Genomic DNA, 115,343 nt, shown 5'->3' with positions numbered 1-115,343 from the left:
TCCGGGTAAAGCGTTGATTTCGTTCAGGTACAATTCGCCATCTTCGCCTAGGAAAAAGTCGACGCGGGCGAGTCCCTCACAGCCATGGGCTTGATAAGCCCGGATCGCCAGCTTACGGATTCGCTGAGTCAAGCCGTCCGACACCTTCGCGGGAATCGACATTGCAAGACGTTTGTCCATATATTTGGATTCGTAATCGAAGAAAGTGTGGTCATGAATGAATTCGCCGGGCAAAGAAGCTAAAGGCCTTTCATTACCGAGAACTGCTACTTGAATTTCCCTGCCGTCAACCTCGCGCTCGATGACGAGCTTCCGGTCGTAGGAGAAAGCCTCGCGGATCCCAATAAGGAGTTCCTCCTGATTTATGCATCTGCTGATGCCGATACTGGAGCCGAGGGAGGCAGGCTTTACGTAGCACGGGTACCCAATGGTGTCCTCCATTTCATGCAGAACAGCTGCCCCGTCCGTATTCCACTCCTCATAGCTGCACACCTGATACCTCGTTTGAGGAATGCCAGCCTCAGTCGTGAGATGCTTAGACATCGCCTTGTCCAAGGTAAGCGCAGACGACAGCACCCCGTTTCCGGTGTAAGGAATATTCAGCAGCTCTAGCAGGCCTTGTACGGTGCCGTCCTCTCCATTAGTGCCGTGCAATAGCGGCAGGACAACCTTTGGGCCAGGCAAAGCCATTACGCCGGATAATATTTCTCCGATCGACCGGGCCGGGTCTTGAAACGCGGACTGCGCGGTCAAACGTTCGACCGTCAGCCCTTCTTTGGAAAGATGTCCGGGCGTGCACCATAATCCTTCGCGCGTAATATACACGGGATAAACCTCAAAGCGGCTTTCATCAATGGATAGAAGGACTGTGACAGCCGTTTTCAAAGACACCTCATGTTCGACGGATTTGCCGCCGTATAGTACATACAGTTTTGTTTTCATATTTTAAAACCTCCTGGTAGAATTCTTGTCCGTTGCTCTATCTCCAAGATAACGTTCAAGGCCGTTGAGGTTCGTAAAACATCCTAAAGGAAACCTTAAGATTTTCTTATTTGTGATAACGAATGGGTGTTTGAGGAGAAAATTTCTGATACACTAAGGCACAAATGTGGTTCATTAACCTGAATAAGATGGAGAGATTTCATGAATACCATTCAAATCCTGATCGCTGATGATGACCTTGAAATTGCCCAGCTGATCAAAATCTACCTGACAAACGAAGGATACCAAGTGCTGACCGCAAGTAACGGCATCGAGGCACTGGATTTGATCGCCAAGGAATCCATCCAATTGATTATCCTCGATGTCATGATGCCGGAGATGGACGGCCTGGAGGTTGTCCGGTCAGTACGTGCCGAGCACGGAATCCCGATCCTTATGCTGAGTGCCAAAGCCGAGGACATGGACAAGATCATGGGGCTTACGACAGGCGCGGATGATTATATGGTCAAGCCGTTCAACGCTCTCGAGCTGATCGCCAGGGTGAAGTCGCTGCTCCGCAGGTCGATTTATTTGAATGCCCAGATTCAAGCGGTACAGGATCAAGACGTCATTGAGATCCATGGCTTAAAGATAAGCAAGAAATCACATACCGTTATGGTGGAGGAGCAAAGTATCAATTTGACGTCGACGGAATTCGATATCTTGTATTTGCTGATGAGCCATCCGGGGCGCGTATTTAGTGCAGAGGCGATTTTCGAAAAGGTATGGAAGGACAGGTTCCTGGAGTCGAACAATACTGTCATGGTTCATATAAGCAAGCTTCGTGACAAATTGGAAAGCGAGCTGGGCGGCGCCAAGCTGATTCAGACCGTATGGGGAGTAGGGTATAAAATTGATCCATAAACCGTGGAAGAGCCTTCGTTTCAAAATGCTGTATATATTCGGCTTAAGCACGGCCGCATCCATACTAACTGTCGGCTTGCTATATCTGCTTGCGATTGTTGTGTACAGCACCAATTATTTTTACCTGCCCCCTCTATTAAGAGATTTACTTAATAAGTTCGGCCTTGGAGTTGCGTTTATTTCAGCCTGCATTTTACTTTTTTTCTTCTTTTTTTTCGTATTCAGCCGTTCGACTATTCACTATTTAATGCGAATCTCGCAAGGAATCGAGCAGATCGCCGGCGGGGATTTGGATTCCCGTTTACCGATCCGAGGGGATGACGAGCTAGGGGTATTGGCAGAAAATATTAATAAGATGACTGTCCAGCTAAAGTTGTCAATCGAGGAGGAACGGCGTGCCGAGCGGACGAAAGCCGAGCTCGTTACGAACGTTTCCCATGATTTGCGCACACCTTTAACGTCTATTGTCGGGTATTTAGGATTGATCGAAGAGGACCGTTACCGGGATGAAGTGGAGCTGAGGCATTACGTTCAAATTGCTCATGAGAAATCGATACGCTTGAAAACGATGATTGACGATTTATTCGAATATACGAGGATGAGCGGAGGCATGGGTCTTCGGCTGTCCCCAATCAATCTCGCCGAGATGCTGGGGCAATTGGTAGCACAATTTCGGCTGCAGTTCGAGCAGGCGGAGATGGAATGTCACTTGGCTGTCCCTAATCATCCAATCTTCGTCGATGCAGATGGAGACAAGCTTGTCCGGGTGTTTGAAAACTTAATCGTCAACGCTATTCAGTACGGGAAAGAAGGCAGGCAGATCGATGTCTCGGCTTGGAGCGACAACGGGCAAGCCGTCGTCGAGATCGCAAATTACGGGGAGCCTTTGCCGGCATCGGTGATTCCGTTGTTGTTTGAACGGTTTTATCGCGGCGAGCAATCCCGTTCACGGAATACGGGCGGTTCGGGACTTGGCCTTGCGATCGCCAAGAACATTGTGGAGCTGCACCATGGCGTGATTTACGCGGCAAGCGCGGAAGGAAAAACCTCATTTTTGGTGAGACTGCCGATTGGCGGCAAAGATACATTTAACATCAAGCAAAAGTCAGGTAAACAGCGGGAGGAGGGCTAGACTTGCTGATAGAGCTTTCAGGCCCGGATAAATCGTTAGTTTATGAATACTTATAAAACTACGGACGTAAGGTGGGAATGAGAGTGACACTTCGGATTTATGTCCCTCGTCAACATAACAAAAAGGCCGGCCTCTAACGAGACCCGGCCTTTTATCCTTGGCGGAGCGTAAACACAGTCAGCTCCGGCAGGCACCAGAAGCGGATCGGATGCGTGGAGACGCCGATTCCGCGATTGACGTAAAGCTTGAGCCTGCCTTGCCCAAGCTCGAACAATCCGTCGATGTACTTGCGCGCATACTCCGGCGTAAACACCGCTCCGTAGAACGGCACCCGCACCTGACCGCCGTGGCTGTGTCCCGAAAGCTGCAGATCCACAGGAAAGCGGAGCGCTTCGTCCGCCAGATCGGGCTCATGCGCCAGGAGGATCGTGAACAGATCTCCTGTGGAAGCCGGCAGCGCACGCTCCAGGTCCGCGCTGCCCTTCAGCACATCGTCCACGCCCGCGATCCGCAGGCGTGAACCGTTCCGCTCTATGGTACCGGAACGGTTTATCAACATGGAAAAGCCGCCCTCCGCCATCACCTCGGCCACATGACGGCTGCCTGCAGTGTAGTCATGGTTCCCCAGCACGGCCCATTTGCCCAGAGGCGCCTTCAGGCGTGACAAAATGCGGGAACAGCCGGACGCCTCCTCGCCGATATAAGTGTCGTACATATCGCCCGTAAAGCACACCAGATCCGGGTCCAAATTCTGAATCCGGGACACCAGCTTTTCCAGGCGATCCAGCCCATAATGAAAATCCAGATGAACATCGCTGAACTGAACGATCCGCAGACCGTTGAATTCGGAGGGCAGGCGGGGAAAGGTCAGCGTCAGCTCTTTCACCTGCAGCAATCGCGGCTCCAGATAACGGGAGTAACCGAAGCCGGCGAAAGGGGAGGCCAGCAGGCTCCCTGCCAACAGGCCGCCCAGCTTGATAAATCTGCGCCGGGTCAGCTGCGGTGAGGGCTTCACTTCTGGTTCGCCCGCCATTTGTTAAATTCAAGAAACTCGCGGAACTGTTCCTTGCTGACTCCGGAGTTCATGGCCTCCCGTACGAGCTCGGCCCATTGCTGGTCCAAAGCGGTGTCGTTCCCCGTCTGGCCGGAAGCGGCATCTGCCGGATGGTTCTGCAGAATATCATCCACCGAAACATGCAGAGCCTCCGAGATCTTCTCTAGAAATTGAATGGATGGGTTAGACTGGATATCCCGTTCCATATTGCTTAAATATGATTTTGCTACACCGGCACGTTCTGCTAGTTCAGATAAGGAGAGTTTCCGTTCCTGTCGCAAGGCTCTGATGCGATGTCCTATCATTCTGATCGGTCCTTTGTAATAGAATAGAATTGCTGTACGTACATGTTACCTCCTATTATACCTCTAAAACGAACGATTGTTTCATATAAAGAATAAAAATTCCGAAATTAGTCGAAATGATCTAGGTAACATTCCGCCGTTCTGTCGATTTATAGGTTTATATACGTACTTTAATGAATAATTTAACAGTTTTTTGGAATTTACATCTATTTTTTTCCTTATTTCACAAGGGATCGAGACCAAATAACCATTTTGCAAAATAATTACATTTTAGGACATTACATTTTGACATACTTTTTAGCCGAGCCTTAGTATGATAGTTGTATAACGGACGTTGAATCGGCAAAAGGCAAACCTCGCTGAAAAGCAGGGGCGCAAAGTCACAGGTCTAAAGCATCGTGCTATGACAGCTGGACTGCCTGGTATCACGGTTTCGAATTGGATTGGGAGGAAAGTTTGGATGATGAGCGCCAATCAGGGTTGGATCGAAGAAGAATTGGATCAAGAGTGGGTAGACTTACTGAGCATGGCACGGCAGCTGGGCATCACGCCGGATGAGGTAAAGCTGTTTATTGCGGGGGCCGCCCCGGTACAAACTCCATGATCTCGCGATCCAAACTATCTTTCCCATCGGGTGCCGGGCATCAGAACGGAGACTGGCAGCTGCTCCCGTTGAAGACCAGGGATTTTCAAATCATTTCTGTTTGGACGCGGGAATGGATGGATCCGTTGAACCCGCACGTTTATGAATTAACGAAGTTTTCCTGTCCGGGATATACGGACTATATCAAGATGCAGCAATCATCCCTTGTTCCGGAGACCATTCTTCTGGCGTTGTATGCAGGGAATGACATCGCAGCTTTTGCAGAGTACTCGCTGGATGAGGAGAAGCTGTTTGTAAATAACTTTGCTGTCGATGCCCGGTTCCGTAACCGGGGGGCAGGCAGGGCGATGCTGGACGCGCTGGAGCACATAGCGCAGGACCAGGGGCGGCCGGCGGTAGAACTGGATTGTTTTGTATGGAACGACGCCGTTTTGCACATGTATTTGAAAAGGGGATACTTAGTCACATCAACTTCTTACTGGCTTACCGGTCCTAATCCTGCGGCCGCCTTCCTGCCGTCTGAAGCATGTGCTGTGTATGAATCCGCTTCGTCGGAAGACTGCCATAACCGCTACGGGTTCTCCACCCTGCGTCTTAAAGTGAACGGTGCGGACCAAGCGGTATTTCGGCTTCATGAACGGTATTTTCGAATCGTTTCGGGAGACAATCCGTTGTCGCCCGGGTTGCTGCGGGCGCTGTACTCTATAGACCCCGGAAGAGAACTGTTCGTTATTTCGAAACAACCTGAGCTTGCCGGAAATCCCTCATTTCAGCTAGTCAGCGCAAGTGTACGAATGAGGCTAAGCCTAAGTTAAAATACACGTCCATTCTTACATTGACATGTTCTTTATAAAGAACTAAAATGCAAGTAACACATGGCTGCTCTCTTTTTTTGCCAATCATGTTCTTTTTAAAGAACGGCACAGTTTAACCTGAATGAACAATGATCCTTTGTAAAGGTGGATAACCATGAAAGATTACGCAGTGTACGGAGTTTCCCAAGCTGAAGCCTGGCATGAGGTGCTGTCGAAAGTGAACGGCGCAGATATCTACTTCACGCCGGAGTACGGACGCTTGGCGGAAAACAACGGGGAGGGAACATCCCGTCTGTTCGTATACCGGGAGGGGGACGCGGTCGTGTGCTATCCGTTCCTCATGAGAAGCCTGCGAGAGTTGGGGCTGGCTTCCATCCGTCAAGAAGGCAGGGAATTATTCGATATCATTTCCCCATACGGTTACGGGGGGCCGATCGCCAATGTGGAACACACCGGGGAGACGGAGCCGTTCTTCGGAAGGTTCGCGGAAGTGTTTGAAGCCTTCTGCGGAGAGAACGGCATCATCGCCGAGTTTGTCCGGTTCCATCCGCTGTTGAACAACTACAGGAATTATCCGTCCGTGAAGCCGGAATATATCCGTAATACCGTCCACATCGATCTAACCGGCCCCGGCACGGACGTATTGGACAGCCTGACAGCGGGCTGCAGAAACCGCGTGCGCTACGCGCAGAAACACGGCGTAACGGTGACCCGCGAACAGCCGCCGGGGCTGGATGTGTTTCTGAATCTGTACTATGCCACCATGGACAAAAACAAGGCAAACGCCTATTACTATTTTTCCGAAGGCTACTTCAGCAATATGCTCGATTTTCTCCGCGAAAGCGCCGACCTGTTTGTAACCAGGCTGGGCGGGCATGTGATCGCATCCACCTTTTTTCTGCGGTACGGGGATTATGTTTCTTATCATTTGACCGGTTCCGACAAGGAGTACTTGAAGTACGCTCCTTACAATCTGCTCCTGACAGAGGCGGCGAACTGGTACAAGGCGCAAGGGTGCAAATATTTGCATTTGGGCGGGGGCTACACGGGCAACGACGAACTGTTCCGTTTCAAAAGCACATTCAATAAAATGCAGCCGCCATTGGATTTTTATATCGGACGCAAAATTCATTGCCCCGTGACGTACGAACGCATATGCAGCGGACTGCCGGTAAAGAGCGATTATTTCCCTGCCTACCGGGATCCGCTGCTTGTCAAAGGCGAGGTAAAGCAGATGTGAAGCGGGAACTAGCCGCAACACTATACGGACTATAAAGGAGACCATTATGATTGGAGCACGTATCAAAAAGCTGCGTCAGATGAAAGGATATTCCATCTCCGAACTGGCCGATCTGGCGGGGGTGTCGAAATCATACATTAGCTATATTGAACGGGAACTGCAGAAAAATCCTTCGCTTCAAATGCTGACGAAAATCGCGGTTCCTCTCGATACGCAGCTGGAGGATCTGCTTGGCATAGGGTCGTCGTCCAAGACTGCGAACGAACATCTGCTGGATGAAGAATGGAAAGACATGATCATCAAGGCAATTGAAGAGGGCATGAGCAAGGGAGACTTCCGGCACCTCAAAGACTATTTACGTTATAAAAAGTGGGTGGAGAAGAAACAGGATTACGGCAATATGGAAAAACGCAGTTGACATGTTCACTATATAGAATTAAACTAACGTTAATTGTTCTGTATAAAGAACAACTTACATAAAGAACAACAACGAAGTCGTGTCAACTGGAGGCAAGTTGTTCTAAGGAAAGGCTAAGGTGAGAGAAATGAGTAATCCGCAGGCCCCCGCAGGAAATGTAAAAGCAGTTCCCGAGAAAGACATTGACCTGAAGAAGCTTTATCAGACGGTGAGACAGCGGCTCTGGATACTGGCGTTGATTACCCTGTTATGCGCGGGCGCAAGCGGGTTCTACGGGATGAAAGCCGAGGCGCCCCTGTACGAAGCATCCACTCGGATGATGATCCGGGCGGAACCTGAAATTTTGAACACCCTTAAGGTGATGATTCGTGAACCTTCCGTCATGAACGCCGTTGTCGAGGCACTAAACCTGGATCGGTCAGCGGGGGATCTGCTGAACCAGCTGCGTGTGGAAAGCGTGGAAAATTCGCTGATTGTCAAATTGACCATAACCGACCGCGACCCAATGCTTGCGGCCGATATAGCGAACACAATCGTCGCTCAGTATCAGGAAGAGGCCGAGGAGGTCATGGCTTTCACCGCGATGAGGGTGCTGTCCCCAGCCGCGGCGGCGGAAGACCCGCAGCCTGTAAACGGAACTTCCTTAGTGAAGTCGATAATGATTGGTCTTGTACTTGGCTTGATCGCAGGCATCGGCGCCGTGTTCCTGCTAGATTCTCTTGACGACAGCATTACATCGGAGAGAGAAGCGGAACAATGGCTGGAGCTCCCGGTTTTGGGCGGCGTATCGCAAATCAGCAAACGGGAACTTGGCTCCCGGAGAAAGGCGAAAGGGGTAAATCCATCATCGTTGCGGGGTGAGACCATTGGTTCTTAAAGCGGGCGGAATAACGGTACGGCGCAGCCTGACGGTTTATCACAATCCGCAGTCGTCTGCAGCCGAGCAGTATAGGAGCATACGCAATAATATCCAATTTTTTTCCGAAAACCACAAAGTCCGTTCTATGGTAGTGACGTCGCCCGGAACGGGGGAGGGCAAAACGACAACGGCCTGCAATCTGGCATTGTCCATAGCGGCTCGGGGAGAGCGGGTGCTCCTGATCGATGCGGATTTTAAAACCCCGACGATGCATCTGACCTTCAACGTGCCGAATACAGGAGGGCTTACCAGTGTGCTGATAGGAAAGCTGTCCCTCGCGGAAGCGATGTATCCGTCGGACATTCCGGGTCTGGACATATTGCCAAGCGGTCCTGTAGGCATGCGGTCTGCGGAACTGATTACGTCCCAAGGCATCTCCTTCCTGCTGCAAAGGGCCAAAGAGAAATATGATACGGTCATCATCGACGGGCCGCCTGTCCTGATCTCTTCCGATGCGGCTGTATTGGCGAACTTATGCGGCGGCGTCATTTTCGTGGTTCAGCGGGGGAAGACGCAGAAAGAGGCGGCTTCGGAGGCAAAGCGTACCCTCGAGCGGGTCAAAGCGAACATTCTTGGTGTAGTGGTAAACAAAAAATAGAAAATAGAACAGATTGCGTTGTAAGAGCCCTCAGGGCACCATTTTTTTGTCTTTCTTGTTCGTTATAATGAATTCATTTTCAGTTTCAGTTCGTTATATTGTAAAACTTCATACGATTTCGGGAATGTCTCCTTGCCGTTATCCGCGGAGGCACTCGGCCATGCTGTGGGTTGAAAGAAACCTTAGACGCCAGTCGTCAAGGGTGTGGTGTGAGGTAGGGTTCAATGCCCTGATTGGAACTAGCGTTTTTAGCTAAAGGTACTTTTTTACGGAAGGCCTTTAGTTAAGGACATTAGGCAAACCTGCCGGATGCGGCCGGTTGAAAGTTAGGAAGGGTGATGAATGTGACATATCGGCAAAGGTTGTCCTTTTTTATTGTACTGGATTCGGTGATTGTGCTGACTGCCATCTTTTTCAGCCGGTTTCTGTTGAGCGCAAGCCTCAATGTGTTTACGGTTCCCCTGGTACTAAGCTCCATTACGCTGCTCCTCAGCCACCACTGCTACTCATTCTATTACAAGCTGTACAAAAAAGTGTGGAAATACGCCAGCATCGGGGAACTGATGACTATCATCAAGGCCGTTACCCTGTCCATCGGTACGGCGGCGGTCCTTCAAAGGCTTATATACAATGACACCCACTTCAGGCTGTTGGCGGTCACTTGGATGCTGCATATTCTGCTGATCGGAGGTACCCGGTTTTATAAGCGGGTTCGCAAGGATCCCGGAGAAACGCAGCTGCAGAATAAGGATGAGCGCAAGCGGACACTGGTGATCGGGGCGGGCTCAGCCGGCACGATGGTGGCACGTCAGCTTCTGGGCAACAGGGATTCCGAGCTGCGGCCGGTTGCTTTTATCGATGACAATGTGCGGAAACAGCATTTGGACATTTTGGGGATCCCGGTCATCGGCGGTGTGGACCGGATTGAACAGGCTGCCGCAGAGCTGCAAATCGATAACATCGTCATCGCTATCCCTTCCCTCCGCCGAAAGGAACTCAACAGGATCTATCAGGCCTGTGCGAAAACGGCGGCCAAAACGCAGATTATCCCGATGATCGAGGATCTGGCTCTAGGACGTGTCTCGGTCAATCAGTTCAGGGATGTCCAAGTTGAAGACCTTCTTGGCCGGGAACCGGTGGAGCTCGATATCGGCAGCATTTCCGGATACATAACTGCAAGAACCGTGCTGGTTACGGGGGCAGGCGGTTCCATAGGATCCGAGCTTTGCCGCCAGGTGTTGAAATTTCAGCCGAAGAGGCTGATTCTGCTGGGCCATGGCGAGAACAGCATCTATGCCATTGAGATCGAGCTAAAGAATGCGTTCCCTTCCGGGGAGACCGAGATCGTAACTGAAATTGCGGACCTGCAGGATGCGGAACGGATGCTGGCGGTCATGAGCTTACACAAGCCTCATGTGGTTTATCACGCGGCCGCCCACAAGCATGTGCCTCTAATGGAGCGGAATCCGGAAGAAGCGGTCAAGAACAATATTATCGGAACTTTGAATGCCGGGCGGGCGGCAAGCCTCTGCGGAGTGGAAACGTTCGTGATGATCTCTACCGATAAAGCCGTGAACCCGACCAGCGTCATGGGTGCCACGAAGCGGCTGGCAGAGATGGTGATCCAGAATCTTGACCGAACCAGCTTCACCAAGTTTGTTGCCGTCCGGTTCGGAAACGTGCTGGGCAGCCGCGGCAGCGTCATCCCCCTGTTTAAACAGCAGATCGAGAAGGGCGGGCCCGTTACGGTGACGCACCCGGATATGATCCGTTATTTTATGACGATCCCGGAAGCTTCCAAGCTGGTCATTCAGGCCGGGGCGCTGGCGGAGGGCGGAGAAGTGTTTGTGCTGGATATGGGCGAACCGGTGAAGATTGTGGATTTGGCGAAAAACCTGATTTTGCTGTCCGGGAATTCCGTAGAGGAAATCGGCATCGAATTTACCGGCATCCGCCCTGGAGAGAAGCTGTTTGAGGAGCTGCTGAAGGAAGAAGAGAAGGGTGACGCCCAGGTACATCCCAAGATCTATGTCGGCCGAACCGCTGAAATCCGGATGGCTGAAATTCATGATCTTCTCAAACGGTATGACGGCTGCGGCCCGGCGGAATTGCGGGAACGGCTGCTGGATTTAGCTAATGATAGAAATAAAACCCACTACGAAGCGTCACCGACGGTATTCCTGCCGGTATCGGTGTAGCCCTATAAAGGAGTATGAGCGTAACGATGAAGATCAGAAAAGCGATCATTCCTGCTGCAGGCCTGGGCACCAGGTTTCTGCCGGCGACCAAGGCGATGCCTAAAGAAATGCTGCCCATCGTAGATAAACCGACCATTCAATATATTGTCGAAGAAGCAGTCGCTTCCGGCATCGAGGATATTATTATTGTCACGGGCAAAGGCAAACGGGCGATCGAGGACCACTTCGACCATTCCGTGGAGCTGGAGCTGAACCTGGTGGAGAAGGGCAAGATGGAACTGCTAAGCGAAGTGCGCAAATCCTCCGACCTGGTGGACATCCATTATATCCGGCAAAAAGAGCCCAAAGGGCTCGGACACGCGATCTGGTGCGCGCGCAAATTCATCGGCAACGAGCCGTTCGCCGTCCTGCTCGGGGACGACATCGTCACATCGGAAAAGCCCTGCTTACGGCAGATGATGGAACAGTATGAAAGATACAATGCATCGGTTATCGGCGTACAGCAGGTCCCGGATTCAGCCGTATCGCGTTACGGCATTATTGACGGGCAGCTGCTGGATCATCGCCTGTATCGGGTTAATGACCTGGTCGAAAAGCCGAAGCTGGCCGATGCGCCTTCAAATATAGCGATCATGGGCAGATATATTCTCCGTCCCCGCATCTTCGACGTACTTAGCGGTCTCAAGCCGGGAGCGGGAGGGGAGATTCAGCTGACGGACGCCATCGCGGAATTGAACAGGTATGAGGCTGTATACGCCTACGATATGGACGGCATCCGCCATGACGTGGGCGAAAAGTTCGGCTTTATCCGGACGACGATTGAATTTGCGCTGAAGCGTCCCGAATTAAGAACGGAGCTGCTGGAGTATCTGCACGAGGTAATGGACAGGGAGCGTTCAACGGTATGAGCCGGAAGAAGATTCTGTTCTGCGCCAACATCCACCAGCATTTCCGGGGATTTCATCTGCCGGTGTTCCAATGGTTTCAGGAGCAGGGGTGGGAAGTGCACGCGGCAGCCGGAGGAGAGGCGGATCTTCCTTATACGGACCGGGTGTTCGACATCGGGATCCGGCGGTCGCCTTTTCATGCAGGCAATTGGAAAGCTTACCGGCAGCTGAGGAAGCTAATTAAGGAAGAGAATTACGATATCGTGCACGGGCATACGCCGATGGGCGGCGTCTTAGCCAGAACCGCGGCGCGCGCGGCAAGGCGGCAAGGCACTAAAGTGATGTATACGGCGCACGGGTTTCATTTTTGCAAGGGGGCCCCTCTGCTGAACTGGCTGGCGTATTACCCGATTGAGAAAGCGCTCAGCTCGATAACAGACTGCCTGATCACGATTAACCATGAAGATTACACGCTTGCGGTTGACCGGAAATTCCGGGCCGGGCGCATCAGTCATGTTCATGGAGCAGGCGTGAATACGGAGAGATACCAGCCTGCTTCCCCTCCCCGGAAGGAAGAGCTGCGGCACCGCTTCGGATATGGCGAAGAGGAGTTTCTCATGGTGTACGCGGCGGAATTTAACGGCAATAAGAATCAGCAGCTCCTCCTGCAAGCGATGGTGCATGTAAAGGAGAAGCATCCGGAGGCGAAGCTGCTTCTGGCCGGCGAGGGACCGCTGCTCCTGGCCTGCCGCGAGCTGGCAGCCCGGCTGAACGTGGCGGACCGTGTCGAGTTTCTCGGTTACCGGAAAGACATCGCCGACCTGCTGCAGATGAGCGACGCTGCCGTCGGCGCCAGCTTCCGCGAGGGGCTGCCGGTCAACATTATGGAAGCGATGGCCTGCGGGCTGCCCGTCATCGCCAGCGACAACCGCGGGCACTGCGAGTTGATCGCGGACGGCGTCAACGGTTTTATCGTCCCGCCGGATGATGCCCGGATGTTCGCAGCCAGAATCCTGCAGGTCAGTCGTTCGCAGGAGCTGCGTGACCGGATGGCAGTTGAAAATGTGCGCCGTGTGAAAGAGAAGTATTCGCTCGAGCAGGTAAAGGCGGAGTTGAGCGACCTATACAAGTCTTATATGGAGGCTGCGGATGAAACCACCGAAAGTCAGTATCATCATGCCTATCTATAACATGGAGCCTTATCTCGCCCGCAGTCTGGAAAGCCTGTTGGCCCAGTCGCTGGAGGAGATCGAGGTGATCGCCGTAAACGACGGTTCCACGGACCGCAGCCTGCAAATTCTTGAAGGCTTTGGCAGGAAAGACCCTCGTGTCCGCATCATCAATAAAGATAACGGCGGCGTGTCGATGGCTCGTAACGTCGGCATCGCAGCCGCCAGGGGCGATTACATCGGGTTTGTCGATCCGGACGACTGGGTCGACCGGGAGATGTACCGGGAGCTGTGGGAACAAGCGGAAAGCGAGCAGGCGGACATCGTCATGTGCGGTTATGTGCGCGAATTCGGGACACACAGCAAAGTAAAGCCCTTTCCGCTTCCGGAAAAAGTGAAATTCAGCAGGGAAGAGCTGCATGACGGCATCCTTCGCAGGCTGGTGGGCCCGCTGAAAGAAGAAATCGGGCAGCCGGAAATGCTTGACGCCTGGGGCACGGTGTGGTCCAAGCTGTACCGGGCCAACATACTGCATAACAACCGGCTGGAATTTGTCGACCTGGAACAGATCGGCAGCAATGAGGATTCCCTGTTCAACATGTACGCCTGCTATTATGCGGGCTCTTTTGTGTTCCTGAACCGCCCGCTCTATCACTACTGGCGCGCAAATCCGGCATCGGTTACGAGCAGGTACAATCCGTTTTTGCCGAAGCAGTTCGCTCATTTATACCGGTTGATGGAGCAGTTTCTTGCGGAGAAGTCGCTGGGCGAACCGTTCGTGACCGCCCTGCACAACCGCATCGGCATCAATACGCTGGGCTTGGGATTGAACACCGTCAGCCGGGGCAACCAAGCCGGCCCGCTCACGAAAATACGCGATATCGGCACCATGCTGAGTGACCACCGGACCAGGAGGTCCATGGAACAGATCGAATTGGCGTATTTTCCGCCGGTATGGAAGATCTTTTTTATCTGTGCCAAGCTGCGGTTCGCCGCAGGATTTTTCCTGATGCTCACGGCCGTAAACCGGCTGAGAACGATGGTCCGATAGGGGGTTCAGCGTAATGAAACCTACTCTAACCGTATTCACACCGACCTATAATCGCGCTTATGTGCTGCCGTTAGGCTATGAGGCATTAAAGAGGCAGACATCCAAGGACTTCCTGTGGCTTATTATCGATGACGGTTCAACGGACAACACGCGGGAGCTGGTGGAGGGCTGGATCGGGGAAGGCCTGGTTCCCATCCGTTATCACTATCAGCAAAACCAGGGGATGCATGGAGCGCATAACGCGGCTTATGAGCTGACGGATACGGAGTTGAACGTCTGTATCGATTCCGACGATTACATGGCGGACGATGCGGTGGAAACGATCGTAACCTTCTGGAAAGAGCATGGCTGCGAACGCTACGCCGGGATCATCGGCCTGGATGCAGCTTTTGACGGGAGGGTGATCGGGACCAGGCTTCCGGAACACATTAAGTCCGCAAAGCTGATCGACCTGACTGCCATTCATAAAGTCAGAGGCGATAAGAAAGTGGTGTACCGGACCGATTTGGCCCAAAAGTGCCCGCCGTACCCGCTGTTTCCGGGGGAGAAGTACTGCCCGCTCAGCTACAAGGGCATTTTGATCGACGATTATGCCCCGCTGCTGATTCTGAACAAGGTGCTGTGCCATGTCGAATATTTGGAGGACGGGTCCAGCCGCAATATCATTCAGCAGTACCGCCGGAACCCGCAAGGGTTTTCCTTCTTCCGAAAAGCGGCGATGATACATTCCCCTACGTTGAAAGACCGCTTGAGAGAAGCGATGCATTACGTGTCCAGCAGCATCATGATGAGAAACTGGGCGTTCCTGAAGGAATCCCCGTGTAAAGGAATGACGCTTCTGGCACTGCCGCTGGGTGTTCTATTTTATTTGTACGTTCAGAATACCCATCGCCGCACGCTGATGAAAAACCACTGAAAGGAATATCAAGCATGTCGATCCTCTGGTGGAACTTGTTGCTGGCTTTTGGATTTTCGTTCCTGGCACGGTATTTCGCCAAGCCTGCGGGCTTAACGCCATATGTTAAACCGAATCGGCTGATGGTCCTTTGTGCCATGGCCACGTTAATTTTCGCTGCAGGAATGCAGAGCAATATCGGGGACACTTTCTATTACATGCACTCTTACAAGACGGTGGATTTCCATTGGCAGTCCATTGATTACTCGGGGGACTTCGGGTTCAACCTGTATCAAATGGGGCTGCAGCAGTTTTCCAGCGACCCGCAGATTCTCATTCTGGTAACGGCTCTCCTTACGAATCTGCTCATCGTCTCGGTTCTGGCCGGCTATTCCCGGCTGCTGGAAATCAGTGTTTTTGTCTACATCACCAGCGGTATGTTCATCACCTCGATGAACGGGATCCGGCAATACCTTGCGGCTGCCATCGTGTTCACAGCAATCCGCTTTCTTATCAAAGGGCAGTTTTGGCGTTATCTGCTGGTCATTCTGTTCGCCGCTACGATCCATAAAACGGCCTTGATCCTGATTCCTATCTACTTTATCGTCCGGCGGAGAGCATGGACCTGGCAGACGGCGGCGATCCTGCTGGCGGCGGTGGCCGTCGTGTTCGGCTTCAATCAGTTCACCTCGATCCTATTCAGTGTCATTGAAGATACGCAGTATGCCGGGTACAAAACCTTTTCCGAAGGCGGGGCCAATGTGCTCCGGGTCGTGGTGGACGGGGCGCCGATGATCTTCGCCTTTTTGGGCCGGGAGAGGCTGAGGCGGGACTTCACAGGCGGCGACGTCATCGTCAATATGTCCCTGATCGGGCTCGTATTTATGATCATCGCCACGCAGAACTGGATTTTTGCCCGGTTTGCGATCTACTTCGGATTGTACCAGCTGATTCTGATCACCTGGATTTTTCATGTGTTCCGGCACAAGGACAAAAAGCTGATTTACTACGGGGTGCTGGTGTTTTACTTTGTGTTTTATTTTTACGAGAACGTCATTACGCTGGGCCTTACTTACAAGAGCAACTGGCTGCCCTGGCTGTATTAAGGAGAGAGAACGATGAAGGAAGAAGCTGCGGGAATCCCCCGCATCATTCATTACTGCTGGTTCGGCCGGGGGGCGAAGCCTCCGAAGATCGTAAAGTGCATGAACAGCTGGCGCAGGCATCTGCCGGATTATGAGCTGGTGGAGTGGAACGAGGATAACTTTGACCTGAATGCCAACCGCTTCGTGAAAGAGGCGTATGCATCGCGGAAATATGCGTTCGTCAGCGATTATGTCAGGCTGCACGCGCTTTTTGCGCAAGGCGGCATTTATCTGGATACGGATGTGGAAATACTGAAGCCGCTGGACCGGTTTTTACACCATGAATCGTTCTTCGGGTACGAGGATGAGCAGTACGCGTCTTCCTGTTTGATCGGTTCGGTGAAGGAGCATCCCTGGATGGAGGAGCTCAAGTCCTACTATGAGGAACTGCCCTTTGTGCTTCCGGACGGTACGCTCAATATGAAGACGAACACATCGATCATTACCCGGTTGTGCGAGCCGTATGGATTTGCTGCTAACGGGGAGTATCAAGTGCTGACGAACGGGGTAGTCTTTTATCCGCGGACGTATTTCAGCCCTTACGACTTTATTAACGGCGCTAATTACATAACGGAGAACAGCTATGCGATCCATCATTTCGCCAAATCGTGGCTTCCTTACCATGTGCGTTTACGAGGGGAGCTGAAGCGGAGGATCAGCAGACTGGCCGGACCGGCTTTTATCGGAAAAATGAGGCGGGTGCTGTGGAACAAATGAGCCATCCCAAGAAAAAGCTGCTGTTCGTAACCCAGTATCTGCAGACCGGCGGAGTGGAAAAAAGCCTGCTGACGCTGCTGTCCGAACTCGATTACGACAAATATGAAGTCGACCTGCTGCTGTTCGACCACAGCGGCGTGCTGTACAAGTGGGTTCCGCCGCAGGTGAACATCCTGCCTCCGCTGTTCGACACGTTCTCGGAGCCGATGTCCCGTGCCGTGCCGAACCTGTTGAAAACACGGCGGTTAAGGCTGCTGACCGGGAAAGTGCTGGCTTCCTCGCTGGCAAAGTTCTCCCGCGGCAAAGGCGTCGGCATCCGCTGGGAAGTCTATCGCAGGACACTGCCCGCATTGAAACAAAAATACGATGTCGCGATAAGCTACCTTGATTTCTTCTGCAATTATTATGTGGCCGAAAAGGTTCGCGCGGACCGGAAAATCGTTTACAACCACATGGATTACGAGTACAGCCAGGGACAAGGGTGGCCTTGCCCGAGACTGGAACGGCGAAGCTTCCGGCTCAGCGATTACATCGTGACGGTAGCGGAGCCGGCAAGACAGTCGCTGGAGCGGAACTTCCCTGAATTCAGCGGCAAAATGCGGGTCATCCGCAACCGGATCTCGGCGGAAACCGTTCGCCGCCTCGCTTTGGAAGAAGGATACGACGACGGTTTCGAGGGACTGCGCATCGTAACGGTCGGCCGCTTGGTGGCGGAGAAGGGCTTTGATTTTGTCCCTGAGGTGTGCGCGGCTTTGGCCCGGCTGGGGCTGGATTTCCGCTGGTATCTTGTCGGCAGCGGGGCGCTCCGGGGCGAACTGGAGCGCAGAGCGGCCGAGCTTGGCGTTACGGAGCACCTGGCGCTGCTCGGGGAACGGGCGAACCCGTATCCGTTCATGGCCGGCTGCGATATTTACGTGCAGCCCTCCCGCACGGAGGCGCACTGCATCGCAGTAGAGGAGGCGCTGGCGCTGGCTCGGCCGACGGTCGTGACGGACATCCCGTCCTTCCGGCAGCAGGTGCAGCACGGCGAAACGGGATTGATCGTACCGGTAACGGAAGAAGGCTTAACGGAAGGCCTGCTGCGGCTGATTTCGTCCGGGGAGGACCGGCTGAAGCTCATGTGCCGTCTGGCAGGAGACACGGCGCCAAGGTACCCGGAGGAAATGAATAAGTTTTATCAATTAATCGAGGCCTGAGCGGCACAATGCCGGGCCGGGTAAGGGGATTGTATGAGCCATACGGCAGTCAGCATTATTGTACCTATGTTTAAGGTGGAAGCTTATCTGCATCGCTGTGTCGATTCCCTGCTGGGGCAAACGCTGGATCGGATCGAAGTGATTCTGGTCAATGACGGCTCGCCGGACCGCTGCGGCGCGATTGCAGACGAATATGCCGCTGCGGACCCGCGCGTAAGGGTGCTTCACCAGCCGAACCGGGGCGTAAGTTCCGCCCGGAATGCGGGGATGCGGGCAGCGGCTGGAGACTATATCGGCTTTGTGGACCCGGACGACTGGATCGAGCCGGAGATGTTCTCCAAGCTGTACGAAGCGGCGGCGGATGCCGATGCCGATGCGGCGGTTTGTGCGTTCCACGAGCATTATGAAGAACAGGGGCGCGCCGTGCAAGTCCGGTATGATACGCTGCCCTCTTGGAACGGGGGCTACGGTCAAGTCCGGCGCAACATTATGTACCGTTTGTTGACCGGAGAGCTTCATTCGTTCACCTGGAATAAGTTGTACCGCAGATCCCTGCTGATCGAGTGCGGCGTGAAATCGCCGGAGGATATGCCGTTGATGCAGGATATCGTGTTTAACCTGGAGGCATTCTCGCATATGGACGGTGTGGTGTATATTGACGAGCCGTTGTATCATTTCCGCAGGCACGCCTCCTCCAACACGATGAAATTCCGTCCGGACGTGTTCGATACGCTGCTGAAGCTGTTCCGCATTAAGCACCATTACATGAACCGTCTGCATCTGATCAACTCACGCCGGCTCCCGGTATATGAATGGTTCGTCCGGCAGTCGCTGCAGGCTGTACAGATGGAGTTCAGCCCGCTGAACCCGCTGCCGGCTTCGGAGCGCAAGGAGCGGGTGGCCCGGATTGCAGGAAACCAAGAGCTCCAGAACGCCATGGATCTGGCGGATTCGCGATTCAGCGGATTTCAGAGCCTGATGATCCAAAGCCTGCGCACACGCAATTTCCGGCTGATCGGCACGGTGGCCCGGATCCATCATCGGTACCGCAAGATCGGTTCCGGTGTGAAGCGCGCGCTGCTGCCGGATAAACACCGCCCCGCGGTCCATGGGTGAGCAGAGGAGGATGGCCTGAATGTCCGCGTCCGATATCAAAAAAGGCATCGTTACCTCCTACGGCATTTTTGTGGCGGATCTGCTGGCGGGAGTGCTGTTCACACCGTTTCTGATCCGTTCGCTGGGCCAATCGGAATACGGCGTCTTCTCCCTTATTGGGGCCTTCATCGCGAGCCTGGCCATTCTGGATTTCGGTTTCGGCAATGCGATTACCCGTTATGTGGCGGAATACAGGACATCGCACAGCAAGGACAAAGAAACCCATTTTATGGCCATGTGCCTGCTGATGTACGGCGTCATCGCCCTGTTGACGCTGGGAGCGGGGGCGGGGTTGTACAGTATGCTTGATTTCATTTATGGTGTAAAACTTTCACCTCATGAACTTCAGACCGCCAAGTCCATGTTTCTCATCCTCATGGTGAATGTGACGTTCTCCTTTTTCATTGGAGCCTTTAACGCCTACATCCAAGGATATGAGAAATACAGCGTCATCAACGGGATCACCTTCTACCGCCTTCTGCTCCGCATTGCGGTGCTGAGCGTGCTGCTGACGATGGGCTACAAAGCGCTGATGGTCGTTATGGTGGACACGGCGTTGAATTTGCTGACCGGCCTCGGCTTCTATTTGTTTGCCAGGCTGAAACTGGGGCTGCGGGTGAAGATGCTTTATTTTGACCGCAAGCTGTTGAAAGAGATTACCCGTTATTCTTCGCTTGTGTTCGTGGGCAGTATTTCGGAAATGCTGTTTTGGAGAATCGGGCTGCTGGTATTGGGGGCCATGTCCGGTGCGGAGGCCGTTGCGGTGTATGCCGTCGGGATGACGTTAATCAGCTATTTTCAATATGTGTCGGGCGTCATTAACGGCAAGCTGTTCCCGCGGGTTACGCAAATGGTAGTTCAAGGGGCCGGCAGCAGTGAGCTTACCGCTTTTTGCAGCAGAGTAGGAAGAATCCAGTTCATGCTGCTGGGGGCGGTTGTGTCCGGTTTTTTGCTGTTCGGCAGACAATTTATCGAACTATGGATCGGCCCTGATTACAAGTTGTCCTGGGAGATCGGCACCATCTTCATGACCGTCATGCTCGTCCAAGTGCTGCAATATCCATGCGTCATGATTCTTCGTGCTATGAAAAAAGACGGGCAGAGGACCCTGTACCAGCTGGTGCTCATCGTAATTGGCACGCTGCTTGGCATTGCGCTTGCGGGTCCTTTCGGGATGTTAGGCATGACGGCCGGGCTGGCGTCCGCCATCGTACTGCTGAACTGGGTCGTTGTGAATGTTCATTATACCCGCGTATTTGGATACGGGGCAGCCTCGTTCTGGAAACAAATCGGCAGGCTGGTTCCGGCCATGGCCGCGGCTTATGCCACAGGGATACTGATCCATCTCATCCCCGGGCACAGCTGGAGCAATCTGCTGCTGAAGGGGCTGAGCTTTTCTGTAAGTTACGCTATTTGGATGTGGCTGTTCGGGGCAAATGCCTCGGAAAAAGCGCTGCTGTTGAGAATGAGACGGGGGCTGCGGCCCGGAGTGGAAAGCACCGGTCAGGTGTGAGAGAGGGGAGAGAAGGGCGAATGGCGATTGTAGTGACCGGCGGAGCAGGTTATATTGGCAGCCATACCTGCATTGAACTGCTGAATGAAGGTTATGAAGTTATTGTGGTGGATGACTTGAGAAACAGCAAAGCCGAGGCGCTTCACCGGATCGGAGAAGTCACGGGCAGGCCGTTCCAGTTTTACAGGACGGATGTGCTGAATGAAGATGCGCTGGAGGCGGTTTTTGCCGGCCATGCGGTGGAGGCGGTCATTCATTTTGCAGGCATGAAAGCGGTAGGGGAATCCGTTCTCCTGCCGCTTTCTTATTACCGGAATAATGTAGCCGGTACGATGGCGCTTTGCCAAGTGATGCAGAGGCATGGCGTGTTCAAGCTGGTGTTCAGCTCTTCCGCAACCGTATACGGCGTACCGGGCCAGGTTCCGATCAGCGAGGGGGCACCCTTGTCGGCGATTAATCCTTACGGCCGCACCAAGCTGATGGCAGAAGAGATACTGAGGGACTTGGCTGTGTCCGACCCGAGGTGGTCCATTGCGAACCTGAGATACTTTAACCCGGTTGGAGCGCACAAAAGCGGACGGCTGGGCGAGGACCCAAGCGGTATTCCGAACAATCTGGTGCCCTACATGACCCAAGTGGCCGTCGGAAAGCTTCGTCAGCTTCAGGTGTTCGGGGGGGATTATCCGACACCGGACGGCACCGGTATCAGGGACTACATCCATGTGCTGGATCTGGCCGCAGGGCATGTCAAGGCATTGGAACGGGTAAAACGGTTCCAAGGAGCCGAATCCTATAACCTCGGTACGGGCCGCGGGTACAGTGTGCTGGAAATGATCGCGGCTTTCGGCCGGGTTTCCGGCGTGGAACTGCCCTATATCATCACAGACCGGCGCCCGGGGGACGTGGCTGTCTGCTACGCGGACTGCAGTAAAGCCGCCGCGGAGTTGGGATGGACCGCAGAACGGGGGTTGGAGGAGATGCTCGAGGACACTTGGAGGTGGCAGGCCCAGAACCCGGACGGATACCGGGCGGATCGGATTCCAAGCATTTTATACGGCATTACCGGGGATGAGCGTTCAGCTGCAGTTCTTCAGGCGAGGAGCGGATAACGATGCCGATTTCCGACAAGTTGACGCAGCAGCAGCTGCTAGAGGTAATTGTAGATGCTCACCGTAAAGGTACGGCATCCGAAATAACCGGGGCGGCGGAGATGGTGCGGGAGATCAAGCGGCAGATTATGCTGGCCGTTTCCGGCGCCCGGAAGGAAGAGGTAGCGAACGCTGATGATGAATGTATTGCGTAAAGAGATGCTGCATCCGGTCTGGTCGATTAAGGTGTTTCCTTCGCAAGACGTGATCCGGGAGCATCCCGGAGCGGCGAAGCTGGCAGCGCCGACGCTGCAGGCCAAGGACGTGACGGATATCCCGGCAGCATTTGTCGCCGATCCGTTTCTGGTCCGGCATGGCACGGGCTATTACCTGTTTTTTGAGGTGTTAAATAAAGCGACAGGCAAAGGCGATATCGCGGCAGCTTCCAGCCATGACGGCGTCACCTGGAAGTATGAACAGGTTGTTTTGACGGAGCCCTATCATCTCTCTTACCCGCAGGTGTTTCTACATGAAGGAGACTATTACATGATCCCGGAGACCGTCGGCGCCGGCAAGGTGCTGCTCTACCGGGCGGTGGAGTTCCCTTACCGCTGGGAAGTTGCCGAGAGTCTCTTAGACGGCAGGTATACGGATCCAAGCATTTTTCAGTATAACGGGAAATGGTGGATGCTCGGGGGCGCCCGCGGGCGGCAGCTGCATTTGTTTGTTTCAGACCGGTTGGAAGGGCCTTGGACGGAGCACCCGCAAAGTCCGGTCATACGGGAAAATCCGAACGTCAGCCGGCCGGGTGGAAGGATCATTCAAGAAGGAAATAGGCTGTACCGGTACATGCAGGACGGAGAACCTTACTACGGGAGTTCGACCCGAATGGCGGAAATTACGGTGCTGACGGAGTGCGAATACGCCGAGACTGAGCTTGGCATTGTGTTGGAAGGTTCCAGGAAGGAACAGGATTGGAGCAAGGACGGCATGCATCATATCGACCAGTTGAAGCTGGAGGAAGACATGTGGATGGTGGCGGTGGACGGCCATTATTTTGAACGCGAGCCTTATGTGCGCTGGAAATTGCGGCGGGTGGGCGCCAAGCTGGCGCGGTACATCAAACGTTGATGATTCAGGAGTGTATAGAGAAGAAACCGGCTGTAGAAAAGAGGAGATTGTTATGTGGAAACGCGGGATGGATATGATCATCTCCATGGCTGCTTTGCTGCTGTTCAGCCCTGTGATCGCCGTGGTGGCCGTTCTGGTCCGGTTGAAGCTTGGGTCGCCGGTCGTGTTTCGGCAGCAGCGTCCGGGCCTGCACGGAAAACCTTTTTATCTGTATAAATTCCGCACCATGAACGAGGCCAGGGACAGCCAAGGAGAGCTGTTTCCGGATGACGTGAGGCTGACGCCATTCGGCCGGCTGCTGAGAAAGTACAGCCTGGATGAATTGCTGCAGTTCGTTAACGTCATGAAAGGAGAGCTCAGCATCGTCGGACCGAGGCCGTTATTGATGCATTATCTGCCTTTATATACGGAAGAGCAATCCAGAAGGCATTTGGTAAAGCCCGGTATTACCGGCTGGGCCCAGGTCAACGGAAGAAATGATATTGAATGGGACGACCGTCTTAAGCTGGATGTCTGGTACGTGGAACACCGCAGTCTGCGTTTGGATCTCCGGATTATGTGGCTTACGTTCCGGCAGGTCATTAAGTCCGAGGGGATAAGCCACGAACATCATGCTACCATGCCATTTTTTGAAGGGAGTGCTTCGCGTTATGAGGCATGAATCGATCCATCTTCTATTTACCAGTTCCGGCCGCCGGGTGGCGCTGCTTCAGAAATTCAAGGAAACTTACCAGCGTTGTTTCATAGAGGGGAAAGTGATTACCGCTGATCACAGCCCTACGGCGCCTACTGCTTTTTTTGCGGACCAGCATTATATCGTGCCTAAAGTGACCGACCCTATGTATGTGGAAGAGCTGCTTCGCATATGCCGTCAGGAAAGCATTACCATGCTCATTCCGCTTATTGATTCGGAGCTGACGCTGCTTGCCGGACACCGGTCAAGATTTGAAGACATCGGCGTAAAGCTGTTCCTGTCCAGCAGTGAGCTGAATGAAATAAGCTGCGATAAGAACAAAACCTACCGGTTTTTCTCGGAGCACGCAGTGCCGACGCCGAAAGTTTACGGCCGTGAGGAATTGGACAGCGGCGAATACGCATTTCCCCTGTTGATCAAGCCTTTGGACGGCAGCTCCAGCAAAGGGGTAACCAAGATAAACAACGAGCGGGAGCTCCGCTTTTTTATGGATTATATTCCAAACGCCATGGTGCAGGAGTTTGTGTCGGGGGATGAGTATACGGTCGATGTGATGGTCGATTTCCGCGGCCGTGTGAAGACGGTCGTGCCCAGACTGAGAGTGGAGACCCGCGCGGGCGAAGTCAGTAAAGGCATAACGAAAATGGACCGGGCCATCATCGAGGCGGTGGAGCGGGTTGTGCGGGTGCTGCCGGGACCGGCGGGCTGCCTTACGCTGCAATGTTTCAAGCAGGACAACGGGGAAATTACGTTTATCGAAATCAACCCGCGATTCGGGGGCGGGATTCCGCTGTCGATCGAGGCAGGTGCCGATTTTCCCCTATGGACGCTGCAGCTTGCCCGGGGAGAACAATTTGCGGACACCGATTTCAGCTGGGGCGATGAAATTACGATGCTTCGGTACGATGATGCCGTCTACCGGAGGGCGTAGCGGTGGGCAATATACATGGTGACAGGAAGCGGACCGTCTCTGCTGTCGTATTTGATATGGACGATACCCTATATCCGGAAAGGGATTATGTGCTAAGCGGGTTGCGGGAAACGGACCGGTATCTGACGGACCGCTTCGGCTTGTCCGGCTTCTATGCGGCTTCGGCTGAACGGTTTCGCACCGGCAGTTCCCGCCGGCTGTTCAACGATACGCTCGATCAGCTCTCGTTCGCTTATGACGAGAACTTGATTCATGAGCTTGTCCGGCAGTATCGAAAGCATACGCCGGCGATCACGCTGTTTCATGATGCGGCCTGGGCTTTGGAGCGGCTTACAGCAGCGCACGGAGTGAAGCTGGGCCTGATTTCCGACGGCTTCCTGGAAGCGCAGAAACGGAAGGTCACGGCTTTGGACCTTGAACGCGTATTTGAAGCCGTGATTCTGTCCGACGGGTTCGGCAGGGAGCATTGGAAGCCGAGCCCGGTGCCTTATGAGGAAATGAGCTTCCAACTGGGAGCGGGCCATGAAACTTGTGTGTATATCGGGGATAATCCGTTAAAAGATTTCGTTACGGCCAAAAGGCTGGGCTGGCTCACCGTCCATGTTTGCCGCGAAGACGGCGTGTACGCGCGGGTGCCGGTGCCGCCGGGGCACGAAGCGCATTACCGCATCAGCTCCCTCTATCAGTTGAGCGGGATCCCGGAACTTACCGCCTTCTTCGAGGCGGACCTTGTCAGCGAAAGACGCCGTCAGGCGCTTTTAGTACATAGTAAGGAGGCCCTATCACTCCTATGAAAAGATTGCTGGATTTGCTGATTGCCGCCGCCGGGTTGGTGCTCTTATCCCCCGTCTACGCCGGAACGGCGCTCCTTGTCCGGCTGCGGCTGGGCAGCCCGGTGCTGTTCCGGCAGGAGAGGCCCGGCCTGCATGGCCGGACGTTCCGGTTATATAAGTTCCGGACGATGACGGATGCACGGGACGGGGACGGACAACTGTTATCAGATCACCTTAGGCTGACGGGGACCGGGCGATTTTTACGCAAGTACAGCCTGGATGAGCTTCCCCAGCTCATGAATATTCTGAAAGGCGATATGAGCTTCGTAGGCCCAAGGCCGCTGCTTGTGCGCTATATGGATTGTTATACCGAACGGGAGCGGACGCGCCATCTGGTCCGGCCCGGGATTACCGGCCTTGCTCAAACGGCGGGCCGCAACTGCCTAAGCTGGAACGAACGCCTTGAACTGGATGCCAGGTATGTGGAAAGCCGCTCCCTGCGGCTGGACTTCCGCATCGCGGTGCGGACCGTAGTTCAGGTGTTCCGCAGCAGGCATGTCATTGTAGATCCGAGATCGTATATGTCCGATCTTGATACAGAGAGGCAGGCCATGAGATGAACCGTACCATTTATTTGTCCCCGCCGCATATGAGCGGGAAAGAACAAACCTACATAGAAGAAGCGTTCCGGACCAATTGGATCGCGCCGCTGGGTCCGAATGTGGACGCTTTCGAGCGGGAGCTGGCCGGGTGGGCCGGTGCAGAAGGAGCGGCAGCATTAAGCTCCGGGACGGCGGCCCTTCACCTGGCGCTGAAACTGCTGGGTGTCGGCAGAGGAGATCTCGTGTTCTGCTCTACGCTTACCTTTGTGGCAAGCGCGAACCCGATCCGTTACGAAGGGGCGGAACCGGTCTTTATCGACTCAGAGCCGGACACATGGAATATGTCGCCGCAGGGGCTGGAGACCGCCTTTGTGAATGCTGCGCTGGAGGGCCGGCTGCCGAAGGCGGTCATCGTCGTCCATCTGTACGGCCAAAGCGCCAAGATGGATGAGATTCTCCAAATTTGCGGCCGGTTCGGCGTACCTTTGATCGAAGACGCAGCCGAATCGCTTGGATCTTCCTATAAAGGAAGAATGAGCGGTACGATGGGCGATTTTGGCATTTACTCGTTTAACGGAAACAAGATCATCACTACGTCCGGCGGCGGGATGCTGGTTTCGGACGATAAGGCGATGCTGGAGAAGGCGCGTTTCCTCGCCCAGCAGGCAAGAGACCCGGCCCCGCATTATCAGCACAGCGAGGCCGGTTACAATTACCGGCTGAGCAATGTGCTCGCAGGGATAGGCAGAGCGCAGCTGCAAGTGCTTGAGCAGCGGGTGGAGGCGCGGCGGGCGGTATTCGAACGATACCGTGAAGCGTTGGCGGATCTGCCCGGGCTTGCCTTTATGCCGGAACTGCCGGAAACCCGCTCGAACCGCTGGCTGACCGCCCTGACGATCGAGGAGGCGGAAGCGGGCTTTTCGGTGAAGATGCTGCTGGACTGGCTGGCGGATGAGCAGATCGAGGCCCGCCCGGTTTGGAAGCCTCTGCATCTGCAACCGCTGTTCGAGGGCTGCCGCTATTATGCGCATGCACGGGAGGAGAGCGTGTCGGAGGAGCTGTTCCGGACGGGCATCTGCCTGCCTTCCGGCTCAAACTTAACGCTTGAGGAGCAGGAGCGCGTCATTGGCCGCATCCGCTCACTATGCGCACTTAGAAACCGTACGATCAGATTGGCCTAGAGAAAAGAGGGAGGGGCGGCAAATGAATATAGCTGTAATTGGTACCGGTTATGTCGGTCTGGTGACCGGCGTCTGCCTGGCTGAGACGGGAAACCGTGTGACATGCATCGATGTGGATGAGCAAAAAGTGCTCAAGCTGAGGGACGGCATTTCCCCGATTTACGAGCCGGGGCTGGAGTCGCTGATGATCGAAAACCTGAGCAGAGGCAGGCTTCATTTTACGTGCGCTCATGAAGAGGGTTTCCGCGAGGCGGACCTGATTTTTATTTGCGTAGGCACGCCTCAACGGCCGGACGGACCGGCAGATTTAAGCTATATCGAACAGGCAGCCCGGGATATCGGGCGGCACCTTGTGAAGCCTGCGGTCATCGTCGTCAAAAGCACGGTTCCTGTCGGCACGAATGAACATGTCAAAGCGGTCATTGCCGCAAACAGCAGGCATTCCTGCCAGGTAAGGATCGTTTCCAACCCTGAATTCCTGAGGGAGGGTTCGGCGGTAAGTGACACGTTTCACGGAGACCGGATCGTCATCGGAACGGAAGACGATGAAGCTGCAGAGCTCATGACGGAACTATATCGTCCATTCGGCATCCCGGTATACCGCACGGACCTGCGCAGCGCCGAGATGATCAAATATGCTTCCAATGCCTTTTTGGCCGCCAAAATCAGTTTCATCAACGAAATTTCCAACGTATGCGAGAAGCTGGGAGCGGACGTGGAGAGCGTGGCGTACGGGATGGGGCTGGACCAGCGGATCGGGCCGCAGTTTCTGAAAGCGGGCATAGGGTACGGAGGTTCGTGTTTCCCGAAAGATACGAACGCGCTAGTCCAGATTGCGGGAAATGTCCATTACGAGTTTAAGCTGTTGAAATCAGTCATCGAGGTCAACCGGGACCAGCAGACAAAGCTGGTCCACAAGGCGCTGGAGCGCTTCGGCAGCCTGAAAGGCCTGCGGGTTGCGCTGCTGGGCCTGGCATTCAAGCCCCACACCGACGACATGCGGGAGGCGCCGTCCATTGCCGTCGCCCGCCTGCTGACAGAGCTTGGCGCACAGGTCGTAGGCTACGATCCGGTCGCCGCAACTCAAGCGGCGCGCGTTCTGCCGCCGGAGGTCGTATACGCTGCAGATCCTCAGCAGGCGTTATCCGGCTCTGACCTGGCCATGATCCTCACCGAATGGCCGCAGATCCGGGCGCTGGAGCCGGCTGATTTCCGCCGGTGGATGAACGAGCCGGTCGTGTTCGACGGACGGAACTGCTATGACCCGCAGCAGATGAAATCGATGAATATGGAATACCACTCCATCGGGCGGGCTTCGGTCCTGACGGAGCTTAGTGTTATCTAAATTCGCCTTTATCCGCGGATAAAGGTCAGCGGGAGGCTTGTATTATGGCTGTCAAACCAAGGGGCAGGCTGTCTTTAGTCCATGTGTTCCGGGCCGTTGCGGTTCTTTTTATTTTGATGGGCCACGCGAATAAGGTATCCGTGCTATATCTGGACTACGACTGGTTTAATCTGGCCAGGTGGGACCGGACGGGCGGCATCGATTTCTTTTTTATCGTCTCGGGATTTATGATTTATTATCTCTACCATTCCTATCTCGGGAAACCGCAGAAAGCCGGGACGTTTCTTCTTAAACGCGCCGTCAAAATCTACCCGATGCACTGGCTCTTCACCATGGCGGTGATGGCGATGATCCTGGTGTTCCCGCAGATCGGGGACGGCCATGAAACAAGGGCGGACGTAATTGCAGGTTCGCTGCTGCTCCTGCCTACGGATCCGATTCTTGCTACGACCTGGTCGCTGAGTTATGTTGTCTTTTTCTATGCGGCCTTTGCTCTGTTGATCGTTAGTCCCCGCCTGACAGCGTTATTAGGGGCCGTGTGGATCGGATGTACGCTGCTCATGGAAACAGGGCTGCTGGCAAATCCGCAGTCGTTTCTGTTTAACTTCAGCCATTTGGAGATTCTGGCCGGCTGCCTGATCGCTTACCTCGTGCTGCATTACCGGCTGCCTTATCCGCGAACGATGATCGTGCTGGGCGTGACAGGTTTTGCTGCCGTTTGGGTCAACAATGTGAATCATTATGTTACGCTGCATACGCCTTACTTTTTCTGTGCCTTTGCTGTGCTGATCATGACGGGAATTACGGTGCTCGATCTGCAAAAAGAACGCAAGCTTCCCAAGCCCGTCACGTATCTCGGGAATGCGTCCTACTCCATTTTTATTTCCCAGCTTCCTGTGCTTCATGTCTGCTTCCTGCTGTTGACCAAATCTCCGCTTTCCGGCTGGCTTGGCAGCGCTTTAACAATTTGGGCGGCGATATTGATGGCGGCGGCGGGGGGCTGTGCCGTTCATGCCCTGATTGAAAAACCGGTCACGGCCTGGCTCACCAAAAAGCTGGTTTCCCGGAAAACATCTCCCGTCCACAACCCAATCCAACCGGAAGCGAAGGTGGTGTAACATGCGAAAATGGCCTCTCTTGCTGCTGACCGGCGCTGCGCTTTGTATGGCGGGGTTTGCTGTCAGCTATAACTCCAAGGAGGAGACGGTGTCAGTGCTTCCGTATACGCAGGTGCATGCCGATGCGGAGGAGCCGGCACCCGTGAAGCCCCTGCAGGCTGGCGCCGTCAAGGCGGAGCCGATGCATGTGCAGCCGGAGCATGTCATCGACCTGGATAGATGGAACATTTCCAACGACGGCACTCATCCGAAGGAGACGACCAAGGGGATAAACCGCGCCCTGCAATGGGTTTCCGAGCAAGGAATCCGCGAAGTGCTGCTGCCCGCGGGACTGTATCTGATCGATAAGGACAGCCGGATCGAGATGGTCAGCAACCTAACCTTCGTAATGGACCCGGGGGCCGTCATCCAAAAGGAATCCAATGGCTATGCCCGCTACGAAACGATGATGCTGGGTCCCGGGGTGGAGAACGTTACCTTGATCGGCGGAACGTACAAGGGGGATAGGGATACTCATGATTATTCTTCCGGCGGAACGCATGAGTCGGGTTATGGCATCCTGCTGGAAGGTGCGCGGAACGTGGTCATTGACGGGGTTACGGTCCTCGGCTTTACAGGGGACGGCATTTGTGTCGGAGCGGACGATCATTACGTGGATACGCTGTACCAGGCGGATTTTGAGCAGGGAGGTCTGGATGACAGCGGGAAACCGGTAAAGGATCAGGGAAAAATCCGCAGCCGGAAGCTGTCCAAAACCCAATTTCGCGCGGAGCATTTCAAGCAAAGAACTTTCTTTCAGTTCGCCCGTCCGAAGCAGATGTCCAAGGAAAGCTTGTTCGAGGTGTTTTTTTATAAAAAGAACGGCACGTTCATCAGCAAACTGAACCGTCAGGAAATTTACTACAGCGATATTCCGATCCCCAAAGGGGCGGGTTATTACCGGGTCGTATTCCCACAGGGCAGTGCCAAAGGCGTCGAAATCGGGACCTATGCCCAAATAAAGTCTACTAACGTGATCGTCCGCAACTCGGATATTTCCCAAAACCGCCGATTAGGCATCACTATTGGCGGCGCGGATCAGGTGCTGGTAACGAACAACGTCATTCATGATATGGGCGGGACCGCTCCTCAAGGCGGGATTGATGTGGAGGGCGGTTTTTTTCCGAACAGCCGGATCGAAATAATTGGAAACACGTTTTATAACAACAAGGCTTATGATGTGATTCTTTTCAACGGAAAAAAGGCTCTGATCAAGGGCAACCTGCTCCAGTCCCAAGGCGCCATAGGCGTGGCGGTGACGAATCTGTTCCGGCAGGCCGAGGTGACAGGCAATGTCTTTGAGGGGTCCAACGCCTTGGTCCGCCATGAGCTGTCGTTTACGAACAATCAGATGACGAACGGGTGGGTCAAGTTTCAGGGCCATCATATAAAGGTAAAAGGGCTCCATCTTACGGACTCCACGCTGACGGTAGAAAGTGAGGCGCCGTATCAGGTTGCGGTTGAGGACGTTACGATCGTGAATCATGAGAAGCAGGAGTACGGGCTTGTGGTGGACGGCGGCCCTGCGAGCTTCAAGGATGTCAGGATTTCAGGTCCCTCTAGGCTGCAGAGCATTACGGGCAGCGGTAGCAGTGGGACGACGTTCGACCGGTTACAAATTACGGATTATAACGGCAAGTACGGGCTGGATCTGCCTTCCGGCACGTATAACAACTGCGTACTGGAGGCGCCGGAGAACGGAGAGGGTGGGCCTATCGCCAACAGGGACGGGAGCTACCGATTTAACCGTTGTACCTTTGTATCGAACGGTACGGGCCTCGTCATCGCGGGCCCGAAGTCGGACGTGATGGTGACGGACTCGCAGTTCACCATCAATAAGGCGATCGGCTACGGCGCGGCCGCCGTATATGTGCAGGCAGCGAACAGGTTTGAGATCACGGGCTCGCAGATCACGGCGGAGAAGCTGATTGAACCGAACGTGGCGATGATCAAGATCAACAACTACGGAGCCGCGGATCAGGCGTCCGATGTCGGCGGCGCGGTCATCGCCGGCAATTCCATCAAAACGAACCTGCGGGCCATGGCCATTTCCACTGTGGACGCAGGGGTCGGAGCTCCCAAGTTCGACATCCGCGGAAACGAGCTGCGGCGCGCCGTACTGGATCTGCGCGAAGTGGATGAGGCGCAATGAGCGGCACAGACATTAAGAAACCGGGAAGCCAGAAGGCTTCCCGGTTTTTTTGCGTTACGGGACGTATTTAATATAATCGACTTCCGCTACGTTGCTGTAGCTGCCGTTCGGCGACAGATAGCGCAGATAACGATAGCTGCCCGTATTCGAGACGGTAATCTCGTTCCATCCTTCGGAGGCCGAGCTTACGGTTGCCAGATCGACGTAACCGCTGCTGCTCGACGTGTTCGATCCCTGGAACTTGCCGCCGGCCATGCGTCCCGTGAAGCCCGGGCGAGGATAAAATTTAATTTTGGCAATCCGGTAACTCTGTCCTGCGTCGATTCCGGTATACCCTCCATTGGCCTGTGCGTAATCGAAATAGGTGACCACGCTGTCGTCGTGGGCTTTGCCGAATTCGGTGCCGGTCGAATAGGCGGGTGAAGTGCCGAAATCGGTTCCTTCCACTTGAAGGATTTTGTCCCGGTAAAAGCTGCCTGCTTCCGTCGGGGTATAAGTGGAAGTCCCGTTGTTATTGAAATCCGTCAGCAGCGCAGGACCGTAGACGCCGAAGTGCCAGGCCGTCCAGTGCATATTATATTTCTTGATCAGGGCCATATTGGCTTCCCGATAGCGGGATGAACCGACAAAACGGCTCTCTTTGTACACTTCGGACGTATCATATCCTAGCTCCGTTGCGAACAGCGGATAGGAGGCCGCCAGGTAGCCGAACAGCATGTCATAGTTAGCTTCGGCTATAAAGGAGTATGGGTGTGTAATGTAGACCAGCCCGGTGCCGCTTACCGGGTACTGTCCCGCGTAGCGCAGGTCGGACGCGTAATTCAGCCCCGCCACGCCGATCGGAGTGTTGGCGTCGATCCCCCGGATCAGGGAAACGGCGTTGTTGGCCCAATTCCGTTGGGTGATCCAGTCATTTTGCGTTGCCGTCGCGGTAAGAGGCTCATTGAAGATTTCGTACATAAGCACGCGAGGGTCGTTATTGTACAAGGTGGCTGCTTTGGTCCAAAAAGCGTTGAAATCGGCTTGCGAGGTCGGAGGGTCGTTGTTGTCGCTGTAACCGGTGGCGATAGAGCCGATTTCATGCCAGTCGATAATCGATCTCATCCCGTAGTCAGCTGCCCATTGAATCGCTTGCTCGAGCAGATCCCATCGTTTTTGTTCATCGGCTAGAAACCAGTCGTCATGTTGAATGGGAATTCGCACGACATTGGCGCCCCAGGATGCCATTTTACGGTAATAATAGGGATCCCAGTAATCGTTATACGCTTCGTTAGGCGGCAGTGCGTTTACTCCTTTGAATAGCTGCGGCTGGTTGGCGGAATCGACGAGTTTATTGCCGGACACTTTGATTTTGGAGAAGGTTTGGGTATTGGTAACGGCGGAGACATAGGCGTTGTCGACATAGTAGTTGACGGTAGGATTGCTGCACTGGATATAGAAGACCAGTTCCGTCACGTTTTCGCTCGGCAGGGTATATTCCCCGCTCAAACGGCCGTAATTATCCTTAGCGAGCGAGCGGGAGTTGAGCGTCGTCCACGATTGTACGCCGTTTACCGTAGCGCGAACGATAAGGCTGAATGTTTCCGTGGCATTGCCGCTGTCCTGCATGACCCAGACACTGAACCGGTGCTTCTGGCCTGCGTTCATCTTGCCGAGAAGATTGTAGACCGGCCCGGCCCACGTATTGGTTCGGTTCGTTACCCGCATGCTCCACGCCCCGCCAAGCCGAGGGTACCACTGGATGGCCGTAAGCGTGGCCCCTTGTCCCGTCCACCCTGCAGTAGTACCGCTTTCGAAACCGCGGTCGTCCACCAGGTTCCTGCCAATCTCGGGGGCGGCGGCCGATACTTTGCCGGGAACCCCGGTGCCTGCCAGCAGGCCGCCCAATAAGGACAGGCTTACCAGAAGGGAACTCCACTTTTTCATCAATGATCAACTCCTCTTTCATTCAAAATTTTGTAAGCGCTTACCACTCTATCATACCCCTCGGACTTGCTGAGGAGAATGCTTCCCTGTGATAAGTTTTGCCTCATAGTGACCATTTTTCTTTAGGCTGTATAATCGTTCCTTCCGGCTGACTTATAATGAAGGGAGTAGCCATCCGATGAAGTTGCCAAGACCTATTCGAATCGAGGGATAACTATGTACAATGTGCTGATAGTGGACGACGAATGGTATGCGATTAAAGCTATTCAATCCGGGGTCCAATGGCCGGAATTACAGGTGAACCATGTCTACGAGGCGGGGAGCGCCGACGAAGCACGCAGCATCCTGGCAGCCAAGCCCGTCGATGTGATGATAAGCGATATTGAAATGCCGGGGGAATCGGGGCTGGAGCTGCAGGAGTGGGTCAGGGAGCATTATCCCAGAGTAGAGACGATCTTCCTTACCTGCCATTCCGATTTCCAATACGCGCGCGAAGCGCTTCGGCTCGGCAGCCTGGAGTATCTCCTTAAGCCCGTCAATTTCGGCGAGCTGGGCAAAGCGGTGCGGAAAGCGCTGGAGCAGGTCCGGCTTGAACAGGAGCTGGACGAGATCAGCGATAACCTTCAGCGGTACTCCAGCCAATGGAACAACCAGCTGCCGCTGCTGATCGAAAGGTTATGGCAGGATATATTGAAGGAACGAATTCCTTTGTCGCCGCAGAGTTTGGAGTCGTCTTTCCGTATGTACGGCATTCCGTTGGAAAGGGACTCGGAGATACTGCCCATCATGATCAGCATCGAGGAATGGAAGCAGGAGTTCTCTTCGCGGGACGAGGAAATATTGGAATATGCCATGCGGAGAGCGGCGGAGGAGATCATACTGGATGGGTACGGAGGGGCGGTCATCCTGGATCGGGATGGGATTAACTTCGTTATTCTGTATTTGAACAAACAGAAGGAAGTGCCCCAAGGCATCAAGGAGCGGTGCAGGGCGTTTATCCGGACTTGCGAAGCCAGCTTCTACAGCCGTATTTCCTGCTACATCGGTGAACGAACCGCAATACCGGGCATCGTCCAATCGTTCAGAAGTCTCGAGAATCTGGAGCGCGGAAATGTTACGCAGCGGAATACGATAATCGAGCAGGTCGGCAGTCCGGCCGAGCCCAAGCAATCCGTTCCGGTCAGCCTGCCGGAATTCAAGGAGCTGGCCGCTCTCTTCGAAGCCGGACAGGAGGAGGAGCTGCTGTCGCACGTAAGGGGCTATTTCCAGAGGATCTCTAAGGAGCCGATTGATTTAAACCGGCTGATCTCCATTCATAACGGTTTCCGGCAGATGATCTATTCGGCTGTGGACCGGAAAGGCTTATCCGTCAGCGATATCTATAGGAGGAATGAATTAAACGGCGACTCGCGGCATGTGAAATCCCTGCAGGATCTCGAGCGGTGGACGCTCGAAATGCTTTCGATCGGATGCGCCGGCTTCAAGGCGGTCTCGGGAGAGTCAGATTCCTCTGTCATCCGAAGCGTGCAGGCGCATTTGCAGAACCATCTGGCGGAGCCGTTCTCCCGCGATGCCCTTGCTGAACTGGTTTATCTGAATCCCGCCTACTTGTCGCGGCTGTTCAAGAAGGAGACGGGCATTTCCCTGTCGGACTACCTTATCGGGCTGCGCATGGAGAAATCCAAGGAGCTGCTGATGAACAGTTCCTTTAAGATTCAGCATATCGCCGCCATTGTCGGATACGAAAGCTTTCCTCACTTTACGCGGCTGTTCAAGAAAACGGTAGGGATCAGCCCGCTTCAATTCCGCAGAAATCATCGGATTTTGTCCGAGTAAGGAGATACTTATGGCCGGTCTTCGAACTTTTTTCAATTCTTTGCATGTCCACTTTCTGCTCGTTCTGTTTCTGGTCATCACACCGCCGGTCTATCTTTTTTACCAAAATAATCTGTATGCGATGAACCAGATACGCCATCAAGTATCGGAGTCCACCAGCAATCTGCTTACGGCTTATGCCCGGAATATGGACAGGACGCTGCTGGAGACCCAGAAATATCTGGTCAAGCTGCGGGATGTAACGGATGTTACGCTGTTGAACGCCTACCCGCAGGACAGCGACGAATATAGGCTAGCCAGAAAAGGGGTCAGCGATAAACTAAGCGCAGATATCGGCTTCTACAATCAAATTGATGCCCTGTTCGTCTATTCCGCTTCCAACGATGATATGCTGATCGGGTCCAATACCAATTATTACACGACCATGAACGAGATTAAGGAGCGCCTGCCGAACCTGCTGAACCAAAAGCAGAACACCTCCGACTGGAGCATCGCCAGAACAGGCCGGGGATATGTTTTGACCAAAATCATCGAGTTGAATGCCGGACTCTATGCAGGCGCATGGATCGAGATGGATACCTTGACGCGCTCCTGGAACGTGCAGGACGGCGAACGGACGGACCGGGCGATGGTTGTCGGCGGGCAGGGGGAGGTACTGACACAATACGTACACGCCGGATGGAGCAACCGGGCTTATGGTCTGTGGAACGGCAGCCGGCCCAGCTATGCCGCAGTAGAGAGCGATAACGGGATGAAATATTTGGCAATCGGGTCAACCTCCTCGAATGCCCCTCTTTCCTATGTAGTGTTAATTGAGGAAAACCGGCTGCTGGACAATCTTACTTATTATCAACGCACTGTTTACTGGACTCCTGCAGCCGTCCTTGTTATTCTGCTCCTTTATTTTATGTTCTACCGCAACATCATCTACCGGCCCATCAAGCGAATGATTTTTGGTATGAAAAGACTGTCTCACGGCCAATTCGATATCCGCCTCCAGGAAAAAGCCTCCAACGAATTCCGGTTCCTCATGCAATCCTTCAATCATATGGCTGCCGAAATCGAGCATTTGAAGATCAGTGTGTATGACGAACAGCTGCGTGCCAAAAATGCGGAATTCAAGCATCTTCAGGCGCAGATCAATCCCCATTTTTATATGAATTCAATGAATGTCGTCTACAGCCTGGCGGAGATCCGGGAATACAGTTTGATTCAGCAGATGGCCGTCCATCTCGTGGACTATTTCCGTTTTGCCACCCGTACGAACCGATCTCTGATCACGCTGGAGGAAGAATTGCTTCATATCCGCAGTTATATGGAAATCCAGAAGCTGCGCTTTCCGGGCAAGCTTGCCTTTGAGTGCCATGTATATGACCGGTTGGGAGAAATGGCGGTTCCTCCGCTGATGGTTCAGCCTTTTGTCGAGAATGCGGTCAAGCACGGCATGATGAACGGGTCCAGCGTCTTTACAGTGAGTGTCGAAGCGAGGTTGGAAAGCGGGTCCCCGTATGATCAGCCATTTGTCATCATTACCGTTACCGACAACGGCAGGGGCTTCACGCAGGAAAGCCTGCACGTTCTGTCTGAGAATAAGCTGGAGGAAAGCTGGGGTGACAGCCACCTTGGGATATGGAACGTACTCAACCGGCTTCAAATCAAATACGGCGATTCCGCCCGCGTCCGCTTCGCAAACGGAGAGGACTCCGGCGCAGTAGTTACCATTTTTCTTCCATACAGGGAACAGGCTTTCCACGCGGATGCCGAAGGTGCGTAAATAGGTATTTTGCCAGCAAAAAGTGTCACCGCACGTCATAGAATCGCCTCCAGCCGGCCCGTATAATCAGGGCATAGAGAGTAACCGCCTTGTCCACGGGCCGGAAGGAGCGCATATGATGCAAGTTAACCAACAACGGCTATCCGCACAGCCTGTAAAGAAGCCCAACAAAACATTAGCGGGGTACATGAGAAGACACTGGGGACTGTATTTGTTCCTGGTTCCGGGCATGGCCATGCTGCTGCTCAACAACTACCTGCCGATGTTCGGCATTGTGCTGGCGTTCAAGAATTATACCTTCAGCGACGGGATTTTCGGCAGTAAATGGGTCGGATTCGATAATTTCAAATACCTGTTTCTGACGGACGATGCCTGGCTGATGACACGCAATACCATTTTGTACAACCTCGTCTTCATCCTGCTTCATCTCCTGATTGCCGTTACCTTCGCTATGCTGCTGAATGAGCTGCGGATCCGTTTTTTTGCCAAGGTGTACCAAACGGTGATGTTCCTGCCTTATTTTCTCTCTTGGGTCATTGTCAGTTATATCGGCTACGCTTTCCTGAATGCGCAATACGGCTTTGTAAACACGACGATCCTCCCCCTGCTTAGTTTGGATGCCGTCGATTGGTATGCCGAGGCAAGCTACTGGCCCTTTATCCTGCCGCTAGTCTCGGTATGGAAAGATATCGGCTATGCCACTGTGATCTATTTGGCAGCCATCGTCGGTTTTGACAAGGAATATTACGAGGCTGCGGTCATCGACGGAGCTACAAAGCGGCAGCAGGCAGTCTATATTACACTTCCTCTGCTTAGGCCCGTCATTACGATCATCCTGCTGCTGCAGGTCGGCAAAATCTTCTATGCGGATTTCGGCCTGTTCTATCAGGTTACATTGAACTCCGGCCTGCTGTACGAGAAAACCGTAGTTATCGATACGTATGTCTACACGGCGCTGAAGACGCTTGGAGATGTGGGCATGGCATCGGCAACAGGATTGTATCAATCGGTTATCGGGTTTGTGCTTGTCGTATTGACCAACCTGATCGTACGTAAAATCGACCGGGACAGCTCGCTGTTCTAACAAGCCGCGGGGGAGAGGGAGTAAAAGAATGTCTGCAAATCTAACTATGGGAACCACCGTCAACAGCATCTCAAGAAAATCGGATGCCATCATTCATCTCATGTTTATATTTTACTGCCTGCTGTGCTTGATTCCGGTGCTGCTCGTGGCGGCCGTTTCCTTTTCGGCGGAAAGCTCCATTACGGCCGACGGCTACCGCCTGCTTCCAAAGCAGTGGAGTTTGGATGCGTACCGGGTGTTGTTTACGGATACGCACGCTATATTCAGCGCGTACCGCGTGACCATCCTTGTCACGGCAGCAGGCACGATTCTTAGTCTGTTGGTGATGTCACTGTATGCATATCCGATTTCCCGTATCGATTTCCGGCACAAATCGTTCTTTTCGATGCTGGTATTCATCCCGATGCTGTTCAGCGGAGGCCTGGTGCCGTTCTATCTGATTTACACGCAGTATTTAGATCTAAAAGACTCGTTGTGGGCGCTTATTCTTCCTTCCGTGATGAATACGTTCTATGTCCTGGTCATCCGCACGTTCTTTCAAAATACGATTCCCCCGGCTCTTATCGAGTCGGCCAAAATCGACGGCGCGGGAGAAGTAAGGGTTTTTTTTCAAATCGTGCTCCCGCTTTCCCTGCCTGTTCTGGCAACGGTGTCGCTGTTCAGCACACTGGGCTACTGGAATGAATGGTTTTTAAGCCTGATCTTCATCGATTCGCCCGATAAGGTTTCCTTGCAGTACCTGATGTACAAAACCATACTGAACATCCAGTACCTGACTTCCAATTCTCAGGCATTGTCCGGAAATATCAGCATCACGGACCTGCCCGGCGAGACCCTCCGCATGGCCATGTGCGTCATCGGTATGGGCCCGATCATTGTCGCTTACCCGTTCTTCCAAAAATATTTTGTCCAAGGGTTAACAGTAGGCGCCGTCAAAGGCTGACCCCGGACCGTCTGTACCGGAATCCGGAACCGGCGCAGACGCACAATCCGGTTGGAATATAGCGGTTCAGCACGTATTGAATAACACTGGGGAGGATTTATCGATGAACAAGACCAGAAATAAAGGGGTACTTCTGCTTGCTATCATGATGCTGGTCAGCCTGCTGTTGGCTGCTTGCTCTAAGGAAGCCAACAGCGGAGGGAATAGTAAAGTCAATGAATCGCCGGCCAACACGGAGGCTGCTGGAACGAATGCGGCTGCAAACAACGGGAATGCGGCGGATACCGGTACGGAAGAATTGAAACCGGTTACCCTCTCCTTGATCTATCCTGGCGGACCACAGAAGGATGAGCAGCTGGTAGAGGAGGCGATGAACAAGATTCTTAAAGAAAAAATCAATGCCAGCATCGATATCCAGCCTATAGATTGGGGCGCTTGGGGAGATAAGACCAACCTCATGATGTCGACGGGCGAGAAATTCGATGTCATCTTTACGGCCACCTGGAACGGCTATGGACAAAGTGTCGCTAAGGGTGCCTATGTAGAACTGGATGACCTGCTGCAGCAGCACGGGAAAGATATTTTGGCCAACTTGGACCCTATCTTCCTTGAAGGGCCTAGAGTAAAAGGCAAAATCTATGCAATTCCGACAAACAAAGAACGCGCTTCAAATCAAGGGATTTTGGTCAGAAAAGATCTTGTCGATAAATATAAGTTCGATTTGAGCAAGGTCAAGACGATGGCCGATCTCGAACCGCTCTTTCAGACGATCAAGGAGAATGAACCCAATGTAACGCCGCTGTATATAACGGAAGGGACCATATTTGTCCAGTATATCAACGGACTGGAAAGGCTGAGCGACAATGTCGTTCCCGGCTCGCTTGCGCCGGGAAGCACCTCATTTGCATGGGAAATGGATGACCCTGGCTATTTGGAGAAGATCAAGCTGAACCGCGAGTGGTTCAAAAAGGGCTATATCAATGCGGATGCGGCAACGACGAAAGCCGCATCGGAGGATATGGCGAAAGCCGGAAAGATCTTCGCATGGACTACGGCGCTGAAGCCGGGTAAGGACAAGGAAGTGGAGGCGGCGACCGGTGTGAAGCTAGTTCAAATTCCGTTGACGGAGCCGTACACAAGCACCGGGGATACGACCAACTCGATGCTGGCTATTTCCAAGACATCGAAGGATCCTGAGAGAGCTATGATGCTGATGAACCTGCTGCACTCGGACAAGGAACTCCTGAATCTTCTCGTCAACGGTATCGAGGGCAAGCATTACAAGAAAGTGGCGGACAATGTCATCGAGCCGCTGAACAAAGACAGCTATAACCCCGGCAACAACTGGATGATGGGGAATCAGTTCCTGAACTATCTGTACAGCAATGAAGATCCCCAGAAGTGGGAACAGTACAAGGCATTTAATGCCCAGGCCAAAGTATCGCCCGGTTTCGGATTCACATTTGATCTGGAGCCTGTAAAGAATGAAATCACGCAAATTACCAACGTCGACAAGCAGTTCGCTGTACCTGTACTGACGGGAAGCGTCGATTCCGACAAGTTTATTCCTCAGTGGAAAGAGAAGCTCCAAAAAGCCGGTCTGGAAAAGGTGATTGCCGAGAAACAGAAGCAATTCGACGCGTTCATGGCCGGTAAGAAATAGAAACAGCGTGACCGCATATGTACCTGTCCGCCCCAATCGACGCAGCCAGCTCCGGCGATTGGGGCGGTTTACAGGCATAGAGAGGAGTTTAGTGATGAAGAAAGCGGTATTGGTGTATTCCCTTCTCATTTCCATGGTTGCCATGCTGGTGTCCCCGGGCTATTTTACATCAAAAGCGCAAGCTTCCGACGCGGCTTACTACAGCGTTCTCATGAGCGAAATGCAGGGCAGAGGGCTTCCGGCGGGAACCTTCATGTTCGGCGATTCTTATACAGACGTTATCAACGGGTTCAATCTGGACGTGGCTGACCCTTCCTGGGCATCCAAGGAAATGGTTGATGTGGACCCGGCCGAAGGAATGCCCTTCGACAAAGCCATCAAAGTGACGACAACGACCAAGAGACCGAATGCCTATGAAATCGATCTGACACATAAAATCACGACACCGGTTCAGAAGGACGATATTTTCCTGACAGTCGTTTACTTCAAGAAGCTTTCAAGCAGTGCGGAGACCGGAACGGCCGAGTCGTTCTTCAGCCTGAAGAATTACGGCAACGGGTGGAACAACTGGACCTATACGCCCGGCAATATGACGAACGGAACTGGCGAGTGGCAAAAGTATTACTTTACCTCCGCCGCCCCGAACGATGCCGGGGACAATACCGGCGTACCGACCTGGTTCGCCGAACTCCAGCTTGGTTTTCAGAAACAAACGGTGCTGATTGGCGGCTTCGCAACCATCAAATATCCGAAAGATGTCGACAAGAGCAAGTTGCCCGCCAGCGACTTCAAGTTCACTTACGAGGGTTATGAGGCGGCTGCGCCATGGCGTGCGGAGGCGGCTGCCCGTATTCAGGACCACCGCAAAGGACCGATTCAGGTCACCGTCACCGACAGCAGCGGCAACCCCGTATCCGGGGCTAAGGTACAAGTCAATATGAAGCGGCACGCTTTCGGGTTCGGCTCTGCGGTGCCTGCGCTCCATCTCAATGGAACAACACCGGCCGACCGCATTTTTCAGCAAAAATTTTACCAGCTGTTTAACAAAGCGACCTTCGAGAACGATTTGACCTGGGAGCCATGGTACGGCGCCTGGAACGACGACTTCGGGAAGCAGCAGGTTCTGAACGCGCTGCCGAAGCTGGAAGAGAAAGGGATTCCGGTGAAGGGTCACGTGCTTACCTGGACGGGTTTGCCATGGCATCCCGATGACAGCAAGAATCTGCAGAAGATCTATGAAAGCAAAGCAGCTTCGGAAGGGCAGGAAGCCGCCGACAGCTGGATGAAGGAGACCATCCTGGCGCACATCGACGATATTGCCGGGACCCTGAAAGGGCGCATCAAAGAGTGGAATGTCAAAAATGAGCCGTTCAACTTCCGCTCGGACGTGGAAGCGTTAGGAACTGGAATATACTCCGAGCTCTTTAACCGCGCTCATACGGCAGATCCTCATGCCGGCCTTTATATGAACGAATCGGGTTTTCTGCAAGGACAGAGCAACGATATCCGCGATTATTTGTACAGTCTGGTTGACCGTATTCTGGCCGATAACGCCCGAATTGACGGGGTAGGGGAAGAAGGCCATTACAATGCGGCGTCCCTGCCTTCCATACCGGTTCTACTGAACAATACGGCGGAATTCGGCGAGAAATATCCGAATCTCGACCTGCAGATTACGGAGTTCGACATCAATGCGTACCGTCCCGTGCAGGCCCAAGTGGATGCGCAAGCCCAATTTACCCGGGACTATATCCTGGCCATGTTCAGCCGTCCCGAAGTCAGCGCCATTACCAGCTGGGGCTTCTGGGAAGGACGGCATTGGTATCCGCCGGCGGCTTACTACAATGAAGATTGGTCGCTTCGTCCCAACGGTCAGGCCTATATCGATACCGTGTTCAAGGAGCTGTGGACCGATGAAGAAGGGTTTACCGGCTCGGATGGTACTTTCACAACGGAAGGGTTCCTCGGAGATTATGACATTATCGTGACCGGAACCGATAAAGCCAAGAAAGTCGGTTTCCAGATAAAAAACAGCAACCACAGCGGTTTGCCCAATGAGATCGCCGTACAGCTTCTCGCAGACCATACCATCATTCCGGGTATCGTGCTGCACGATTCGATGAGCAATAAAGACAGCATGTATACCGCCAGCGCCAATCTGCAGGTCGATGCGTCCGATGCGGATATTTTCGGCGGCGACACCGGGCGGATAGCCAAAAATTCGCCGGAAGCCGGAGCGGCTGTGTACCGGCTCAAGAATGTGAAGAGTTTTGCAGCTGCAGTTTATTATGAGTCTTCAGACAATGCGGCCCTTTCTGACCGCATGAAAATTTCCCTATCACCGGACGGCAAGGTGTGGGCGCCGGCCGAAACCATCGTCCGGGAGAGCGCGGTGTCCGGCACATGGAAGAAAGCGCAGATCAAGCAGCCTGGCAGCATTCCTCCGTATATGAACTATATCCGGTTCGAGTGGCCGGCAGGGACGGCGGCGCTGAAGACCCAGCTCGCCGATCTGACTCTTGCCACAGACGAGACGGACAATGTATTTAACGACGTTAAGGTCGATGCCATTCACGATTATTTCGACGATTTCTCCAAAGTGTACTCCAAGTCAGACGGCATCATTACAAACGAATCCTTGTTCAGCGGCGAGCACAGTAAAGCGATCCAGCTTGCCTGGGGCAACGCAGGTCCGGAAAGCGTCGTCTACGACACTTCGGTGCTCAAACGGTTCGACAAATTTGAGGTAATGCGCCTGCACAATATGGCCGGTAACAATGGAACCATCAGCTATTATGCTTCGCCTGACGGCATTGGTTGGACCCAAGTGGCCGCGAAACCAACCAAAATGAACGACTTGGCTGATTATACGGGAACCCAATACGGCTACGATCTATATGTCGATACCAACGAAACGCCAATCCCGTCCGGTATGAAGTATTTCAAAATCGAGTTCAGCGGCGGGGCGGAATGGGCCTACCGGTTCGCACAGGTCCATCTTACCGGTACGGCGGCCTCCACCAGCAAAGAGATTACAGGCTTTACACTGGCGGGTCAGACCGGGGAGACAACGATCGACGCGGCGTCTAGGACCATTACGGTACATGTGCCTTACGGCACGGATATTACTGCCCTGAAGCCCGCCGTTACCGTCTCGGAGAAAGCTGCCGTCATCCCGGTTAGCGGGGAGGCGGTGGATTTCACACAGCCGGTTGTTTACTCGGTTAAGGCGGAAGACGGCAGCATCCAGAACTGGACGACCCAGGTCGTTGTGGATCCGGACGCGACTGCACCGGGCGTCCCCGGCGCATTGATCGGAACGGCGACGAAGACAGCGGTAACCCTGAACTGGGAGGCATCGACCGACAATGCGGGCGTTGTGTCTTATCAGGTCTATCAGGATCAAATACTGCTTGGTAAGGTAAGCGGAACGACATTGACTTATGTAGTGAACGATTTGAAAAAGGATACGGACTACCGCTTCCGTGTAACCGCGGCGGATGAAGCAGGTAACGAATCACAGCCAGCCTGGGTGACCGTCAGCACCGATCATGACAACCGGAGTAATAACCCGTCCGGGAAACGGTAAGCTTACGCAACAACTTGAGGAAAGCAAACGGTCCGATGCGCCGTCTTGGCGCATTGGACTGTTGTTTCCCATATGGAATGAGTAAAAGTAAAAGTCATTAGGGAACAGAAAGGAATCAAAAAGAAATGACTATGAATGTGAAGTCCGTATGGGTGGAATCAAACCCATGGTTTGCTTTGTCCGTCCAGGAGGGCTCCCCGACGCTGCTGACTTATACCAATAAACATTCAGGAATCAGCCATAGCATTTATGCCCCTGTGTTTGAGCTGGACGGGGAGGCTTGTACAGCAATACTGTCCAATCTGCAGGAAACGGGCCGGCGTATACTGCCTAACCGCGTGAGCGAATACGAGCTTACAGGCGAATTCGGACCAAAAGGAAAGTGGAGGCTTCACCTTCTGCTCCGTGTGCCCGACGATAATCCGGTTCTCCGGTTCAAGTATCGGCTGTCTGCAAGCGGGGAATCGGTCATGACAAAAGCTCTGGGCAAGGATGCCATTTCCTATGCCGGCGTCCAATTCCCCATCCGTACGGCAGATGGAGAAGCCGAGGTCCGAGAGGTTCGCTTTTCCGAATTTGTTGAACCTGTTCACAGCTATTGCCTGCAGGAGCAGCCGTTGGATGAACGGCATTTTGCGGCAGGTTTGGACGTTGCCGGACCCATGATTGCGTCATGGGGAGGCGAGGGGGAGGATGCACAGCTGCTCGCTTATGAACACGGGTCTCAGATGCCCGATTCCTTTCTGAGGTTCAGGCTGGCAGCAGACGGCCTAGCCGAGATACAGGCCGCGAAAGGCAACTATTTGACAGGTCAGCCCATCGGCCGGGATAGGTATTATGACACGATCTGGTTCCAATATGCGGCCGTTTCAGGCGGAGAGAAAGAATTGACCTCAGCTTACCGGGCATTTGTGCTGCATCACATGGCTCTGTATCCGGAAAGCCGCCAGCCGTATATTTTCTATAACACATGGAATAACCAGGAAAGAGACAAACATTTTCGGGGAAAAAGTTATCTGGCTTCGATCACAGAAGAGAGAATGCTGGCCGAAATCGAAAAGGCCCATAGAATCGGTGTGGACGTGTTTGTCATCGATACGGGCTGGTACACGGCTACCGGTGACTGGGAAGTAAATCCGGACCGCTTCCCCCGCGGTCTCACCCCGATAAAGGAGCGGTTGGACAGTTATGGAATGAAACTGGGCCTCTGGTTCGGTCCGAACTCCGCGGCGTTGTCAAGCAGGATGCTGCAAAGAAATCAAAACAATCTCATGCACTGGCAGGGTGTCAAGCCCGATCCGCATCCGGTCTGGGAAACCGAGTTGAGCGAGAAAATGTGCCTGGTCAGCCCCTATGCGGACGATTTCGCCGATACCCTGATTCGGCTCGCCCGGGACTTAGGCGTCACCTACTTCAAATGGGATGCCGTGCAGCAGTATGGCTGCGACCATTACGGGCACGGGCATGGGGACAGCGGGCATACCAGCGAAGAACGGCGCGATCATTACGCCTTTCGATTGGGTATTGAACTGACGCGGATCGTGGAAAAGATGCAGGAGGCCTGTCCGGAGGCGATCGTTGATTTCGATATTACCGAGGGAGGCCGCTATGTTGGTCTCGGTTTCCTGTCGGTTGGGAAATATTTTCTGATTAACAACGGTCCCTATTATCAGAACTACAACGTGCCGATCGACGAGGCCGTCGATAACTGGAATATATTCTTCCATCCGGGTCCTGCCCGCAGCTGGATTTGCCGAACCACCTATGATCATGACAAATGGATTCCCTCCATTCTATTTCTGACGCATTATTTTCCTGACGATCCGGCCGATTTTCAGCAGATCAGCGCGGGTTCGCTTATGTTGGGCCATAACGGGATATGGGGCGATCTGCTTTCCGTATCGGAGGAAGGTACGGACCGTCTTGGCCGGATCTTGGGCACCTACAAGAAGATAAGAAACGAGATTACAGCGGGCTCCATGACGCGGTACGGCAAGGTAGGGGGAAGCCTCGAGGTCTACGAGAAAATTTGCGGAGAAACCGGCAAGGGAGTGATCGTGCTGTTCGCCGCGGTTCCGGGCAAGCAGCGCTATCTGTCCGCCTCTTCCCAGCTTGTACGGAAGGTGTGGCATACGGCGGAAGCCGCCGTTTCGTTCACCGAGGACGGCTCGGTCATAGTCGATGTGGAATTTGATAAACCAGGCGCCGCCATCGTTTTTTTCGGGGTTGATTCATAAATGAGGTAATGTTGCCGGGAAGTTCTTGACCCATCTGGCCATGCCACTAAGCTTCGGGGAAGACTTCCGTAAACTATCAATTCCTGCGAAAATGCAGCATTTTTCCGATATGAGCCTTCTTGCCGGACGAATTGCTGTGATTGTGCATCATTTTCTGCCCTAACGGACTCCCAACCGCAAATTATCCTGCACATTCGCAGCAATTTCGGATTTTCTCCTCCGGCTATATGGATCTTTCCTGCACAAATGCAGTAATTTTTGTTCAAGGCTTGTTTCATTTTGTAAAGATACGGTTAAGAAAGAACAAGAGGATACAGCATCACCTTTTCAAAAAGACAGTACCCGAAGCATATGGTTTTATTCGATGGAAAGAGCGCATAAGAAAGCTACTGGGCTGTGCTCTTTGTATCGATTAAAATAATCCACTACTGCACGAAAGGGGATAGTCCAATGAAATAGGGAAGCGAAGCATGTTGTAATCAGGTTACACACAGGGAAAGCCGGTGAAAACTTTTCCGTAACTTGTGGGCATGCGGGAACTCACCAGAAACTTTTTTAACGAAAATGAAGGAAGTGCAAGACAGAAACTTGTTTGGAACCAAGGATTGTTTGTGCATGGATTGAAAGGATAGAAGCAGGTAAATGAACAGCAAGTCTAACGAATAGCTTCCGCTTCGGTTTTACGGGCGGAAGCTATTTTATTTGTGTGCCAACAATCGCACCCCGATTTGAGAAACTTGCTGAACAGCGATATGATGAGATAAAAAAGCAAGGAGGCGGTGCGGATGACGAGGATCGTGGATATTCCGTCTTCACGGACGGCCAATTTCTTCCGTTTTCAGCGGGATCCGCTCGGTTTCCTGGTAGATACGCTCCAGCTTGGCGAGGTGGTCTCGCTGAGGACCAGTTCCTTCCGGCCGACCTACATTGTGAACTCCCCTGAGTTTGTCCAGGAAATCCTGGTGAACAAGGACGAAGCGTTCCGGAAGGGGCGCAGCACGGCGGTGCTTCGCAGAACAATCGGGGAGGGGCTGCTTACCTCGGAGGGATCGCTGCATCAACATCAGAAGCGGTACCTGATGCCGGTGTTTTATAAGGAGCGGATTCAAACCTACGCCGATATCGTAGTAGAGGAAACCCTTGCCCTTGCCGAACAGTTGCAGGACGGGGAAACCGTCCCGATGCATGAAACGATGATGCAGCTCACGCTCGGCATCATTGCCCGGACTATGTTCCAGACGGAACTGGAAGAAGCCAAGGCCGAGCTCGCGAATGCGGTCGACGATACAATCCGGCTCACAGCAAAAACGCTCTTCTCGCCGCTGATTATCCCCTTTGCTGTCCCTACGCCGAAAAACACCAGGCACAAACGAGCGATCCGCACACTGGAAACGATGGTGTACGACGTCATCGCCCGCACCAAGCGGGACTCGGAGGCTTATGCCGACACGATGCTCGGCCTGCTGATGGATACGCGGACGGAAGCGGGAGAACCGCTGCCGGATGAAGAAATCCGGGATCAGATGATGACGATGCTGCTGGCCGGACATGAAACCACGGCCAATGCGCTGGTGTGGGCATGGCACAGCCTGGCCCAACAGCCGCAGGCGGAGAGCAGGCTGCACATGGAGGCGGATGAAGTGCAGGGCACAAGCGGAGATTCCCTCCGCGGTTTCGACCTGTATAGACAGCTGCCTTATGCCAAACAAGTGGTACAGGAGACGCTACGGCTGTACCCGCCGGCATGGATCATCCTCCGGGAAGCAGGGCAGCAGGTGGAGCTGCAGGGGGAAACGTTCCCGGAGAACAGCAGCTTTCTTATCAGTCCGTACGCCATGCACCGGAATAACAAAGTGTTTGGAGACGCCGCCGCCTTTCGGCCGGAGCGGTTCGAGGAAGGGTTGCCGGCCTGGCCCCGTTTCGCTTATTTCCCGTTTGGCGGCGGGGCACGCGGCTGTATCGGCTCGCAATTTGCGATGGTCGAAGCGGTACTGATCCTGAGCACGCTTGCCGGGAAATTCCGCTTCACCGAGGTGGAAGGCCAGGGCGAAGCGGAACCTGAACCGCTGGTGTCGCTCCGGATTAAAAACGGACGCAGCATGAAGGTGCATAGAAGGTAAAAGCTGGAGTATACACCCTTAAAACTGGTTACATACTACAGAGACGGCCTAAGGGAGGCACGTGCGCCTTCCTTGTTTAAAGACTGCAAACAGACCGCTAAGGAGGAGTTCAAATGAGCAATATTGTTCCTGAAGGAAACGGCTTCGTCATGAAGCAGGACGGCAGCATCGTCGCAGAGGTCACCTATAAACCGCATGGGGACGGAGTTCTGATCCTGGACCATACGTATGTATCCCCGGAATTGAGAGGGCAGAACATCGCTCAGCAGCTGGTATTAAAAGTAGTGGAGCATGCCCGCCAAACAGGAAATAAAATCATTCCCGCCTGCTCCTACGCGCACGCCCAGTTCAGAAGGCATCAGGAATACAGAGATGTTTGGGCGAATCCGGACGCGTAAGGAATCTGCCATAACCAACATAAATCCAAGCGAACCCTGGCGTAGGCCTGGGTTTTTTATTTGCCACATAAAAAAATAAAAAATCTGAAGGTGCTTAATCCCGGCGTTAACGAACTCCAGACACGCTAAAATGCTCAAACCTCGGCTTTACAAATTTTAACGAATCCTAGCAGCCTTATTTCGTGTTTTTGACCGTCCGCAGCGGATAAAACGGGAAATAGCGTGTGTACAGTTCATTAGGAGGATAAAAAGACCATTTCTAGCGAAATAGCGTTTCCTGAGTTCATTAGTAAATATTACTGGGCATGAGACGAATGGCTCCGCTTAATGGACGGCACCAGCCGTTTCGCCTTGTTTTACGATTTGAACGCTGTAAAATAAATAATTGACGAAAAATGACACCCCTATTAAACTACTAATAAGCCAAAGCTTTTCCGCACAAAAGCGTTACATCAGCACATGTCTAGTAGATTATAAATAGCGAAATGGGGTCGTCAATATGAAAGCTGCAAAGACAATGGTATCACTGGTTCTTTCCGCATTACTGGTTACGGCTGTAGGCTGCGGTAACAATGAGGCGTCCGGAGGAAACAATACATCCGGCAACGCGGCAGGAGGAAACTCCGGCAATAATGCGCCTGCAAAGACTTACTCCATAGCGATTTCGCAAATCGTGGAACACCCTTCGCTGGACGCTACGCGCCAAGGATTTTTGGATGCGTTGAAAGAAGGCGGATATACCGAAGGAGACAACCTGAAAGTAGATTTTAATAACGCGCAGGGAGATCAAACAAACAACTTATCCATTGCCGACAAAATCTCCACAGGCACGTACGATCTGGTACTGGGCATTGCAACGCCCTCCGCAGCAGCGGTTGTAAACAAGGTGAAGGAAACGCCGGTTCTGTTCGCAGCGGTAACGGATCCAATGGATGCCAAGCTAGTGACGAATATGGACCAGCCGGGCGGCAACGTGTCCGGTGCATCGGATACAAACCCGGAGGCGATTGTCCAAACAATGGATTTCATCGCAGCTAACTTCCCTAAAGTGAAGACGGTAGGGGTTGTCATTAATGAAGGCGAAGCGAACGCAGTCATTATGGCCAAAAAAGCCGAAGAAGCGCTAAGCGCCAAAGGGATTAAACTTGTGAAAGCTCCGGTAACCAACACGTCCGAAGTGAAGCAGGCAGCTGATTCCCTGGTGGGACGCGCCGATGCGATTTATATTACGCTGGATAACACGGTAGTAAGCGGCGTTGATTCCATTATCCAAGTTGCTAACGAGAACAAAATTCCGTTCTTCTCGGCGGACCGCGATACGGTGGAAAAGGGAGCTTTTGCAACCGTCGGCTTCAAATACTATGATCACGGATACCAAGTGGGCCAAATGGCGGTAGATATTCTGAAGAACGGTATGAAGCCGGGCGACATGAAGGTATCGGTACCGGATAAGCTGGACCTGATCCTGAACCTGAAAGCGGCGGAAGCGCAGGGCATCACGGTAACGGATCAAATGAAGAGCCAAGTGAAAGACCAGGCGAATAATATTATTCAATAAGGCTGCAGGACGGGGTGGACTTACGTGCACCTCGTTTTTTCTTTCAACAGACACAGACAAGCGAACACTGAAGGGGGTCATCCGATGCTGAGCTCAATGACTGGAGCGCTCGAACTCGGCTTGTTATATGCACTTATGGCCTTAGGGGTCTATATTACGTACCGCATTTTGGATTTTCCGGATTTAACGGTAGACGGCAGCTTTACTACCGGGGCAGGCGTTGCCGCCATTCTCATTACCAATGGAACTTCTCCATGGCTGGCCAGCCTTGCGGCATTCGGAGCAGGATTAGCTGCGGGGGCCATTACAGGGCTTCTTCACACCAAAGGAAAAATAAACGGGCTGTTGTCCGGTATTTTGATGATGATCGCGCTGTACTCCATTAACTTAAGGATTATGGGGAAACCCAATGTGTCCCTGATTAATGTGGATAATGTGTTTACATCCATCGATCCGCTTCCGTTGATGACGATCGTTGTGGTGCTCATTACGCTGCTGCTCGTGTTATTTTTCCATACTGATCTTGGACTTGCAGTCCGCGCGACAGGGGACAACTCCCGCATGATCCGCAGCTTCGGGGCGAACACGGACCATACGACCATTCTAGGGGTCAGCTTGTCGAACGGACTGGTTGCCTTATCGGGCGCTATGGTCGCCCAGCAGTCCGGGTTTGCGGACATATCCATGGGGATCGGGATGATCGTCATCGGATTGGCCTCGGTCATTATCGGCGAGGCGATCCTCGGATCCCGCAATATTTTGATCGCAGCTGTGGCAGCCGTAGTCGGCTCCATTGTGTACCGCTTAGTGGTGGCTTTCGCTTTGCGGGCCGAATGGCTGCATCTGAAAACATCTGACTTGAAGCTGATTACGGCGCTGATCGTTATCGTTGCTCTAGTGCTGCCTACCGCACGTCGTTCCTGGAAAGTTCGGGGGACGGCACGCAGGAGGACTGCTGAATTGGGGGCATCCGCCGCACAGTCCGCAAATAGCATCCAGACAGGAGGTAAATCCTGATGCTAGAAATGGTGAATGTTTCGAAGTTGTTTAATCCAGGTACGCCTGACGAGAAAGTAGCTCTAATGAATATCCAGCTGAAGCTCAATCCCGGCGATTTCGTAACGGTCATCGGCAGCAACGGGGCAGGGAAGTCGACGCTGATGAACATCATCTCCGGTGTCATGAAGCCGGATATCGGCGATGTGAGGATCGACGGAAAGGCAATCCAGCATCTGCCCGAGTTCAAGCGCAGCAGCTGGATCGGCCGCGTGTTCCAGGATCCGATGGCCGGCACCGCGCCGCGCATGACCATCGAAGAGAACCTGGCGATGGCTTACACCCGCGGCAAGAAGCGCACCCTCAGCCTCGGCGTAACCGCCGCGAAGCGCAAGCTGTTCCGCGAACAGCTGCAGCGGCTCGGCATCGGGCTGGAGAACCGTCTCAGCGCCAAGGTCGGGCTGCTGTCCGGCGGGGAGCGCCAGGCGCTCAGCCTGCTGATGGCGACGTTCACCCAGCCGCAGATTCTGCTGCTGGATGAACATACAGCGGCGCTGGACCCGGCGCGCGCGGAGCTGATTACGCGCCTTACCAGGGACATCGTCAGCGAAATGAAGCTGACGACGCTCATGGTAACCCATAACATGGAGCAGGCGATCCGCCTCGGCAACCGCCTGATTATGATGGACAAGGGCCGGATCATCCTCGACATTCCGCCGGAGCGCAAGAAGGACCTGACGGTGGAGCGCCTGCTCGGCGAGTTCGCCCAAATCAGCGGGCATCAGCTGACGGACGACCGTACACTGCTTGGCTGAACATAGGAAATTGCACCAAGGACACCTCGCGTGTCCTTTTTTTAAAAAAGTTTCAGATAAGATTTGCTTCTTCCTGAAGGATATGTTATAGTAACTATATTGAAATTTTGACCTGCACATTCACATATTGTTGAGGGTTATTATTTTAGAGAATGTAACCTTGACCAATATGTGAATTTTTTATTTATCAATAAAAGAGGTCATATAAATAAACTTTTTGGAGGTAACACACATGGAAACAGGTACAGTAAAATGGTTTAACGCAGAGAAAGGTTTCGGCTTCATCGAAGTTGAAGGCGGAAGCGACGTATTCGTTCACTTCTCCGCAATCGTAGGAGACGGTTTCAAATCTTTGGACGAAGGCCAACGCGTTGAGTTCAACGTAGTACAAGGCAACCGCGGTCCACAAGCTGAGAACGTTGTAAAACTGTAATAACCGATAACAATACCCCGAACTAACGTTTGGGGTTTTTGTGTATTTTCAACAAGTCCAGGTGAGAAAGAGGGATGTTCATGTACAATTCACGGAAGAAACCGTTGGAAGAGACCCCCGTGGAAATGACAGCGATCTGGTCCTGTACCAGCGAAACGTGCAATTGCTGGATGAGAGACAACTTCGCGTTAGATGCGGAACCTACTTGTCCACAATGCCAATCCGAAATGGTAAGAGGCGAGAAATCGCTTGCCGTGATCGTCAACTCCAGCTTCACCCACAATAAAGAGGGATGAGGTCACCCTCCCGTCAAACCCGGTCGCTTCGGCGGACGGGTTTTTCTTTTTCGAAAGGGAAGCTCCTCAGCTCACCTCTTGACCCCGCAGGACGAAAAATGTATGTTTATACCTAAAAACCACATCTTACAAGGGGAACATCATGCACAATCGATTTGTAATTGAAGCGGTCATGTTGGCGATCTACGGGCATCTGCTGTCGCCGGCCAAACCCGTCGAATATGTAATTCCATCCTCCACGATCCATGAGCTGGACGACATTCTCCGCAGCGGAGACCCGGTCATGCCCGAACCGGAGGACGATAAGTATGTTAAAGAAGCGATCGGGAAGTTGATTGCGTTTTTTGAACAACCGTTTTACGCCAAAAAAATAAGCGGATCGCTTCTGGCGCCATGGCGCACCAGCCCGCCTTTACCGATTAACGAGAAGGTATCCATCACTGTGATTTATGCAGTGGATTCAGCCCAATACGGGGAGGCGTTCGATCCCGTGGAAACGGAGCTTATTTTGACCTGCAGCAAGCAGCGGGCTCCGCTCCTGACGGATCAGATCGATTTGATCGGACGGATGCTGGAAGCGGAGGTGCCGGTCATGATTGTGGATATTGAGGATTTTGAGTACGTGCTGGAAGCCGGAACGGAACCCTATCCAGAGAATGACACTTTATACTAGCATTACCTGCAACAAGCTGCAGCTAGGTAACGTCTCTTTTATATCACTTTAAACATAGCTGTAATGTAAGGGGACCGCAAACACATGAAATATTTACTCACATTCAAACTGAAAGCAGCCGTTATTACAGCAGCGGTTATGCTGTTCGTATCAGGGTGCAGCTTTCACGGCACCCACGAAACTCCGGGGGAAGGCGCCCAGCTGCCTGATAAGGGAAATTCAGAGGCGGGACCGCTCCCTGACAAGGGGAATACCGGTCAGGAACAAGATCACGCGGAACTGCCCCGCCAGTTGTTATTTTTGGCCAGAGAGGGCCGCGTGCCGGACTTGAGATTTACGATAGGCAAGACGACGATTAGGGATATCGAAAAACTGTGGGGGAAACCCGATACGGAAGAGGCCGCGGGTTCCGGTATGTACGCTTCATTCAGCAGGTTCAAGGCGGTTGTCGGGTACAATGAGGAGGATGGGCGCATCTTTGACCTCCGTTCAATGCGAAGCTCCATCCGCAAGCTTACCCTGCCGCAGATCGAAGAGCAGCTGGGGGAACCGGACAGCACCCGGGAGTTGGGCGGGGACTGGATTTATGTGTACGAGACAGGTTCCGGGATACAGCTGAAATTCATTATTCCGAAAGATGGGAGTTATGTCCGGCATATTTCGGTCTTTTCAGCCAAGAGCGCGGTGCAAAATCCCGGTTCCTCTGTTCCCGGTTCGGAAGAGTACTTGCTTACTATTTTAGGCACTTCCGAGAAATTAAGTCCGGATGCTTGGAAGAAGATGCAGGACTGGCGAAGCCGAATCCTCCAATTGGCAGCCAAGCATAACGGCCGGGTGTACCTCAACGGTCCGGACGTGCCGAAAGTGGCTTTGACGTTCGATGACGGGCCCGATGAATCGACTACCAACGCGGTTCTGGATACGCTGCAGAAATACAAGGTTAAGGGAAGCTTCTTTTTTATAGGCGAGCGTGTGAAACAATATCCTGATGTAGTGAAAAGGGCGTATCAAGAAGGGAATTTGGTGCTTAGCCACAGTTACAGTCATACCGATTTGACCAAGATGACGGGACAGGAGCTCGGGGAAGATCTCGACCTTACGGAAAATGCGATCTATGATGCCATCGGCAGAAGGCCTGCCCTCGTTCGACCTCCATATGGAGAAACCAACGATAAAGTGACCAATATTGCTGCAAAAGAAGGATACCGCACGGTACTGTGGTCGATCGATACGCTGGACTGGTCCCAGCGCGAGAGGGGCCATATCGTAGAGAATGTCCTGTCCAATGTGCGGAACGGCGATATTATTTTGATGCATTCCAGCAAAGAGCAGGGAGTCTCGGCAGAGGCGCTGCCTTCCATTATCGAAGGGCTGCAGGCCAAAGGATATGAAATTGTGGATCTTCAGACGCTCCTTGGGGTGCAGGCTTATAAGAAGTAATGCTGTAGAAACTTTATTCCGCTAAATAGAAAAATACAAAAAAGAGGCTGTCCCACGATGGGTCAGCCTCTTTTATTAGAAAATCAACCTTCCAGCAGCAATGCTTCCGGATCCTCCAGAAGTTCTTTCACTTTCACAAGGAATTGAACCGCTTCTGCGCCGTCTACGATACGGTGGTCGTAGGAGAGGGCGATGTACATCATCGGACGGTTTTCCATGCGCTCGGCGTCGATGGCTACCGGACGGAGCTGGATTTTGTGCATGCCCAGAATACCCACTTGCGGAGCATTCAGAATCGGTGTGGACAGCAGGGATCCGAAGACGCCGCCGTTCGTGATGGTGAACGTGCCGCCTTGCAGATCAGCCAGTCCCAACGCGTTGTTGCGGGCTTTCTTCGCCAAGTCGCCGATGGTACGCTCGATCTCGGCAAATCCGAGGCGGTCCGCATCGCGTACGACCGGAACGACAAGGCCTTCTTTCGCCGCTACAGCGATACCGATATCATAGTAATGCTTCTCGATAATGTCTTCGCCGTCGATTTCCGCGTTCAGCAGCGGGAACTTCTTCAATGCGCCGACAACGGCTTTGGTAAAGAAGGACATGAACCCGAGGTTCACTTCGTTCTTCTCGAAGAAGCTCTGCTTGCGGCGTTTGCGCACATCCAGAATCGCGGTCATGTCGACTTCGTTGAACGTCGTCAGCATGGCGGCGGTTCTTTGCGCTTCGACGAGGCGGTTCGCGATCGTCTGGCGGCGGCGGGACATCCGCTTGCGCTCTGCAGGCTTGGCCGGGTTGAACTCGGCCGGAGCCGCCGGCGCAGGCGCCGCTGCGCGCGGTGCCGGTGCTGCAGCCGGAGCTGCCGGCTGGCTGCCTGCCCCATTCACGTCGGCCGGGGAAATCCGGCCGAGCGGATCGCGGGCGTTGACCTGATCCAGGTCAATGCCCTTCTCGCGCGCCAGCTTGCGTGCAGCCGGTGTGGCTGCCGCATTGCTGGAAGCCGCAGGCACGGCAGCGGGAGCGCTGGCCGGTGCTGCGGCAGGAGCCGGAGCTGCAGCCGCAGGGGCTTCTGCAGCCGGTGCAGGCGCAGGCGCTGCTGCTTCGCCCGCAGCGCTGATCACGCCCACGGCTTCGCCGATCTGCACCGTATCGCCTTCTTGACGGAGAATTTCCGTCAAGACGCCGTCCTGCTCGGCGCTGATTTCGATGTTGACTTTATCCGTCTCCATCTCCAGCAAAACGTCTCCAAAGCTTACTTTGTCGCCGACTTTGGCAACCCATTTATAGATCGTGCCCTCGGTGATGGATTCACCCATGGCCGGTACTGTAATTTGACTCATTGATTGCTACCTCCCGGATTTGACTGCCGATTTCTGTTGTTGGGTCAATGTTCTGGACATAATGTTCTGCTGCTCAAGGGCATGTACCTGCTGGTAACCTGTCGCAGGGCTGGAACGCTCAGGACGTCCGATGTAGCTCACATCAACGCCTTTAGGCGCCAGTTCGCGAATGCGCGGCTCCATGAAGCTCCAGGAACCCATGTTACGCGGCTCTTCCTGAACCCATACGATTTCCTTCAATTTCGGGAACTTGCTGATAATGGCGGAAATCTCCTTTGCAGGCAGCGGGTACAGCTGCTCTACGCGGGCGAGATGCAGCCAATCGAAGTTCTGGCCTTCGGCTTTCTCCATCGCATCTTCCAGATCGACGGCTACTTTGCCTGTGCTCAGCACCAGACGCTCGACCTTCTCCGGCTTGCTTCCCAGACCCGGCTGTTCAATAACCGGCTGGAATCCGCCTTCACTGAACAGGGCTGCGTCCGAAGCTGCACGCGGGTTGCGGATCAGGCTCTTCGGAGCCATGACGATCAGAGGCCGTACATTCTCGCTGTTCATGCTGGCCGCTTGGCGGCGCAGCAGATGGAAGTACTGCGCGGAGCTGGACAGATTCGCTACCGTCCAATTCTCCTGGCCGGACAGCTGCAGGAAACGCTCTAGACGCGCGCTGGAGTGCTCCGGTCCTTGGCCTTCATATCCGTGAGGCAGCAGCATGACCAGGCTGGACTTCTGGGACCACTTGGAACGGCCTGCAGAGATGAACTGGTCAATCAGCACTTGCGCACAGTTGACGAAGTCGCCGTACTGGGCTTCCCAAATGACCAGCGTTTCCGGCGAAAATACGTTATATCCGTATTCATAGCCCAACACGCCTGCTTCCGACAGCGCACTGTTATGAATCGCGAACGAAGCTTTGGCTTCCGGAAGCTGATGGAGCGGACAGAACAATGCGCCGGTATCGGCATCGTGCAGCACCAGGTTCCGGTGAGCGAATGTAGCGCGCTCTGCGTCCTGGCCGGTAATCCGGATCGGTTTGCCGTCAGCCAGGATGGAGGCGAATGCGAGCGTTTCTGCATGGCCCCAGTCCACTTTCTGGCCTTCGTCCAGTGCCGAGGCACGGCGCTCCAGGATACGCTGCAGCTTCGGATACACTTTGAAGTTCTCCGGCCAGCTGAGCAGTCCGCGGTTGATCGAACGAAGCGTCTCGGCAGGAACCGCCGTCGGCGTCTCAGCACTTGCTTCTTCGTCTGTCACCAGCGTGAACGGAGCGTCGCCGCTGCCTTTATCCTGCTGCTTCATCTCTTCGTAAGCGGCTTTCAAGCGGCCTACAACCTCATTCTTCAGCTGTTCTGCTTCCTCGGAAGTGATCAGCTGCTGCTGCAGAAGCTTTTCGGTGTAGATTCTGCTTACAGTAGGATGGCTGTTCACTTTCTTGTAAACAAGCGGCTGCGTTGTGGACGGATCGTCCGTCTCGTTGTGTCCGTACCGGCGGTAGCCGATAAGGTCGATCAGGAAGTCCTTCTTGAACAGCGTCCGGTATTCGGCCGCCATCCGAGCTGCGGCGATGCAAGCTTCCGGATCGTCTGCATTGACATGGACAATCGGAATCTCAAAGCCTTTCGCAAGATCGCTTGCATAATGCGTGGAACGGGAGTCCGTGCTTTCCGTGGTGAAGCCGATCTTGTTGTTGATGATAATATGAACGGTTCCGCCTACGGAGAAACCTTTCAGGTTGTTGAAGTTAAGCGTCTCCGCTACAATGCCCTCGCCGGAAAAGGCTGCGTCTCCGTGCATAATAATGGAGGCTGCCGCTTCCATCTGCTGGGCAGGGTATCCCGGGTTGCTGCGGTCTTCCTGGGCTGCGCGCGTGAAACCTGCTACCACCGGGTTGACATACTCCAGATGGCTCGGGTTGTTGGCCAGCGTCAGGCGGGTTTCGGCCGTCTCTCCGGTCGGGATCGAACGGTTCGCACCCAAGTGGTATTTAACGTCGCCCGTCCAGCCGTGGTTAATGCCGGCTGCGCCTTCGGAGGACATCAGCTGCTGGTTCGGGCCGTGATGGAATTCGGAGAAAATTTTGCTGTAAGGTTTGCCCAACACATGCGCAAGAACGTTCAAGCGTCCGCGGTGCGCCATCCCCATCAAAATATGCTTCGCCCCGTCGTTCGCCAGCTCGTGGACGACTTCGTCCAGCAGTGCTACCAGCACGTCATTGCCTTCTACGGAGAAGCGCTTCGCACCTACGAATGTCCGCTGCAAAAAGTCCTCGAATTGCTCGGCTTCAAGCAAGCGGGTAAGCAGCTTATGGCGTTCCTCCTTGCTCAGCTTGGAAGTAGGAATAACGGATTCCGCCTGCTTCGTAAGCCACGTACGCTCCTCTTCGTTGTGTACATGGCTGAATTCATATGCAATGGTTCCGGAGTACACTTCCTGCAGCTTTTGGATAGCTTCCCAGCCGTTAGACAACGGCACAGGGGAACCCTCCCATACCCAATCGGCAGGGATTTCTTCAAGATCGGAAGGTTTCAATCCGAAACTATCTAAATTGATTAATTTTACATCCGGTTTCATTTCAATGCCCAGCGGATCCAAATTCGCCGCCAAATGTCCGAATGCGCGGATTTTGGAGGCAAGCTTTCCTGCCGCAACCGCTTTCTTAATTAAAGTCGCGTCGTTCAAGCTTGGAGTGCGCCCGGTTTGTACGGCAGCGGCAGAAGCTCCGTTATCGGCAAAAGACGACTCCATTTGAGGCGGTTCGCCATAGCGGTCAAAAAGGTCCCGGTACTCGGGAACTACGGCCTCAGGATTACTACGGTAAAGTTCATATTGCTCTTGGATGTATCCCATGTTCGGACCGAAGTAAGATTGCCATGGCCCGTGTTGGTTTGCACTGTTGTTCGACATTATGCATCCCTCTGTCTTTCTTCGATAGAAATTTTGGATAAGCGTGTAAAGATTTTCTTCTTACTATCATTATAATTCAGCTGATTCATAAAAAATAATGATAATTTAACATCATATTGATCTCAAAATTAGATTAATCACAAACAGCACCATGTGAAACTAATAGTATAGTTTTCCCAAAAGTACCCTTGGATTAACCTCAAAGAAGAATTTCAGAGAATCGAGGATTCCCTTCCGGAAATGTTGACCCAAGCTAACTCAATAAGAGGAGGAATTTGTTAATGTCGTTAAGAAAGCATGTTTCGTTACCGATGGCTTGTATGCTCGCACTGGTAAGCTTTGGTTTTCAAGCGGAGAAAGCGGATGCCGCGAACGTGGCCTCTAACGGCAAATATGTGTACGCAGACCCGAACATCAGCGGAGCGCTGTATGCAAACAGTGACAATATAGGTACTTGGGAACGGTTTGAACTGCAATAATTTCACGATTAAGAGTCCGTACCTTCCGGTGCGGGCTATTTCTGCGCGTCGACTGGCGCAGACGGATGACTTGTACACTTTTCGTGTGCTACCATTAGAAAGAAGAATGGTTAACGCTCCCAGTCTTTAGGTAAGAATAATACATAGCAGAGGCCCGCTCAGCGGGAAGAACGACATAGAATAAAGGATGAACGATATGTCTACCAATAAAAGAATTGCAGGCGCCTCTCTTGGCGTTATGGCCGCCGGATTTGCGGTTACGATCCCGTACGATCAGCATGCCGCCGTGGCGCTGCTTCAGGGCGGATTTGAGGCAGGGCTGGTCGGCGGGCTTGCGGACTGGTTTGCAGTGACTGCGCTGTTCCGCAAACCGCTGGGGCTGCCGATTCCGCATACGGCATTGCTGCCGAAAAACCGCGGCAGAGTGATCGAAGCGCTGACGAACGCGGTTGAGAACGAATTTTTGTCGAAAGAGAGCATTAAAAGCAAGTTGGGCGTCTTTCGGCTTGAAGATAAACTGTTCACGGTTCTGGAGGCCAAGCTTCCCGAAATTTCGAGATTGACGGCGGGGGCCGCTGCCCATTTGCTGCGGAGCCTGCCTATGGACAAGCTTGTGCCGGTGATTGCAGCCCAATTGGAGAACAAATTAAAGAACGTGGACAGTGCCGACGTGCTGGGATGGGTCAGAACGGCCTTATCGGGACAGGGATATGAAGATAAGGCGCTGGACTTTCTGCTCGACCGTGCGGAAGGCGTGGTGATGACCGAATCGTTCCGCCTGGACATGGGGAAGCTGGCAGTGAATGCTCTGGGCAGCGTGCAGCTTAGCGGTGTAATGCAATTCGCGCTGAATGCCTTCGTCGGATTTAACGGGGAGGATAAGCTGGGTTCCATTTTGCAAAATGTCGTGATCAGCGCCGTGAGGGATATGCGCACAAATGAGTTGAATCCAATGCGGATGCGGGCACTAGGCGAAGTCCGTACACTGATTGACGATCTGCCCGCACAGGCCTCACTTCGGCAGGCGCTGGAAGAGGGACGGGAACGTCTTCTCACCAGCGGAATATTGGAAGAAAAGCTGTCCGAATGGCTGGTTGAAATCCAAACCGCGGCCCTCTCCTGGGTGGAGAAAGAGACCTTTGCGGAGGAGTGGGTGGAACCTGCTCTAAGCAAGCTCATCTCCGGTTACAAAAATGATCCCGCCGTGCTCGAGAAGCTGCGGAACTGGCTGATGGAACAAACCTCCCGCCTGATTGAACAGAATCATTCAAAGATCGGTCAGCTGGTCAAGGAAAACCTGGACAAGTTCGATAATGACACACTGATTGAAATGATGGAAGACAAGATCGGCAAGGACCTGCAATGGATTCGTGTTAACGGCGCCGTGTGCGGCTTTTTGATCGGACTTGTGCTAACCGGCATACAACTGCTTACTTAAAGGAAAAGAGGAAGAATCTCATGATGAACCGCAACCCCGAATACTGGATCAAGCATCTCGGACTGGAAGCCCATCCCGAGGGAGGCTATTACAAAAGCACCTACCGTTCGCCGGAACAAATTTCCGACAAGGAGCTGTCCGTAACGTTTAACGGGCCCCGCCATTTATATACAAGCATTTATTTTCTGTTGGAATCGGGAGACGTATCTCATTTTCACAGACTGAAATCGGATGAGCTGTGGTACTACCACGGCGGCAGCGGGCTGACTGTACATGTCATACATGAAGACGGCACATATGAGGAAGTGAAGCTGGGTATGGATCTGGAAAAAGGCGAGAGGCCGCAGTTTCTGGTTCCCAAGCATTCGATTTTCGGCTCTTCCGTCATGGAGAAGGATACGTTTTCTTTGGTCGGCTGCATGGTTTCGCCCGGGTTTGATTTTCAGGATTTTGAATTGTTCACGCAAAAAGAACTGCTTGCCCTTTATCCACAGCACAAGGAAATCATTCTCAAACTCGCTTATGAGGAGCTGCCTTTTGCTGCTGAAGGGAAGTAATTATACACTTTATCCACAAAGTTATGCACATCATTAACAGGATGATTAGCCTTGTTAATCTTTAATTGTAAATCGTTATCCACATATCAACATGAATAGTTATTAACATTAATAATTTATGTGGTTGCAGTGGCACGGTATTTCAGCGGCGTGAGTCCCGTCTCGCGCTTAAACAAATGGGAGAACTGGGCATCCGTTGAAAACCCGGATTCGTGGGCAATGTAGGACACCGGCAGGGACGTGGTCTGCAGCATGCGTCGGGCATGGCAAAGCCGGAGGTTCAGCACATATTGGTGCGGTGCCAGGCCGGTAGCCTCTTTGAACAGATGACGGAACCGGTCGTAACTATAGCCCGCCAGGCCGGCGAGTTCCGAGAGGCTGATTTTTTGCTGAAAATTCTCGTCGATATAGTTTCTGACATACTGAAGCTTGCCTGTATGCTGCGGCTCCTCTGCTTCGGACGGCCTGCAAACCCGCGTTAATTCAATCACCAGCTCGCTGCAAAGCAAATCCAGCTTCTCTTCATAGAGAGGCTTTTTGTCATGGAATTCCTGCTGCATGCGCTCCAGTAGACCGTAGATGGGGGACTGTTCCTGCTCCGTATCCTGAAAGAAGCCGGTAGGGAATGTAAGTCCGTTGGTAGTCCGGAAACCGGCAAACCACACATCGGCGGGCGCATGATGCCGCTCCTCGTGAGGGGTAGCCGGAGGGATGACCGCAAACGTATAAGGCGAGAACCGGTGCTGGCCCGGACCGATGAGCGTTGTGCCTTTGCCGTCCCTGTAGTATACGATTTCATAGCAGGCGTGCTGGTGAAGAAGAATATGGGTTTGCTCATCCCGTTTGGCCGCACAGAAAAATGCTAATTCGGCTTTCAAATCTCATTCCGCCTTTCGTGGTGGCGCTTTCAGCCGATTTTTGATAAAAATCAGCCGGATTCTGATAAAAATAAACGCGCAGTACTGTTACTTTATTGAATATATACCGTTTTTGCTTCACATTAGATATCCAAATCATATAATTTGCTGAGCGGCTAGGCAATAGGCCGGGAGGAAGAAAGTATGCCATTTCCCAAGATAACGGAACAAGAACGAATTCAACGGCTGGAGCCGCCTGCCGGCAGAAAGATCCGCGCGGTGATGGACACGGACACGTTCAATGAAATTGACGATCAATTCGCTGTGGTGTATTCTCTGCTGTCGCCTGAACGGCTGGTGATGGAAGCTTTTTATGCGGCGCCATTTTATAATGAACTTTCTGAAAGTCCGGGGGACGGGATGGAGAAAAGCTACCGGGAGTTATCGAAGATTCTGTCGCTCATGGAGTCAGAGGTGCCTTCGTATCGAGGGTCGGACCGGTATTTGCCGGGACCGGACACGCCTGTGGATAGCGAAGCAGCGAGAAACTTGGTGGAGAGGGCGCGGACGGCGTCACCTGAAGAGCCTCTCTACGTGCTTGCAATCGGGGCCATTACGAATGTGGCTTCGGCCATCCTGCTGGATCCGTCGATCATTCGAAACATCGTTGTCGTGTGGCTGGGCGGCCATTCGCTGGAGTCGCGCGATACGAAGGAATTTAATCTGTATCAGGATCTGCATGCTTCCCGCCTGGTGCTGGACTGCGGCGTTCCTCTCGTCCTGATTCCGTGCGGGGGCGTGACAACGCATCTGACAACCACTCTTTCCGAAGTTCGGGACTATGTAAAAGGGCAAGGCAAGATCGGGGACTATTTGTATGAAACTTATAAGGCGTGCAGAGAAGACCATTTTGGGGCATCCCGGGTCATTTGGGATATGACGACCGTGGCTTATGTGGTGGAAGAAAGCTGGACGCCGAGCACGCTGCAGCACAGCCCGCGGATCTCGGAGGATTTCCGGTGGATTCCCGACCGTTCCCGCCATTTGATCCGTTATGTGGAGTTCATTTCGCGGGATGATGTATTTCGGGACTTTTTTGGAAAGCTAAGAGATTATAATCGTTCTGTATAGGAGAGGGATCGATGAGCAGCAGCAACGAAGAAAGAGAAACATTCAAAAAGATGGAAACCAACAGACCGAAAATCGCTGTCGTAGGCAGCTTGAATATGGATTTGGTCGTCTCGATGGAACGGATGCCGCTGACTGGAGAAACGGTGCAGGGACGGGCGTTTCAAACCGTTCCGGGCGGTAAGGGAGCCAATCAGGCGGCGGGCTGCGGCAGGCTCGGCGCCGCAGTAGAGATGATCGGCGCGGCAGGCGAGGACGCCTTCGGCGGGGAGCTGGTCCGCAGCCTCCAGGGATTCGGCGTGACGACCGAAGGCGTCAGCCGGATCGCGGGAGTGAGCTCGGGCGTGGCCACGATTTATCATACGGAGGATGATAATTGTATCGTGGTCGTGCCCGGCGCGAATGCCAGCTGCACGGCGGAGCTGGTGGAGGCGCATGCGGATCGCATCCGCAGCGCCGACTTGCTGCTCGTCCAGCTTGAGGTGCCGCTGCCGGCTGTGAAGCGGGCGCTGGAACTGGCCCGGGGCAGCGGCGTGATCACGGTGCTGAACCCGGCGCCGGCCCGGGAACTGCCGGCGGAGTTGGTGGCGCTGGCAGACTATATTACGCCGAACGAGACGGAGTTCGAGCTGCTTACGGGCGGAGCGGCGGGCACGGAAGCGGAGCTGGCCGCCCGGATGCGCAGCTGGCAGGAGGCCACGGGCTGCCGGGTGCTGGTCACCCGGGGAAGCCGCGGCTGCTCGTTCCTGCGCGAGGACGGGGAGCTGGCGACGGTGCCGGCGCTCAAGGTCGAGCCGGTCGATACGACTGGCGCCGGCGACACGCTGAACGCCGCGCTCGGCGTTAGCCTCGCAGCGGGCGTGCCGCTGGAAGAGGCTGTCAGCTTCGCCGTGAGGGCAGCCTCGCTGTCCGTCACCAAGTTCGGCGCCCAGGGCGGCCTGCCAACGCTGGCCGAGGTGCGGGCGACTTATAAGGGTTGAACGATAGCAGACGATGAAACAGCCGGGTCTATGCGGACCCGGCTGTTTCCATGAACAATAATTAGTTAGCGGCCGAAACTGATATAATTTTAGAAAGAAAAGGGGGAGGCTGCTCATGATATTGCACAAAGGCGAAACCTTGTTCCGGCAGGGAGAAACAGGACCGCTATACCATTTGAAAAGCGGCTTGCTAAAATCGTCTGGGTCCATCAAGACGGATCGCAGCCTTATCAAGTATGATTAGGTCACATTAGATAGGAACGATCTGTGAAAAAAGAGCTCAATTGAGACGGTCAGCAAGTCGCAGTGCAACACTACAGCAGCTACTCTAGGTAATGTATAAATGCACTTCGGAGAAGCGGCTTTTATAAACATAGGAGGCGATGCAAGTGGCTAAGAAATCGGGTGAGTTACCGATTCTGTTGTTTGACGATCAAGTATCTTTTGAACAATGGCTAGACCAGAACTATGATACTTCTCCAGGCATCCGATTGCAGATTGCGAAAAAGAATTGCGGCATTGTTTCTATTTCCTATCAAGAAGCTCTCGATATTGCTTTGTGTTATGGATGGGTCGACAGTCAGAAGGAAAAGTATGATGAACGAACCTGGCTGCAACGTTTTACTCCGAGGGGAGCTAGGAGCATCTGGTCAAAAATAAATAAAGATAAAGCGGAGCATCTAATCGCCAACGGACGAATGAAACCGTCCGGATTTAAGGCCATTGATAATGCTAAGCAGAACGGGCTGTGGGAAAAGGCCTATGAATCGCAAAGTAACGCTTCTTTGCCTGAAGACTTCTCCGCTGAATTGGATCGTAATGCCAAGGCGAAGGCCTTTTATGATACTTTGAATAGGCAAAACCAATACGCCATCCTATTTAGAATTCACAATGCCAAGAAGCAGGAAACCCGGGTAAAGCGGATCCAACAGTTCGTCGAGATGCTTGAAAAGGGCGAGAAGTTGTATCCTTAACATGCTATAACTTTCTCGTGAATACTTGCTTAGCGGATTAAGTAACCTACAAAACCGTGCATAAGATGTCGGATGGTTAGCTCCGAATCTTGCTATTCTGTACCTGAAGAGAGGTCATTCGTATGGGTAAAGTTCAAGCAGGCGATGCTGTCTTTTGGGAGAAAGATGAATGGCACGAAACAAAAACAACAAAAGGATTAACTGCTATTGTTATTGAGAATGAAGAATTAAGCCCTTCGTCATATATGAAGAAGAAAGAGGCAGATATATTTTAAGGGCTGTGTTTGGAAAAAGAAAGCAAAGTCTCTAATTTTACAACCTCCTGAAATTTAATAAGTATGGAAATGACCCACTGGCCGTTAAGCCTGAGTGGGTCATTTCTTTTTCAGAAACGTTAGTAATGCCAGCAAAACATGCCAAGCATGATTACTTCCTCTAAGCCTCTCCAGCCTCTTTCACGAACAGCACCTCATGCTTGGACAGCTTCGAGCCGAGCATGATAGGCGGCTCGCCGGCGTTTGCGGATGCGGGCCTTGCTGCGCCTGGCTCGGCACCTTCGGAAGGCTTGCCGCCCTCAGCCGGCTTGCCACCGCCGCGGTGGGCATGGGCCTGTTTGAAGGCATCGCTGTTGACCCATCCCTGGAATGCTTCGTCGGACTCCCACAATGTACACACCTTCAGCTCGTCCGCTTCCTCGTTCTCCTTGGATAAAAGCAGCTCCATGCGCACGAACCCAGGCATTTGATGGACGCCTTTCGGGTTTTTGAAGCGTTCGGCGACCGCTTCGCCGTGGCCTTTGCGGATTTGAATGGTGTTAGTTACCATCAACATCATGATCTCTCCTTTTCATTCATCTATGATTCCTGTCCATGCCAGTGTACCAAGTAACCTGCTTTTGGACAAATGCAGCACCCACGACAGGATCTAGGGCTGCTGGCCAAACCCGAGCACTCCAATTCAACTTGTCTGCTCTTGGTTAATTATTACATAAACCATTAGAGCGGGGGGGGGTTGGCTATGAGGGAGTATCGCTTTATTACAGAGTGGGAGTTTGAAACGGAAATCGATGAGGTCTGGAAGCTGATCCGCCATGTTGACGGTTGGGATGGCTGGCCAGGTGTCATATCCTACCGTCTGGGGAGACCTTCGAAGACGGGCGTCGGGGATGTGTATGCGGCATATTTCAGGACAAAGCTACCCTATACTCTGTCGTTTACAACCGAGGTTGTCTGCGTAAGGGAGCCTCATCTGCTTGTCATGCATGTGGCCGGAGAGCTGGAGGGCAGGGGGATTTGCAGGCTATCCCAACATGGAAACATAACTAAAGTGAGCTATGAATGGGAAGTGGACGCCAAAAAACGCTGGATGAGATGGCTCGCCCCTCTGTTAAAGCCCGCATTCGTCTGGAATCACGGCCAAGTGATGAAGGAGGGGGCCAGGGCGGTTTCGCGGCAGTTGGGAGCAAGACTGCTTTCCTGCTAAACAAAAAAGGAGGCAAGCGGACAATCCGCTTGCCTCCTTGTCGGAGTGCTACTTATTCACTTTCGTAATCCGGTTCTCGATCTTGGCTGTAATAGAGCCGTTGCCGAATTTTGCTTTCAAGTAATCAATGGTTGCATCCAGATCCACCGGACCGGCTTCGCGGTTCGTGCCGTTCTTTAGACCAGTGTAGCCGTCGCCGCCTGTAGCCATGAAGTCATTTACAACGATGGTGTAAGACTTCGTATCTTCAATTGGCGTGCCGTCCGCTTTCTTCATCTCTACAATGCGCGAGCCCACAGGCTTGCTGTCATCGTAGCTGTAGGTAAATCCGGAGATTTGGCCGATTTTCGGAGAAGTGCCGCTCCATTGCTGGTTCATCACTTCTTTCAGCTGAGCGCCGGTCAATGTCATCTTTGTCAGCACGTTCCCAAACGGCTGAATGCTGAACATCGTTCCGTAGGTAACATTGCCTTGAGGAAGATCGTTCCGGATTCCGCCGGAGTTCATGAAGCCGAAGTCCGTTTTCATTGTTTCGCGCATGCCGTCCGCAATCAGGTTGCCCAGAGCGGATTCGCCGGCAGGGCTGGCTTCGCGGGTAATGGCCGCATCAGCCTTACCGACTGGCGCGTTCATAACGGGTGCGTTCTTCTCCTGATAGTCTTTCACCATTTGTGTAATAGACGCATCTGGTGTAATGCCTTCGTGCTTCACATCGACGATTTCGCCCTTTTTCACGACAATGTCGCGGGTAGCGCGGTCGATTTGCAGATCCACGTCGGACAAAGCAGTACCGTAGGAATAAGCCTCGATTACCAGCTTGCCGTCAATCACTTTGTTCAAGCCGCCATGGTTATGGCCCGCAAAAATCACATCTACTTCATCGTCTACATTGTTAGCCAGGTCAACTACTTCCCCTGTAGGTGCATCGCTTTTGCCTTCAAAAGGATCATGAGCAAGCACTACGATGGACTTGATGCCTTTCTTTTTCAGCTCAGCTACCGCTTTGTTCACAGCAGGAGCCTGCTCCGTGAAGGTCAAGCCTTTGATGCCCGCAGGGCTAACGATAGTTGGCGTAATGTTGGTCACCACGCCGATAAAGCCGATTTTTACGCCGCCTACTTCTTTCACAACGTAAGGGTCCAGAATGGTTTTGCCGGACTCGTCCACTACATTCGCTACAACATAAGGGAAGTCGGCTCCTTTAAAGTCGTTTCCATTCTTAGGGTTCTTTCCTCCGTCGATTAGGCGCTTCATCTCTGCAACGCCTTTGTCGAACTCGTGGTTTCCGATCGTGCCCACATCAAAGCCCATACGGTTCAGGAAGTCGATGGTAGGCTCGTCTTGCAACAATGCGGATACAGGAGCGCTGGCTCCAACCGCGTCGCCTGCATGAACCAGAAGAGTATTCGGGTTCGTTGCTTCGCGCTGCTTCAGGTAAGCGGCCAAATAGTCGGCGCCGCCCACAGTAGACGTTACTTTGCCTGTTGCTGCATCTTTAATATCTTTTTTGTAGTCCAGCTGCCCGTGGAAATCGTTAATGCCGAGCAATTGTACGGAGATGTTGGAAATGATCGTATCGATTACTTTTGCAGCTTCTGCGCGGGTAGCTGTCGCTTTAGGAGCGAACTTTCCGCCGTTGCGGCCTGTCATGATACCGCGGTCAACCGCAACATCGATGCTGTTTTTTGCCCAAACGCTGATGGAAGCGGAATCTGCGAACGATGCCGGCTTGTCAGCCTTCAAAGTTTCGCCTGCTTTGATCTCCATCGCATTCTTCACCATCACCGCGATCTGCTCGCGTGTAATCGTTGCATCCGGCGCAAACTTTGTTTTGCTGATGCCGTTTACCAAGCCGTTCTGGGAAGCAGCTGCTACGCCTTCAGCATACCAAGCGGAAGCAGGCACATCTTTGAAGCTTGCAGCGCCTTTGGCCTTGAGATTCAGTGCTTTCGCCAGCATGACTGCGAATTGGGCGCGTGTAATGTTAGCGTTTGGAGCAAATTCGGAACCATTGTTGGTGCCGGATACGATCTGTTTCGCAGCCAGGGCGTTAATAGCGGAGAAGGCCCAGTGGCTTGCAGGAACGTCGGAAAAGGTTTTGCTTACATCCAGCTTAAAGATGCCGAAGCCTTTGTCATCTGTTTTGCCTGTGTAAACAATGTTCTTTGTTTCTTTCGCATAGCTTTCAGCTTTTGGCGAAGAAGTGAAAGTCACGTTCACATCGCCGAAAATCGGTGCGATCGACCAGTTGTTGTCGATGGACGGGTTAATTTCTTTTTGCGAAGAAATGTAGTCCATCAGAATTTGGCGGTTCTCATCCGGGGAGTCGATGATGTACTTGCTGCCTTTAACGCCCGGGAAGTTGCCGCCGCCGCTTGCACGGTAGTTGTTCGTCACCACGATGAAGTCCTGGTTCGGATCCACCGGTTTGCCGTTGTATTTCAGGTTGATGATCCGGCTGGAGGAAGCGTCGCTCACGGAGCCGTCGATTTTGTATTTTGCCGGCTTGGTCACGTCTACCTGGTACGTAACTCCGTCGATTACGTCAAAGTTATACACCTGGAACGAAGGGTTCAGCAGAGGCTGCTCTTCTTTTTTGTTCGGATCGATCGTGTTGAATTTACCCGCGGTCATTTCCAACCATTCTTTGACTACGGAACCTTTAACCATGATGGCTTTCAACGTATTGTCATACAGATACAGGTCGCCTGCGCTCTTGATCGCAAGAGGGCCTTTTTTGATTTCCGTAAACTCTTCCACGCCATTGCGTCCCGCTTTAAAAGGAGCTCCTACGGAAAGGATCGGCGTGTTTTTGTACTGAGGAAGATTTTTCGCGATGTAGTTCTCAACGTACCATTTCTGCGCATTAGTTACGATCTGCACGGAAGGGTCGTCCTGAACCAGGGCGAAATAGCTGTGAATCGGCGATGAAGTCGTACCGATCGGGCTGTTCGCATATTTCACAGTCGCCTCGTGCTCAGCTTTTACTGCGTCTACGATCGCTTGATCCGGCTCTACTAGAGACTTTTTCGCGGCTTTGTCATAAATCGCTTTGGTAGCGGATTGGGAAGCCGTCACTTTCCATTTGCCGTCCTGTTTGGATAGGGTCAGGTCGATCATGCCCAGGTCGCTGCCGCCGTAACCCGCTTGTACCGCAGGAACGCCGTTGATGGTGCCTTTGGCGTTATCTACGCCCGGAAGGGGTTTGCCTGTAGCAGGGTCTTTGAACAGCAGGTCCAGCGATTTCTCGTCAGCTGCAGGAAACACTTTGTGCGTATGAGAGAAGGTGATGGCATCAATGCCAGGCACTTTACTCAGCGGCAGCACAGCATCTTCCGCGTTCACATGAGCTTGAGCAGCACCGTTAAAGCCGGTATGCGCCAGCGCGATGACGATATCTGCGCCTTCCGCTCTCATTTTGGGAACGAATTTCTCAGCTGTAGCGACAATATCCTTGGTGATGACTTTGCCTTCCAGCCAGGTTTTGTCCCAGTTCGTGATTTGCGGAGGCACAAAGCCAATGACGCCTACTTTCAACGTCTGCTCTTGTCCTGCTTCATCTTTGAAAGTTTTCGTAATGATTTCGTAAGGCTTAAAACGGTTCACATCGTTGTCAGGGTTGCCGTCTTTGTCATCTTTGTACACATTGGCATTGACGTAAGGGAATTTCGCGCCTTTCAAGGCGTTATCGAGGTAATCGAGGCCGTAATTGAACTCATGGTTTCCGAGTGTTGCCACGTCGTAGCCCATCAGGTTCATAGCTTTGTAAACAGGATGAACTTCACCGGCCTTCAGAGGGGAAACAACAGCTTTATAAGTACCGAGAGGCGTACCTTGAATTAAATCTCCATTGTCTACCAAAAAGGTATTCTTTGCTTCTTCACGTGCGGCTTTGAGCAGAGAGGCTGTGCGGGCAAGGCCCACCGTAGGAGCGTCTGCATCCTTGTAATAATCGTAAGACACCAGGTTAGTGTGGATGTCCGTCGTCTCCAGAATGCGGAGTTTCAACGTCGAACCGTCACCGGGAGCGGCTGCAGCAAAGGCGGTTGTGAACGGCATAGCCAGCATGCCCAACGTTAGGGAGGAAGCTATAATTCTACTAAATGATTTCGAAAGCTTGTAACTCAAAGAATGTCATCCTCTCTGGATATAGTAGCGTTACCGTATCTATCATAAAGGAGAAGTTGGTAAAAATGTATATGAAAGTTTATTAGATTTTGTTAATAAAAATGCGTTATTGTCCGATGGTCAATTATAAGACGGCTAATAGGTGCTATTTACCTTTAAACTCTATTTATTGTCATGTAAAGAATGATTTGGGCGCGGTTTTCTTAACGATAACTACACATAAATATGCATTTTACTTAACAATAGTAAGTTAACCTTACGTGTGAGAGAAATGAATACATAGACATAAGGAGAGAACGATGCTGAGAAAAAGAAAGGTTTCATCTGCTGCAGCTGCTGTCTTGTCTGCACTGCTGCTGTTTAACGGCTTAGGGGGAGCGGCTCTGAATGCGGATGCTGCGGCCGTAAACCAGGAACAGCTGCAACTGTATGACAAGGATATCGCCAAAGGAATCCGGTACACGAGCACCCAATATTACAACTACAACGGGATGAATGTGATTAAGGACGCGGCGGGCAATGACGTGGTCAATAACGAACGTGTCAATGTGATTTCCGCTGACTTAAACGATCCGGCTGTTAGCGTCATTTCGGCGAAGGCCAAGGATACTACCTTGATGATGGAAACGGTCAGCCAGCAGATTCAAAGAGAGCAATTCAAGGGGGAACGTGTCGTGGCCGGCATCAATGCGGACATGTTCAATACAACGACAGGCATTCCCGTCGGCCTGCAGGTGAAAAACGGCTATATCCTGAACGGCTTTAACGCCGGGGGAGAGGCCCGTTATTCCGTATTCGGTATCGATGCCAATAAAAAGGCGTTTGTCGATTTCGTGCAGGTAGATGCGAAATTATCTGTTACTTCTAACGTTTATACCAAAATAGACAGCCTTAATAGAAACGAGAGTTTGGACAACCGGATGATTCTGGAGACTCCGGCGCTGGCTAATACACCAACGGTAACATACAGCGCAGCCCAAGCGGCAAAGGGGACTTTCGCCGTATTAAGCGGTGTAACCGGTCCAATCAAGCTGGGTCAAACGTATGAGGCAACGGTGGAGCAGGTGATCAACACGGATTCCGTGAACAGGTCGATCACCGTGCCTGCAGGCAAGATGGTGCTGGCAAGCCAAGGCACGAAGTCCGACTGGGCCAAAGCTAATCTTCATGCGGGAGATAAAGTGTCTTTTGCTTACAATGTGCTAAATAAGCAAGGGCAGCCCTTACAGCTGACGGAAGCCGTAGCAGGCTGGTCCAATCTGGTTCTAAACGGCAAGGCGATGACTGAAGCCGAGCTGTATGATCAGACAAAGGATATGAATTTTATCCGGGACATCAGCAAAGCCCGTACTGCAATTGGGGTCACGGCAGATAATAAAGTCATTGCCGTAACGATCGACGGAGGGCAGCCTAATGTTGGGACAAGCCGAGGAATGTCTATCACCGAGGTTGCCGAGCTCATGGCCCGTTATGGCGCTGTCAGTGCACTGAGCCTGGACGGCGGCGGTTCGACGCAAATGAACGCAAGGCTGTTGGGGGAATCCGAGGTGAAGGTAGTCAACAAGCCGTCCGACGGTTCGGAGCGCCCGGTAACCAACACGCTGTTGTTCGTAACCAAAGCTGCACCGGAGCAACAGTTGGGAAGCCTGGTTGTAGACAAGGATGTCCTGATTTATAAAAACACCCCGTTCCAGTTCGGCGTAAAAGCAACGGATGTGAACGGGAACCCGGCGGATATCAGCCAGGCTAACGTCGCTTGGTCTGCGGATCCGCAGGCAGGAACGATTGATAGTAAGGGGTACCTGCTATCGGCGCCTGCGGCTGGTACCGGCCAAGTTATGGCTTCATTAAAAGGAATCAATGGCATGGCCAATGTTACAGTGACAGACCAAGTGTATTCTTTTAATTTTACGGAAACAGGAAACATTGTTGTACCTAACCATGCCAGCCACCCGTTCCAGCTTGATGCGAAAACCGCGGAAGGCTTTCCAATCGTGATCGATAACCATGCGGCGGAATGGACTGTAACGGATGCGACGTATGGTCAGATCAACCAAGACGGCGTATTGGAAACTACGGGCAAAAAAGGACAAATGAGGGTTAAGGCAACACTGAAAGGTAAGAATCAGATCGCTTACGTAGATGTGCTGGTAGGAAAAGACGCCATGTTAATCGAGAGTTTTGACAGCGACCCGCTGATGTATCTCGTGAACGGATTTGTGGGAGGCACGCCTTCCAGATCGGCTGAGCAGTCAGTAAGCGGCGGAAGCAGCTTAAAAGTCAATTACAACTATTTAAACTGGACGAAAGTATCCAATGGAACCATCAACATCCGTACGATTGATGCGAACTGGGACCCGACCTACGGACCGATGCCTGCTGAGAAGTATACAACGTACATCCGTCCAAAAAGCTTTGGCGTATGGGTGTACGGGGACGGCCATTCTCCATGGCTCCGCTTGATCCTGAAGGACGGGAAAAATACAAGCCGTACCTACGATCTGACGAATCAAACCGACGGGATCAACTGGAAGGGCTGGAAGTACCTAGAGGTGCCGATTCCTTCGGATGTTCCGCTTCCGATCAAATTTTATTACATGTACATGGTAGAAATCGATAAAACAAAACCTGCTGCTACGAGCGGAACGGTTTATTTCGATGACCTTCGTTTCTCGTATAATGAACAGGAAGATATGGCAGGTCCTGTATTCGGACCGTTGTCTATGAACGGCGGAGGGGTGACAAGTACGGTTTACTCTCCGGATGTAACCTTTACTATACCCGTGAGCGACAGTAAGTCCGGCTTAGATACACAGACGATTTCGCTTTCTTTGGACGGACAAGCCATTCCGTTGGACGGTTCTCTAGGGTCGCCTGTTTACGATGAAGCCTCCGGCAAAATCAGCTATACCGCAACGGGTCTTGCCCAAGGCGCGCATACGTTAGTTATCAATGCGAAAGACAAAGCAGGCAATGCAGCAAATCCGAATGTAACACAGAACTTTACGGTTAGCTTCCAAGCGGATCAAACACCGCCGACGATCTCCGGATTGCTGCCGATCAACGGAAATGTCCTGAAAACACCAATGCCGAAGCTGACAGCGATCATTAAAGATGCGCAGGCTGGCGTAGATCCGAAGGATATTCAGTTTATGATCGATGGAACCGCCCATACACCTACGTATTATGATGCTGCAAAAGGATGGGCGTATTACTTACTGGAAGAACCGCTTGGAAACGGCAGTCACACGATGACAGTCCAAGCGAAAGATAAAGCGGGTAATCAGGGGGCAGAGCAAACCGTAAGCTTTACGACAGCTCCGATCCAAGGGCCGAAGAATCCGGATGAGTTCGTATTCTCCGTCACTTCGGATTCCCATGCGACGAGCTTTGCACCGAGAATTTTTGACAGGATTAACAAAGATGCTTCTGAGCTTGTGATACAGAATGGTGACCTGGTTGACAACGATACACCGGATCAATGGGCGACGGGCCTGAGCCAAATCGGCATGCTGGCCAAGCCGTTCATGATTACGCCGGGGAACCATGAAGCTTTCAAAAACACACTCGACAGCTTCTACGGTTATTTCGGAGATCCGACGTACAGCTTTGTGTATGGCAATTCATTATTTATCTCGTTAAATACCGCTTTGGGACAAAGCGTCACGGCTTCCGACCCGACCCAATTTGACTATTTACAGAGGGTGCTGGACCGCAACAAATATAAAAATGTGTTCATCTATACGCACAATCCTACCCGGGATTCGTTCGGCACTGCGCATGAAATGCTGGTCAGCGATGCGGAGCGGATGGAGAACATGTTAAGTGAGTATAAGAAGAACCATAACGATGTGAATGTGAATGTGATTTTCGGGCATCTGCACGTTTCCCAGACTTGGGAGCGGGACGGCGTAACCTATACGATTTCAGGGGACGAGGCACTGAAGAAGTACGTAACGCCGGATAACGGCGGATTTTTGAGCTACACCCAATTTGCAGTGAAAAACAACCAGGTTGTACGCAAGTTCTTCCCTCTGGTGGAGAAAATCTCGGTCATCGATGCCGCGAAGCAAACGAACGGGGTACTGAGGATCGTTCAAGGCGCTGAACGTAAATTAAACCTGTATGGTGATTTTACAGCGGACACAGCGGATTATGTGATCAACATGAGCAAATTCAGCAATTTGGATATGAACTGGTCTTCTGACAACAGCGGTATCGTTACGGTAACCCAGGAAGGCGTAATCAAAGCGCTGAAAACTGGAACGGCGACGCTAACGGTGAAAATGTCAGGCATTACTTACAACCAAACGGTACAGGTCATTGAGAATGCCGCTGCAGACCCTGTGAACCTGATGATTACTCCGGACTCGCAGACACTGGAAGCGGGCGCTTCGTTTACGTTCGGCGTAACGGGAATCGATATTTACGGCAACCGCTATGCGGTGGACAATTCCCTGCTTACATGGACGGCGGACGGCGGCGTGGGAACGATTCATGACGGCGTGCTGCAGACGGAAAGTAATCATAAGGAAGATGTACAGGGACAAGTCATTGCTTCTTACAAAAATTTGACTGCTTCTGCCGCGGTACGGGTAAATAGAACAACGGCACCGGATGGGGAAGCGCCTGCCGTGCCGACAGGCTTGAAAGCAACGCCTGGCGACGGGTCAGCTGCACTGACATGGAATGCCAATACGGAGCCGGATCTGGCCGGTTACCGGGTTTACTACGGTTCCGACGATACGGTTTTCGTGGAAGCGGGCAAAACAAGCCAGATTGTAAGCAATTTGAAGAACGGCACAGAGTACCATATGTGGATTACGGCTATCGATCAATCAGGCAACCAGTCCGAACGGTCCGAAGTCGTCACCGTGACGCCTCAGAAGGCCTCCGGCCCGGATGTAACGGTTCCGATCTGGTATGACAACAGTCTTTACACTGAAAACGGACAGAACTTTATCGAACTGTCGTGGAAAGAAGCTCATGATAATGTGGGTGTTGTCGGGTATAAGGTGTATTTGGACGGCAAGCTTGCTGCTAAATACGGCACGAATGTTTATAAGCACAGATTTAAGGGACTTAAAAAGGGAACAACGTATGAGTTGAAAGTGGAAGCTTATGACGCAGCGGGCAATTCAAGCAGTACCTCCATACGGACGGCTACGCTGAAAAATCCGGGACATGGGACACCGAAGCCTGGCAACGGTGGACCGAAGCCTGGTAAATAAGTTCAATAGTTAATAATTAGTTACAGCCGGTCCGGCATTGCGGACCGGCTGTTTTTTGTCCGCAAAGGTTTATCTCATGTCAAATGGAAATCACGAAGCTAAAGGTGTAAAATAAGGAAATTAGCATGATTGGAATGAACCCTGAGGATGGAGGGTGCGATATGAAACTTTTTCCTGCTCTGTACGTTGAAAAGACGGAGGGTTCCTTCTCGATGAGAGTGCGTGAGCTGGCGCTCGGCGAACTGCCGCCTCTGGCAACGGGGAATGGACCTACGGCTGAGCTGCTTGTTGAAGTGGGTTATTCCAGCGTGAACTATAAAGACGCGCTGGCCTGTTCGCCTGACGGGAAAGTCGTCAGGCAGTATCCGATCGTGCCGGGCATCGACCTGGCCGGCACGGTCGTCGAGAGCGAGTCCCCGGCGTTCCGGCCCGGGGACAAGGTGCTCGCCACCGGCTACGAGCTCGGCGTAGCCAGGTCCGGCGGTTACGCGAAGTACGCGCGCGTGCCCGCGGACTGGGCGGTTCGGCTTCCCGAGGGGTTATCCGCGAGGGAAGCGATGGTGTACGGGACGGCGGGCTTCACGGCGGCCCTGTCGGTGTTGGCGCTGCAGGACGGCGGGGTCCGTCCGGACAGCGGCCCGGTGCTGGTGACCGGCGCCTCGGGCGGCGTCGGGAGCCTCGCGGTTGCGATGCTGGCCAAGCTCGGCTACGAGGCGGTGGCCAGCTCGGGCAAAGAGGACATGCGCGGCACGCTCATGGGTCTCGGGGCCTCGAAGGTCATCAGCCGCGAAGAGCTGATGACGGATCCGGCCAAGCCGCTCGGCCGGCAGCTGTGGGCCGGGGCGGTCGATTGTGTCGGAGGCCCGCAGCTGGCTTCCGTGCTCGGCACGGTGCGCTACGGAGGCACCGTTGCGGCCAGCGGCCTGACCGGGGGCACATTGCTGCCGGCCACGGTGCTGCCGTTTATCTTGCGCGGCATCCGGTTAATCGGCATCGATTCGGTCTACGCACCGATGGAGATCCGTCAGCGGATTTGGCCGCTGCTGGCCGGAGCGTGGAAGCCTTCAGGCCTGGCCGCCATGGCGGAGGATATTGCACTGGACGAGATTCCGGCAGCCGTGCAGCGAATGCTTCAGGGTGAGTCCCGGGGGCGGCTGGTTGTGAAATTGTAGCTCTTCGGCTTCCCAGTTTTTTTGTATGAAAATTTGTCATCACTGGGGTTCTCTGCACATACAATAAAAAATTGTTTTTTCAGGTTGCATTTACCGTCACAAATGTTTGCGGCAAGGCAAACCTGCGGCTGCTATTTTCGTATATAATAGGGAGTATTGTTCAGGTTTTCGGAAAGGAAGGCATGGAAGGCATGACCACTTATAATCAGCGTATTTTTGGGGCTAAGCCCTATCTTTTCTTCTCTATCGTTCTGCTCTTAAAGAGCTGTCTAGCTTACTTCGTTATTTTCGGCAACGGATTTTCCCTTACGCCGCTTATTACTGAAATTCCTGCGGCCTGGCTGCTGTTCTGCCTGATTGAATGGTTCGCTGCGAAGCGGAAGCTGATGTATTATATGATTGTGAATCTGCTGCTTACCGCGATCTTTTTTGCCGCTATCATGTATTACAAATACTATGGTGTCATCGTTACGTATCACGCGTTGGAACAAGTCAATCAGGTGACGGCAGTCAGCAACAGCGTATTTTCCCTGCTTGATCCTTATTTCCTGTTTATTTTCACGGATATTATCGTGCTGGCGATCTACTATTACAGCAAGCACAGAAAGCTGCGGGATAACAGTACATCGTTGATTTCAGGTCCCGGACGTTCACGCCGGAGTATCGTCGCATTCGTCTTTTTTCTTTCCTTTGTGATTTGTTTGTCCAACGTCTGGCCGAACCGCGCCAGCATGAACGAGCTGAAGAAAGCTTCTGAAATGGGCATCCTCAATTACGAGGCTTATACGATTCTCAAAAAGGATGAACAACCGCCGGTTGCCGTCGAAGAGATTACGCAGGACCGCATTAATGAGCTTAAAGGCATAGTGCAGCCTGCGAACCCTGCCTATTTCGGCGCGGCTAAAGGAAAGAACCTCGTGATCATTCAGCTGGAATCGTTCCAGAATTTCCTGATCAACCTGAAGATTGACGGGCAAGAGGTTACGCCTGTTCTGAATAAGCTGGTCAAGGAAAATATGTATTTTCCGAATTTCTATCAAAATGTAGGCCAAGGGAATACCTCCGATGCCGAATTCGTAGTGAATACGTCGTTCTATGTGCCGCCGATCGGGGCTTCAACGATGATCTATGCGGATAAAAAAGTGCCAAGTTTGCCTAAGCTGCTCAAAACCCAAGGCTATGACTCCGCTACGTTCCATACGAATGTGGTGGAATTCTGGAATCGCGGTGAACTTTACAAGGCAGTAGGATTTGACAAGTATTATGACCGCGGCTTTTTCGGAGATGAAGACAAAATATTCTTTGGCTCTTCCGATGAAGTTCTGTACAAAAAAACAGCGGGCAAGCTGGAGGAAATGCAGAAAAGCGGTACGCCGTTCTATTCCCATGTCATTTCGATGACTGCCCATCATCCGTTCTCCACGCCTCCGGAGAAAGACCATATCAAGCTGCCGGAGCGCTACCAGGATACATTTGTAGGAGATTACATCCGTGCCCAAAGCTATACGGATTACGCGCTTGGCAAGTTTATCGATGATTTGAAAGCCAAAGGCATCTGGGATAACAGCCTGGTCGTTCTATACGGGGATCACCTCGGACTGCCGGTATATTCTTTGGATAAAGACGATAAAGAGCTTCTTCATGAGATTTACGGTCATGAATACAGCTATACCGAAATGATTAATATCCCGCTGATTGTGTCGGTGCCGGGACAGCAGCCTCAGGTATTTGAACAAATGGGCGGGCAGGTGGATATCCTGCCGACAGTCGCAAACCTGCTTGGCGTACCGATGGGCGGGCAGATTCATTTTGGCCAGGATCTGTTGAATCAGACGCAAAATGTGCTGCCACAACGTTATTACCTTCCGTCCGGTACGGTGCAAAACAACGAGTCGCTGCTGATTCCTGGAGACGGCTACAAGGACGGTACGCAATACGGCCTGTCCGGCCGCAAGGACGCCTCTCCTGTGACGGAGAAGCAGTATAACAACATGCTGAAACTGTTGAATCTGTCCGACAGCTACCTGAGGCAGCAGCCTTTGCACAGCGCGGATGGGAAATAAAGAACGACAAAGCAACCGTTCACTGCCTTCGGGCTGTGGGCGGTTTTTTCATTACTATATTCCGCCAAGCTCAACGAAAGAAGTCTAAATAAACCGTGTGAAATCAGGAAACTTTGCAACCAATGAACAGTCTGATGATCATGGATGTGGACGGAAACGGCAGTTTACTTACTGACCATAAAAAAAGACGAGCGCATTGGGGACTTTGTAATTCGCGGACTTGGAGATCTCGAGGTAAAAAGAAGGTAGCTGAGTTGCATGAGAATGGGATCCCAAGTAAGAAGACAGAGAGTGAAACCAGCAGATGATGAGGGGGAGTATTCCCCCTCATCATAGCTGAACAAACTTTCGCCCCTATACTGCTTACGCAAACATCTTGATGCTACCGAAGCGGTAGATGGAAAACCATCAGTGTAGCTTAGCCAAGAAAAAGGTTAATATGCTTGGAGAAAAGTAGAGCATGTTGGAAAAGAAATCCGTGACCTGAGTCCGGATATAAAATCAGTTGTGCGTTGGGAATCTGTTTATACAATAAATAAGAATTAAATGTCGGAGCCATCAAATCGCGGCTGCCATTTGCTATAAATTTTTTAACTGATTAAAGACGGATTGTTTCTTAAATGCACCCAGGGCATTACCTTGAGCCTGGATTGACTCCGCCTTGACAAGCGGGCTCCGATCATCTTTACGTTCCTGTAGTCGCGCCCAGTACTCACGTCCAGCTGCTTGGCTTGTCTCCGATTCTTCAAAGAAGAGGTAGAGAAAATCTTCCTCTGTATTTAGAGGTTTAATTGCAACTTGGAAAGCTTCAGGTACAGCTTGTTCGTCGTGCTCTCCTGCACCTGATGTACCAGCAAGTACAACCTTCCTCACCAAATCGGGACGTGTTACCGTCAATTGTTGCGCGACGAGACCACCCATTGAAAAGCCGAGTAGATCAACCTTCTCAAAACCCAGTGATTTGATAAACTCTTCAACACCTTTTGCCATGCCAGCAATCTGATTATGTGTTTCTCCACTGGAAAGACCTATGCCAGCATTGTCAAAATAAATAACCGTCCTTTCTGCGGCTAATGCGTTTACAAGTGCTGGATCCCAATCGTCCATTGTGCCACGGAATCGATTTATTAATACTAGTGGGATCTCCGATTGCCGCTCTAATTTTCTATAAGCATACCGTACTCCCCCTGCTTCCACATAGGATGTCGGTACTGTTTGCGCGTTTAAGTTCATATTTGTGTCTCCTTTAATGCACGACTATTTGGCTATGTATTCATTAATTTGGGTAAATCATCTGATTACCTGAGTGTATATTCTCCGTTTGCTTATCTGTTTATCCGTTGTTTTAACTTCATAGGCATAGCCTATCGATATCATACAAATCAGAAATTGTTGTAGACTGGGTGTCATTATACAATAGATTTGTAGCAAAAATATAAAAAGAAAAAGGGGATGTTCCATAATGTCGAAAGTCGTATTTTATCACGCAGGTTGTCCGGTATGCTTCCACAAGGTGAGGGTTATGGCTGGCATCCGCATATGTCTAGCCGCTTAGGTCTCTTCAGGTTAATCAAGGATCATGGCGATCATATGTTACATATGATTTATCGTGATCTAAAAGACTTCAAATAGAAAAGAACAAATAATAGCGGAATATATCCAAACACAAAGTATATGCCGAGTTCAGCAACAATACGTCCAAATTTTTCTATTTTCATGCGATCATCCAAGAGTAAAGTGCTGAAAAACATAAGGGTTACGATAAAAGGTAAAGATAGAGTTGGTTTCAAACCAGTGACACGTTTGACAATTCTAGTGCAACTCCATAAAGAAAGAAATATGGCTGGAAGGACAATAATTAACCATACGCTTAAAAAAATAAATTCAAATCTCGAAAATAGAGGGAACTCGAGGGCTTTAATCATGACCAGAACGGGCCAGTAAGTATGCTCAAGTAGCCCTTGACTGAAATACATTAGAGTAACAACTGTCAAAGCAAGATATTTAATGTTCGTAAATACTAAAGCTGAATGGGCCCATTTAGCACTGGAACCAGTGGAATGTAAAAAAGGAAAGTAAATGAGAAGGGTTTCAAATCCGATAAACAAAACTCCAATAGCAAACTTCGATGATAATACTATTTCACCAACGGGGTGATTTAATATCGGCAGCAAATTTTGAACGTATCCGTGTTTCGCATTAAAGTACAATAATACTGAAAGAAAAGAACTGGAAACTACGGCAAAGAAGCAGAAGCCAGTAATGACTCTGAATCCACCTGTTACGATATAATAAATTATGAGCAGAAATACTAAAGCAATAGACCAAGTGTTTATAGTTGGAAACATCCAAACTTGAATGACTTCTATATACCCGCGAAAGACCGCGAGAGAAAAAATGAGAAAATAAAATACAAGCAATAACGATATGAAATTTCCGGCATGTTTCCCGAATATAGTACAATGTAAATCAATAACGTCTCTGGTTGGTTTGCTTAGCATTTTATAAATCATCCAAATGATGATATGCAAACTAATGCCAGCCAATAACAAGGAAATCCACGCATCGTTTTTCGTATGGGAAAAAATTAAGGTTTGAAATGTCAACACACCAATTCCAACTTGGGAGGCATGGATAAGGAAGAAAACGAAAAACCCGGAAATTTTATAATTTTCCTCAACTTTATGCTCCATTAATATCCAACCCCCATTTGTGTAATATGTATTTCAGATTTAATAATGAAGGTTAATTTAGGATATGCGGACCTCATAAAAGCCTGTTCACTCCAAGTTCGTTGATTAGAACGAGCAAGTTTGCCGAACCCGACCGGATCGGTTTTATTCTTCTGCAATCGATGTAGCAAAGCCAACACTTCATCATTTAAATTTGACTCCATTATTTTTCTTAATTTATGTATATCAGCATAGTGATTATGGATCTTAAATCTTTTGGGATAATCCCTAAGGTCCGCATTAATTTTCAAAGATATATTTATTTGATTATTTGTCATATTAATTCTTCGCTTGGCGTTGACAATTTTGTAAGAAATAAATTCGTTCCGGTCGGATTTGAACTCATAAATAGCAGACATGGTTTTTTTTTTGTCCATCAAAAGTTTTAAGGCTAGACTTTCGTCATTAGAAAGCAATAGCGCCAGTTTATCCTTCCGAAAGACACCCACGCCATTAATATGAAAAGTACCGTCTGGCTGAATTTTAATTATTGGCAAGGAAACATCCTGGCCTTCTCCGAAATATTGATCTAGAAATGAATGGGAGTTTGTCTGTGGAATATTTCCGTTTGTCATATTATTTTTAATAAGGTTAAACAAAAAATCCGGAGAATATTTAGATGATGCAGATAAAATAGTACTTGCTTTTGGCTTTGCAATAACAATGGTTGAAAGATTACTTACTAGGGGATCTCTCACGATGGTACTGGCTAAATCTGAAATACCGGATCTCGCCAAGTGCTCATGTATAAATATAGTGTTTGTTTGACCAATGGCTACAGGGTAATCAGACTGCTGTGTTAAAGAAATCAGACTTTCGTTAATGGTATGAGCTGTTCCATTTAATATATGCATCCGAGTTTCCTTCCCGTAAGTAGCGTATGCGGCCGTTACTTTATAAGCATTTTTATGAGTATCAATGCCAATATTTTGAATCAAGCTTACTTGATTGATAATTTGTTCCTTAGCACACCCTGAAGTAGACAAAAACATGAAAAGTAGTAATGGAATATATGCTATTGCTTTATATTTCCTGTGTTTACTGTTACTCATTGTTGTAATCACTTCCTTGATCTTTATGCTTCTTTGAATGATAACGCCGTCTGGTGATTGGGCGAAGTGACGGTGGCAATTTAGTAAGCACACTTAACGAAGATCTAATGAAGCTGTCTGCAAATCCTGTAGTCCGAAGTGGAAATAAAGGCACCAAGTAGGGAACCCCCAAGGATTTCAGCCTAAGCAGATGCCCTAAAAGCAACACGATTCCCAACATAATTCCTAACCCGCCTAATTGAGAAGCTAGAAAGATCAAGGGAAATCTTAGGAAACGAATTGTGTTGGACATCTTGAATATCGGAGTAGCAAATGAGGAGAGTGCAGAAAGCGAAATAATTATAATTAATATGTTACTTGTCAGTGAGGCTTGGACTGCGGCTTGACCAAGTACAATTCCACCTACGATTCCTAAGGTTTGACCAATTTTGGTTGGCAATCTTGAGCCAGCTTCACGCAGCATTTCAACTGTGATCTCTAAAAATAGGACCTCTGTTACGGGCTTGAAGGGCACATTAGATCTGGATAAAACGATGGATTCAAGAAGAGAATGTGGGATGGAAGAATAATGGAAGGTAAGAACAGCCACATACAAAGGTGAGGCAAATATTGAAAAGACAACACCAAAAAAACGAAGGCATCGGAAAAAGGAACCTATGAGCCACGGTAAATAGTAATCTTCTGGTGAGATAAAAAAATCGAAAATCGTGGAAGGTCCGGTAATCGCATAAGGAGATCCATTACTTAAAATTGCCACCTGCCCGCTTAAGAGACTAAATTTCACTCTATCCAGACGTTCTGAAGACATGAATAAAGGGAATGGAGAGTTTGAGTTATCTGATATGATTTGGTCGAGGATGGAACTGTCGAATATCACATCGAAATCAAAATCTACTAGCCGTTGTCTAACAGTGTTAATGTGCTGAGGGTTGCATATGCCCTCCAAATACACAATGTTCACTCTTGTTTGAGATAATGATCCGAGTATGAATTCTTCCATTCTTAGCTTGTCAGAGACAATTTCTTTTCGCAACAAATTAAGATTTATATCTAAATTTTCGACAAGTCCAACTTTTGGACCAATAACGCTATATTCGTTCTCTGTTTCATTAGTGCTTCGATAACCTGTTTTCAGATTTGCAATATTAACAAGAATTCCGTTGTTAAGTTCGGGATCCAATTGAATATAGGCATATCCTGAAAGCAAACATTGTAAGATTTCATTTACATCTGAGGAATAGTTAATTCCACTTAAAGGAATTTGTTTAATTACATCAGAAAGATTGGAGAAAGTGGTTGGTGAACATTTTAAAGCTTGAAGTAATTTAGTATGTAATAATTCTTGGTCTACAATCGATTTATAGTATGAAAAATAGATCAATCGATCCTGTATGGTGTGATTTGTCTGGATAAAGTCATCTGACTTTATGGCATATTTTATTTCCAAATAGGTGTTGGAGCTCATCCGTATCCCCTCTTATTGTGTCTTACCCTCATTATCTTGAGCAAATGTGGAAATTGCTATTCAGGAAGACGTGTAAATAACAAGCATAAGTGCTCCGTAAAACCTTGATTAAATGAAGGCCCATGCGTAAATGAAGGGGCTCTCCGATTCGAGGTTTAAATAGCTCCACCTCGCATTTAACAAGAGTCTGGTGCAAGTTTTCTCCACTTTTCGGGTAAATAAAAGAGAGGGAGTTTTCAGCTAATAATGGGTTATTGAGGAGGAGCGCAGTAATGGACTTTCGAATAGAACGAGACAGCATGGGCGAGATCAAGGTGCCGGCGGATAAGATGTGGGGCGCTCAGACGCAGCGAAGCCGCGAAAATTTCCGGATCGGCACGGAGCGGATGCCGGAGGAAGTGATTCACGCTTTGGCGCTGCTGAAGAAGTGCGCAGCCGAAGCGAATCGGAAACTGGGAGAGCTGGAGCCGGACAAAGCGGAGGCGATCGTATCGGCGGCCGACGACATTCTGGAAGGCCGCTGCGGGGACCAGTTCCCGCTGGTGGTCTGGCAGACCGGAAGCGGGACGCAGACGAACATGAACGTGAACGAAGTGATCGCGCATATCGCCAATGGCCGTCTCCAGGAACGCGGCAGCGACGTTCGGATTCATCCGAACGACGATGTCAATCGTTCGCAGAGCTCGAACGATACGTTCCCGACGGCCATGCATATGGCGGCGCTTCTCGCCGTTCACGGCAAGGCGCTTCCGGCGCTGCGCAAGCTGAAAGCGACGCTGGAAGCCAAATCGCGGGAATATGACGCGATGATCAAAATCGGCCGCACGCATCTGCAGGATGCCACTCCGCTGACGCTCGGCCAAGAGATCAGCGGCTGGCACCGGATGTTGGAGAAGGGCGAGGCCATGCTTCTTGAAAGCTCAGCCGCGCTGCGCGAGCTGGCCATCGGCGGTACGGCCGTGGGTACCGGCCTGAACGCCCATCCGCAATTCGGCGAAACGGTCGCCGCCGAAATTGCGCAAGCCACCGGCCAGCCGTTTGTCACGGCGCCGAACAAATTTCACGCCCTGACGAGCCATGACGAGCTCGTCTACGTCCACGGCGCCCTCAAGGCGCTCGCCGCGGACCTGATGAAAATCGCCAACGATGTCCGTTGGCTCGCCAGCGGACCCCGCACGGGGATCGGCGAACTGACGATCCCCGAGAACGAGCCCGGCAGCTCGATCATGCCGGGCAAGGTCAACCCCACGCAAAGCGAAGCGATGACGATGGTTGCCTGCCAGGTGTTCGGCAACGATGCGGTGATCGGCTTTGCAGCCAGTCAGGGGAATTTCCAGCTGAATGTATTCAAGCCGGTCATTATTTACAACTTCCTGCAATCGGTCCGGCTGCTTAGCGACGTCATGATTTCTTTCAACGACCATTGCGCCGAAGGACTGCAGCCGAACCGCGAGGTGATTGCAAGAAACCTGGAGCGTTCCCTCATGCTCGTCACCAGCCTGAACCCGCACATCGGTTATGAAAATGCAGCACGGATAGCCAAATTAGCGCATAAAGAAGGGCTTACCCTGAAGGAAGCGGCGTTGAAGACCGGGCTCCTGACGGAGGAACAGTTTGACGCGGTTGTACGGCCGGAGCAGATGATCGGACCAAAGTCCTAGTTGATTCATATGAAGTACACGTTTTGTACCGTATTTCTTTTCCGGTTAAGGTATAATAAACCATGCAGCTAAAAATCTGCCAACCGGTAGAAAGCAGAGGCGGTTTGGGTCGTTTGACTAATTTTGGTGCTGTAATTCGAAGTTTTTTTGCAAATATCAGTATTATTCTAACGATGATGTATCTGGCCAGCTTAGCTTACAGGTATGTTTTCTATAAATTTTCACGGGAGGTCCGTGAAGTTTGTTTTGTCGTCCTAGCAATAGGAATCGGATGGATGACCATGGTGTTCGGATTTCATTTTACGGAGAAGTCGATCTTTGATCTCCGGTTTGTCGTCCTGATTGTTTCACCTATGTTTGTCAGAAAACACTTGTCCATTTTGGCGATAGGGCTTGGAATCGGGCTGGCGCGGCTGTCGTTCGGCGTAACGGATGCGTCTGTTGTCGGGGCTCTCAATATTTTTACGATGAGTTTAGTCTGTGTTGCGCTCGTGAAGTGGGCGGAGCGGAGACAATGGCGGTTTTACACCAAAATGCTGACGATCATGTTCGCCATTAATACGCTGAATATCGTGTTTATTGCTGCTTTTGGCGTCCTTCATTGGGAATATTATTTGACGGAAGTAGCTCCCGGCTCTTATGTGCTCAGTGTGTTTCTAAGCTTGATCTTTATGCTGGTGCTGCGGGATTTCACGATGGAAGCGGGCAGAAAGCGTCAATTACAGGTGACGAATGTGCGGCTGGAGGAGCTGTTTGGCCTTGCGGAGGAGAAAACGGAGCTGCTGGAGAAGGCCAAGTGCGAATTAGAGGACAAAAATAAACAGCTGGTCTTAGCGTCACGCTATAAAACGGAGTTTTTGGCGAATATGTCCCACGAGCTGCGCACGCCGTTGAATTCCATGCTCGTATTGTCCCAGATGCTTCAAGAGAATACGGATGGTAGGCTTTCGGAGGAAGAGGTTCATTTTGCCGAGCTGATCCATTCTTCCGGAAATGAGCTTCTTCATTTAATTAACGATGTACTGGATTTATCCAAAATCGAAGCCGGCCGCATGGAAATCAACCTCGCGCAGATTAATTGCCGGGAATTAATTCACTATGTAGGCAGCCAGGTTGAGCCGATGGCTCAACGGAAAGAGCTTCGTTTCATAATCAACATGGATCCTGACGTTCCCGATATCATCCGTACGGACGGGCAGCGCCTTCAGCAGATTCTATCGAACCTGTTGTCCAATGCGCTCAAATTCACCAAAGAAGGCTTTGTAAAACTGGAAGTCCGCACAGTAACGGGGAACGAAGGACCTCGATCAGGGGTTGGCTCGGGAGAGGACAAATGGGTCGCTTTTTCGGTGCAGGATACAGGGATCGGGATTCCGGAGGAGCAGCAGTCCCTGATCTTCCATTCATTCCATCAGGCGGACGGCACTACCAGCCGGAAGTACGGCGGAACAGGCCTGGGCCTAACGTTATCCCGGCAGTTCGCTGCACTGCTTGGCGGATCCATTGAGCTGGATAGCCGGGTGGGGCTCGGAAGCCGATTTACCCTGTATCTGCCTTGGAGTGCGCTAACGGAGCAGCCGCCCGCCGGGGAAGAGGACGATACGGCGCCGGCAGGCGAGTACCGGCTGCGGGAAGATCTGAATAGGAATTTGGCGGCCTCCTCCGCCTATGAAAAGATGCCGGATATAGAGTTGCCCCGCGGCATGGCAGCTTCGGATGTGCAAGATGGCAAGCTGGTGCTTTTGGCTGATGATGATCTGAATAACGCCTATGCGCTGAAGCTTGCTCTGGAGAGCCGGGGCTATCGGGTCATTACGGCAGCGGACGGGGAACAGGCGCTTCGGGAGCTGAGGTCTCATCCGGAGGTGTCTATCGTATTAATGGATATGATGATGCCGGGTATGGACGGGCTCGAAACGATCCGGCAGATGCGTGCCATTCCCGAGTATACGGACCTGCCGATTGTCGCGGTTACCGCCAAAGCGCTGGACAGGGACCGGGAAGACTGCCTTGCAGCAGGGGCCAATGACTATATCGCCAAGCCGGTCGAGCTGGGCTCGCTCCAGGCGACATTACGGAAGTGGATGAAGTGAAAAGGTGAAACGGCATTTGGCGGAGAACTATAAGAACTGCAGTAACAGACCTTACCGGACAGAATGTCTAGTAAGGTCTGTTTTGATGTATTTGATGTTTATGTCGGATGATAAATTAAGCTGTAAAAACTTCCGTTAAAACTTGCTAAATTCCGGTTAAGCGGATTTAGTGGAAAAAACTTACTTTAACTATGCTGAATTGGACCTTCCAGGCTGATTTTGACAGAAATAAGGGAAGTTTTCTCCACTGCACCAAGTATAGGAGTGTTTAAGCACCCATTAGAGGAAGTTTTTTCGCTTAGACCAGTTCCCTTACTGCTCATTCCCGTAAAAGGGCAGCCGGAAACCGGCAACGTTGGGACATCCGGCAAGTTCACGCTGCCGTTTGCTTCCGGTTGAAGGGCTCCATCCGGCTTCTCCCCATAAGGAAGAGTCTGGTAAGAATAATTAGGCGTGATTTCCGTCTCGGTATACTCCGTATTCCATATGGGAGTTGCAGCCGGCGACATCGGGGGAATCAGCCAGGACCACCGCCCGTTCACCTGCCGCCCGCAGGATGCCTCTTTCTTCTCGAACAGGGCAAATTGCTCCGCAGCCGTATGATGGTCCACGATACTTACTCCATACAGCTTAAAAGATGAAATCACGGCCCGGTTCAACTCCACGAGAGCACGATCTTTCCATAAGGAAGCGTTGGTGGAGCGGTCCAGTCCGAACAAATCCGCGACAGTCGGAAGCTGATTATACCGGTAGATGTCCGCCAGATTCCGGGCCCCGATCTCCGTCTCCATATACCATCCGTTGAACGGTGCGGCGGTATAGCGCAGTCCGCCGATGTCCATCGCCATGTCGGCTATGATGGGAACGCCGTACCATTTCAGCCCCAGTTCCGCAAAACTCTCCAGCTCCGGGTGGCTGATCTCCACTTCCAGCACGAGATCCTTCGGAATAGGAAACCATTTCGGCTTATTTCCGTCCACCTGAATTACAAGCGGAAGCACGTCATATGGGGTGCCTTCTCCTTGCCAGCCAAGCCGAAGACATTCACGTGTAAAGGCAACCGATGCCGGATCCCCGATTATCGTACCGTCCTCAGCCTCATATCCGGCATACCGGATGAGCTGATGGTTCCATAGCCGGATGGATCGCTCCCCCCGCTCCGGCGCAAAGACGGTAATCGCCGGCCGGATCCGGCCTTCATTGGAAGCATAGGCTATATGACGGAGCAAAGCATCGGCCATTTGCTCCTCTGTTTCGGCGCGCCGCTCGTCAAACACCTCCAGCGTGTCCCAGAACAAACGCCCTATGCAGCGGCTGTTGTTGCGCCAAGCTGCTTTGGCCCCATGTACAAGCTCTTCATAATTATGTGTATAATGTCCGTTATCTTCTATCGAAAGCCGGATCTCAAGGAGCCTGTCCGTCAGCTCCTTTTCCGTTTTGCCAATCTCCGTATAGCAGCTCCTGATGAAATCTTCCGCTTCTTTCTTGAGCCGTTTTAGTTCTATGTTCACGCATTTATCCTCCGAAAGTTACAGCCTGTCTTTAATTATAATGAATCGGTCCTATATACACAAAATCAGCGGCAATGCCTGCGGATTGATTGATTTTTGCCATAGTGGGTAAGGAAGAAGACGAGATTCTTTTATTGGCAGGGGAGGACTTTTCATGAAAAATGCACGAGTAGGAGTGTTCAAAAACGAAGCAGACGCCATTCTGGCCATCGACCTTCTGAAAGAACGCGGGATCGAGATGGAGAGGGTGTCTGTCATCAGCCTTGATAAGGAAACCCGGTCCGTTATAGAGGAGCAGACCGAGGCAGGACATGTCGACGGGGGAACAGGAGGGCGAGTGACAGGCGGACTGCTCGGCGGATACGCTGGATTGTTCGTAAGCGTCAGCTCGCTGGCTGTCCCCGGCATCGGCCCTCTGCTCATTGGAGGCGCCTTAGCTGCCACGTTGACCGGTGCGACGATTGGAGCGATAGCCGGCGGATCCGCAGGCAGCCTAGCGGATTTGGGCTTGACTGAGGATCAGGCCAAACACTACAACATGGAGCTGAAAGAGGGGCACATTCTCGTGCTCGTGGAGACTCTGCCGGGGGAAGAGGCTGGCGTGCTGGATGTATTGAATCCGGCGGAACAGCACAACAAGTGAATATCAAGAGCATGGGCCATCCACATTAAGCCTCATGCTCTTTATTGCTTTCCATCTGGGTGATGCGATGCTTCTTGCGATAGTCCCCGGGTGTGCAGTCTTCCTCTTTTTTAAAAAGATTGAAGAATGCCGTAGAGCTTGAATATCCTACTCGTTGTGCGATTTCTTCGATCGGGAGGCTGGTAGTGGCCAGGTATCTTTTGGCTGCGGCCAGCCTTTGCTTTATGAGGAATCGGATCGGGCTTATGCCGTACTGGCTGGTAAACAGGTGGCTAAAATAGGACTCGCTCAAGAAGGCTGCATCCGCCAGCTTGCGGATCGTCAGCGGTTCATCGTAACGCTCTTCCATCAGACGCCGGGCCTGCGCAACAGCCGTAACGGGAGAGGTGCGCCCAGCTCTCGCCTGAGGATAGCTGCGGGCCCGGTGAGCCTCCAAAATAATCAGCTCCAGCCATGCATTCGCACCGCTGAGATGTTCATTCCAGCCTTCCTCCACCTCTTGGCAGAGGCTCTCAAATAATGATTTCATGTTCTCGGCATGCGGACCGGCTGAAAAAACCGGATGCTCACGGACTTCCGGGGAGTAAAGGTGATACATCGGCAGCCCATGCAGCTGCAGGGAGTGGAAGCCTGCATAGTAGAATGTGAAGCTTGTGTCTTTTCTGGAGCGCTCCTCATGCCAAATGCCGGGATGGAACAAAACGATATCCCCCGGCCCGCCCCGATAATGGATCCCGTCGATCGAATAATCGGAATACCCCTCCGCTATAAACAGCAGTTCCATCACATCTTCATGGCGGTGAAGAGGGAAGTGATAGCACTCCCCGGGCTCCGAGAAAAAAGCTTTGGCCCCGGCAAATACCGGCCGCCGTGCAAACAGTCCAGTCATTCAGATTCCCCCTTAAAAAGCAGAAATGAATAGTATTCTCAACAGGATCGGGCATCGTCACTTTTACGCCAAAAGCTTACCATATAAGCAAAGGGAATCCTATCATTTTCATGTTAAAACAGGGAGGATGCTGGACGATGGGCGAGGTACTTTGCAGGATGGAAGAGGTATTTGAGGCATTGGGAGTGACGGAGGCTTTATTGAGCGATGAAGAAAAAAGAAGTTTGGATGAACAAGGGTACGTCCTGTTTCCCAGTGTGCTAAGTACCGAACAGCTGGAGAGTTTCCGAGAAAAGTACGAGGAGCTGATGGCTAAGGAAGGCATGAATGCGGGCAAGGAAGTGCATCAGGAAGAAGGGACGAGGCGGCTCTCCGATCTAGTGAACAAAGGGGAAATCTTTGATACGGTGTATACGCATCCTAAGCTGCTGGCAGCCGTGCATCACGTGTTGAAGCGAGAGTTTAAACTGAGCTCTTTGAATGCGCGGGACGCCATCCCGGGGGCCGGTCACCAGGAGCTTCATGCGGATTGGGGCCGCTTGGGCGCAGGCGAGCCTTTTCATGTATGCAATTCGATTTGGCTGATTGACGATTTTACCGCGGACAACGGGGCTACACGGATCGTTCCCGGTACGCATCGTCTGCCGGGGTATCCCCGCGATTATCTGGACGATCCAAGTGCGCCGCATCCGGATGAGGTTCTGCTCGTTGCGCCCGCCGGGTCAGTCGGTGTGTTCAATTCCCATGTCTGGCACGGCGGCACGATCAACCGCACGGAACGCACGCGCAGGGCTTTGCATGCTTATTTTACAGCACGTGAGCACCCGCAGCAGTTGAATCAAGCCGAGTACCTTCGCAAAAGAACATGGGACCGCATCAGCCCGGCCGCCCGTTATTTGCTTGATGTGTAAGTACGGCATATAAACCCCCATCACCTGGAAAAACAAACCATATTATGCTAAGTTGTAGATGAGTGTTTGTTTGGGAAATAGGAGGGGAGAGCAAGACTGTGAGACGCAACTGGAGGTATCTAGGGGAAGCGGCAACGGCTGCTGTCATCTTGCCGGTTCTCTACTACGCTTGGCAGATTGGCGCAGGCATGTGGATGACCTTGAATTATACTCCTGATATGATGGATCAGTATGAATCTGTAGATTATCTGCAGCATAAGGTCTCGTTCGGCTTTGCTTATACGTTTGCGTGGTGGCAGGTTGCTTTTGCAGCGTTAGTGCTTGGGGTACTTTACTATCGGGTGCGAATATGGCGCGCCGGCAGGAAGAAGGGCGTCCAATAAGAGTAACCGTCTGAGCTCAAATATTGTAGTTTCTGCAACAAATTAGATGGTTTTCCTGAGGGTTTTAGGCGATTGTTGCACGTCGTACAACATATTGGAGTATATTAGGTGTGTTTGGTGCTGAAAATGTTGTATGGAGTGCAGGATTCGGCGTAAAGTGGGCAAAATGCAGGCGAAAAAATTGCAGAAAGTGCAGCATTTTGACCTTAGTAACTTTGGTTTGTGCGGGGCGGGTCAGCGTGAAGAACCGCATCTGCTTCATCTTCGCGGATTGAGCGGACACTAGGTAAGGCATCCGCCGGAAAATCTGATTCAAGAACGCCGTAAGGCGTTTTTTTTTCTGACCATTTTCGTTAAGTAGACACAAAAAAACGACGTCCGCGACGTCGTATGGCTGTTTTAGACATATTTTAAATAAAGGGGTGGTTCCTTAACTTCTATAATATTAGTATAACTCAGCCGAAAACATAAGTCTATATTTTTTTTCACATATTAGGTATCCTTTTCTAGCGGCGAAAGCCAGCCTTTAGCAGGCGGAGGAGGTACATACGGAAATGATCACGTTAGACGGGATAGGAAAGTCGTTTCAAGTGGCGCGTCGGTCAGCGGGATTCAAGGAGGCGGTGAAGGCACTGTTTGTGAGAGAGCATACGGTGGTGGAGGCGCTGCATAACATCTCTTTTTCCATCGGGGAAGGGGAGATTGTCGGGTATATCGGTCCGAACGGGGCAGGGAAGTCGACTACAATCAAAATCATGAGCGGCATTCTGGTCCCGGACAGGGGAACCTGCAGGATTATGGGGCATACGCCTTGGGAGAACAGGACGGATTATGTCCGTCATATCGGCGTTGTGTTCGGGCAACGCTCACAGCTGTGGTGGGATGTCCCGGTGATCGATTCGTTCGAGCTGCTAAGGGACATTTATCACATTCCAGGCGCGATGTATCGGGAGAATTTGAAGATGCTTACAGAGGCGCTGGACTTGGAGCTGATTTTGAAAACGCCGGTGCGGCAGCTGAGCCTGGGGCAGCGGATGAGATGTGAAATAGCGGCGTCTCTTCTGCACAGCCCGAAGATTCTGTTTCTGGATGAGCCGACGATCGGGCTGGATGCGGTCAGTAAGATTGCGGTGCGTCATTTTATCAAAAAGATTAATAAGGACCGGGGCGTAACAGTCATCCTCACGACCCATGATATGAGCGATATCGAGGCGTTGGCGGACCGGATTCTGATGATTGGAAAAGGAACGCTGCTATACGACGGGAGGCTGTCCGAGCTGCGGTCGCGTTTCGGTACGCAGCGTACGATCACGGTGGATTATGCGGAAACGTCGAAGCACGTTGAGGTTAGCGGTGCGGAGCTGCTGTCATGGGGGCCGGAGCGCGCTGTATACAGCATTGATACGGAAAAAGTACAGATTGCCGGCGTCTTGTCACTGCTGGCGGAGCAGGTCGACCTGCTGGATGTGTCCGTCGAAAACAAACCGATCGAAGAAGTTGTCGTGCAACTGTATAAGGAGCATCAGGTATGACGGCTTATTTATCGGTATGGAGGCTGCGTTTCATTCACGGTTTGCAGTACAGGGCTGCGGCATTGGCGGGGATTGCGACTCAATTGTTTTTCGGGCTTATTTTTATCATGATTCTGATGGCCTTTTATTCGCACAGCCGGGTGGAGCCGCCGATCGCTCTGGAGGACCTTGTAGCTTATATCTGGCTGCAGCAAATGTTTCTCGGATTCATCGCCTTGTGGTTCCGGGATCCGGAGCTGTTCAAGCTGATCACCTCGGGCAATATTGCCTATGAGCTGTGCAGGCCGTGCAGGTTGTACCCGTTCTGGTATATGAAGCTCCTTGCGCAAAGGGTGTCCAGCGTGGTGCTTCGGTGTTTCCCGCTGCTGCTGGTCATTTTTCTGCTGCCGGAGCCTTACCGGATGAAGCTACCGCCGTCCCCAGTCAGTTTCGGATTGTTTGTGGCGGCGCTGATACTTGGATTGCTGATGGTTGTGGCGATTTCCATGCTCATTTACATCTCGGTGTTCTGGACGATGTCACCGACCGGGTCTACGCTGCTGTTGGCGGTGGCGGGAGAGTTTCTGTCGGGGATGATCATTCCGGTGCCGTTAATGCCTCTGTGGCTGCAAAAGGTGACAAGTTGGCTCCCCTTCCGCTGGTCGGCGGACTTCCCGTTCCGGGTGTATTCCGGGCAGATTCCTCCAGTGGACGCGATGTGGGGAATCGCAATTCAGGTATTGTGGATCGCGGTACTGATTGGCTTCGGCAGCTGGTGTATGCGCAGGGCGCTTCGGCAAGTTGTTATACAGGGAGGTTGATGGCTTGAGCTCGGCGAAACTTTTTGTGCGGTATTTGAGCATTCATTTCCGTTCCCAGATGCAGTACCGGACTTCGTTCTGGCTGCTGACGTTCGGGCAGTTTTTTATTCCGTTCTTTGTGTTGGCCGGATTGTATCTGCTGTTTGAGCGGTTCGGGCAGCTGCAAGGATGGACGTTTTACGAGGTGGCGCTGGGGTTCGGGGTCATTCATTTGGCTTTCTCCATCAGCGAGTGCTTCGGCAGGGGATTCGACATGTTTGCGGACCTGGTTACGGGGGGCGACTTCGACCGGCTTCTGGTGCGACCGCGCAGCACGGTACTCCAGGTGCTCGGCTCCAAGTTCGAGTTCACCCGGTTCGGGCGGCTGATGCAGAGCCTGTTTGTGCTCGGGATAGCGCTGTACCATTTGCCGCTGGAGTGGACGGCTGCCAAGGCAGCTGTGCTGGTATTAACAGTGGTGAGCGGGGTAGCGGTGTTTGCCGGGATTATGATGCTTGCGGCGACCATGTGCTTTTGGACCGTGCAGGGACTGGAGGTGGCCAACATCTTTACCGACGGCGGGCGGGAAATGGCCCAGTATCCGCTGAACATCTATCATAAAGCGGTGTTCCGCTTCTTTACTTATGTAATCCCGTTCAGCTGCGTAAGCTATTGGCCGATGCTTTATCTTCTCGGGCGCACGGATGGCCCTAATTTGCCGTACATTTTGTCGCCGCTTGGCGGGTTTCTGTTCCTGATTCCGTGTTTGATCGTTTGGAGGTTCGGGTAAGGCATTACCGGTCGACGGGGAGTTAGGCGGGAGGGCAGAACGGCGGTAGGCGACCACAGGGGCTGGTGCTAACGGACCTGAGCGCCCTTAATTCGGGAAATCGGACGCAACACGCTGGCTAACGGACCTACGGGACCTTATTTGAGGGATTTGCCCCGCCAGAGGGGACTTTCGGGTCAAATAAGGGCTCATGAGGCCGTTAGAATTTTAAAGTGCCGAATTTCGGCCAAATAACGGCACTCAGGTCCATTAGAGTTGGAACGCTGTATGGTCTTTCGCTATAAAACGCTTCGTGGTTCTAAAAAGGTTAACCCCACGGAGATCCATGGGGTTCTGAGACTTGATTCATAATATAATAGAATGTAATGACATATAAAGTTGATTCAATGCCCCGATATTGCAGTCAGCGCTCGTTTTTAGCAAACTTTAACGTCGTCACGCTGCGCCGGCCGTCGGTGCCGACAGGCACATCGCCGGCAACGGTCACACGGCGCACGATGCGGTGGCGTCGCCGTAGTCGTTTACAGCGACATGCTGGGTCGCGCGGTTATCCCAGATGGCTACGTCGCCGGCCTGCCATCTCCAGCGGACCGTATTGTCCAGCCGGGTGATGCGGTCTTGGAACAAGGCGGCCAAGCGGGCGGAGTCGGAACTGGAGTAGCCGACGAACTTTTTGAAAAAGCCGCCCAGAACCAACGACCGCTCACCCGTTTCCGGATGCACGCGGACGAGCGGATGCTCGGTCTGATACACCGTCGAGGTGAACACCTTCCGGTAATGCTCCACGTCGCCCTGATCTACTTGCAGCCGGTTCGGCGCGTAATCGTACTCGTTGCTGTGGATGCCCCACAGCTTGTCGGCTAGTTCGCGCAGCTCTTCCGGCAGGTTCTCATAAGCGGTCACCGTGTTCGCCCATACCGTATCTCCGCCGGCTTCCGGAGCTTCGACAGAGCGGAGGATGGAGGCTTTCGGATAGGCGTCAACGAACGTAATGTCCGTATGCCAGTGGTCGGCGCGGCCTCCATGTTGAGAGTCCAGCTCCAATACATAAGAAGTGCCTTGTTTCGTCGGTACGGTGGGATGCGCATACGGCTGGCCAAATAAGGAAATCAACGCCTCCTGCGATGCATCGTCCAAGTGCTGCTGGCCCCGGAAAAAGAGGACTTTATGGCTCAGAAGCGCTTGGCGGATGGCTTCCGCCGTAGGTTCATCCAAATCTGCGGAGAGACGTACATTGTTGACCACTGCTCCGATGTGCGGTGTTACTTTGACAATGTCCAGTGCCGTATTCACCGATGCGCTTTGTTTACTCATACTCATTTCCTCCTTCGCCCGATGGCGAACATAGTGTAGAGATATCACATACTTATCCGATGAAAATAATGGGTATTAAGGCAATAAAAAAGAGACCCAACGATAATTCGTTGAATCTCTGGCTGCCCAGTCAATTCATTACGGATAAATAGGTTACTCTTGGGAAAGAGTTTACTTCCATAATGAGGGAATGTCAACCGCATTTTTTGCAGACGGAAGAGTAGATGATTGTATCCCTCTTTAATCGAAATGTGGACCTGCCGGATTCCGTGCGGCGATTCTATAATAAAGAGGCAACCAAGAGTTGCGGTGACACACTAACCATCATCATTATTATGGGAGGGTATACAAAGAATGAAAAAGAGTTTATCCCTGATTCTTATCCTCATCGTTGCGGTCTCTGTAGTTTTGACGGGCTGCGGCGGCAGTAACGGCAACAACAAGGCCAATGAAGAGGCTAAACCGGCAAACAATGCGGCTAACACAACAGAGAAAACAGAAGAGCCTGCCGCAGAAGAGCCGGCGGCCGTGGAGCCGTTTACCGTATCTCTTCGCCACATCCAAATCGGCGACGCTCAGAAGAACCGCAAAGCGATTCTTGATGAAGTCGTAAAGAAGACCGAAGAGGAAATCCCCGGCTTGAAATTTGAACTGGACGGCGTAGAGGATTCCGTGAACCGCTTTACTAAGCTTCCTGCCGAGATGGCTGCCGGCAACCCTCCCAAAATTTTCGACTTGTTCGGCGGTGCGGGAGATGCGCTCAAATATGCAAAAGCGGGACGCCTGCTGGATCTGACCCCGATCGTGGAAGAACTGGGCATCAAAGACAAATTCCTGAACCTCAACCAATTCGTCTACGACGGTAAACTATACGGGCTGCCGATCGGCGGTTCGTCCGAAGGATTCTTTTACAACCAGACGCTGTTTGAAAAATACGGCCTGAAAGTGCCGACAACATTTGCCGAGCTGGAAACAGCAGCAGAAACGTTCAAAAAGAACGGCATCACTCCTTTCGCAATGGGATCCAAAGCGGCATGGGTTCCTAACATGTTAGTGAACACACTGTTGGGCCGCTATGCGGGTCCGGACCTGATGGACGGCTTGCCGCAAGGCACTAGAAAATGGAACGAACCGGAAGTGGTAGCAGCCTACGCGAAATATGCGGATTGGGAGAAAAAAGGCTACTTCACCAAAGGCGAGCTTGGCAAAGAGTACGCGGATCAATTGAACGAATTCGTGCAAGGCAAAGCGGCGATGCTGTTTGACGGCTCCTGGAGAGCTTCTGTATTCAAGGATCCGGCTCAAGCTTTTGATATCACTAACAAAGTAGGCTACTTCGCGATGCCAGCCGTAGAAGGCGGTAAAGGCGACCAAACGTTCATCAACGGTAACTACTCTAACGGGTACGGTTTCTCCGCAGACCTGAACGAGAACGAGAAAAAAGCGGTAACAGCCTTTATCAAAAACCTGTACAACGAAGAGATGCAGCTGCGCGGCCTGCTGGATGATGCGGTACTGCCTGCGATGCAGCTGTCCGAAGACAAACTGGGCCAAGTGTCCGATCCGCTTGTAAAGCAAGTTATGGACACTTATAAAGCGGCAAAAGGCGCATTCTCTCACTTTGACTCCACGGTACAGTCCGATGTGTACAAAGAAACCGAGTCCGAGCTTCAAAAGCTGATCGCAGGTAAAACAACGCCGGAGAAATTGGCGGAAGCCCTGCAAAAAGCTCAGGATACAGCCAACGCCAAAAAGTAATACTTGCATGAACAGATAGGCAAGCGCCGCCCGCACGTGCGTGGTCGGCGCTTTCTTTGTCTCGAAGGGAGCAAACCGATGAAACATACGCTAAGAAATCCCGGGATCTACCTGCTTTTTATCGTACCTACGCTGCTGCTGTATTTCCTGTTTTTTATTTATCCGATGCTGACCTCGGTTTATTACGGGTTCACGGACTGGAACGGGCTGGATGAGAAAAATTTCGTCGGTTTCGACAATTTTGTCACGGCGTTTACCGATGAAGTGTTCCGGAAGTCGATTTTGAATAACATCATTTTTATCGTGTTCTCGGTGTTCATCCAGGTGCCTCTCATTATCTTGTTCTCCATTCTGATCAGTAATGTAAAAAGGCTCCAGGGATTGTACAAAACAACCGTGTTCATGCCATCGATCCTGTCCACTTCGGTCATTGGCATTCTGTGGGGCTTCCTGTACGAGCCGGAGGACGGCATTATCAACGGGTTCCTCGGCTTGTTCGGCGCTCCTGACATTTACTGGCTGGCGGAAGAGGGCTGGGCGATGCTGGCGATATTGATCACCAATGCGTGGCAGTGGATGGGATTCTTCATCGTCCTGATTTTGGCGGCGATTCTGTCCATTCCGAAGGATATGAACGAAGCGGCGGAAATTGACGGAGCCACAGGCATGCAGAGGGCATGGTACCTGACGCTGCCGCTGATCCGGCCGATTATCTCGGTTGTCGTCATGCTGTCCATTGCGGGCGCGATGAAAGTAGTCGATATTGTGCTCGTCATGACGGACGGCGGCCCGGTCAACAACACGGAAGTGATGGCCTCTTTTATGGTGCATGAGTCGCTCGCTTCCGGCAAATACGGGTATGGGACGGCGATTTCGATCATCATTTTTGCTTTTGCGCTGATTTTAACGGCCTTGTACCAGCTCACGTTCGGAAGAAACCAGGAAAGGATTGAATACTGATGCCGGTTACTGTGAAGAGAACGTTGCCCCATGTGATTTTGCTTGCCTATGTAGCGGTGATTCTGGTGCCGTTCGTGTTCATCCTGATTTCTTCGTTCAAAGAGAGCAACTTGGAGATCGTAGCTAATCCGTTCGCGCTGACCGGCAAGCTGTCGTTCTCCAATTATGCGGAAGCGTGGACAAAAGCCAAAATTAACGTGTACTTTTTCAACAGCTTATATCTATCGGTTTCAGCAGCGGTCGTTGGTGTCATCCTGTCTGCCGGGACGGCCTTTGCGTTGACCCGCATGAAGTTTGTCCGCACGAGCAAATGGATTTATCAGTTCGTCCTGATCGGCATGCTGATCCCCGGAAACGTGCTGTTCATCGCTCAGTATATGCTGGTCCGCGACATGCACATTTTGAACACACACTGGTCCTTATTTCTGCCCTACACAGCCGGTGCGCTGCCGTTCAGCGTCCTGCTGATCGCGGCATTCATGAGATCGATCCCGAACGAGCTGGAAGAAGCTTCGATTATGGACGGATTGAGTGCGGTTGGCCTTTTTGCTAAGATTATCTTACCTTTAACCGTACCGGCGTTAGTGACTGTCTTTATCATTAATTTTCTGGGGAATTGGAACGAGTATTTGCTGGCGAACTTTTTCATTAGCAAAGATAGTCTGAAAACGCTTCCCACCGGCATGGTCGGCTTTCGGGACTCGTATCAGACGAACTACAAGCTCATCTGCACGGGTATCGTGTTCAGCGTGACGCCTGTCCTGGTGGTCTATGCGTTCCTGCAGGAGAAAATTATCGAGGGGATTACGGCGGGCAGCGTTAAGGGATAATCACGAGGGGCAGTGAATGAACATGAGGCTTCGCACGAAATTATTTGCTGCTTTTGTCACGTTAATTGTCGTCCCGCTGTTTTTGCTGGGCATTACGGCTTACTACTTTCTTTCGGATCTGACCGAGCAAAAATATTCACGCCAAGCCGAACTCACCCTCCGGGCTCTAAGCCAAAGCGTACAGTTCGTATTCTCCGAAATGAACAAGGTGACCGACAGCACGATCGCCAGCACAGCCGTTCAGGAAGTGTTGAACGATCATGCTTCGGAGACGGACCTGACTGAAACGAATTACCTGCAGCTGAACGAAACGCAGAAAAATTTCCGCGAACTGCTGGTCAATCATCCCTCGGTGAGTTATGCGCTGATGTACTCGCTGGAAGGGGACCGGATTTATAAAATTTACTCTAAAGAGAACTTCCGCGCTCTCCCGTTTGGGGAGTTTAAAAAGCAGCTTTTATACCAGACGGTGTTAAGCCGCAATGGATTGCCGAAATGGGTCGGGCCCTACGAGTCTCCGTCATTAACAGGTACAGAACCGGTTTTTACGCAGCTGCGGGTGGTTAAGGACATTGACAGTTTAGATAATAAAGGGATTTTGCTCGTACAAATCAAAAACTCCGGGCTGAAAAGCCTGTTTCGCTATTTTAGTTTCAATCAGGAAATCTATGAGACCCGGTTCTTTATTGTGAACGATGACGGGCTGATTTTGTTCGACAGCTCGGACCTGATCCACGGCAAACACATGAAGGATTATCTCGGCGGGGAACTGCCAACGGGGCAGCCTTACCGGAGCGAGAGGCTTTCTTTTGCGGGAGAAGACAGCGTGGTGTCGACGATTTCCCTGCAGGAAGAGAGCTGGCATTTGGTGTCGGTGGCGTCCTGGAGCTCATTATCCCGTGAAATTACGCAATACTCCCAATGGGTTATCGTGATCATTAGTTTGTCGTTGTTGTCTGCGCTGGTTTTCATTCTGTTTTTCGTAAACCGTATTGCAAAGCATATCATCCGGATCGTCCGGTTTATGGGGCGGGTGGAGAGCGGAGAAATGAATATTCGGGTGCCGGAGCGCGGGACGGATGAGCTGCGCCTGCTGTCCAAAGGATTCAACAGCCTGATTGGGCGGGTGCAGGAGCTGCTGGGACAAGTCAAAAGGGAACAGGAACGCAAGAACAAAGCCGAGATGAGAGTGCTTCAGGCGCAGATCAAACCGCATTTTCTGTTTAACACACTGGAATCCATCAACGCACTGGCCATGCAAAATGACGGGCGCAAGGTCAGCCAGATGGTGCTGCGGTTAGCGAGTATTTTGCGGATCAGCATTTTGGGCAAAGAGGAAATTTCGCTCCGCCAGGAAGTGGAGCATCTCAAGAGTTATTTGGAGATTCAGAAGTACCGTTTCGCGGATGTGTTCGAATATGAACTGGATATTCCCGACGAGCTGTTGAGCGTTTCTATTCAAAAGCTGACCCTTCAGCCGCTGGTGGAAAACTGCATCCAGCACGGGTTCGAAGGCTTAGAGCGAAAAGGTATCATCACGGTGAGGGCGAAGGCGTCCGGCCAACGACTTTTGTTAACGGTAGAAGATAACGGGATAGGCATCCCTAATGACATATTGGCGAAGTTTCAGTATATGGCCGAGGGGCAGGAGGATTTCGAGGAAGAGCAAGGGCTGCATGCAGAGCGCCGTAAGGAAGAGCAGGGATTGAATGCAGATCGCCGTAAGGAAGAACAAGGACTGAATGCAGAGCGCCGAGGACTGGGCTTGCGGAGCGTGGCGGATCGCATCCGTATTCAGTATGGGCCGGATTATGGGTTGTGGATTTGCTCGTTGGCCGGGGAGGGCACGACGATTCGGTGTGTGCTGCCTTTGTCGGGGGAGCAGGATAGGCGCTTGTGAGCAGAGGGGGAGAGGGCTATGGGTAAGAGTGCAAATTCTGATAGAGATCGGACAAAAGAAGTGTTGTCCGGGATGACGCTGGAGCAGAAAGTCGGCCAGCTGTTTATGTGCGGGTTTCACGGCCAGGCGGTCACCGAGGAAATCCGTACGATGATCCGGAAGTATCATGTCGGCGGGGTCATTTATTTCCGCCGGAATGTGGGAGAGCTGGAGCAGATCGCGAGGCTGTCGGCTGATTTGCAGGCGGTGAATCGGGCGGTGGATCAGGTGAAACATCAGCAGGATCAATCGCAGGATCATCCGCAGGTGTATCGGGAGGGAATACCCTTGGTCATTGCCGTGGACCAGGAGGGCGGCATGGTTTCACGAATCGACCGGGACGTTACCTTGATTCCGGGTGCGATGGCGCTGGGCGCGGCGAGAGACGCGGAGGCGGTCTATGAGACGGCGCGCATCAGCGGACGGGAACTGCGGCAGCTGGGCATTACGATGAATTTCGCGCCGAGTGTCGACGTGAATAATAATGCCTTGAACCCCGTGATCGGGATCCGGTCGTACGGGGAGGAGCCGGAGCTGGCCGGCGAGTTCGGAGCCGAGGCGGTCCGGGGGTTCCAGGAGGCGGGCGTGGCGGCGACGGTGAAGCATTTTCCGGGCCACGGCGATACGGACGTGGACTCGCATTTGGGCCTGCCGAGCGTGCCGCACGGGATGGAGAGGCTCGAGCGGGTAGAGCTCGTGCCGTTCGTGAGGGCGATCGAGGCGGGCGTGGACGCGGTCATGACCGCGCATGTTTTGTTCCCGGCGGTGGAACGGGAACCGCTGCCCGCCACGCTGTCGCCCAGCGTCCTGACCGGACTGCTCCGGGAGAAGCTGGGCTTTGACGGCGTGATCGTCACCGACTGCCTGGAGATGCATGCCATCTCCCGGGGCGTCGGGGTTGCCCAGGGGGCCGTGCTCGCGATCGAAGCGGGTGCGGACCTGGTGTTGGTCAGCCACACCTTCGCGGAGCAAGCCGCGGCGGTGGAGGCTGTGACGGCGGCCGTGCGGAGCGGCCGCCTGGCGGAAGCGCGCATCGACGCCTCCGTGCGTCGGGTGCTTGCGCTGAAGGCGAAGCGCCGGATGGCGGAGCCCGGCGCGGAGGCGGGTTCCGCCGGCTTCCGGGCCCAGTTCGGGCAGCCGGCGGATTGGGAAGCGGTGCGCCGCGTCAGCGAGCGCAGCATCACGCTTGTGAAGGACGAGGGTCAGCTCCCGCTTTCGGCGGAGGAGCGGACGCTCGTGGTGTGGGCCGAACCCCGTGAGTCCACGGAGGTCGTGGAAATCCTCGAGCAGGACATCACGCTGGGCACCGCGTTATCCGCTTATATCGCCGATGTGCACGAAACCGCCATCGGCCTGGACCCCACGGAAGCGGAGATCGCTTCCGTGCTGGAGGCGGCGGGCACCCGCCGGCAGGTTGTCGTCGCGACACATAACCCTGTGTCGCGTCTCGCGCCCGGCCAGGTGCGCCTGGTCAAGGCGCTGGGCGCCATCGACGGCTTGAAGCTCGTCGTCGCCTCCACCAGAAACCCGTACGATTTGTCCGAGTTCCCTGAAGTGAAAACCTACTTATGCGCCTACGAGAACCGTCCCATGGCGATGCAGTCGCTCGCCAAGGTCCTCGCCGGGCGCATCCCGGCCCAAGGGCGCCTGCCCGTCTCGCTCTCGGATGCCTATCCGTTCGGCTGGCCGGGCAGCGACTAATATTGCTAAAAAAAAGAGCCGCTTCCTGCGGCTCTTTGTACGTTCCCTGTCTTGTAACGCCCAAAAGTACCGTTACAGCCCATACTCCCAAGCTGCAACGCCCATAAGTACCGCTACAGCCCATACTCCCAAGCTGCAACGCCCAAAAGTACCGCTACAGCCCATACTCCCAAGCTGCAGCGCCCAAAAGTACCGTTACAGCCCACACTCGCACACTGCAGCGCCCAAAAGTACCGCTATAGCCACACTCCGCTGCGCAACGGCCAAAATTACTCTTGAGCACCCGTTCCCCACACCCATCCGCACCAAAGTAACCAAGTACAACCAACTACCCATCCCAATCCCATTTCCACAACTTGGTCCCATCCCCAACAAACCACACTTACACTTTCTTTAAGTTAGCGGTACGATGGGAAATGCCTTGTTCACGTTCATGTTTATCAAATTTAATTATGGTTTTGTTTCACAGGAGGCCGTCATCATGCGAAAAAGCATTCCATTTTGCTTGTCCCTAACTTTATTTATATTGCTGCTCACATATATGGCTTCACCAGCCCCGGCCGTCGCCGCAGGCTACTCCTTTCAAACCGGGGTGGTTACTGCGTCTGCAGCCGAAGTCTACGCTGAAGCTTACCAAGATTCCGCCGTCATCTCACGCATGGCTCAAGGAGCTGAGTACCCCGTACTCGGCTTCTCTGCAGGCGACACATTACGCAGTATTCATACTGTGAAGCCCAAAGAAACGTTATACGTCATTGCGCAAAGCTACCAGGTGACTGTCAGCAGCCTGAAACAGTGGAATCACCTAGCGGGCGACAACATAACCGTTGGACAAAAGCTAAGCATCCCGGACACTTACGTTCAGCTGCAGCTGCTCGGAGGCCGTAAAGGCTGGGTCCGCCATTCGAAGCTGCGGTTCAAAAAGCAGTCCGCCCTGATCTTCGGCTGGAACTTTGGTACTAACGCCGCGACTCTCATCCGTCAGAGCAGCCGGCCGAATCTGAACGTGGTATCCCCTAGATGGTTTGTCATCAACTCCGGCCCGTCCGTAGTTACCATTAACGAAAACGCCGGCTACGTGCAAGCCATGCACAACAGGGGGAAGCGGGTATGGCCTTTGCTCGGGAACCGGTTCGATGCAACCCTGACCTATACCGTACTTTCCGATGCCGCCAAGCGCCATAAGCTCGTAATCAAGCTCAGAGACTCTCTGATCCGAACCGGTGCGGACGGCGTGAATGTCGATTTTGAGAATATCGATCTGCGCAACCGTCAGGACTTTGTCAACTTCATCAAGGAACTGAAAGCAGCTTTAGCGCCAAAAGGCAAAATCGTCTCCGTCGACGTCACCCGCACCAACCCCGATCCGAATTGGTCCGGAAGCTTCGACCGGGCGGCGCTGGGGAGAGCGGCGGACTATCTCATCATGATGGGCTACGAAGAGCACTGGGGCGGCAGCAGCCATCCCGGTCCCGTTGCCTCTCTGCCATGGGTACGCGGCGGAATCACGGAGCTGATGAAAGACGTTCCTTCCCATAAAATCATCCTGGGCATCCCGTTCTATACCCGTCAGTGGGTTACAGACCAAGCAACAGGCAAGGTGACTTCCACGGACTTGACGATGCAGGGGGCAGTGAACCGGATCAAATCCAACCATGCCCAAATCCAATGGGACCCTGCAGCTTCACAACGCTATGCCGCCTACACGGTAAACGGAAAGCTTCATCAGCTGTGGCTGGAGGACGAGCTTTCCACGCGGCTAAGATACGACCTGGTCAAACAATACCGCCTTAAAGGCGTGGCTGCGTGGTACGTCGGTGCAGAAACCCCGGACATCTGGAGACTCTTCTGACCTGATCCGAAAAATAAGGGTTGACGGGCGGATTCCCGATCACGTATAGTTATAAAAACAAAGTAATCTTATATGAATTGTAAGTTATATTGAGCCGACCGTTCCTTCGGAGGCGTCTTCTGCACTTGGTGCAGCGGGCGCCTTTTTTGCTGAATAAGAGCCGTCGTCTTATCCAAAGGAGGCAAGCTGATGAGTGCATTGCTGGAATTCCGTCATCTGAACAAAACCTTTTATGGAGAAGGGGAAACGACCAAAGCGCTGCAAGACTTGAATCTGTCCGTGAAGGACCAAGAGTTCGTCAGCATCATCGGCCCGAGCGGCTGCGGCAAAAGCACACTGCTGAAAATCGCGGCGGGGCTCGACCTGGATTATGAAGGCATCCTGCAGCTGGATGGGGCGAAGGTGGAGAAACCGAGCAGACAGCAGGGATTTATTTTTCAGGAGCACAGGCTGTTTCCTTGGTTGACCGTTGAGAAAAATATCGCCGCCGACCTGCCCCTTCACAGCCCGGATGTCCGCGAAAGGGTGCAGGAAGCTATCAAACTCGTCAAGTTAACAGGATTCGAAAAAGCGTTTCCGAAGCAGCTCTCCGGCGGGATGAGCCAAAGGGTGGCCATTGCACGCGCCTTAATCCGTAATCCGAAAGTGCTGCTGCTGGATGAACCGTTCGGGGCGCTGGACGCGTTCACCAGGCAGCATATGCAGGAAGTGCTGCTGGATATATGGGAGAAAAACCGCACAACGATGCTCTTCGTCACTCACGATATCGATGAAGCTGTATTCCTGTCGAACCGGATCGTCGTGATGGGGGCGAGGCCGGGCGCGATCAAACGGATCCTCCCTGTGGACCTTCCTTATCCGAGAAAAAGATCCGGCAAAGCGTTTCAAGACCTCCGCAAGCAAGTGCTGGAGACCTTTGAACATAATGAAGACGCCGAAGTAGAGTTCGTTATTTAACGGGGGTGATTATCCATGTCGTTAACAACCGGGAATGAATTGACATCGTCTGCCGGACCGGCCTTGCCGCGGGTGCAGGCGGTTCGGAAAGGCAAACGACAACGTGCAGCAATAGGAGAGAAACAGTGGATTTTGGCTTTAAGGGGCTTAGTGCTGCCTGTATTGTTAGTTACTGTCTGGCAGTTGGCTTCGTTTCAGGGGTGGATATCGAAAACGATGCTGCCGTCGCCTGCGGATATCGCCCTTGAATTCTGGAATCTTACGCTATCAGGTGAATTATGGCAGCATACGCGGGTGAGCGTAGTAAGGGCGTTGTTCGGCTTTTTGCTGGGAGGATCCCTGGGCTTGTCTCTCGGCTTGCTCGTAGGATTGTTCCGAAGCGCGGAGCAGCATTTGGACCCGTCGTTTCAGATGCTTCGGACCATTCCCCATTTGGCGATTACGCCGCTGTTTATTTTGTGGTTCGGGTTTGGTGAAATGTCCAAAATACTGCTGATCGCCTTGGGCGCCTTCTTCCCGCTGTATGTGAACACATTCCTGGGCGTGCGCAGCGTGGACTCCAAGCTGTTCGATGTGGCCAAGGTGCTCGAGTTCAACCGCTGGAAGCAGCTGACCAAGCTGGTGCTCCCGGCAGCTTTGCCGAATGTGCTGCTTGGTCTTCGGCTATCCCTCGGCGTTTCCTGGCTCGGCTTGGTCGTGGCGGAGCTGATGGGCTCAAGCGAAGGCATCGGATATATGATCACGGATGCCCGTCAGTTCTCCAGAACAGCAGCAGTTTTTGTCGGGATCCTGCTCTTTGCAGTTGTCGGCAAGCTGGCTGATTCTATTGTGCGTGTGCTGGAGAACCGGCTGCTCCGCTGGAGGGACAGCTATAGAGGATAATGCAACCCCGAATGCGGCGGAATCGTCCGTGCTTCGGGGTTTTTGCATTGTAAGCTACCATTTCAAAACGGCTCCGTCGATCCGCTTCACCCCTCTAATTTTGCCCAGTTCCTCGGCCAGCTTCAAGACGGCATGGTCTTTCATTTTGGCCTCGACGATCACATCCAGGCTGTCCATATCCGCCTCCTTGCAGGCACGAAGAAAGTCAGCTACAGGCTGCGGGTCCACAAAGTCAGCATGCGCGCGGAACTCTTTTTCACTTTTGGGAGAAGAAACATGAATTTTCATCGGGATGTCCCCCCAAGTAGAGCGGATCCTCGGCAGCATGTCGATAGCGGTAACAGAAGAAGGGGTGCACCAATCGTGATGGAGATCCAGCACCAGCGGTCTGCAGAGATGTTCGCAAACGGCGGCGGTTTCCTCTAACGTATAGGTTTTGTCGTCGTTCTCGAACGTGAGTCTGCGCTTGATGAGGTCAGGGACGGAAGGGTAATGGTCATAGAGCTTTTGGATAGCGGAAGCCTTGTCTCCATAAACGCCCCCCACATGAATGTTGATGACTCCGGATTCGTCCATGCCCATGCCGTCCAGAATCGCCGCGTGATACTGCAAATCCTCGATGGCCGCAGAAACTACCTTATCGCTTCCATTCAGCAGGGTAAACTGGTTGGGATGCATGGTGAGCCGGATACCCTCGCGGCGGGCGAAATCGCCTAGTTCCCTTAGTTCTTTCTTATAAAGTGAGCCTACGTCCAGCATGACATCCGGATGGGTGGCCAAAGGGATGAGGGAGGAGGACAGGCGGAAGACGCGGATGCCGTGAGCGGCGTTAAAATACAAAATTCTCTTTGTTGCCTCCAAGTTGCCCCGCCCTACCTCGATTGCATGCTGAAGCGCCTCTTCCCGGGGCCGCTGGGAAAACAGTTTATAAGTAAAAGTCGAACTCGGCGTGTTATTAAAAATGCTTAAAGCGATCGAAACATAACCAAGACGAATGATCATGGCTTTTCTCCCCGACGGTATCAGGCGTACCGGTTGTTTTGCTTGCTTTACGTCAATACCCCGGTTGACAGGCGGCTAAAACGCGCTTATGATGTGCGGGAGTAAGGTAAGTAAGGCAATCATTTCAGGTTTCCACAGGAACCCTGTACCTATTCGCAGGAAGGAGAGAAGGGGATTTGAGTACTTTTGAAGCGGTTGTTAGGCATAAAATCATTGCCATCCTCCGGGGACTTTCCGATCAGGAGGCGGACGCGGTTGTAGAGGCCCTGGCGGACGGCGGCATTCGGCTCGTGGAAGCGACTTTAAATACGGCGGGGGCGCTTGGCATGATCCACCGGTGGAGGGAGAAGTACGACGCAGGTCTGTATGTAGGCGCGGGCACGGTACTGAATGTGGAGATGGCGAAAGATGCTGCTGCTGCAGGCGCCCAGTTCATGATCTCGCCCAACTTTGATCCCAAAGTAGTGGAGTACGGAATCAAGCAAGGAATTGATGTGTATCCTGGAGTTATGACACCGACAGAAATCGTAAACGCCTGGAACGCAGGAGCCAAAGCGGTGAAAATTTTCCCAAGCGCCACGCTCGGCTTAAACTACATCAAAGAAATCCGCGCCCCGCTTGACTCCATTCCGATGATCGCAACGGGCGGGGTGACACTGGCGAATTTCCCTGACTTCCTGCAAGCGGGCGTTACCGCGGTGGGACTTGGAAGCTCATTGGCGGACAAGCAGGCCATCCGTGAAGGACGCTTCGACCGGATCGCGGAGTCGGCCAGAGCGTTCGTTCGGGCAGCCGAGGGACAGGGGTAAATACAAGACTCTAGGCTAACCTCGGAGAAAGGGCTATAATAATGAGCAAATATGCTCAAAAAGGAGTGCGGAGGATGCCCAAAATAATTGCTCCGTCCTTTTATTTTATAGGGAACCATACAGCACTGGATTATATCAACACGAAAATTACCGTCAACGGAAAGCCTGCGGATCTGCTGAAATCATGGGATGACCTGCTGAAATGGCTGTCCTTGAGCAGTCTTCTTACCGCGGAACAAATCAGTGCCGTGAAAGATAAGTGGCCCAGCCAGGAAGCTGATTCGGCCGTAAAGGATGCAATCGAACTTCGAACCAGCCTGCTCTCAATGGTCAGGCAAAGCATGCTTGGAGACGAGTTGGCAGAAGAGGATCTAGGTCGAGTGAACCGTATCCTAATAAATCAGGTCGTCACAACAAGACTGGTCAGAACCGGAAACAGATTTGCTGTCGAACGGCAGACTGAGTTTCGGAGTCCGTCGGATTTGCTCATTCCCATAGCGGAGGCTGCGGTTGATTTGTTTGCGTATTACGATTTTGGACTGGTCAAAAAGTGCGGGAATCCGGATTGCGTTCTTTATTTTTATGACCACAGCAAGAATGGCATCCGCCGCTGGTGCAGCCCAAAAACATGCGGCAACCGAATGAAAGTAACAGCTTTTTTGAAACGGCGGAAGAGCAAAGAAGCAGAGGCAGAGTAACGTTAGAAGTCCTGGATTTTTCATCTGGGGCTTTTTCTATGCGTGATATTATTAACCTACATAATACATGTTTACAGGTTAAAAAACACAATATATAATACACCTAATGAGTTTAGGTTTGGTAAAAAAGGAGGTGCAATGATGAGCGATGTATATCATCCAGGGGAATTGGCCGTTCAAATGCTGGCGGGAGAACAATTTGCGGCAGAGCAGAACGGTGCTGGCATTAGGCCTTCCTTGTTTAAAGGCGCGATACTTTATTTACAGATACAGTCGCTTATCGTTGGTTCAACTATGGGGGATGACGGGAAGGTATGGTGCTCATTTTTGACTGGCGAGCCGGGGTTCATCGATGTTTCTGCAGAGACAGAAATGACCGTTACAGCTCGTCCTGCCGCGAGCGACCCCCTCCTTCGTAATTTGCAGTACCATCCGGAGATCGGTCTTTTAGCGATCGATTTCAACCGAAGAATCCGCCTGAGAATCAATGGAAAAGGGAGTTTCGACGGAGACCGGCGGCTGGAAGTGACAACAGAACAAGTATACGGCAATTGCCCCAAATTCATACAGAGACGATCGCTGCAACCTAGCGGCGGATTTCACCGGACCCAACGAACGGCAGACCGCAGCCGGGTTATCAGTCCTAACCAACAGGAATGGATCAGCAAGGCGGATACCTTCTTTATTGGAAGTGTCAGCTCGGAAGGGAACATGGATGCCTCTCACCGGGGCGGGCTTCCTGGATTTGTAACGGTTGCCAATGATCGATCCCTCCTCATTCCCGATTACTTCGGCAACTCCATGTTCAATACGCTTGGTAATATCTATAGCAATCCGGCCGCCGGATTATTGTTTATTGATTTTAACGGCGGTCATTCGCTGCATTTGAGCGGACGCGCCGAGATTATATGGGACCATGAGCAAGTGTCCCGGTTCCCGGGAGCGGAAAGACTTATCCGGTACGAGATTGACGATGTGCTCCAAATAGAGAATGACACGCCGATCCTATGGGAATTTCACGAGTATTCGCCTGTAAACCCGTTATTGGAGGAACGATGATGAAACCATGGGATCTTTTTCGTAAAATGAAAGGCGCGGGAAGAAGTCCGCTAAAAGTTGCTCCACGGAACGCATTTATCGGTTTTGCAGGTGGATTTGTAACGATTGCGGTGCTAAGCTTGCTGACCGACCTAACCTCCGTTATCTGGATTATGGCCCCGTTCGGAGCAAGCTGCGTATTGGCATTCGGCATCTGGGACGCTCCTCTCTCACAGCCCAGAAATATCATTGGCGGGCATTTTTTGTCCACCTTCGTCGGTCTGGTTTTCTATCATAGCTTCGGCCAGAACATGTGGGTTTCGGGTGCAGCGGTTGGAACCGCTATAGCTGTCATGATGCTGACGAAAACGACACATCCGCCGGCCGGCGCCGATCCGATCGTGGTAATCATGGCCGGGAGCGGATGGTCGTTCCTGCTGACACCTGTACTGCTTGGTTCCGTGATTGTGGTTGTCTTCGCGCTCATTGTGAATAACATGGATCGTAACCGAAACTATCCTACCTTTTGGTATTAGCGTGAGCGTTTCATACTCTGGGAATTATCAGATACAATAACGATAGACGGATCCATAACGGTCCATGTATCGATGGCATTTTTCCAATTCCAAAACATTCCTATTGAATTCTATCCAGTGGTTAATTAATATAGTGAAATGCTTATTCATACGAAACACCTCATCACACAGGTGAGGTAGAGGTCGCGGTAGTTAAGAGTATTCCGGCAGAGGCTGAAGAGGAAGCCTGGGAAGCCGAGAAGAAAGGAACTACCGCCGAAGCTTGGACGATCCATCTTTTGTCCGGGCTGGGGCCGTTTCCGAAAGGAACGGAACTGTCACGGGGGCTGCTTACCAATGCCGTCGTGTTGCGCTATCTTCACCATGGGTACGATGAGGGAAACCAGGCTGACTATTACGAGCTCAAAGCCGCCCGAATCCACTCGGGCGGCTTTTTTATGTTATCCCGGAACTTTCGTCGCCTGCATCCCTCGAAGTACGTCGTTGGAATATCGGTTTAGGCCTTTCATGTTGTATTTTATACAACTTTTTAACGGGTTTTTCTTTGTAAAATGGGACATTGCTGCAGTTTGTACAACATTTTGTACTGAAAGTGATTCAGCATGGGTAAAAATAGTGTACGCGCTGCAACATTTTGAGTGTACAGACTGTTTTGCCCGGGATAATGTTGTATAAAGTGCAGTATTTAAAGCACTTTTAGGATTCAGGACGCCTATGTATTCTGCAGCTAGTCATTTTCACGCCCTCCGGGGTTTTTATATCAGGAAGGAGCTTCAAAGAGAACATGTCACAACAACAACAACTCAAAAGAGGATTAAAGTCACGCCACATGATGATGATTTCCCTTGGCGGTTCTATCGGTACAGGCTTGTTCCTTGCCAGCGGCGGCGCGATTCATTCGGCCGGCCCGGGTGGAGCACTGCTCGCGTATCTGCTGATCGGCATTATGGTATATTTTCTTATGCAAAGTTTGGGGGAAATGGCTGCGTATCTGCCGGTTCCCGGATCTTTCAGTACGTATGCAACCCGGTTCGTTGATCCGGCTTTCGGATTCGCACTCGGCTGGAACTATTGGTACAACTGGGCGATTACGATTGCGGCCGAATTGTCCGCAGCTACATTAATTATGAAATATTGGTTCCCGGACAGTAATTCGGTACTGTGGAGCGCGTTGTTCCTTGTGTTGATGGTCGGGCTGAATCTGCTGTCGGTCAAAGGGTACGGGGAATCCGAGTACTGGTTCGCTATGATTAAAATCATTACAGTGATCGTGTTTATTGCAGTCGGGATTCTGATGATAGTCGGCATTTGGAGCGGGGATGCTCCGGGGTTAAGTAACTTTACCGGCGGGGACGCGCCGTTCCCGGGCGGGTTTCTGACCATTCTGGGCGTATTCATGGCAGCCGGTTTCTCTTTTCAGGGTACAGAGCTGGTGGGTATTGCCGCAGGAGAAAGCGAAAACCCGCGGGAGAACGTGCCCCGTGCGATCCGTTCCGTTTTTTGGCGCATCCTGTTGTTCTATATTTTGGCGATTGCTGTGATCGGGCTGCTGATTCCGTATACAAATGAGAATCTGGCCAGCAGCGAGATTACCTTGAGCCCGTTCACCATCCTGTTTGAAAAAGCGGGCCTCAGCGTCGCAGCGTCTGTAATGAACGCGGTCATCCTGACTTCTGTTCTATCCGCCGGCAATTCCGGTATGTATGCTTCCACGCGGATGCTGTGGGTATTAGCGAAGGAAGGCAAAGCGCCGAAGTTTCTGTCCAGACTGAACGGCCGGGGCATTCCGGTGGCTGCGCTGATGGTGACGGCGGCCATTGGTTTGTTCGCTTTCTTCTCCTCGTTCTTCGGAGACGGGAAAGTATACATCTGGCTGCTGAACGCATCCGGGATGACCGGATTTATCGCTTGGCTTGGCATCGCGGTCAGCCATTACCGGTTCCGCCGCGCCTTCAAGGCACAAGGTAAATCGCTTGAGGAGCTGCCGTTCCGTTCTAGATGGTTCCCGTTCGGCCCGCTTTTGGCGGCCGTCATGTGTATCGTTGTTATTATCGGACAAGCGATCGGGGCGGTTTCCGACGGACAGGTAGACTGGGTGTACCTGATAGCCTCGTATATCGGAATTCCGCTGTTCCTGATCTTCTGGCTGGGATATAAATTCAAGCATCGGACCAAACTGCTGAAACTCGAAGAATGCGATTTGAGTTC

General features: G+C 52.2%; 92 protein-coding genes, 3 pseudogenes and 2 riboswitches (2 of these 97 only partly in view). Of the genes and pseudogenes, 78 read left to right on the top strand and 17 right to left on the bottom strand.

Annotated features, from left to right (window positions below):
- A protein-coding gene (locus tag ACFSUF_RS16250; protein WP_377604313.1) for a D-alanine--D-alanine ligase family protein crosses the window boundary here: on the bottom strand, nucleotides 1–942 show its 5' portion. The gene continues 135 nt to the left of window position 1, outside the view; 942 of the gene's 1,077 nt are visible here — the first part of the coding sequence; it begins with the start codon at nucleotides 940–942; the stop codon falls past the left edge of the window.
- 201 nt (nucleotides 943–1,143) lie between these two features.
- Here ACFSUF_RS16250 and ACFSUF_RS16245 point away from each other — a divergent pair, with 201 nt between their 5' ends.
- Nucleotides 1,144–1,845: a response regulator transcription factor gene (locus ACFSUF_RS16245; protein WP_377604310.1), complete on the top strand. Its 702-nt coding sequence runs from the start codon at nucleotides 1,144–1,146 to the stop codon at nucleotides 1,843–1,845.
- Nucleotides 1,835–2,977: a sensor histidine kinase gene (locus tag ACFSUF_RS16240; protein ID WP_377604307.1), complete on the top strand. Its 1,143-nt coding sequence runs from the start codon at nucleotides 1,835–1,837 to the stop codon at nucleotides 2,975–2,977. The genes ACFSUF_RS16245 and ACFSUF_RS16240 overlap by 11 nt, the downstream gene beginning before the upstream one ends.
- A 151-nt stretch (nucleotides 2,978–3,128) precedes the next feature.
- Here the strand turns inward: ACFSUF_RS16240 and ACFSUF_RS16235 are convergent, their stop codons facing one another.
- Both ACFSUF_RS16235 and ACFSUF_RS16230 read right to left on the bottom strand, forming a co-directional pair.
- Nucleotides 3,129–3,992, bottom strand: coding sequence for a metallophosphoesterase (locus ACFSUF_RS16235; RefSeq protein WP_377604304.1), 864 nt, complete (start codon nucleotides 3,990–3,992; stop codon nucleotides 3,129–3,131).
- Nucleotides 3,989–4,336 (bottom strand): helix-turn-helix domain-containing protein, encoded by a 348-nt coding sequence (locus tag ACFSUF_RS16230; RefSeq protein ID WP_377604301.1) that lies wholly within the window; start codon nucleotides 4,334–4,336, stop codon nucleotides 3,989–3,991. The genes ACFSUF_RS16235 and ACFSUF_RS16230 overlap by 4 nt, the downstream gene beginning before the upstream one ends.
- A gap of 338 nt (nucleotides 4,337–4,674) precedes the next feature.
- Nucleotides 4,675–4,759: riboswitch (cyclic di-GMP riboswitch) on the top strand.
- Nucleotides 4,760–4,796: 37 nt separating this feature from the next.
- Between ACFSUF_RS16230 and ACFSUF_RS16225 the strand changes: the two genes are divergently transcribed.
- The 27 genes from ACFSUF_RS16225 to ACFSUF_RS16095 all read left to right on the top strand — a co-directional run bounded on the left by ACFSUF_RS16225 (nucleotide 4,797) and on the right by ACFSUF_RS16095 (nucleotide 31,910).
- On the top strand, nucleotides 4,797–4,940 hold the full coding sequence (locus ACFSUF_RS16225) for an anti-repressor SinI family protein (protein ID WP_377604298.1): 144 nt from the start codon (nucleotides 4,797–4,799) through the stop codon (nucleotides 4,938–4,940).
- The gene (locus tag ACFSUF_RS16220; protein ID WP_377604295.1) at nucleotides 4,937–5,755 is read left to right on the top strand and encodes a GNAT family N-acetyltransferase; all 819 of its coding nucleotides are present in this window, start codon (nucleotides 4,937–4,939) and stop codon (nucleotides 5,753–5,755) included. Before ACFSUF_RS16225 ends, ACFSUF_RS16220 begins: the two co-directional genes overlap by 4 nt.
- A 154-nt stretch (nucleotides 5,756–5,909) precedes the next feature.
- Entirely contained in the window at nucleotides 5,910–6,995 is a 1,086-nt protein-coding gene (locus tag ACFSUF_RS16215; RefSeq protein ID WP_377604293.1) for a lipid II:glycine glycyltransferase FemX, read from the top strand.
- A 46-nt stretch (nucleotides 6,996–7,041) separates the two neighbouring features.
- Nucleotides 7,042–7,413 carry a helix-turn-helix domain-containing protein gene (locus ACFSUF_RS16210; RefSeq protein ID WP_377604291.1) on the top strand — a complete coding sequence of 124 codons (372 nt, stop codon included), beginning with the start codon at nucleotides 7,042–7,044 and terminating at the stop codon, nucleotides 7,411–7,413.
- Nucleotides 7,414–7,540: 127 nt separating this feature from the next.
- A complete protein-coding gene (locus tag ACFSUF_RS16205) occupies nucleotides 7,541–8,290 on the top strand; it encodes a YveK family protein (protein WP_377604289.1) in 750 nt (249 codons plus the stop codon).
- Nucleotides 8,280–8,930, top strand: coding sequence for a CpsD/CapB family tyrosine-protein kinase (locus ACFSUF_RS16200; protein ID WP_377604287.1), 651 nt, complete (start codon nucleotides 8,280–8,282; stop codon nucleotides 8,928–8,930). The genes ACFSUF_RS16205 and ACFSUF_RS16200 overlap by 11 nt, the downstream gene beginning before the upstream one ends.
- Nucleotides 8,931–9,274: 344 nt before the next feature.
- Nucleotides 9,275–11,128, top strand: a complete 1,854-nt coding sequence (locus tag ACFSUF_RS16195) for a polysaccharide biosynthesis protein (RefSeq protein ID WP_377604469.1) — start codon at nucleotides 9,275–9,277, stop codon at nucleotides 11,126–11,128.
- 26 nt (nucleotides 11,129–11,154) lie between these two features.
- Entirely contained in the window at nucleotides 11,155–12,036 is an 882-nt protein-coding gene (gene galU, locus ACFSUF_RS16190) for a UTP--glucose-1-phosphate uridylyltransferase GalU (protein ID WP_377604286.1), read from the top strand.
- Entirely contained in the window at nucleotides 12,033–13,205 is a 1,173-nt protein-coding gene (locus ACFSUF_RS16185; RefSeq protein WP_377604283.1) for a glycosyltransferase family 4 protein, read from the top strand. The genes galU and ACFSUF_RS16185 overlap by 4 nt, the downstream gene beginning before the upstream one ends.
- Nucleotides 13,165–14,235 (top strand): glycosyltransferase family 2 protein, encoded by a 1,071-nt coding sequence (locus ACFSUF_RS16180; protein ID WP_377604281.1) that lies wholly within the window; start codon nucleotides 13,165–13,167, stop codon nucleotides 14,233–14,235. Before ACFSUF_RS16185 ends, ACFSUF_RS16180 begins: the two co-directional genes overlap by 41 nt.
- A 13-nt stretch (nucleotides 14,236–14,248) precedes the next feature.
- Complete coding sequence (locus ACFSUF_RS16175) at nucleotides 14,249–15,151, top strand: glycosyltransferase family 2 protein (RefSeq protein ID WP_377604279.1); 903 nt, start codon at nucleotides 14,249–14,251, stop codon at nucleotides 15,149–15,151.
- 14 nt (nucleotides 15,152–15,165) lie between these two features.
- Nucleotides 15,166–16,236: an EpsG family protein gene (locus tag ACFSUF_RS16170; protein ID WP_377604278.1), complete on the top strand. Its 1,071-nt coding sequence runs from the start codon at nucleotides 15,166–15,168 to the stop codon at nucleotides 16,234–16,236.
- 12 nt (nucleotides 16,237–16,248) lie between these two features.
- Entirely contained in the window at nucleotides 16,249–16,992 is a 744-nt protein-coding gene (locus tag ACFSUF_RS16165; RefSeq protein WP_377604276.1) for a glycosyltransferase family 32 protein, read from the top strand.
- Nucleotides 16,989–18,188: a glycosyltransferase gene (locus ACFSUF_RS16160; RefSeq protein ID WP_377604467.1), complete on the top strand. Its 1,200-nt coding sequence runs from the start codon at nucleotides 16,989–16,991 to the stop codon at nucleotides 18,186–18,188. Before ACFSUF_RS16165 ends, ACFSUF_RS16160 begins: the two co-directional genes overlap by 4 nt.
- A gap of 33 nt (nucleotides 18,189–18,221) precedes the next feature.
- Nucleotides 18,222–19,304: a glycosyltransferase gene (locus ACFSUF_RS16155; RefSeq protein WP_377604274.1), complete on the top strand. Its 1,083-nt coding sequence runs from the start codon at nucleotides 18,222–18,224 to the stop codon at nucleotides 19,302–19,304.
- Nucleotides 19,305–19,323: 19 nt separating this feature from the next.
- Nucleotides 19,324–20,856 (top strand): oligosaccharide flippase family protein, encoded by a 1,533-nt coding sequence (locus tag ACFSUF_RS16150; RefSeq protein WP_377604272.1) that lies wholly within the window; start codon nucleotides 19,324–19,326, stop codon nucleotides 20,854–20,856.
- 20 nt (nucleotides 20,857–20,876) lie between these two features.
- A complete protein-coding gene (gene galE / locus ACFSUF_RS16145; protein ID WP_377604270.1) occupies nucleotides 20,877–21,965 on the top strand; it encodes a UDP-glucose 4-epimerase GalE in 1,089 nt (362 codons plus the stop codon).
- Nucleotides 21,966–21,967: 2 nt separating this feature from the next.
- Nucleotides 21,968–22,159, top strand: coding sequence for a hypothetical protein (locus ACFSUF_RS16140; protein WP_377604268.1), 192 nt, complete (start codon nucleotides 21,968–21,970; stop codon nucleotides 22,157–22,159).
- Nucleotides 22,140–23,075 (top strand): glucosamine inositolphosphorylceramide transferase family protein, encoded by a 936-nt coding sequence (locus ACFSUF_RS16135; RefSeq protein ID WP_377604266.1) that lies wholly within the window; start codon nucleotides 22,140–22,142, stop codon nucleotides 23,073–23,075. Before ACFSUF_RS16140 ends, ACFSUF_RS16135 begins: the two co-directional genes overlap by 20 nt.
- 52 nt (nucleotides 23,076–23,127) lie before the next feature.
- Nucleotides 23,128–23,736, top strand: coding sequence for a sugar transferase (locus ACFSUF_RS16130; RefSeq protein WP_377604264.1), 609 nt, complete (start codon nucleotides 23,128–23,130; stop codon nucleotides 23,734–23,736).
- Nucleotides 23,726–24,700 (top strand): ATP-grasp domain-containing protein, encoded by a 975-nt coding sequence (locus ACFSUF_RS16125; protein ID WP_377604262.1) that lies wholly within the window; start codon nucleotides 23,726–23,728, stop codon nucleotides 24,698–24,700. The genes ACFSUF_RS16130 and ACFSUF_RS16125 overlap by 11 nt, the downstream gene beginning before the upstream one ends.
- A gap of 2 nt (nucleotides 24,701–24,702) precedes the next feature.
- Complete coding sequence (locus ACFSUF_RS16120) at nucleotides 24,703–25,494, top strand: HAD family hydrolase (protein WP_377604260.1); 792 nt, start codon at nucleotides 24,703–24,705, stop codon at nucleotides 25,492–25,494.
- Nucleotides 25,491–26,093 (top strand): sugar transferase, encoded by a 603-nt coding sequence (locus tag ACFSUF_RS16115; RefSeq protein WP_377604258.1) that lies wholly within the window; start codon nucleotides 25,491–25,493, stop codon nucleotides 26,091–26,093. Before ACFSUF_RS16120 ends, ACFSUF_RS16115 begins: the two co-directional genes overlap by 4 nt.
- Nucleotides 26,090–27,256, top strand: coding sequence for a DegT/DnrJ/EryC1/StrS family aminotransferase (locus tag ACFSUF_RS16110; protein WP_377604256.1), 1,167 nt, complete (start codon nucleotides 26,090–26,092; stop codon nucleotides 27,254–27,256). The genes ACFSUF_RS16115 and ACFSUF_RS16110 overlap by 4 nt, the downstream gene beginning before the upstream one ends.
- Nucleotides 27,257–27,278: 22 nt before the next feature.
- Nucleotides 27,279–28,601: a UDP-glucose dehydrogenase family protein gene (locus tag ACFSUF_RS16105; RefSeq protein ID WP_377604254.1), complete on the top strand. Its 1,323-nt coding sequence runs from the start codon at nucleotides 27,279–27,281 to the stop codon at nucleotides 28,599–28,601.
- 44 nt (nucleotides 28,602–28,645) lie between these two features.
- Nucleotides 28,646–29,719 (top strand): acyltransferase family protein, encoded by a 1,074-nt coding sequence (locus ACFSUF_RS16100; RefSeq protein WP_377604251.1) that lies wholly within the window; start codon nucleotides 28,646–28,648, stop codon nucleotides 29,717–29,719.
- A gap of 1 nt (nucleotide 29,720) precedes the next feature.
- Complete coding sequence (locus ACFSUF_RS16095; RefSeq protein WP_377604249.1) at nucleotides 29,721–31,910, top strand: right-handed parallel beta-helix repeat-containing protein; 2,190 nt, start codon at nucleotides 29,721–29,723, stop codon at nucleotides 31,908–31,910.
- A gap of 54 nt (nucleotides 31,911–31,964) precedes the next feature.
- Here ACFSUF_RS16095 and ACFSUF_RS16090 read toward each other — a convergent pair whose 3' ends face one another.
- Nucleotides 31,965–33,836, bottom strand: coding sequence for a cellulase family glycosylhydrolase (locus tag ACFSUF_RS16090; RefSeq protein WP_377604247.1), 1,872 nt, complete (start codon nucleotides 33,834–33,836; stop codon nucleotides 31,965–31,967).
- A 216-nt stretch (nucleotides 33,837–34,052) separates the two neighbouring features.
- On the opposite strand from ACFSUF_RS16090, the gene ACFSUF_RS16085 reads away from it, so the two are divergent.
- The 16 genes from ACFSUF_RS16085 to ACFSUF_RS16010 all read left to right on the top strand — a co-directional run bounded on the left by ACFSUF_RS16085 (nucleotide 34,053) and on the right by ACFSUF_RS16010 (nucleotide 55,691).
- The gene (locus ACFSUF_RS16085; protein WP_377604245.1) at nucleotides 34,053–35,672 is read left to right on the top strand and encodes a response regulator; all 1,620 of its coding nucleotides are present in this window, start codon (nucleotides 34,053–34,055) and stop codon (nucleotides 35,670–35,672) included.
- A 10-nt stretch (nucleotides 35,673–35,682) separates the two neighbouring features.
- Entirely contained in the window at nucleotides 35,683–37,446 is a 1,764-nt protein-coding gene (locus tag ACFSUF_RS16080) for a sensor histidine kinase (protein WP_377604243.1), read from the top strand.
- Between the two features lie 115 nt (nucleotides 37,447–37,561).
- Nucleotides 37,562–38,530: an ABC transporter permease gene (locus ACFSUF_RS16075; protein ID WP_377604241.1), complete on the top strand. Its 969-nt coding sequence runs from the start codon at nucleotides 37,562–37,564 to the stop codon at nucleotides 38,528–38,530.
- A 28-nt stretch (nucleotides 38,531–38,558) separates the two neighbouring features.
- The gene (locus ACFSUF_RS16070) at nucleotides 38,559–39,473 is read left to right on the top strand and encodes a carbohydrate ABC transporter permease (RefSeq protein ID WP_377604239.1); all 915 of its coding nucleotides are present in this window, start codon (nucleotides 38,559–38,561) and stop codon (nucleotides 39,471–39,473) included.
- A 103-nt stretch (nucleotides 39,474–39,576) separates the two neighbouring features.
- Nucleotides 39,577–41,136, top strand: a complete 1,560-nt coding sequence (locus tag ACFSUF_RS16065) for an ABC transporter substrate-binding protein (protein ID WP_377604237.1) — start codon at nucleotides 39,577–39,579, stop codon at nucleotides 41,134–41,136.
- 94 nt (nucleotides 41,137–41,230) lie between these two features.
- Nucleotides 41,231–44,725: an endo-1,4-beta-xylanase gene (locus ACFSUF_RS16060; protein ID WP_377604235.1), complete on the top strand. Its 3,495-nt coding sequence runs from the start codon at nucleotides 41,231–41,233 to the stop codon at nucleotides 44,723–44,725.
- A gap of 125 nt (nucleotides 44,726–44,850) precedes the next feature.
- Nucleotides 44,851–46,962 carry an alpha-galactosidase gene (locus tag ACFSUF_RS16055; RefSeq protein ID WP_377604233.1) on the top strand — a complete coding sequence of 704 codons (2,112 nt, stop codon included), beginning with the start codon at nucleotides 44,851–44,853 and terminating at the stop codon, nucleotides 46,960–46,962.
- Between the two features lie 785 nt (nucleotides 46,963–47,747).
- Nucleotides 47,748–49,082 carry a cytochrome P450 gene (locus tag ACFSUF_RS16050; protein WP_377604231.1) on the top strand — a complete coding sequence of 445 codons (1,335 nt, stop codon included), beginning with the start codon at nucleotides 47,748–47,750 and terminating at the stop codon, nucleotides 49,080–49,082.
- A 113-nt stretch (nucleotides 49,083–49,195) separates the two neighbouring features.
- Entirely contained in the window at nucleotides 49,196–49,480 is a 285-nt protein-coding gene (locus ACFSUF_RS16045; protein WP_377604229.1) for a GNAT family N-acetyltransferase, read from the top strand.
- Between the two features lie 499 nt (nucleotides 49,481–49,979).
- Nucleotides 49,980–51,038: an ABC transporter substrate-binding protein gene (locus ACFSUF_RS16040; RefSeq protein WP_377604227.1), complete on the top strand. Its 1,059-nt coding sequence runs from the start codon at nucleotides 49,980–49,982 to the stop codon at nucleotides 51,036–51,038.
- Nucleotides 51,039–51,122: 84 nt separating this feature from the next.
- Nucleotides 51,123–52,055 carry an ABC transporter permease gene (locus ACFSUF_RS16035; RefSeq protein WP_377604225.1) on the top strand — a complete coding sequence of 311 codons (933 nt, stop codon included), beginning with the start codon at nucleotides 51,123–51,125 and terminating at the stop codon, nucleotides 52,053–52,055.
- Nucleotides 52,055–52,849, top strand: a complete 795-nt coding sequence (locus ACFSUF_RS16030) for an ABC transporter ATP-binding protein (protein WP_377604223.1) — start codon at nucleotides 52,055–52,057, stop codon at nucleotides 52,847–52,849. Before ACFSUF_RS16035 ends, ACFSUF_RS16030 begins: the two co-directional genes overlap by 1 nt.
- Before the next feature lie 232 nt (nucleotides 52,850–53,081).
- Entirely contained in the window at nucleotides 53,082–53,282 is a 201-nt protein-coding gene (locus tag ACFSUF_RS16025) for a cold-shock protein (RefSeq protein WP_036627035.1), read from the top strand.
- A gap of 80 nt (nucleotides 53,283–53,362) precedes the next feature.
- The gene (locus ACFSUF_RS16020; RefSeq protein ID WP_377604219.1) at nucleotides 53,363–53,578 is read left to right on the top strand and encodes a cold-shock protein; all 216 of its coding nucleotides are present in this window, start codon (nucleotides 53,363–53,365) and stop codon (nucleotides 53,576–53,578) included.
- Between the two features lie 142 nt (nucleotides 53,579–53,720).
- Complete coding sequence (locus ACFSUF_RS16015) at nucleotides 53,721–54,251, top strand: ADP-heptose synthase (RefSeq protein ID WP_377604216.1); 531 nt, start codon at nucleotides 53,721–53,723, stop codon at nucleotides 54,249–54,251.
- A gap of 84 nt (nucleotides 54,252–54,335) precedes the next feature.
- A complete protein-coding gene (locus tag ACFSUF_RS16010; RefSeq protein ID WP_377604213.1) occupies nucleotides 54,336–55,691 on the top strand; it encodes a polysaccharide deacetylase family protein in 1,356 nt (451 codons plus the stop codon).
- Nucleotides 55,692–55,774: 83 nt separating this feature from the next.
- On the opposite strand, the gene odhB is transcribed toward ACFSUF_RS16010, so the two are convergent.
- Both odhB and ACFSUF_RS16000 read right to left on the bottom strand, forming a co-directional pair.
- Entirely contained in the window at nucleotides 55,775–57,028 is a 1,254-nt protein-coding gene (odhB, locus tag ACFSUF_RS16005; RefSeq protein ID WP_377604210.1) for a 2-oxoglutarate dehydrogenase complex dihydrolipoyllysine-residue succinyltransferase, read from the bottom strand.
- A 6-nt stretch (nucleotides 57,029–57,034) separates the two neighbouring features.
- Nucleotides 57,035–59,929, bottom strand: coding sequence for a 2-oxoglutarate dehydrogenase E1 component (locus ACFSUF_RS16000; protein ID WP_377604207.1), 2,895 nt, complete (start codon nucleotides 59,927–59,929; stop codon nucleotides 57,035–57,037).
- Nucleotides 59,930–60,210: 281 nt separating this feature from the next.
- On the opposite strand from ACFSUF_RS16000, the gene ACFSUF_RS15995 reads away from it, so the two are divergent.
- The 3 genes from ACFSUF_RS15995 to ACFSUF_RS15985 all read left to right on the top strand — a co-directional run bounded on the left by ACFSUF_RS15995 (nucleotide 60,211) and on the right by ACFSUF_RS15985 (nucleotide 62,403).
- A complete protein-coding gene (locus ACFSUF_RS15995; RefSeq protein ID WP_377604204.1) occupies nucleotides 60,211–60,408 on the top strand; it encodes a fascin domain-containing protein in 198 nt (65 codons plus the stop codon).
- 196 nt (nucleotides 60,409–60,604) lie between these two features.
- Entirely contained in the window at nucleotides 60,605–61,846 is a 1,242-nt protein-coding gene (locus ACFSUF_RS15990; protein ID WP_377604201.1) for a DUF445 domain-containing protein, read from the top strand.
- Nucleotides 61,847–61,869: 23 nt separating this feature from the next.
- The gene (locus ACFSUF_RS15985; protein WP_377604465.1) at nucleotides 61,870–62,403 is read left to right on the top strand and encodes a cupin domain-containing protein; all 534 of its coding nucleotides are present in this window, start codon (nucleotides 61,870–61,872) and stop codon (nucleotides 62,401–62,403) included.
- Between the two features lie 116 nt (nucleotides 62,404–62,519).
- Here the strand turns inward: ACFSUF_RS15985 and ACFSUF_RS15980 are convergent, their stop codons facing one another.
- A complete protein-coding gene (locus ACFSUF_RS15980; RefSeq protein ID WP_377604199.1) occupies nucleotides 62,520–63,281 on the bottom strand; it encodes an AraC family transcriptional regulator in 762 nt (253 codons plus the stop codon).
- A gap of 183 nt (nucleotides 63,282–63,464) precedes the next feature.
- Between ACFSUF_RS15980 and ACFSUF_RS15975 the strand changes: the two genes are divergently transcribed.
- The 5 genes and pseudogenes from ACFSUF_RS15975 to ACFSUF_RS15955 all read left to right on the top strand — a co-directional run bounded on the left by ACFSUF_RS15975 (nucleotide 63,465) and on the right by ACFSUF_RS15955 (nucleotide 66,617).
- Nucleotides 63,465–64,391, top strand: a complete 927-nt coding sequence (locus ACFSUF_RS15975) for a nucleoside hydrolase (protein WP_377604197.1) — start codon at nucleotides 63,465–63,467, stop codon at nucleotides 64,389–64,391.
- A gap of 11 nt (nucleotides 64,392–64,402) precedes the next feature.
- On the top strand, nucleotides 64,403–65,368 hold the full coding sequence (gene rbsK, locus ACFSUF_RS15970; RefSeq protein WP_377604195.1) for a ribokinase: 966 nt from the start codon (nucleotides 64,403–64,405) through the stop codon (nucleotides 65,366–65,368).
- 115 nt (nucleotides 65,369–65,483) lie between these two features.
- Nucleotides 65,484–65,593: pseudogene (locus tag ACFSUF_RS15965) on the top strand (Crp/Fnr family transcriptional regulator); the annotation flags it as partial.
- 164 nt (nucleotides 65,594–65,757) lie between these two features.
- On the top strand, nucleotides 65,758–66,342 hold the full coding sequence (locus ACFSUF_RS15960; RefSeq protein WP_377604193.1) for a YdeI/OmpD-associated family protein: 585 nt from the start codon (nucleotides 65,758–65,760) through the stop codon (nucleotides 66,340–66,342).
- A 122-nt stretch (nucleotides 66,343–66,464) separates the two neighbouring features.
- Complete coding sequence (locus tag ACFSUF_RS15955) at nucleotides 66,465–66,617, top strand: hypothetical protein (RefSeq protein WP_377604191.1); 153 nt, start codon at nucleotides 66,465–66,467, stop codon at nucleotides 66,615–66,617.
- 160 nt (nucleotides 66,618–66,777) lie between these two features.
- Here ACFSUF_RS15955 and ACFSUF_RS15950 read toward each other — a convergent pair whose 3' ends face one another.
- Complete coding sequence (locus ACFSUF_RS15950; protein WP_377604189.1) at nucleotides 66,778–67,176, bottom strand: antibiotic biosynthesis monooxygenase; 399 nt, start codon at nucleotides 67,174–67,176, stop codon at nucleotides 66,778–66,780.
- A 183-nt stretch (nucleotides 67,177–67,359) separates the two neighbouring features.
- On the opposite strand from ACFSUF_RS15950, the gene ACFSUF_RS15945 reads away from it, so the two are divergent.
- Nucleotides 67,360–67,824 (top strand): hypothetical protein, encoded by a 465-nt coding sequence (locus tag ACFSUF_RS15945; protein WP_377604187.1) that lies wholly within the window; start codon nucleotides 67,360–67,362, stop codon nucleotides 67,822–67,824.
- A gap of 48 nt (nucleotides 67,825–67,872) precedes the next feature.
- On the opposite strand, the gene ACFSUF_RS15940 is transcribed toward ACFSUF_RS15945, so the two are convergent.
- On the bottom strand, nucleotides 67,873–71,892 hold the full coding sequence (locus ACFSUF_RS15940) for a bifunctional 2',3'-cyclic-nucleotide 2'-phosphodiesterase/3'-nucleotidase (RefSeq protein WP_377604463.1): 4,020 nt from the start codon (nucleotides 71,890–71,892) through the stop codon (nucleotides 67,873–67,875).
- A 359-nt stretch (nucleotides 71,893–72,251) separates the two neighbouring features.
- Here ACFSUF_RS15940 and ACFSUF_RS15935 point away from each other — a divergent pair, with 359 nt between their 5' ends.
- The 3 genes from ACFSUF_RS15935 (at nucleotide 72,252) to ACFSUF_RS15925 (ending at nucleotide 80,418) form a co-directional block, all read left to right on the top strand.
- Nucleotides 72,252–77,183: a phosphodiester glycosidase family protein gene (locus tag ACFSUF_RS15935; RefSeq protein ID WP_377604185.1), complete on the top strand. Its 4,932-nt coding sequence runs from the start codon at nucleotides 72,252–72,254 to the stop codon at nucleotides 77,181–77,183.
- A gap of 161 nt (nucleotides 77,184–77,344) precedes the next feature.
- Entirely contained in the window at nucleotides 77,345–78,355 is a 1,011-nt protein-coding gene (locus tag ACFSUF_RS15930; RefSeq protein WP_377604183.1) for an oxidoreductase, read from the top strand.
- Nucleotides 78,356–78,546: 191 nt separating this feature from the next.
- The gene (locus tag ACFSUF_RS15925) at nucleotides 78,547–80,418 is read left to right on the top strand and encodes an LTA synthase family protein (RefSeq protein ID WP_377604182.1); all 1,872 of its coding nucleotides are present in this window, start codon (nucleotides 78,547–78,549) and stop codon (nucleotides 80,416–80,418) included.
- 579 nt (nucleotides 80,419–80,997) lie between these two features.
- Here the strand turns inward: ACFSUF_RS15925 and ACFSUF_RS15920 are convergent.
- From ACFSUF_RS15920 to ACFSUF_RS15905, 4 genes are all read right to left on the bottom strand, one after another.
- Nucleotides 80,998–81,651, bottom strand: a complete 654-nt coding sequence (locus ACFSUF_RS15920; RefSeq protein ID WP_377604180.1) for an alpha/beta fold hydrolase — start codon at nucleotides 81,649–81,651, stop codon at nucleotides 80,998–81,000.
- A gap of 371 nt (nucleotides 81,652–82,022) precedes the next feature.
- The gene (locus ACFSUF_RS15915; protein WP_377604178.1) at nucleotides 82,023–83,111 is read right to left on the bottom strand and encodes a GerAB/ArcD/ProY family transporter; all 1,089 of its coding nucleotides are present in this window, start codon (nucleotides 83,109–83,111) and stop codon (nucleotides 82,023–82,025) included.
- A complete protein-coding gene (locus ACFSUF_RS15910; protein WP_377604176.1) occupies nucleotides 83,111–84,202 on the bottom strand; it encodes a Ger(x)C family spore germination protein in 1,092 nt (363 codons plus the stop codon). Before ACFSUF_RS15910 ends, ACFSUF_RS15915 begins: the two co-directional genes overlap by 1 nt.
- A complete protein-coding gene (locus tag ACFSUF_RS15905) occupies nucleotides 84,195–85,667 on the bottom strand; it encodes a spore germination protein (protein ID WP_377604174.1) in 1,473 nt (490 codons plus the stop codon). The genes ACFSUF_RS15910 and ACFSUF_RS15905 overlap by 8 nt, the downstream gene beginning before the upstream one ends.
- A gap of 272 nt (nucleotides 85,668–85,939) precedes the next feature.
- Here ACFSUF_RS15905 and fumC point away from each other — a divergent pair, with 272 nt between their 5' ends.
- Both fumC and ACFSUF_RS15895 read left to right on the top strand, forming a co-directional pair.
- A complete protein-coding gene (gene fumC / locus ACFSUF_RS15900) occupies nucleotides 85,940–87,328 on the top strand; it encodes a class II fumarate hydratase (protein ID WP_377604172.1) in 1,389 nt (462 codons plus the stop codon).
- Nucleotides 87,329–87,603: 275 nt separating this feature from the next.
- Entirely contained in the window at nucleotides 87,604–89,421 is a 1,818-nt protein-coding gene (locus tag ACFSUF_RS15895; RefSeq protein WP_377604170.1) for an ATP-binding response regulator, read from the top strand.
- A 422-nt stretch (nucleotides 89,422–89,843) separates the two neighbouring features.
- On the opposite strand, the pseudogene ACFSUF_RS15890 reads toward ACFSUF_RS15895, so the two are convergent.
- A pseudogene (locus ACFSUF_RS15890) lies at nucleotides 89,844–90,926 on the bottom strand (nitric oxide synthase oxygenase); the annotation flags it as partial.
- A 160-nt stretch (nucleotides 90,927–91,086) separates the two neighbouring features.
- Between ACFSUF_RS15890 and ACFSUF_RS15885 the strand changes: the two are divergent.
- Nucleotides 91,087–91,575, top strand: coding sequence for a general stress protein (locus ACFSUF_RS15885; protein ID WP_377604168.1), 489 nt, complete (start codon nucleotides 91,087–91,089; stop codon nucleotides 91,573–91,575).
- A 25-nt stretch (nucleotides 91,576–91,600) separates the two neighbouring features.
- Here the strand turns inward: ACFSUF_RS15885 and ACFSUF_RS15880 are convergent, their stop codons facing one another.
- A complete protein-coding gene (locus ACFSUF_RS15880; RefSeq protein WP_377604166.1) occupies nucleotides 91,601–92,464 on the bottom strand; it encodes a helix-turn-helix domain-containing protein in 864 nt (287 codons plus the stop codon).
- Between the two features lie 137 nt (nucleotides 92,465–92,601).
- Between ACFSUF_RS15880 and ACFSUF_RS15875 the strand changes: the two genes are divergently transcribed.
- From ACFSUF_RS15875 to ACFSUF_RS15855, 5 genes are all read left to right on the top strand, one after another.
- Nucleotides 92,602–93,375, top strand: a complete 774-nt coding sequence (locus tag ACFSUF_RS15875) for a phytanoyl-CoA dioxygenase family protein (protein WP_377604164.1) — start codon at nucleotides 92,602–92,604, stop codon at nucleotides 93,373–93,375.
- A 98-nt stretch (nucleotides 93,376–93,473) separates the two neighbouring features.
- Nucleotides 93,474–93,758 (top strand): hypothetical protein, encoded by a 285-nt coding sequence (locus tag ACFSUF_RS15870; RefSeq protein ID WP_377604162.1) that lies wholly within the window; start codon nucleotides 93,474–93,476, stop codon nucleotides 93,756–93,758.
- Between the two features lie 554 nt (nucleotides 93,759–94,312).
- On the top strand, nucleotides 94,313–95,290 hold the full coding sequence (locus ACFSUF_RS15865) for an ABC transporter ATP-binding protein (protein ID WP_377604161.1): 978 nt from the start codon (nucleotides 94,313–94,315) through the stop codon (nucleotides 95,288–95,290).
- Nucleotides 95,287–96,090 (top strand): ABC transporter permease, encoded by an 804-nt coding sequence (locus ACFSUF_RS15860; RefSeq protein WP_377604159.1) that lies wholly within the window; start codon nucleotides 95,287–95,289, stop codon nucleotides 96,088–96,090. Before ACFSUF_RS15865 ends, ACFSUF_RS15860 begins: the two co-directional genes overlap by 4 nt.
- Nucleotides 96,091–96,094: 4 nt before the next feature.
- Complete coding sequence (locus tag ACFSUF_RS15855; RefSeq protein ID WP_377604157.1) at nucleotides 96,095–96,859, top strand: ABC transporter permease; 765 nt, start codon at nucleotides 96,095–96,097, stop codon at nucleotides 96,857–96,859.
- 403 nt (nucleotides 96,860–97,262) lie between these two features.
- Here the strand turns inward: ACFSUF_RS15855 and ACFSUF_RS15850 are convergent.
- A pseudogene (locus ACFSUF_RS15850) lies at nucleotides 97,263–98,173 on the bottom strand (TauD/TfdA dioxygenase family protein).
- Nucleotides 98,174–98,527: 354 nt separating this feature from the next.
- Between ACFSUF_RS15850 and ACFSUF_RS15845 the strand changes: the two are divergent.
- The 8 genes from ACFSUF_RS15845 to ACFSUF_RS15810 all read left to right on the top strand — a co-directional run bounded on the left by ACFSUF_RS15845 (nucleotide 98,528) and on the right by ACFSUF_RS15810 (nucleotide 109,052).
- A complete protein-coding gene (locus tag ACFSUF_RS15845) occupies nucleotides 98,528–99,931 on the top strand; it encodes an ABC transporter substrate-binding protein (protein WP_377604155.1) in 1,404 nt (467 codons plus the stop codon).
- Between the two features lie 78 nt (nucleotides 99,932–100,009).
- Nucleotides 100,010–100,891: a carbohydrate ABC transporter permease gene (locus ACFSUF_RS15840; RefSeq protein ID WP_377604154.1), complete on the top strand. Its 882-nt coding sequence runs from the start codon at nucleotides 100,010–100,012 to the stop codon at nucleotides 100,889–100,891.
- The gene (locus ACFSUF_RS15835; protein WP_377604152.1) at nucleotides 100,891–101,721 is read left to right on the top strand and encodes a carbohydrate ABC transporter permease; all 831 of its coding nucleotides are present in this window, start codon (nucleotides 100,891–100,893) and stop codon (nucleotides 101,719–101,721) included. Before ACFSUF_RS15840 ends, ACFSUF_RS15835 begins: the two co-directional genes overlap by 1 nt.
- A 16-nt stretch (nucleotides 101,722–101,737) precedes the next feature.
- A complete protein-coding gene (locus ACFSUF_RS15830; RefSeq protein ID WP_377604149.1) occupies nucleotides 101,738–103,621 on the top strand; it encodes a cache domain-containing sensor histidine kinase in 1,884 nt (627 codons plus the stop codon).
- 72 nt (nucleotides 103,622–103,693) lie between these two features.
- Nucleotides 103,694–105,361, top strand: coding sequence for a glycoside hydrolase family 3 protein (locus ACFSUF_RS15825; protein ID WP_377604147.1), 1,668 nt, complete (start codon nucleotides 103,694–103,696; stop codon nucleotides 105,359–105,361).
- 481 nt (nucleotides 105,362–105,842) lie between these two features.
- Complete coding sequence (locus tag ACFSUF_RS15820; RefSeq protein WP_377604145.1) at nucleotides 105,843–107,213, top strand: glycosyl hydrolase family 18 protein; 1,371 nt, start codon at nucleotides 105,843–105,845, stop codon at nucleotides 107,211–107,213.
- A gap of 189 nt (nucleotides 107,214–107,402) precedes the next feature.
- A complete protein-coding gene (locus ACFSUF_RS15815) occupies nucleotides 107,403–108,170 on the top strand; it encodes an ABC transporter ATP-binding protein (RefSeq protein ID WP_377604143.1) in 768 nt (255 codons plus the stop codon).
- A 39-nt stretch (nucleotides 108,171–108,209) separates the two neighbouring features.
- On the top strand, nucleotides 108,210–109,052 hold the full coding sequence (locus ACFSUF_RS15810) for an ABC transporter permease (protein WP_377604461.1): 843 nt from the start codon (nucleotides 108,210–108,212) through the stop codon (nucleotides 109,050–109,052).
- Between the two features lie 54 nt (nucleotides 109,053–109,106).
- On the opposite strand, the gene uvsE is transcribed toward ACFSUF_RS15810, so the two are convergent.
- The gene (uvsE, locus tag ACFSUF_RS15805; RefSeq protein ID WP_377604141.1) at nucleotides 109,107–110,054 is read right to left on the bottom strand and encodes a UV DNA damage repair endonuclease UvsE; all 948 of its coding nucleotides are present in this window, start codon (nucleotides 110,052–110,054) and stop codon (nucleotides 109,107–109,109) included.
- A 176-nt stretch (nucleotides 110,055–110,230) separates the two neighbouring features.
- Between uvsE and ACFSUF_RS15800 the strand changes: the two genes are divergently transcribed.
- The 5 genes from ACFSUF_RS15800 to ACFSUF_RS15780 all read left to right on the top strand — a co-directional run.
- On the top strand, nucleotides 110,231–110,863 hold the full coding sequence (locus tag ACFSUF_RS15800; protein WP_377604139.1) for a bifunctional 4-hydroxy-2-oxoglutarate aldolase/2-dehydro-3-deoxy-phosphogluconate aldolase: 633 nt from the start codon (nucleotides 110,231–110,233) through the stop codon (nucleotides 110,861–110,863).
- 74 nt (nucleotides 110,864–110,937) lie between these two features.
- A complete protein-coding gene (locus tag ACFSUF_RS15795) occupies nucleotides 110,938–111,561 on the top strand; it encodes a CGNR zinc finger domain-containing protein (RefSeq protein WP_377604137.1) in 624 nt (207 codons plus the stop codon).
- Between the two features lie 138 nt (nucleotides 111,562–111,699).
- Nucleotides 111,700–112,620 (top strand): pyridoxamine 5'-phosphate oxidase family protein, encoded by a 921-nt coding sequence (locus ACFSUF_RS15790; RefSeq protein WP_377604134.1) that lies wholly within the window; start codon nucleotides 111,700–111,702, stop codon nucleotides 112,618–112,620.
- On the top strand, nucleotides 112,617–113,135 hold the full coding sequence (locus ACFSUF_RS15785) for an HPP family protein (protein ID WP_377604132.1): 519 nt from the start codon (nucleotides 112,617–112,619) through the stop codon (nucleotides 113,133–113,135). The genes ACFSUF_RS15790 and ACFSUF_RS15785 overlap by 4 nt, the downstream gene beginning before the upstream one ends.
- Before the next feature lie 169 nt (nucleotides 113,136–113,304).
- Nucleotides 113,305–113,498, top strand: a riboswitch (Lysine riboswitch).
- Between the two features lie 421 nt (nucleotides 113,499–113,919).
- Nucleotides 113,920–115,343 carry the 5' portion of an amino acid permease gene (locus ACFSUF_RS15780; protein ID WP_377604130.1) on the top strand. 10 nt of this gene lie beyond the right edge of the window, so only the first 1,424 of its 1,434 coding nucleotides appear in the window; the start codon lies at nucleotides 113,920–113,922; the stop codon falls past the right edge of the window.

The organism is Paenibacillus gansuensis (assembly GCF_042684925.1).
In the GTDB taxonomy this organism is placed as follows: Bacteria; Bacillota; Bacilli; order Paenibacillales; family DY6; genus Paenibacillus_N; species Paenibacillus_N gansuensis.
Note: the sequence above shows the minus strand (reverse complement) of the source record. Positions and strands in the feature narration are given on the sequence as shown.

Excerpts from the sequence above, each read along its gene's own strand:
- ACFSUF_RS16245 (WP_377604310.1), top strand. The coding sequence starts at position 1,144 with ATGAATACCATTCAAATCCTGATCGCTGATGATGACCTTGAAATTGCC.
- ACFSUF_RS16230 (WP_377604301.1), bottom strand. The coding sequence starts at position 4,336 with ATGATAGGACATCGCATCAGAGCCTTGCGACAGGAACGGAAACTCTCC.
- ACFSUF_RS16225 (WP_377604298.1), top strand. The coding sequence starts at position 4,797 with ATGATGAGCGCCAATCAGGGTTGGATCGAAGAAGAATTGGATCAAGAG.
- ACFSUF_RS16220 (WP_377604295.1), top strand. The coding sequence starts at position 4,937 with ATGATCTCGCGATCCAAACTATCTTTCCCATCGGGTGCCGGGCATCAG.
- ACFSUF_RS16215 (WP_377604293.1), top strand. The coding sequence starts at position 5,910 with ATGAAAGATTACGCAGTGTACGGAGTTTCCCAAGCTGAAGCCTGGCAT.
- ACFSUF_RS16210 (WP_377604291.1), top strand. The coding sequence starts at position 7,042 with ATGATTGGAGCACGTATCAAAAAGCTGCGTCAGATGAAAGGATATTCC.
- ACFSUF_RS16205 (WP_377604289.1), top strand. The coding sequence starts at position 7,541 with ATGAGTAATCCGCAGGCCCCCGCAGGAAATGTAAAAGCAGTTCCCGAG.
- galU (WP_377604286.1), top strand. The coding sequence starts at position 11,155 with ATGAAGATCAGAAAAGCGATCATTCCTGCTGCAGGCCTGGGCACCAGG.
- ACFSUF_RS16185 (WP_377604283.1), top strand. The coding sequence starts at position 12,033 with ATGAGCCGGAAGAAGATTCTGTTCTGCGCCAACATCCACCAGCATTTC.
- ACFSUF_RS16180 (WP_377604281.1), top strand. The coding sequence starts at position 13,165 with ATGAAACCACCGAAAGTCAGTATCATCATGCCTATCTATAACATGGAG.
- ACFSUF_RS16175 (WP_377604279.1), top strand. The coding sequence starts at position 14,249 with ATGAAACCTACTCTAACCGTATTCACACCGACCTATAATCGCGCTTAT.
- ACFSUF_RS16170 (WP_377604278.1), top strand. The coding sequence starts at position 15,166 with ATGTCGATCCTCTGGTGGAACTTGTTGCTGGCTTTTGGATTTTCGTTC.
- ACFSUF_RS16165 (WP_377604276.1), top strand. The coding sequence starts at position 16,249 with ATGAAGGAAGAAGCTGCGGGAATCCCCCGCATCATTCATTACTGCTGG.
- ACFSUF_RS16160 (WP_377604467.1), top strand. The coding sequence starts at position 16,989 with ATGAGCCATCCCAAGAAAAAGCTGCTGTTCGTAACCCAGTATCTGCAG.
- ACFSUF_RS16155 (WP_377604274.1), top strand. The coding sequence starts at position 18,222 with ATGAGCCATACGGCAGTCAGCATTATTGTACCTATGTTTAAGGTGGAA.
- ACFSUF_RS16150 (WP_377604272.1), top strand. The coding sequence starts at position 19,324 with ATGTCCGCGTCCGATATCAAAAAAGGCATCGTTACCTCCTACGGCATT.
- galE (WP_377604270.1), top strand. The coding sequence starts at position 20,877 with ATGGCGATTGTAGTGACCGGCGGAGCAGGTTATATTGGCAGCCATACC.
- ACFSUF_RS16140 (WP_377604268.1), top strand. The coding sequence starts at position 21,968 with ATGCCGATTTCCGACAAGTTGACGCAGCAGCAGCTGCTAGAGGTAATT.
- ACFSUF_RS16135 (WP_377604266.1), top strand. The coding sequence starts at position 22,140 with ATGATGAATGTATTGCGTAAAGAGATGCTGCATCCGGTCTGGTCGATT.
- ACFSUF_RS16130 (WP_377604264.1), top strand. The coding sequence starts at position 23,128 with ATGTGGAAACGCGGGATGGATATGATCATCTCCATGGCTGCTTTGCTG.
- ACFSUF_RS16125 (WP_377604262.1), top strand. The coding sequence starts at position 23,726 with ATGAGGCATGAATCGATCCATCTTCTATTTACCAGTTCCGGCCGCCGG.
- ACFSUF_RS16115 (WP_377604258.1), top strand. The coding sequence starts at position 25,491 with ATGAAAAGATTGCTGGATTTGCTGATTGCCGCCGCCGGGTTGGTGCTC.
- ACFSUF_RS16110 (WP_377604256.1), top strand. The coding sequence starts at position 26,090 with ATGAACCGTACCATTTATTTGTCCCCGCCGCATATGAGCGGGAAAGAA.
- ACFSUF_RS16105 (WP_377604254.1), top strand. The coding sequence starts at position 27,279 with ATGAATATAGCTGTAATTGGTACCGGTTATGTCGGTCTGGTGACCGGC.
- ACFSUF_RS16100 (WP_377604251.1), top strand. The coding sequence starts at position 28,646 with ATGGCTGTCAAACCAAGGGGCAGGCTGTCTTTAGTCCATGTGTTCCGG.
- ACFSUF_RS16095 (WP_377604249.1), top strand. The coding sequence starts at position 29,721 with ATGCGAAAATGGCCTCTCTTGCTGCTGACCGGCGCTGCGCTTTGTATG.
- ACFSUF_RS16090 (WP_377604247.1), bottom strand. The coding sequence starts at position 33,836 with ATGAAAAAGTGGAGTTCCCTTCTGGTAAGCCTGTCCTTATTGGGCGGC.
- ACFSUF_RS16085 (WP_377604245.1), top strand. The coding sequence starts at position 34,053 with ATGTACAATGTGCTGATAGTGGACGACGAATGGTATGCGATTAAAGCT.
- ACFSUF_RS16080 (WP_377604243.1), top strand. The coding sequence starts at position 35,683 with ATGGCCGGTCTTCGAACTTTTTTCAATTCTTTGCATGTCCACTTTCTG.
- ACFSUF_RS16075 (WP_377604241.1), top strand. The coding sequence starts at position 37,562 with ATGATGCAAGTTAACCAACAACGGCTATCCGCACAGCCTGTAAAGAAG.
- ACFSUF_RS16070 (WP_377604239.1), top strand. The coding sequence starts at position 38,559 with ATGTCTGCAAATCTAACTATGGGAACCACCGTCAACAGCATCTCAAGA.
- ACFSUF_RS16065 (WP_377604237.1), top strand. The coding sequence starts at position 39,577 with ATGAACAAGACCAGAAATAAAGGGGTACTTCTGCTTGCTATCATGATG.
- ACFSUF_RS16060 (WP_377604235.1), top strand. The coding sequence starts at position 41,231 with ATGAAGAAAGCGGTATTGGTGTATTCCCTTCTCATTTCCATGGTTGCC.
- ACFSUF_RS16055 (WP_377604233.1), top strand. The coding sequence starts at position 44,851 with ATGACTATGAATGTGAAGTCCGTATGGGTGGAATCAAACCCATGGTTT.
- ACFSUF_RS16050 (WP_377604231.1), top strand. The coding sequence starts at position 47,748 with ATGACGAGGATCGTGGATATTCCGTCTTCACGGACGGCCAATTTCTTC.
- ACFSUF_RS16045 (WP_377604229.1), top strand. The coding sequence starts at position 49,196 with ATGAGCAATATTGTTCCTGAAGGAAACGGCTTCGTCATGAAGCAGGAC.
- ACFSUF_RS16040 (WP_377604227.1), top strand. The coding sequence starts at position 49,980 with ATGAAAGCTGCAAAGACAATGGTATCACTGGTTCTTTCCGCATTACTG.
- ACFSUF_RS16035 (WP_377604225.1), top strand. The coding sequence starts at position 51,123 with ATGCTGAGCTCAATGACTGGAGCGCTCGAACTCGGCTTGTTATATGCA.
- ACFSUF_RS16030 (WP_377604223.1), top strand. The coding sequence starts at position 52,055 with ATGCTAGAAATGGTGAATGTTTCGAAGTTGTTTAATCCAGGTACGCCT.
- ACFSUF_RS16025 (WP_036627035.1), top strand. The coding sequence starts at position 53,082 with ATGGAAACAGGTACAGTAAAATGGTTTAACGCAGAGAAAGGTTTCGGC.
- ACFSUF_RS16020 (WP_377604219.1), top strand. The coding sequence starts at position 53,363 with ATGTACAATTCACGGAAGAAACCGTTGGAAGAGACCCCCGTGGAAATG.
- ACFSUF_RS16015 (WP_377604216.1), top strand. The coding sequence starts at position 53,721 with ATGCACAATCGATTTGTAATTGAAGCGGTCATGTTGGCGATCTACGGG.
- ACFSUF_RS16010 (WP_377604213.1), top strand. The coding sequence starts at position 54,336 with ATGAAATATTTACTCACATTCAAACTGAAAGCAGCCGTTATTACAGCA.
- odhB (WP_377604210.1), bottom strand. The coding sequence starts at position 57,028 with ATGAGTCAAATTACAGTACCGGCCATGGGTGAATCCATCACCGAGGGC.
- ACFSUF_RS16000 (WP_377604207.1), bottom strand. The coding sequence starts at position 59,929 with ATGTCGAACAACAGTGCAAACCAACACGGGCCATGGCAATCTTACTTC.
- ACFSUF_RS15995 (WP_377604204.1), top strand. The coding sequence starts at position 60,211 with ATGTCGTTAAGAAAGCATGTTTCGTTACCGATGGCTTGTATGCTCGCA.
- ACFSUF_RS15990 (WP_377604201.1), top strand. The coding sequence starts at position 60,605 with ATGTCTACCAATAAAAGAATTGCAGGCGCCTCTCTTGGCGTTATGGCC.
- ACFSUF_RS15985 (WP_377604465.1), top strand. The coding sequence starts at position 61,870 with ATGAACCGCAACCCCGAATACTGGATCAAGCATCTCGGACTGGAAGCC.
- ACFSUF_RS15975 (WP_377604197.1), top strand. The coding sequence starts at position 63,465 with ATGCCATTTCCCAAGATAACGGAACAAGAACGAATTCAACGGCTGGAG.
- rbsK (WP_377604195.1), top strand. The coding sequence starts at position 64,403 with ATGAGCAGCAGCAACGAAGAAAGAGAAACATTCAAAAAGATGGAAACC.
- ACFSUF_RS15955 (WP_377604191.1), top strand. The coding sequence starts at position 66,465 with ATGGGTAAAGTTCAAGCAGGCGATGCTGTCTTTTGGGAGAAAGATGAA.
- ACFSUF_RS15950 (WP_377604189.1), bottom strand. The coding sequence starts at position 67,176 with ATGATGTTGATGGTAACTAACACCATTCAAATCCGCAAAGGCCACGGC.
- ACFSUF_RS15945 (WP_377604187.1), top strand. The coding sequence starts at position 67,360 with ATGAGGGAGTATCGCTTTATTACAGAGTGGGAGTTTGAAACGGAAATC.
- ACFSUF_RS15940 (WP_377604463.1), bottom strand. The coding sequence starts at position 71,892 with ATGCTGGCTATGCCGTTCACAACCGCCTTTGCTGCAGCCGCTCCCGGT.
- ACFSUF_RS15935 (WP_377604185.1), top strand. The coding sequence starts at position 72,252 with ATGCTGAGAAAAAGAAAGGTTTCATCTGCTGCAGCTGCTGTCTTGTCT.
- ACFSUF_RS15930 (WP_377604183.1), top strand. The coding sequence starts at position 77,345 with ATGAAACTTTTTCCTGCTCTGTACGTTGAAAAGACGGAGGGTTCCTTC.
- ACFSUF_RS15925 (WP_377604182.1), top strand. The coding sequence starts at position 78,547 with ATGACCACTTATAATCAGCGTATTTTTGGGGCTAAGCCCTATCTTTTC.
- ACFSUF_RS15920 (WP_377604180.1), bottom strand. The coding sequence starts at position 81,651 with ATGAACTTAAACGCGCAAACAGTACCGACATCCTATGTGGAAGCAGGG.
- ACFSUF_RS15915 (WP_377604178.1), bottom strand. The coding sequence starts at position 83,111 with ATGGAGCATAAAGTTGAGGAAAATTATAAAATTTCCGGGTTTTTCGTT.
- ACFSUF_RS15910 (WP_377604176.1), bottom strand. The coding sequence starts at position 84,202 with ATGAGTAACAGTAAACACAGGAAATATAAAGCAATAGCATATATTCCA.
- ACFSUF_RS15905 (WP_377604174.1), bottom strand. The coding sequence starts at position 85,667 with ATGAGCTCCAACACCTATTTGGAAATAAAATATGCCATAAAGTCAGAT.
- fumC (WP_377604172.1), top strand. The coding sequence starts at position 85,940 with ATGGACTTTCGAATAGAACGAGACAGCATGGGCGAGATCAAGGTGCCG.
- ACFSUF_RS15895 (WP_377604170.1), top strand. The coding sequence starts at position 87,604 with ATGACCATGGTGTTCGGATTTCATTTTACGGAGAAGTCGATCTTTGAT.
- ACFSUF_RS15885 (WP_377604168.1), top strand. The coding sequence starts at position 91,087 with ATGAAAAATGCACGAGTAGGAGTGTTCAAAAACGAAGCAGACGCCATT.
- ACFSUF_RS15880 (WP_377604166.1), bottom strand. The coding sequence starts at position 92,464 with ATGACTGGACTGTTTGCACGGCGGCCGGTATTTGCCGGGGCCAAAGCT.
- ACFSUF_RS15875 (WP_377604164.1), top strand. The coding sequence starts at position 92,602 with ATGGGCGAGGTACTTTGCAGGATGGAAGAGGTATTTGAGGCATTGGGA.
- ACFSUF_RS15865 (WP_377604161.1), top strand. The coding sequence starts at position 94,313 with ATGATCACGTTAGACGGGATAGGAAAGTCGTTTCAAGTGGCGCGTCGG.
- ACFSUF_RS15860 (WP_377604159.1), top strand. The coding sequence starts at position 95,287 with ATGACGGCTTATTTATCGGTATGGAGGCTGCGTTTCATTCACGGTTTG.
- ACFSUF_RS15845 (WP_377604155.1), top strand. The coding sequence starts at position 98,528 with ATGAAAAAGAGTTTATCCCTGATTCTTATCCTCATCGTTGCGGTCTCT.
- ACFSUF_RS15840 (WP_377604154.1), top strand. The coding sequence starts at position 100,010 with ATGAAACATACGCTAAGAAATCCCGGGATCTACCTGCTTTTTATCGTA.
- ACFSUF_RS15835 (WP_377604152.1), top strand. The coding sequence starts at position 100,891 with ATGCCGGTTACTGTGAAGAGAACGTTGCCCCATGTGATTTTGCTTGCC.
- ACFSUF_RS15830 (WP_377604149.1), top strand. The coding sequence starts at position 101,738 with ATGAACATGAGGCTTCGCACGAAATTATTTGCTGCTTTTGTCACGTTA.
- ACFSUF_RS15825 (WP_377604147.1), top strand. The coding sequence starts at position 103,694 with ATGACGCTGGAGCAGAAAGTCGGCCAGCTGTTTATGTGCGGGTTTCAC.
- ACFSUF_RS15820 (WP_377604145.1), top strand. The coding sequence starts at position 105,843 with ATGCGAAAAAGCATTCCATTTTGCTTGTCCCTAACTTTATTTATATTG.
- ACFSUF_RS15815 (WP_377604143.1), top strand. The coding sequence starts at position 107,403 with ATGAGTGCATTGCTGGAATTCCGTCATCTGAACAAAACCTTTTATGGA.
- uvsE (WP_377604141.1), bottom strand. The coding sequence starts at position 110,054 with ATGATCATTCGTCTTGGTTATGTTTCGATCGCTTTAAGCATTTTTAAT.
- ACFSUF_RS15795 (WP_377604137.1), top strand. The coding sequence starts at position 110,938 with ATGCCCAAAATAATTGCTCCGTCCTTTTATTTTATAGGGAACCATACA.
- ACFSUF_RS15790 (WP_377604134.1), top strand. The coding sequence starts at position 111,700 with ATGATGAGCGATGTATATCATCCAGGGGAATTGGCCGTTCAAATGCTG.
- ACFSUF_RS15785 (WP_377604132.1), top strand. The coding sequence starts at position 112,617 with ATGATGAAACCATGGGATCTTTTTCGTAAAATGAAAGGCGCGGGAAGA.